The organism is Streptomyces sp. BV286 (assembly GCF_019090165.1).
In the GTDB taxonomy this organism is placed as follows: Bacteria; Actinomycetota; Actinomycetes; order Streptomycetales; family Streptomycetaceae; genus Streptomyces.
On record NZ_JAHRIB010000181.1, the window covers coordinates 1 to 113,505 of the forward strand.

104 protein-coding genes and 1 pseudogene are annotated in these 113,505 nt (G+C 68.9%); 44 read left to right on the top strand and 61 right to left on the bottom strand.

Going from position 1 to position 113,505, the window contains the following annotated elements; all coding sequences use genetic code 11:
* Positions 1–10: 10 nt before the first annotated feature.
* Positions 11–819 (bottom strand): IS5 family transposase gene (locus KUF83_RS35075; protein ID WP_217457892.1). Its coding sequence is split into 2 segments (ribosomal slippage): positions 11–480 and positions 480–819, totalling 810 coding nucleotides; the frame shifts between segments, so codons are not numbered across the junction.
* Between the two features lie 127 nt (positions 820–946).
* Here KUF83_RS35075 and KUF83_RS35080 point away from each other — a divergent pair.
* Entirely contained in the window at positions 947–1,480 is a 534-nt protein-coding gene (locus KUF83_RS35080) for a GNAT family N-acetyltransferase (RefSeq protein WP_217459079.1), read from the top strand.
* Positions 1,481–1,494: 14 nt separating this feature from the next.
* Here the strand turns inward: KUF83_RS35080 and KUF83_RS35085 are convergent.
* Positions 1,495–1,743: pseudogene (locus tag KUF83_RS35085) on the bottom strand (ATP-binding cassette domain-containing protein); the annotation flags it as partial.
* Between the two features lie 129 nt (positions 1,744–1,872).
* Between KUF83_RS35085 and KUF83_RS35090 the strand changes: the two are divergent.
* The gene (locus KUF83_RS35090; protein WP_217459080.1) at positions 1,873–2,676 is read left to right on the top strand and encodes an MBL fold metallo-hydrolase; all 804 of its coding nucleotides are present in this window, start codon (positions 1,873–1,875) and stop codon (positions 2,674–2,676) included.
* A 151-nt stretch (positions 2,677–2,827) separates the two neighbouring features.
* Here KUF83_RS35090 and KUF83_RS35095 read toward each other — a convergent pair whose 3' ends face one another.
* From KUF83_RS35095 to KUF83_RS35110, 4 genes are all read right to left on the bottom strand, one after another.
* Positions 2,828–4,258 (bottom strand): family 43 glycosylhydrolase, encoded by a 1,431-nt coding sequence (locus KUF83_RS35095; protein WP_217459081.1) that lies wholly within the window; start codon positions 4,256–4,258, stop codon positions 2,828–2,830.
* Positions 4,259–4,485: 227 nt separating this feature from the next.
* On the bottom strand, positions 4,486–5,313 hold the full coding sequence (locus KUF83_RS35100; protein ID WP_217459082.1) for a carbohydrate ABC transporter permease: 828 nt from the start codon (positions 5,311–5,313) through the stop codon (positions 4,486–4,488).
* Positions 5,310–6,242: a carbohydrate ABC transporter permease gene (locus tag KUF83_RS35105; protein WP_217459083.1), complete on the bottom strand. Its 933-nt coding sequence runs from the start codon at positions 6,240–6,242 to the stop codon at positions 5,310–5,312. The genes KUF83_RS35100 and KUF83_RS35105 overlap by 4 nt, the downstream gene beginning before the upstream one ends.
* A 67-nt stretch (positions 6,243–6,309) precedes the next feature.
* Positions 6,310–7,635 (bottom strand): ABC transporter substrate-binding protein, encoded by a 1,326-nt coding sequence (locus tag KUF83_RS35110; RefSeq protein WP_217459084.1) that lies wholly within the window; start codon positions 7,633–7,635, stop codon positions 6,310–6,312.
* Between the two features lie 344 nt (positions 7,636–7,979).
* Between KUF83_RS35110 and KUF83_RS35115 the strand changes: the two genes are divergently transcribed.
* From KUF83_RS35115 to KUF83_RS35130, 4 genes are all read left to right on the top strand, one after another.
* Positions 7,980–9,017 carry a LacI family DNA-binding transcriptional regulator gene (locus KUF83_RS35115; protein ID WP_217459085.1) on the top strand — a complete coding sequence of 346 codons (1,038 nt, stop codon included), beginning with the start codon at positions 7,980–7,982 and terminating at the stop codon, positions 9,015–9,017.
* Between the two features lie 165 nt (positions 9,018–9,182).
* Complete coding sequence (locus KUF83_RS35120) at positions 9,183–11,987, top strand: family 78 glycoside hydrolase catalytic domain (RefSeq protein ID WP_217459086.1); 2,805 nt, start codon at positions 9,183–9,185, stop codon at positions 11,985–11,987.
* 76 nt (positions 11,988–12,063) lie between these two features.
* Positions 12,064–15,348, top strand: a complete 3,285-nt coding sequence (locus tag KUF83_RS35125; protein WP_217459087.1) for a family 78 glycoside hydrolase catalytic domain — start codon at positions 12,064–12,066, stop codon at positions 15,346–15,348.
* A gap of 127 nt (positions 15,349–15,475) precedes the next feature.
* Positions 15,476–16,054, top strand: coding sequence for a GNAT family N-acetyltransferase (locus KUF83_RS35130; RefSeq protein WP_217459088.1), 579 nt, complete (start codon positions 15,476–15,478; stop codon positions 16,052–16,054).
* 28 nt (positions 16,055–16,082) lie between these two features.
* Here the strand turns inward: KUF83_RS35130 and KUF83_RS35135 are convergent, their stop codons facing one another.
* Both KUF83_RS35135 and KUF83_RS35140 read right to left on the bottom strand, forming a co-directional pair.
* A complete protein-coding gene (locus KUF83_RS35135) occupies positions 16,083–16,592 on the bottom strand; it encodes a gluconokinase (protein ID WP_217459089.1) in 510 nt (169 codons plus the stop codon).
* A gap of 27 nt (positions 16,593–16,619) precedes the next feature.
* Complete coding sequence (locus KUF83_RS35140) at positions 16,620–17,666, bottom strand: glucose 1-dehydrogenase (protein WP_217459090.1); 1,047 nt, start codon at positions 17,664–17,666, stop codon at positions 16,620–16,622.
* Positions 17,667–17,902: 236 nt separating this feature from the next.
* Between KUF83_RS35140 and KUF83_RS35145 the strand changes: the two genes are divergently transcribed.
* The 3 genes from KUF83_RS35145 to KUF83_RS35155 are packed head-to-tail and all read left to right on the top strand — an operon-like array spanning position 17,903 to position 21,183.
* A complete protein-coding gene (locus tag KUF83_RS35145) occupies positions 17,903–19,411 on the top strand; it encodes an NAD(P)/FAD-dependent oxidoreductase (protein WP_217459091.1) in 1,509 nt (502 codons plus the stop codon).
* Between the two features lie 15 nt (positions 19,412–19,426).
* The gene (locus tag KUF83_RS35150; RefSeq protein WP_217459092.1) at positions 19,427–20,554 is read left to right on the top strand and encodes a hypothetical protein; all 1,128 of its coding nucleotides are present in this window, start codon (positions 19,427–19,429) and stop codon (positions 20,552–20,554) included.
* Positions 20,555–20,559: 5 nt separating this feature from the next.
* Positions 20,560–21,183, top strand: coding sequence for a TetR/AcrR family transcriptional regulator (locus KUF83_RS35155; protein WP_217459093.1), 624 nt, complete (start codon positions 20,560–20,562; stop codon positions 21,181–21,183).
* Positions 21,184–21,216: 33 nt separating this feature from the next.
* Here the strand turns inward: KUF83_RS35155 and KUF83_RS35160 are convergent, their stop codons facing one another.
* Complete coding sequence (locus KUF83_RS35160; protein WP_308403279.1) at positions 21,217–22,281, bottom strand: CocE/NonD family hydrolase; 1,065 nt, start codon at positions 22,279–22,281, stop codon at positions 21,217–21,219.
* 107 nt (positions 22,282–22,388) lie between these two features.
* Here KUF83_RS35160 and KUF83_RS35165 point away from each other — a divergent pair, with 107 nt between their 5' ends.
* Together KUF83_RS35165 and KUF83_RS35170 are read left to right on the top strand one after the other, a co-directional pair.
* The gene (locus KUF83_RS35165; RefSeq protein WP_217459094.1) at positions 22,389–23,021 is read left to right on the top strand and encodes a GNAT family N-acetyltransferase; all 633 of its coding nucleotides are present in this window, start codon (positions 22,389–22,391) and stop codon (positions 23,019–23,021) included.
* On the top strand, positions 23,018–23,941 hold the full coding sequence (locus KUF83_RS35170; protein WP_254644825.1) for a PaaX family transcriptional regulator C-terminal domain-containing protein: 924 nt from the start codon (positions 23,018–23,020) through the stop codon (positions 23,939–23,941). The genes KUF83_RS35165 and KUF83_RS35170 overlap by 4 nt, the downstream gene beginning before the upstream one ends.
* 217 nt (positions 23,942–24,158) lie before the next feature.
* Here KUF83_RS35170 and KUF83_RS42240 read toward each other — a convergent pair whose 3' ends face one another.
* The gene (locus KUF83_RS42240) at positions 24,159–24,794 is read right to left on the bottom strand and encodes a hypothetical protein (protein ID WP_254644826.1); all 636 of its coding nucleotides are present in this window, start codon (positions 24,792–24,794) and stop codon (positions 24,159–24,161) included.
* A gap of 208 nt (positions 24,795–25,002) precedes the next feature.
* On the opposite strand from KUF83_RS42240, the gene KUF83_RS35180 reads away from it, so the two are divergent.
* The gene (locus KUF83_RS35180; RefSeq protein WP_217459214.1) at positions 25,003–25,536 is read left to right on the top strand and encodes an AAA family ATPase; all 534 of its coding nucleotides are present in this window, start codon (positions 25,003–25,005) and stop codon (positions 25,534–25,536) included.
* Between the two features lie 78 nt (positions 25,537–25,614).
* Here KUF83_RS35180 and KUF83_RS35185 read toward each other — a convergent pair whose 3' ends face one another.
* On the bottom strand, positions 25,615–26,166 hold the full coding sequence (locus KUF83_RS35185) for a hypothetical protein (protein ID WP_217459095.1): 552 nt from the start codon (positions 26,164–26,166) through the stop codon (positions 25,615–25,617).
* Positions 26,167–26,443: 277 nt separating this feature from the next.
* Here KUF83_RS35185 and KUF83_RS35190 point away from each other — a divergent pair, with 277 nt between their 5' ends.
* Positions 26,444–29,215 (top strand): hypothetical protein, encoded by a 2,772-nt coding sequence (locus KUF83_RS35190; RefSeq protein ID WP_217459096.1) that lies wholly within the window; start codon positions 26,444–26,446, stop codon positions 29,213–29,215.
* A 232-nt stretch (positions 29,216–29,447) separates the two neighbouring features.
* Positions 29,448–29,888, top strand: coding sequence for a VOC family protein (locus KUF83_RS35195; protein WP_217459097.1), 441 nt, complete (start codon positions 29,448–29,450; stop codon positions 29,886–29,888).
* A 282-nt stretch (positions 29,889–30,170) separates the two neighbouring features.
* Here the strand turns inward: KUF83_RS35195 and KUF83_RS35200 are convergent, their stop codons facing one another.
* The 7 genes from KUF83_RS35200 to KUF83_RS35230 all read right to left on the bottom strand — a co-directional run bounded on the left by KUF83_RS35200 (position 30,171) and on the right by KUF83_RS35230 (position 36,219).
* Positions 30,171–30,671 carry a hypothetical protein gene (locus KUF83_RS35200; protein WP_308403280.1) on the bottom strand — a complete coding sequence of 167 codons (501 nt, stop codon included), beginning with the start codon at positions 30,669–30,671 and terminating at the stop codon, positions 30,171–30,173.
* A gap of 301 nt (positions 30,672–30,972) precedes the next feature.
* Entirely contained in the window at positions 30,973–31,860 is an 888-nt protein-coding gene (locus KUF83_RS35205; RefSeq protein ID WP_217459098.1) for an SMP-30/gluconolactonase/LRE family protein, read from the bottom strand.
* A 15-nt stretch (positions 31,861–31,875) separates the two neighbouring features.
* The gene (locus tag KUF83_RS35210; RefSeq protein ID WP_254644840.1) at positions 31,876–32,796 is read right to left on the bottom strand and encodes a sugar kinase; all 921 of its coding nucleotides are present in this window, start codon (positions 32,794–32,796) and stop codon (positions 31,876–31,878) included.
* Positions 32,797–32,846: 50 nt separating this feature from the next.
* A complete protein-coding gene (locus KUF83_RS35215; RefSeq protein ID WP_217459100.1) occupies positions 32,847–33,467 on the bottom strand; it encodes a bifunctional 4-hydroxy-2-oxoglutarate aldolase/2-dehydro-3-deoxy-phosphogluconate aldolase in 621 nt (206 codons plus the stop codon).
* Between the two features lie 46 nt (positions 33,468–33,513).
* The gene (gene dgoD / locus KUF83_RS35220; RefSeq protein ID WP_217459101.1) at positions 33,514–34,659 is read right to left on the bottom strand and encodes a galactonate dehydratase; all 1,146 of its coding nucleotides are present in this window, start codon (positions 34,657–34,659) and stop codon (positions 33,514–33,516) included.
* Positions 34,656–35,411 carry a FadR/GntR family transcriptional regulator gene (locus KUF83_RS35225; protein WP_217459102.1) on the bottom strand — a complete coding sequence of 252 codons (756 nt, stop codon included), beginning with the start codon at positions 35,409–35,411 and terminating at the stop codon, positions 34,656–34,658. The genes dgoD and KUF83_RS35225 overlap by 4 nt, the downstream gene beginning before the upstream one ends.
* Before the next feature lie 64 nt (positions 35,412–35,475).
* A complete protein-coding gene (locus tag KUF83_RS35230; RefSeq protein WP_254644827.1) occupies positions 35,476–36,219 on the bottom strand; it encodes an SDR family NAD(P)-dependent oxidoreductase in 744 nt (247 codons plus the stop codon).
* A 165-nt stretch (positions 36,220–36,384) separates the two neighbouring features.
* On the opposite strand from KUF83_RS35230, the gene KUF83_RS35235 reads away from it, so the two are divergent.
* From KUF83_RS35235 to KUF83_RS35245, 3 genes are all read left to right on the top strand, one after another.
* A complete protein-coding gene (locus KUF83_RS35235) occupies positions 36,385–37,734 on the top strand; it encodes an ABC transporter substrate-binding protein (RefSeq protein ID WP_217459104.1) in 1,350 nt (449 codons plus the stop codon).
* 64 nt (positions 37,735–37,798) lie between these two features.
* The gene (locus KUF83_RS35240) at positions 37,799–38,704 is read left to right on the top strand and encodes a carbohydrate ABC transporter permease (protein ID WP_217459105.1); all 906 of its coding nucleotides are present in this window, start codon (positions 37,799–37,801) and stop codon (positions 38,702–38,704) included.
* On the top strand, positions 38,701–39,630 hold the full coding sequence (locus KUF83_RS35245) for a carbohydrate ABC transporter permease (RefSeq protein ID WP_217459106.1): 930 nt from the start codon (positions 38,701–38,703) through the stop codon (positions 39,628–39,630). The genes KUF83_RS35240 and KUF83_RS35245 overlap by 4 nt, the downstream gene beginning before the upstream one ends.
* Before the next feature lie 97 nt (positions 39,631–39,727).
* Here the strand turns inward: KUF83_RS35245 and KUF83_RS35250 are convergent, their stop codons facing one another.
* Positions 39,728–41,776 carry a glycoside hydrolase family 2 protein gene (locus tag KUF83_RS35250; protein WP_217459107.1) on the bottom strand — a complete coding sequence of 683 codons (2,049 nt, stop codon included), beginning with the start codon at positions 41,774–41,776 and terminating at the stop codon, positions 39,728–39,730.
* A 161-nt stretch (positions 41,777–41,937) separates the two neighbouring features.
* On the opposite strand from KUF83_RS35250, the gene KUF83_RS35255 reads away from it, so the two are divergent.
* Positions 41,938–43,227 carry a cellulase-like family protein gene (locus KUF83_RS35255; RefSeq protein WP_217459108.1) on the top strand — a complete coding sequence of 430 codons (1,290 nt, stop codon included), beginning with the start codon at positions 41,938–41,940 and terminating at the stop codon, positions 43,225–43,227.
* A gap of 821 nt (positions 43,228–44,048) precedes the next feature.
* Here the strand turns inward: KUF83_RS35255 and KUF83_RS35260 are convergent.
* A complete protein-coding gene (locus KUF83_RS35260; RefSeq protein ID WP_217459109.1) occupies positions 44,049–44,483 on the bottom strand; it encodes an SRPBCC family protein in 435 nt (144 codons plus the stop codon).
* 443 nt (positions 44,484–44,926) lie between these two features.
* Between KUF83_RS35260 and KUF83_RS35265 the strand changes: the two genes are divergently transcribed.
* Entirely contained in the window at positions 44,927–45,760 is an 834-nt protein-coding gene (locus KUF83_RS35265) for a PIG-L family deacetylase (protein WP_217459110.1), read from the top strand.
* A gap of 198 nt (positions 45,761–45,958) precedes the next feature.
* Here the strand turns inward: KUF83_RS35265 and KUF83_RS35270 are convergent, their stop codons facing one another.
* The gene (locus KUF83_RS35270) at positions 45,959–46,144 is read right to left on the bottom strand and encodes a DUF1737 domain-containing protein (RefSeq protein WP_217459111.1); all 186 of its coding nucleotides are present in this window, start codon (positions 46,142–46,144) and stop codon (positions 45,959–45,961) included.
* Between the two features lie 159 nt (positions 46,145–46,303).
* Between KUF83_RS35270 and KUF83_RS35275 the strand changes: the two genes are divergently transcribed.
* Complete coding sequence (locus KUF83_RS35275; protein WP_217459112.1) at positions 46,304–46,681, top strand: nuclear transport factor 2 family protein; 378 nt, start codon at positions 46,304–46,306, stop codon at positions 46,679–46,681.
* Between the two features lie 181 nt (positions 46,682–46,862).
* On the opposite strand, the gene KUF83_RS35280 is transcribed toward KUF83_RS35275, so the two are convergent.
* Together KUF83_RS35280 and KUF83_RS35285 are read right to left on the bottom strand one after the other, a co-directional pair.
* Entirely contained in the window at positions 46,863–47,360 is a 498-nt protein-coding gene (locus KUF83_RS35280) for an SRPBCC family protein (RefSeq protein WP_217459113.1), read from the bottom strand.
* The gene (locus KUF83_RS35285) at positions 47,357–47,692 is read right to left on the bottom strand and encodes a metalloregulator ArsR/SmtB family transcription factor (RefSeq protein ID WP_308403282.1); all 336 of its coding nucleotides are present in this window, start codon (positions 47,690–47,692) and stop codon (positions 47,357–47,359) included. Before KUF83_RS35285 ends, KUF83_RS35280 begins: the two co-directional genes overlap by 4 nt.
* Positions 47,693–47,947: 255 nt before the next feature.
* Here KUF83_RS35285 and KUF83_RS35290 point away from each other — a divergent pair, with 255 nt between their 5' ends.
* Both KUF83_RS35290 and KUF83_RS35295 read left to right on the top strand, forming a co-directional pair.
* On the top strand, positions 47,948–48,208 hold the full coding sequence (locus KUF83_RS35290) for a hypothetical protein (protein WP_217459115.1): 261 nt from the start codon (positions 47,948–47,950) through the stop codon (positions 48,206–48,208).
* A gap of 47 nt (positions 48,209–48,255) precedes the next feature.
* Positions 48,256–49,746, top strand: a complete 1,491-nt coding sequence (locus tag KUF83_RS35295) for a S8 family serine peptidase (RefSeq protein ID WP_217459116.1) — start codon at positions 48,256–48,258, stop codon at positions 49,744–49,746.
* A 112-nt stretch (positions 49,747–49,858) separates the two neighbouring features.
* On the opposite strand, the gene KUF83_RS35300 is transcribed toward KUF83_RS35295, so the two are convergent.
* Positions 49,859–50,986 carry an alpha/beta fold hydrolase gene (locus tag KUF83_RS35300; protein WP_217459117.1) on the bottom strand — a complete coding sequence of 376 codons (1,128 nt, stop codon included), beginning with the start codon at positions 50,984–50,986 and terminating at the stop codon, positions 49,859–49,861.
* A gap of 390 nt (positions 50,987–51,376) precedes the next feature.
* Here KUF83_RS35300 and KUF83_RS35305 point away from each other — a divergent pair, with 390 nt between their 5' ends.
* Complete coding sequence (locus KUF83_RS35305) at positions 51,377–52,861, top strand: alpha/beta hydrolase (RefSeq protein ID WP_217459118.1); 1,485 nt, start codon at positions 51,377–51,379, stop codon at positions 52,859–52,861.
* Between the two features lie 69 nt (positions 52,862–52,930).
* Here the strand turns inward: KUF83_RS35305 and KUF83_RS35310 are convergent, their stop codons facing one another.
* The 6 genes from KUF83_RS35310 to KUF83_RS35335 form a co-directional block, all read right to left on the bottom strand.
* A complete protein-coding gene (locus KUF83_RS35310) occupies positions 52,931–53,779 on the bottom strand; it encodes an acyl-CoA thioester hydrolase/BAAT C-terminal domain-containing protein (RefSeq protein ID WP_217459119.1) in 849 nt (282 codons plus the stop codon).
* A gap of 88 nt (positions 53,780–53,867) precedes the next feature.
* The gene (locus KUF83_RS35315; protein ID WP_217459120.1) at positions 53,868–54,473 is read right to left on the bottom strand and encodes a hypothetical protein; all 606 of its coding nucleotides are present in this window, start codon (positions 54,471–54,473) and stop codon (positions 53,868–53,870) included.
* Positions 54,470–56,020, bottom strand: coding sequence for a HAMP domain-containing sensor histidine kinase (locus tag KUF83_RS35320; RefSeq protein WP_217459121.1), 1,551 nt, complete (start codon positions 56,018–56,020; stop codon positions 54,470–54,472). Before KUF83_RS35320 ends, KUF83_RS35315 begins: the two co-directional genes overlap by 4 nt.
* Positions 56,017–56,700, bottom strand: coding sequence for a response regulator transcription factor (locus KUF83_RS35325; RefSeq protein WP_217459122.1), 684 nt, complete (start codon positions 56,698–56,700; stop codon positions 56,017–56,019). The genes KUF83_RS35320 and KUF83_RS35325 overlap by 4 nt, the downstream gene beginning before the upstream one ends.
* 23 nt (positions 56,701–56,723) lie before the next feature.
* Positions 56,724–58,340, bottom strand: coding sequence for a murein biosynthesis integral membrane protein MurJ (gene murJ / locus KUF83_RS35330; RefSeq protein WP_217459123.1), 1,617 nt, complete (start codon positions 58,338–58,340; stop codon positions 56,724–56,726).
* A gap of 86 nt (positions 58,341–58,426) precedes the next feature.
* On the bottom strand, positions 58,427–59,623 hold the full coding sequence (locus KUF83_RS35335) for a peptidoglycan bridge formation glycyltransferase FemA/FemB family protein (protein WP_217459124.1): 1,197 nt from the start codon (positions 59,621–59,623) through the stop codon (positions 58,427–58,429).
* A gap of 217 nt (positions 59,624–59,840) precedes the next feature.
* Here KUF83_RS35335 and KUF83_RS35340 point away from each other — a divergent pair, with 217 nt between their 5' ends.
* Complete coding sequence (locus KUF83_RS35340; protein ID WP_217459125.1) at positions 59,841–61,043, top strand: Ig-like domain-containing protein; 1,203 nt, start codon at positions 59,841–59,843, stop codon at positions 61,041–61,043.
* 150 nt (positions 61,044–61,193) lie between these two features.
* Positions 61,194–62,627, top strand: coding sequence for a hypothetical protein (locus KUF83_RS35345; protein ID WP_217459126.1), 1,434 nt, complete (start codon positions 61,194–61,196; stop codon positions 62,625–62,627).
* An 81-nt stretch (positions 62,628–62,708) separates the two neighbouring features.
* Here the strand turns inward: KUF83_RS35345 and KUF83_RS35350 are convergent, their stop codons facing one another.
* From KUF83_RS35350 to KUF83_RS35365, 4 genes are all read right to left on the bottom strand, one after another.
* Positions 62,709–63,203, bottom strand: coding sequence for a GNAT family N-acetyltransferase (locus KUF83_RS35350; protein ID WP_217459127.1), 495 nt, complete (start codon positions 63,201–63,203; stop codon positions 62,709–62,711).
* A 138-nt stretch (positions 63,204–63,341) separates the two neighbouring features.
* Positions 63,342–64,244: a geranyl diphosphate 2-C-methyltransferase gene (locus KUF83_RS35355; protein WP_217459128.1), complete on the bottom strand. Its 903-nt coding sequence runs from the start codon at positions 64,242–64,244 to the stop codon at positions 63,342–63,344.
* Between the two features lie 5 nt (positions 64,245–64,249).
* The gene (locus KUF83_RS35360) at positions 64,250–65,572 is read right to left on the bottom strand and encodes a family 2 encapsulin nanocompartment cargo protein terpene cyclase (protein ID WP_217459129.1); all 1,323 of its coding nucleotides are present in this window, start codon (positions 65,570–65,572) and stop codon (positions 64,250–64,252) included.
* A gap of 105 nt (positions 65,573–65,677) precedes the next feature.
* Positions 65,678–67,090, bottom strand: coding sequence for a family 2B encapsulin nanocompartment shell protein (locus KUF83_RS35365; protein ID WP_217459130.1), 1,413 nt, complete (start codon positions 67,088–67,090; stop codon positions 65,678–65,680).
* 421 nt (positions 67,091–67,511) lie between these two features.
* Between KUF83_RS35365 and KUF83_RS35370 the strand changes: the two genes are divergently transcribed.
* Positions 67,512–68,276 (top strand): alpha/beta fold hydrolase, encoded by a 765-nt coding sequence (locus tag KUF83_RS35370; protein ID WP_217459131.1) that lies wholly within the window; start codon positions 67,512–67,514, stop codon positions 68,274–68,276.
* A gap of 65 nt (positions 68,277–68,341) precedes the next feature.
* On the opposite strand, the gene KUF83_RS35375 is transcribed toward KUF83_RS35370, so the two are convergent.
* Positions 68,342–68,734, bottom strand: a complete 393-nt coding sequence (locus KUF83_RS35375; RefSeq protein ID WP_217459132.1) for a cupin domain-containing protein — start codon at positions 68,732–68,734, stop codon at positions 68,342–68,344.
* A 52-nt stretch (positions 68,735–68,786) separates the two neighbouring features.
* Between KUF83_RS35375 and KUF83_RS35380 the strand changes: the two genes are divergently transcribed.
* The 3 genes from KUF83_RS35380 to KUF83_RS35390 all read left to right on the top strand — a co-directional run bounded on the left by KUF83_RS35380 (position 68,787) and on the right by KUF83_RS35390 (position 71,666).
* The gene (locus KUF83_RS35380) at positions 68,787–69,788 is read left to right on the top strand and encodes a GlxA family transcriptional regulator (RefSeq protein ID WP_217459133.1); all 1,002 of its coding nucleotides are present in this window, start codon (positions 68,787–68,789) and stop codon (positions 69,786–69,788) included.
* A 421-nt stretch (positions 69,789–70,209) separates the two neighbouring features.
* Positions 70,210–71,142 carry a hypothetical protein gene (locus KUF83_RS35385; protein WP_217459134.1) on the top strand — a complete coding sequence of 311 codons (933 nt, stop codon included), beginning with the start codon at positions 70,210–70,212 and terminating at the stop codon, positions 71,140–71,142.
* Entirely contained in the window at positions 71,139–71,666 is a 528-nt protein-coding gene (locus KUF83_RS35390; protein WP_217459135.1) for a peptidase inhibitor family I36 protein, read from the top strand. The genes KUF83_RS35385 and KUF83_RS35390 overlap by 4 nt, the downstream gene beginning before the upstream one ends.
* Positions 71,667–71,891: 225 nt before the next feature.
* Here KUF83_RS35390 and KUF83_RS35395 read toward each other — a convergent pair whose 3' ends face one another.
* The 5 genes from KUF83_RS35395 to KUF83_RS35415 all read right to left on the bottom strand — a co-directional run bounded on the left by KUF83_RS35395 (position 71,892) and on the right by KUF83_RS35415 (position 77,205).
* Positions 71,892–72,593: a carbon-nitrogen hydrolase family protein gene (locus KUF83_RS35395; RefSeq protein WP_217459136.1), complete on the bottom strand. Its 702-nt coding sequence runs from the start codon at positions 72,591–72,593 to the stop codon at positions 71,892–71,894.
* A complete protein-coding gene (locus KUF83_RS35400) occupies positions 72,590–73,222 on the bottom strand; it encodes a DUF2461 family protein (protein WP_254644829.1) in 633 nt (210 codons plus the stop codon). Before KUF83_RS35400 ends, KUF83_RS35395 begins: the two co-directional genes overlap by 4 nt.
* A gap of 203 nt (positions 73,223–73,425) precedes the next feature.
* Positions 73,426–74,706 (bottom strand): MFS transporter, encoded by a 1,281-nt coding sequence (locus KUF83_RS35405; RefSeq protein WP_217459137.1) that lies wholly within the window; start codon positions 74,704–74,706, stop codon positions 73,426–73,428.
* Between the two features lie 109 nt (positions 74,707–74,815).
* On the bottom strand, positions 74,816–75,547 hold the full coding sequence (locus tag KUF83_RS35410) for a 2OG-Fe(II) oxygenase (protein WP_217459138.1): 732 nt from the start codon (positions 75,545–75,547) through the stop codon (positions 74,816–74,818).
* Between the two features lie 38 nt (positions 75,548–75,585).
* Positions 75,586–77,205 carry an ABC-F family ATP-binding cassette domain-containing protein gene (locus KUF83_RS35415; RefSeq protein ID WP_217459139.1) on the bottom strand — a complete coding sequence of 540 codons (1,620 nt, stop codon included), beginning with the start codon at positions 77,203–77,205 and terminating at the stop codon, positions 75,586–75,588.
* A 598-nt stretch (positions 77,206–77,803) separates the two neighbouring features.
* Here KUF83_RS35415 and KUF83_RS42245 point away from each other — a divergent pair.
* The 3 genes from KUF83_RS42245 (at position 77,804) to KUF83_RS35430 (ending at position 81,024) form a co-directional block, all read left to right on the top strand.
* Complete coding sequence (locus KUF83_RS42245; RefSeq protein WP_217459140.1) at positions 77,804–78,862, top strand: ThiF family adenylyltransferase; 1,059 nt, start codon at positions 77,804–77,806, stop codon at positions 78,860–78,862.
* A gap of 80 nt (positions 78,863–78,942) precedes the next feature.
* Positions 78,943–80,268: a hypothetical protein gene (locus KUF83_RS35425; RefSeq protein WP_217459141.1), complete on the top strand. Its 1,326-nt coding sequence runs from the start codon at positions 78,943–78,945 to the stop codon at positions 80,266–80,268.
* 9 nt (positions 80,269–80,277) lie between these two features.
* Positions 80,278–81,024, top strand: a complete 747-nt coding sequence (locus KUF83_RS35430) for a class I SAM-dependent methyltransferase (protein ID WP_217459142.1) — start codon at positions 80,278–80,280, stop codon at positions 81,022–81,024.
* 200 nt (positions 81,025–81,224) lie between these two features.
* On the opposite strand, the gene KUF83_RS35435 is transcribed toward KUF83_RS35430, so the two are convergent.
* From KUF83_RS35435 to KUF83_RS35445, 3 genes are all read right to left on the bottom strand, one after another.
* A complete protein-coding gene (locus tag KUF83_RS35435; protein ID WP_217459143.1) occupies positions 81,225–82,016 on the bottom strand; it encodes an alpha/beta hydrolase in 792 nt (263 codons plus the stop codon).
* A gap of 14 nt (positions 82,017–82,030) precedes the next feature.
* Positions 82,031–82,861, bottom strand: a complete 831-nt coding sequence (locus KUF83_RS35440) for an alpha/beta fold hydrolase (RefSeq protein ID WP_217459144.1) — start codon at positions 82,859–82,861, stop codon at positions 82,031–82,033.
* 103 nt (positions 82,862–82,964) lie between these two features.
* A complete protein-coding gene (locus KUF83_RS35445; RefSeq protein ID WP_217459145.1) occupies positions 82,965–83,789 on the bottom strand; it encodes an alpha/beta fold hydrolase in 825 nt (274 codons plus the stop codon).
* A gap of 282 nt (positions 83,790–84,071) precedes the next feature.
* Between KUF83_RS35445 and KUF83_RS35450 the strand changes: the two genes are divergently transcribed.
* A complete protein-coding gene (locus KUF83_RS35450) occupies positions 84,072–85,049 on the top strand; it encodes a helix-turn-helix domain-containing protein (RefSeq protein ID WP_217459146.1) in 978 nt (325 codons plus the stop codon).
* Positions 85,050–85,177: 128 nt separating this feature from the next.
* Here KUF83_RS35450 and KUF83_RS35455 read toward each other — a convergent pair whose 3' ends face one another.
* The 4 genes from KUF83_RS35455 to KUF83_RS35465 form a co-directional block, all read right to left on the bottom strand.
* Complete coding sequence (locus KUF83_RS35455; protein ID WP_217459147.1) at positions 85,178–85,735, bottom strand: dihydrofolate reductase family protein; 558 nt, start codon at positions 85,733–85,735, stop codon at positions 85,178–85,180.
* A 250-nt stretch (positions 85,736–85,985) separates the two neighbouring features.
* Positions 85,986–86,108 (bottom strand): hypothetical protein, encoded by a 123-nt coding sequence (locus tag KUF83_RS42685; RefSeq protein WP_302828585.1) that lies wholly within the window; start codon positions 86,106–86,108, stop codon positions 85,986–85,988.
* Positions 86,109–86,240: 132 nt separating this feature from the next.
* Positions 86,241–86,405, bottom strand: coding sequence for a hypothetical protein (locus tag KUF83_RS42250; RefSeq protein ID WP_254644830.1), 165 nt, complete (start codon positions 86,403–86,405; stop codon positions 86,241–86,243).
* Positions 86,406–86,492: 87 nt separating this feature from the next.
* A complete protein-coding gene (locus KUF83_RS35465) occupies positions 86,493–87,023 on the bottom strand; it encodes a GNAT family N-acetyltransferase (RefSeq protein ID WP_217459148.1) in 531 nt (176 codons plus the stop codon).
* 227 nt (positions 87,024–87,250) lie between these two features.
* Here KUF83_RS35465 and KUF83_RS35470 point away from each other — a divergent pair, with 227 nt between their 5' ends.
* Positions 87,251–87,781, top strand: a complete 531-nt coding sequence (locus KUF83_RS35470) for an N-acetyltransferase (protein WP_217459149.1) — start codon at positions 87,251–87,253, stop codon at positions 87,779–87,781.
* Between the two features lie 227 nt (positions 87,782–88,008).
* A complete protein-coding gene (locus KUF83_RS35475; RefSeq protein WP_217459150.1) occupies positions 88,009–88,641 on the top strand; it encodes a TetR/AcrR family transcriptional regulator in 633 nt (210 codons plus the stop codon).
* A 118-nt stretch (positions 88,642–88,759) separates the two neighbouring features.
* Here KUF83_RS35475 and KUF83_RS35480 read toward each other — a convergent pair whose 3' ends face one another.
* Both KUF83_RS35480 and KUF83_RS35485 read right to left on the bottom strand, forming a co-directional pair.
* Complete coding sequence (locus KUF83_RS35480) at positions 88,760–89,410, bottom strand: response regulator transcription factor (protein ID WP_217459151.1); 651 nt, start codon at positions 89,408–89,410, stop codon at positions 88,760–88,762.
* Positions 89,407–90,540 carry a histidine kinase gene (locus KUF83_RS35485; protein ID WP_308403286.1) on the bottom strand — a complete coding sequence of 378 codons (1,134 nt, stop codon included), beginning with the start codon at positions 90,538–90,540 and terminating at the stop codon, positions 89,407–89,409. The genes KUF83_RS35480 and KUF83_RS35485 overlap by 4 nt, the downstream gene beginning before the upstream one ends.
* A 151-nt stretch (positions 90,541–90,691) precedes the next feature.
* Between KUF83_RS35485 and KUF83_RS35490 the strand changes: the two genes are divergently transcribed.
* A complete protein-coding gene (locus KUF83_RS35490) occupies positions 90,692–91,420 on the top strand; it encodes a class I SAM-dependent methyltransferase (RefSeq protein WP_217459152.1) in 729 nt (242 codons plus the stop codon).
* Positions 91,417–92,028 carry a DedA family protein gene (locus KUF83_RS35495; RefSeq protein WP_217459153.1) on the top strand — a complete coding sequence of 204 codons (612 nt, stop codon included), beginning with the start codon at positions 91,417–91,419 and terminating at the stop codon, positions 92,026–92,028. Before KUF83_RS35490 ends, KUF83_RS35495 begins: the two co-directional genes overlap by 4 nt.
* 117 nt (positions 92,029–92,145) lie before the next feature.
* Here KUF83_RS35495 and KUF83_RS35500 read toward each other — a convergent pair whose 3' ends face one another.
* Positions 92,146–93,150, bottom strand: coding sequence for an NADP-dependent oxidoreductase (locus tag KUF83_RS35500; protein WP_217459154.1), 1,005 nt, complete (start codon positions 93,148–93,150; stop codon positions 92,146–92,148).
* 100 nt (positions 93,151–93,250) lie between these two features.
* Here KUF83_RS35500 and KUF83_RS35505 point away from each other — a divergent pair, with 100 nt between their 5' ends.
* Positions 93,251–94,150, top strand: coding sequence for a LysR family transcriptional regulator (locus KUF83_RS35505; RefSeq protein WP_217459155.1), 900 nt, complete (start codon positions 93,251–93,253; stop codon positions 94,148–94,150).
* 509 nt (positions 94,151–94,659) lie between these two features.
* On the top strand, positions 94,660–95,055 hold the full coding sequence (locus tag KUF83_RS35510) for an NUDIX hydrolase (protein ID WP_254644831.1): 396 nt from the start codon (positions 94,660–94,662) through the stop codon (positions 95,053–95,055).
* 170 nt (positions 95,056–95,225) lie between these two features.
* Here the strand turns inward: KUF83_RS35510 and KUF83_RS35515 are convergent, their stop codons facing one another.
* Positions 95,226–95,681 (bottom strand): GNAT family N-acetyltransferase, encoded by a 456-nt coding sequence (locus tag KUF83_RS35515; protein WP_308403287.1) that lies wholly within the window; start codon positions 95,679–95,681, stop codon positions 95,226–95,228.
* A 310-nt stretch (positions 95,682–95,991) separates the two neighbouring features.
* On the opposite strand from KUF83_RS35515, the gene KUF83_RS35520 reads away from it, so the two are divergent.
* A complete protein-coding gene (locus tag KUF83_RS35520) occupies positions 95,992–97,119 on the top strand; it encodes a cellulose binding domain-containing protein (RefSeq protein ID WP_217459158.1) in 1,128 nt (375 codons plus the stop codon).
* Positions 97,120–97,200: 81 nt separating this feature from the next.
* On the opposite strand, the gene KUF83_RS35525 is transcribed toward KUF83_RS35520, so the two are convergent.
* Entirely contained in the window at positions 97,201–97,875 is a 675-nt protein-coding gene (locus KUF83_RS35525; RefSeq protein WP_217459159.1) for a DUF6461 domain-containing protein, read from the bottom strand.
* 366 nt (positions 97,876–98,241) lie between these two features.
* Between KUF83_RS35525 and KUF83_RS35530 the strand changes: the two genes are divergently transcribed.
* Positions 98,242–99,471, top strand: coding sequence for a GNAT family N-acetyltransferase (locus KUF83_RS35530; protein ID WP_217459160.1), 1,230 nt, complete (start codon positions 98,242–98,244; stop codon positions 99,469–99,471).
* A 427-nt stretch (positions 99,472–99,898) separates the two neighbouring features.
* Positions 99,899–100,372 (top strand): hypothetical protein, encoded by a 474-nt coding sequence (locus tag KUF83_RS35535; RefSeq protein ID WP_217459161.1) that lies wholly within the window; start codon positions 99,899–99,901, stop codon positions 100,370–100,372.
* Positions 100,373–100,553: 181 nt separating this feature from the next.
* Here KUF83_RS35535 and KUF83_RS35540 read toward each other — a convergent pair whose 3' ends face one another.
* Complete coding sequence (locus tag KUF83_RS35540) at positions 100,554–100,790, bottom strand: hypothetical protein (RefSeq protein ID WP_217459162.1); 237 nt, start codon at positions 100,788–100,790, stop codon at positions 100,554–100,556.
* A 130-nt stretch (positions 100,791–100,920) separates the two neighbouring features.
* On the opposite strand from KUF83_RS35540, the gene KUF83_RS35545 reads away from it, so the two are divergent.
* Positions 100,921–101,592, top strand: coding sequence for a hypothetical protein (locus KUF83_RS35545; protein WP_217459163.1), 672 nt, complete (start codon positions 100,921–100,923; stop codon positions 101,590–101,592).
* Positions 101,593–101,615: 23 nt separating this feature from the next.
* Here the strand turns inward: KUF83_RS35545 and KUF83_RS35550 are convergent, their stop codons facing one another.
* A complete protein-coding gene (locus KUF83_RS35550) occupies positions 101,616–105,839 on the bottom strand; it encodes a WD40 repeat domain-containing serine/threonine-protein kinase (protein WP_308403288.1) in 4,224 nt (1,407 codons plus the stop codon).
* Here KUF83_RS35550 and KUF83_RS35555 point away from each other — a divergent pair.
* The gene (locus KUF83_RS35555; RefSeq protein ID WP_217459165.1) at positions 105,774–106,931 is read left to right on the top strand and encodes a hypothetical protein; all 1,158 of its coding nucleotides are present in this window, start codon (positions 105,774–105,776) and stop codon (positions 106,929–106,931) included. The genes KUF83_RS35550 and KUF83_RS35555 overlap by 66 nt on opposite strands.
* A 95-nt stretch (positions 106,932–107,026) precedes the next feature.
* Here the strand turns inward: KUF83_RS35555 and rox are convergent, their stop codons facing one another.
* The 7 genes from rox to KUF83_RS35590 form a co-directional block, all read right to left on the bottom strand.
* Positions 107,027–108,577, bottom strand: a complete 1,551-nt coding sequence (gene rox, locus KUF83_RS35560) for a rifampin monooxygenase (RefSeq protein ID WP_217459166.1) — start codon at positions 108,575–108,577, stop codon at positions 107,027–107,029.
* 230 nt (positions 108,578–108,807) lie between these two features.
* On the bottom strand, positions 108,808–109,083 hold the full coding sequence (locus KUF83_RS35565) for a hypothetical protein (protein ID WP_217459167.1): 276 nt from the start codon (positions 109,081–109,083) through the stop codon (positions 108,808–108,810).
* A 102-nt stretch (positions 109,084–109,185) separates the two neighbouring features.
* Positions 109,186–109,761 carry a hypothetical protein gene (locus KUF83_RS35570; RefSeq protein ID WP_217459168.1) on the bottom strand — a complete coding sequence of 192 codons (576 nt, stop codon included), beginning with the start codon at positions 109,759–109,761 and terminating at the stop codon, positions 109,186–109,188.
* Positions 109,758–111,152: a hypothetical protein gene (locus tag KUF83_RS35575; protein ID WP_217459169.1), complete on the bottom strand. Its 1,395-nt coding sequence runs from the start codon at positions 111,150–111,152 to the stop codon at positions 109,758–109,760. Before KUF83_RS35575 ends, KUF83_RS35570 begins: the two co-directional genes overlap by 4 nt.
* Positions 111,149–111,958, bottom strand: a complete 810-nt coding sequence (locus KUF83_RS35580) for an ABC transporter ATP-binding protein (RefSeq protein ID WP_217459170.1) — start codon at positions 111,956–111,958, stop codon at positions 111,149–111,151. Before KUF83_RS35580 ends, KUF83_RS35575 begins: the two co-directional genes overlap by 4 nt.
* A gap of 32 nt (positions 111,959–111,990) precedes the next feature.
* Entirely contained in the window at positions 111,991–112,809 is an 819-nt protein-coding gene (locus tag KUF83_RS35585) for a zf-HC2 domain-containing protein (protein WP_217459171.1), read from the bottom strand.
* Positions 112,806–113,357 (bottom strand): RNA polymerase sigma factor, encoded by a 552-nt coding sequence (locus KUF83_RS35590; protein WP_308403289.1) that lies wholly within the window; start codon positions 113,355–113,357, stop codon positions 112,806–112,808. Before KUF83_RS35590 ends, KUF83_RS35585 begins: the two co-directional genes overlap by 4 nt.
* Positions 113,358–113,505 lie beyond the last annotated feature (148 nt).

Genomic DNA, 113,505 nt, shown 5'->3' on the forward strand with positions numbered 1-113,505 from the left:
ACTGATCGTTTCAGAATGAGATTCGGAGTCGTCTCAAGCAGATGATGCTGCAGGCGAGTTGGAGGAGTCCGAGGTGGAGGTCGGCGCGTATCTCGTAGCGGATCCGGAGTCGCTTGAACTGGTGGAGCCAGGCAAAGGTCCGCTCGACGACCCAGCGGGTCTTCCCCAGCCCGGAGCCGTGAGGGGTGCCTTTCCGGGCGAACTTCGGGGTGATGCCGCGGGCCCGGACAAGACGACGGTACTTGTCGTAGTCGTAGCCGCGGTCGGCGAACAGCCGGCTTGGTCGGTGACGTGGCCGACCTCGAACACCGCGGATGCGGGGTATCGCATCCAGCAGGGGCATCAGCTGAGTGACATCGTGACGATTCCCGCTGGTCAGCGCGACGACCAGCGGGGTGCCGTGCCGGTCGACGATCAAGTGGTGCTTGCTGCCGGGCCGGGCCCGGTCGACCGGCGAAGGTCCGGTGTGAGCCCCCCTTTGAGCGCCCGGACGTGCGAGCCGTCAATCGCAGCGTCGTCCATGTCCAGCAGACCCGCGGCCCGCAGCTCCGCCAGCAGCACCTCATGCAGCTGCGGCCAGACGCCGGCCTCGGTCCAGTCCCGCAGACGCCGCCAGGCCGTCACCCCGCTGCAGCCGACCTGTTCCGCCGGAACGTCCCGCCAGCTCACGCTCTTGCACAGCACGTAGACGATGCCCCGCAGGGCAGCCCGGTCATCTGCAGGCAACCGCCCGGGATACCGGCGCCGCCTGGGCGGACGAGCAGGCAACAACGGGGCCACACGTTCCCACAGGTCATCAGGCACAAGATCAGCAGACACCCAACAAATCGTGCCGACACAACACCCAACTGCCAAGCCCCACAACGAACTTCATTCTGAAATGATCAGTTAGAGGCGCCCAGGAGATCGCCCAGGTGCTGTTCTGACCACCTGTTAGCGTGCGCGGATGGAAGATCTGGGACCTGTGGCCTGGCCGCCTCAGCCGATCAGGACCGAGAGGCTCGTGCTCCGGGAGCCCGAGACCCAGGACCGTGCGGCGTTCATCGAGCTGCTCGCCTCGCCAGAGGTGCACCTCTACCTCGGCGGCCCCCGGCCGCGTGACGAGCTTGAGCGGGAGATGTCCGGGGCGCCCGAGCGGTGGCCCGGGAGTTTCGTCGTGGATCTCGACGGGGCGATGATCGGCCAGATCCTGCTCAGGAGAACACCGGGGCACCACCGCCCGGCCGCCGCGGGAAAAGCCGATCTCGGCTACCTGTTCCTGCCGCGGGTGTGGGGATTCGGGTACGCCGCCGAGGCGTGCGCCGCGGCACTCGGCTGGCTCGCCGACACGCTTCCCGGCGAACCGGTGGTGCTCACCACCCAGACCGCCAACGTCGGCTCGATGCGTCTCGCGGCGAAGCTGGGGTTCACTGAGGTGGAGCGGTTCGAGGCCTGGGGCGCCGAGCAGTGGCTCGGCATGTGGTCCTTCTCAGAGGGCTAGAGCCAGCCCTTTTTCCGCGCGATCCCCACTGCCTCCGCCGGACTGCCGCCGAACACCCGCACCCAGCCGCTGTCCACGTGCTTCAGGCCGAGCAGCAGGTCGAGCGTGGTCGACTTGCCGGCGCCGTTCGGCCCCAGCAGGGCCACGGTCTCCCCCGGGTGCAGGGCGAGTGTGAGTCCGTCCACGGCCCGTACGCTCCCGTAGGCCTTGGTCACCTGGTCGAACCCGACCACCGTGTCGGTGGCCGTCGCAGTGGTTGTCATGGGAATCAGGGTGGCCCGGGGCGGGTGCCGTCCGGCAGTGTCGGCAGTCGTGTCTCCTGGATGACAGATGTCATGTCGGGGGCGGCAACGGATCCCAGGGGCACGCTGGGCTGTCTGGAGGAGAACCACGTGAGGGTCACCGTGCTCGGCGGCTGCGGTGCCTGGCCGACCGCCGACCAGGCCTGCAGCGGCTATCTCGTCGAGGACTCCGGCTACCGGCTCCTCCTCGATCCGGGATACGCCGCCTTCCCCCGGCTGCTCGACCACATCACCGCGGAGGAGGTCGACGCGGTCCTGGTGACCCATGGCCATCCCGACCACTGTGCCGACCTGAACCCCCTGCTCCGGGCCCGCGCGCTCATCGGCTCCCCGCCGCCCGCGCTTCCCGTGTACGCCCCGGAAGGCGCCCTCGACGCCGTCCTCGCGCTGGACCGGCCGGGCATGCTGGCGCCCGCGCTGGACCGTCGCGACTTCGTCCCGGGCGAGCGCCTCACGATCGGCCCGTTCGCCGTCGAGACGGTCGCCCTCCCCCACCATGTGCCCAACGCCGGTCTGCGAGTGACCGCGGGCAGAAGCGTCCTCGCGTACACCGGCGACACGGGCCCGAGCCACGAGATCGCCCGGCTGGCACTGCACGCGGACGTCTTCCTGTCGGAGGCGACGTATCCGTACGAGGTACCCGCCGAGGACGCGGCATCCCTGCTCACCGCGCGACTGGCGGGGCGGTACGCCACCGAGGCCGGAGTCGCGCGGCTGCTGCTCACCCACCTGTGGCCCGGGACGGACCCCGAGGGGGCCCTGCAGGCGGCCGCGGAGACGTACCGGGGCCCGATCGCCGTCGCCACGACCGGGCTCGTGGTGGAGACGAGTGAGCGGGAGACCGGTTCTGATCCGCCCGGTCCGAGTGGTTCGCCGCACGCTTCGGGGCGCTGACGAATCACCCACCAGATTCTGGTCGCGACTCCCCGGCTCCGTCGACGCCACCGCCCGAGGTGGCGCCGGCGTGGAACGGCGAAGACCCGGGCGGCCAGGGGTGACTCGGCCGCCCGGGTTCCTCACCTGCCCGGTGAGGACATGCGCTCCCTCAGACGAGCATCCACTGCTGGTTCGCTCCGGAGGTGCACGTCGACTGGTCCAGGGCCGCGCCGTTGGCGGTGGACCCTCCGGCGATCTGCAGGCACTTGCCGCTGTTGACGTTGGTGTACGTGAGGTAGGCGCCGATCACCGCTGTCCTCTTCCACAGCTGGTGCGAGGCCCCGGTGCACGTCGACTGGACTGCGGCCGCCCCGTTGGCCGTGGAGGCGCCGGAGATCTGGAGGCACTTGCCACTGTTGACGTTGACCAGCTGGTAGTTGGAGCCGACGGCGGTGGGCTTCCACTGCTGGTTGGTCCCGGAGTTGCAGTTGCCGGAGTTCACCGACGCTCCGTCAGCCGTACTGGCCGACCAGACGTCCGCGCACTTGTCGGCGTTCAGGTTCCACAGATGGTTGTTCGGTGCCCCGAGCGGACCGGAGAGTACGGGCCACCCGTTGGCGAAGGTCATCTGACGGATGTCGAGCGTTTCCCGGCCGGCGTTGTCGGCGTCGTAGTAGTGGTAGGCGAGGTACTTCGACGAGCCGTCGTCGTAGGCGTCGGCACCTCCGGCGGCCACCCTGGGGCGTGCGCCCTTGAGGACGGTGGTCCCGCCGTTCGAGAGCATGTTCGTGCCGTTCTGGTCGAGATACGGTCCCGTGATGCTCGTGGACCGTCCGACCACCGTGTAGTAGTTGCTGTCGGTTCCGGCACAGCACGTGCCCTTGGAGCCGAAGAGGTAGTAGAAACCGCCGTTGAGGACGATCGTCGGGTTCTCGATGCCGACGGCGAGGTGCCAGAGGTTGTGGTCGGTGGTGGACAGCTTGCCGGTGGACTGGTCCAGGACGTGCATGTAGGTGCCGGGGCCGGTGAAGGAACCCCAGGAGAGGTACAGGCGGCCGTCCGGCCCCCAGTCGACGTTGGGGTCGATCGGGTAGTTGACGTCCGTGACCATGCCCTGGTCGGTCCAGGGGCCCTCGATGTTCGTGGCGGTGGCCAGGCCCATCACGGCGTACGAGGTACCCCAGCGGGAACCGGCGTAGTAGAGGTGGTACTTGCCGTTGAACTGCTTGATCTCCGGGGCCCAGATGTTCGGCGGGGTCGAGCCCAGCTTCTGGGTGATCCAGGACGGGGTCGAGCCCCAGACGTTGCCGACCTTCGTCCAGCCGGATGCCGCGGTGCCGCCGCACGTCTTGCGGATCGTGATGGATCCGCTGGGGTTGAGCGGGTCGTTCTCGAACCCGGTGGAGAAGCCGTAGTAGCAGCTCCCCACCTTGATGAGGCTCGGGTCATGCATACGCACGTCACCGCTCAGGGCCTGGGCGGGAGAGGCGGTGACCATGCCGAGGACGGTCAGGAAGGCCACGAGGACAGCCCCGAGGGCGGACCGGCCGCGTCTCACGCGTATCCCGGGACGCGGCCCCGGGTGGTCTTCGACGCGCATACGAGACTCCTTTGTGTCGCTGTTGACGGGCGGGAATTGGTCCCCGACGCGGGCGTCGGCCGTTCCGGGCTGCGCGGCGTTTCCATGTCCGCGCCCCACCGGGGAGGGGATGGGGCGCGGACATCCACCGGACCAGCGGTTCTGCTGGATCGCGGCGTCGGGGACGTGTGGGGCGGCTTTTCCGTCCGCCTCGCACGGCTGGGGATCGAAGCCTGGCGGTCGGGCTGCTAGCCCTTGACCGCGCCGGCGGTCATCCCGGCCACGATCTGCCGGTTGAAGAACAGGAACATGATCAGCGGCGGGATCGTGATGAGCAGGATGTCCATGAAGAGCAGGTTGTAGCTGGTGCTGTACTGGCTCTGGAAGTTGAACAGGGTCAGCTGGACGGTGGCGTTCTGCTCGCCGGGCAGGAAGTACAGCGGGTTGGTGAAGTCGTTGAATACGGTTACCGACTGCACGACGATCACTGTCACGATCACCGACCGCAGCACCGGGAAGATGACCCGGAAGAACAGCCGCAGCGGTGACGCTCCGTCGATGACGGCGGCCTCGTCGAGCTCGCGCGGGATGGTGGCGATGAACGCGCGGAACAGCAGGATGGAGAAGGACAGGCCGAAGGCGATCTCGACGAGGATCAGCCCGGGCAGAGTGCCGAACAGTCCGGCCTTCTGCAGGACCCAGATCGTCGGTACGACCGCCGGCGGGATGATCAGCCCGGCCAGGACGAGGAAGTTGATCAACCCCGTCCAGCGGGTGACCCGCCGCTGCAGGACGAAGGCGACCATCGCGCCGAGGACGACCATGACCGTCACGCTGGCGACGGTCAGGATCACGCTGTTGATGAACGCGATGACGAGGATGTAGTCCCGCGCCTGGACGACCTCGACGAAGTTGTCGACCATGCGGAAGTGGCGCGGCCAGGAGAAGTCGAGCTGCGCGGCCTGCTGCGGATCCTTCACAGCGGTGAGCACGATGAACGCGAACGGAACGACGAACACGACGACGCTGACAGCGACCGACAGGACGCCGAGCCAGGTACGGGTGGGGTTCTTCACCGCTCCACCTCCTTGCTCGCCAGGAAGCGGGACAACGGGACGATGATCGCCGTGACGACAAGGAAGAGGACGACGTTCCCGGCGGTCGACAGGCCGTAGAAGCCTGCCTGGTACTGCTTGTAGATCACGGAGGCGACCACGTCGGAGCTGAAGCCGGGGCCACCGCGCGTCATGGCCCAGATGAGGTCGAAGGACCGCAGGCCGCCGATGAGCGACAGGATGATGACCGTCGAGGTGGCCGGCCAGCTCAGCGGCAGAATGACGCTGCGGAACTGTTGCCAGGGACCCGCGCCGTCGATCCTCGCCGCCTCGTAGTAGTCCTGCGGGATGGACACGATGCCGGCGATGTAGATGACGGTCGCCAGACCGACACCCTTCCAGACGTCGACGAACGCCACCGAGAACAGCGCCAGCGACGGGTCCGTCAGCCAGCCCGGACCGTCGATGCCGACCGCCGCCAGGGCCTTGTTGATCGCACCGGTCGAAGGGTCCATGAAGGCGGTGAAGGTGATGCCGACACCCACGGTGCTCACCAGCACCGGGAAGAACACCACCGAGCGCAGATAGCTGCGGGCGCGGATCTGGCTGGTCAGCAGGATGCCCAGGAGGAGGCCGAGGACCACTTTGAGGCCCGAGGTGACGACCGCGTAGAGGAACGTGTTGACGAAGCCCTTGACGAGGGCGGGCTCCTGGAAGAACTCGGTGAAGTTGTCCAGCCCGATGAAGGTCGACTTGAAGATCGTCCACCTGGTCAGGCTGAAATAGAACGACGCGAACGTCGGAACGAGGAACAGAACCCCGTAGATCACCGCCGCCGGCAGGTAGAACCAGGTGGGATAAGCGCTGTGCGTCTTGGCGGACCGACGCGTTCTGGCCGCCGCCTTCGGCTTTTCGGCCGTCGGTGGCCTGGTCGGTGCAACTGTGGTCATCGGTCGACCTCTCTCGGGCGTCTCCCCGCGCCCCTTCCCGGAGGCGGGGAGACGCTGACGTGCGTTCCTACCAGCCCGACAGGCCGAGCTGCTGAGCCTGCTTCTTGACGTCCTTGTCGTACAGGGCCGCTCCGGCCTCGGCCCCTGTGATGCCGGATCCGACCTGGACGCAGATCTGTTCGAGGCTCGGGCCCTTCACCGGGGACAGGAACTCCAGCGCGGGGCTCTGGGCGTCGTCGGTGAAGTACGCCGCGACGTCCTTGGTGATCGTGGGAACGTCCGACGGCAGGGTGCAGCCCTCGACCAGGTACGGGCCGGTCGGCGTCGACGCCTTGGCCTGGGAGGTGCAGCCGGCCGGGCTCGCGGTGAACGCGAGGAACTTCTTGACCGCGGCGAGCTTGTCCCCGGTGGTGCTCTTCGGGACGTAGAAGGCGTTCGGGAACCACGCCGTCATGCCGTTCGCGGATTCCTCGTCCCCGGGCAGGGCGAAGAAGCCGATGTCGTTGAGCTCGTCCGGGTTGCTCGTTTTGATCGCGCCGATGACGGTGGAGAGCATCGGGTACTGGGCGCCCTTGCCGGTGGCCAGCATCTTCAGGCCCTTGACGAGCGTGGCCGACGCGTAGTCGGAGTTCTGCAGCTTCAGGTCGTGGATCTGCTGCAGGTGCTCGAAGCCCTTGCCGGCGTTCTCGTCGGTGGCGAACTTCGCCTTGTTGGCGGTGAAGTCCTGCGCGAAGCCCGGTTCCTCGGCGGACACGTTGTGGAAGTCGCCCAGGACGAGCAGCTGGGAGGTCCAGGTGTCCTGGTAGGTCTGGATGACCGGGGCGATGCCCTCGGCCTTGATCTTCTTGCTGTTGGCGATGAAGTCCGCCCAGGTCTTCGGCACCTTCAGACCGAGCTCGGCGTAGACCTTCTTGTTGTAGAGGACACCGCCACCGAGGGCCGAACCGAAGGGCACGCCGTAGGTCTGGCCGCCGACCGTGGCCTGCGGGAGGAAGGACTTGTCGAGGCTCTTGACGAACGAGTCCTTGGTGATCGGCGTAAGGGTCTTCACCGGGTCGATCTGCTGGAACAGCGAACCGGTGTTGTACGAGAAGACATCGGTCATGCTGTCCGTCTGCAGCCGCGTCTTGATGAGGTTGTCGCCCTCTGTGCCGCCGGGGCGTGTCTCCACGCTGACCTTGATCTTCGGGTTCTTGGCCTGGAAGTCCTTGGCCAGCTGCTTGGCGGCCGCGAGGTTGTCGGGCGCGTTGTCGACGAGCAGCTTGATCGTTGTCGCGCTGTCGTCCCCGCTGGACGAGCCGAGAGAGCCCGCGCTGCACGCGCTGAGCAGGAGCGGCACTACGGCGGCCGCGGCTAGAGCTGCTCTTCTCTTGGCGAGAGTGCTTGACCTCATGGACGTTCCTTCGCTCGAGCGGGGTTGAATCGATTCAATTTCGCGGTGACACCTCGGGCGGTGTCCGAGGCAGACAGGTTCCGAAACGCCGCCGCGACAGGCGGACTCACCGACCGGGCAGACAGCCGACCCCGACACGCAGGGACTTGAGCTTCCTGCTCGCGGTCGACTGCCTCCAGACCTCCGGGCGCCCGGGTCACGAGACGGCCGACTCGCTCCGTCTTCGTGTAACGTGCCACACAGATTGGAGTGCAGGGGTCGGAGCCGTCAAGTATCTGCGAGTAACGTTCCCGAAACGCCGTATGGGGTAAAGCGGTGCATGACGATGGAGGCGGGGACCCTCAGTGCGACCAGCAGGCTCGAAGAGAATCACGATCGCCGATGTCGCGCGCAGCGCGGGCGTGTCCACCTCCGCGGTGTCGAAGGTCCTGACCCATGCCTACGGGGTGAGCCCCGCGATGCGCGAGCGGGTACAGGCGGCCATGACCGAGCTGGGCTACCGCCCGCACGCGGCCGCCCGTGGCATGCGGGGCCGCACCTACACGATCGGCGTTCTCCTCGCGGGTATCCGCAACGCCTTCTACGCCGACCTGCTGGACGGCGTGAACGCGGAACTGCGCAACACCGAGTACGCCCTGTTCATCGGGTCCAGCAGCTCCTCCGAGATGGAGGACCAGACCAAGCTCATCCACGCCATGGTGGACCGGCAGATGGACGGCCTGATCCTGATCGCGCCCGCCGTGGCCCGTACGGAGGTGGTCCGTATCGCGGCCGAGGTGCCGACGGTGGTGATCGGCCACCACGACGCCTCCCCCGCGTACGACATCGTGGTCAACCAGGACGGAGCCGGAGTCGACCTGGTCATCGACCACCTGGTGGCCCTCGGACACCGGGACATCGCCCACCTGTCGCATCCGACGGTGCGCGGCAGCCAGTGGGCTCAGCGGCCCGAGCACCATGTCCGGGCCGCCTATCAGGAGGCGATGCTTCGGCACGGCCTGGCGGACCTGGCCCGGGTGGTGAACTCCGGTTACTCGGACGAGGGCGGTTACCTCGGCGCCACGGAACTGCTCACCTCCGCGCGCCCGCCCACCGCGATCTTCGCGGGCGCGGACATCGCCGCGACCGGCGTGTTCCGAGCGGCCGCCGACCTGGGCCTGCGCATCCCCGGCGACCTGTCGCTCGTCGGATACAACAACACCTCGGTGGCCGCCCTCGCGCCGGTCAGCCTGACCAGCGTCGACCAGGCGGGCGCCATGATGGGCGAGACCGCCGCCCGGCTGCTGCTGGAACGGATCGAGAAGCGGCGCGACCGTGCGGTCGTCATGGCGTCGACACCGCACCTGGTGACGCGCTCCAGTACGGCGCCGGCACGCGCCTGAAGCCGCCCGCGCTCCGGCGCCGGACGCGGCTGAAGCACCCTTGAGGCGAACGGCTCCCCGTGAGCCGGATGTGCCGGATTTCCCTCTTCCTCTTGACGCGGCAGGTGTCTTCGCTCCACGGTTGATTCGTTTTAAACGTGGAACGTTCCACAGCAAGGAGCCGGCATGAGTCTTGAGCGTCCCGAACCTGACACCGCGGTGGTGTCGCTCCGTTTCGAGCATCGCGAGGACGCACTCGGCGTCGGCACCCCGCAACCGCGCCTGTCCTGGCAGGTGCGCTCCGACGACCCCGCCTGGCGGCAGACCGCGTACGAGGTCGAGCTGGAGTGCGGTGCGACGGCACGGGTCATGTCGGCCGAACAGGTGCTGGTGCCATGGCCGTTCCCACCCCTGACCTCGCGCAGCAGGGCGCGCGTCCGCGTCCGGGTGGCGTCCGGGACGCGCTGGAGCGACTGGAGCGCCCCCGCCACCGTGGAGACAGGACTGCTGCGCCCCGCCGACTGGACCGCCCGCTTCATCAGCCCGCGCCGGCACGGCGCCCTCGACGCGCCCGCCCCGGAACTCGTACGAAAGGTCCGGCTGCGAGCGGACGTGCTCTCGGCCCGCCTGTACGCCACCGCTCACGGTGTCTACACCGCGTCCCTGAACGGCGCCCGGGTCGGCGACGAAATCCTCGCCCCCGGCTGGACCAGCTACCGCCACCGACTGCGCTACCAGACCCACGATGTCACCGCACTGCTGAGGAAGGGCGAGAACACCCTCTCGGTCGTACTCGGCAACGGTTGGTACCGCGGGCATCTCGGCTGGTGGGGCGCCCGTGCCCTGTACGGCGACCGGCTGGCCCTGCTCGCGCAGTTGGAGGTCCGCTATGCCGACGGCTCGGCAGAGGTGTTCGGCACCGACGGACAGTGGCGGGCCCGGGACACCGGAATCGTCACGGACGACCTCTACAAGGGGCAGCGCACCGATCTGCGGTTCGCCCCGGAAGAGGCCGACGGCCCTGTGGACGTGCTCTCGGACCAGGAGGCGGATTTGACGCGGCTCGTGACCCCGGAAGGGCCGCCCGTACGCGCCACCGAGATACTGCCGGCCCTGAAGGTCTGGCAGTCACCGTCCGGCCGTACCCTCGTCGACTTCGGGCAGAACCTCGTCGGCTGGGTCCGGCTGCGGCTGCGCGACACCACAGCGGGCACGGAGGTCACCGTCCGGCACGCGGAGGTGCTGGAGAACGACGAACTGTGTACCCGCCCCCTGCGCACGGCCGACGCCACGGACACCTACCTGCTGGCCGAAGCCGAGGAGGCCGTCCTCGAACCCTCACAGACGTTCCACGGGTTCCGGTACGCCGAGGTCACCGGAGTACCGGATCTCGCGGTCGAGGACCTGCACGCCGTGGTCGTCGGCAGCGACCTGCGCCGCACGGGCTGGTTCTCCTGCTCGGACCCGGATCTCGAGCAGTTCCACGAGAACGTCGTACGGGGAACGCGCGGCAACTTCCTGGATGTCCCCACGGACTGCCCGCAGCGGGACGAACGCCTCGGCTGGACCGGCGACATCCAGGTCTTCTCCCCCACAGCCGCCTTCCTCTTCGACACGGCCGGCTTCCTGTCCTCCTGGCTCGCCGACCTAGCCGCCGAACAGCACACCGACGGCGCGGTTCCCTGGGTCATCCCCGACGTCCTGGACGACGCGGCCCCCACCGCGGCGGCCTGGGGCGACGCGGCACCGGTGGTGCCCTGGGTGCTGTACGAGCGCTACGCCGACCGGGACGTCCTCCAGCGGCAGTTCGAGAGCGCCCGCGCATGGGTCGACAAGGCTGCTTCCCTGACCACCGACGGCGTATGGGCGGGCGGCTTCCAGTTCGGTGACTGGCTCGACCCGAGTGCCCCGCCGGACGACCCGTTCGCCGCCCGCACTCCCACGGACGTCGTCGCCACCGCCTGCCTGGCCCGGTGTGCCGACGTCGTCGCCCGCACCGCGGAAGTACTGGACCGCACCGAGGAATCCGTACGGTACGCCGCGCTCGCCGAGCGGACCCGCGAGGCGTTCGCCCGCACGTTCGTCACCCCGGCGGGCCGGATTCTGGGTGACTCGCCGACCGCGTACGCCATGGCCCTGCAATGGGATCTGCTGGCCTCTCCGCATCTTCGCGCGGTGGCCGGGGACAGACTCGCCGACCTCGTGCGGACGAGCGGTTTCAGGATCGCCACCGGATTCGTCGGCACCCCGCTGATGACCGACGCCCTCACCTCCGCCGGCCACCCCGACCTCGCCCATCGGCTCCTCCTGGAGAAGGGCTGCCCCTCGTGGCTGTATCCGGTGACCATGGGCGCCACCACGGTCTGGGAGCGCTGGGACAGCATGCTGCCCGACGGGACGGTCAATCCCGGCCAGATGACCTCCTTCAACCACTACGCGCTCGGAGCGGTCGCCGACTGGATGCACCGGACCGTGGCGGGGCTGGCTCCCGCCGCACCCGGCTACCGGGAGATCACCGTACGTCCGCTGCCGCACCGGTCCCTGACCCACGCCACGGCCGTGCACCTCACTCCCTACGGCGAGGCCTCGGTCAGCTGGCGGCGCGAGGACGGCCTCTTCCACCTGAGGGTGTGCGTCCCCACCGGGGCCCGGGCCACCGTCCACCTGCCCGGTCCCGGGCAGCCCTCCGTGACCGTGACTCACGGCACGCACACCTGGACCACCGACGATCCCTGCCCCGCCCCGGCCCCGTCCGAGGTGATGACCGTGCGGGACCTGATGGACGAGCCCGGCCTCTGGGGACGCACGGTCACTGCCCTCACCCGGAACGGTCCGGGTGACGACTCGGCACAACTGGCCCGACGGCTGGCCCCCTTCCTGGACCTGCCGGCCGGCCGACTGCCCGCGCTGCTGAACAGGGTCCTCTTCGAGGACGGCGGTGCCGACGCCGGCATCGAGCTCAGGACCTTGCTCAGCCGCACAGCGGACTGACATCCACCGCGTACATCGTGCTTCGCGGCGACCCGGCCGCGAACACGTCGACCTGAACGATTCACCTGGAGATGACGTGCTCCGCAAACCCTCGCTTCTCTTCGTGGTGCTGAGATGCCTGCTCGTGCTCGCCGTGGCAGGCAGCGCGACCGCCCTGCCCTCGTCCGCGTCCCCCGCCGCTTCGGCTTCCGATGCGGAGTTCTCCGTGCAGGCTCTGACCACCAACGGCCGGGCGAACCCTCTGGGCATCGGCGGTGAGGACCCGGTCTTCGGCTGGCAGTCGGCGTCGGACCGGCGGGCGACCTCGCAGAAGGCCTACGAGATCCAGGTCGGACGTACGCCGGGATCCGCCGATACGTGGTCGTCCGGCAAGGTGTCCTCCGACCGTCAGGTCGGCGTCCCGTACAAGGGCCCCGCTCTGAAGCCGGCCACCCGCTACTACTGGCGCGTTCGGGCCTGGGACGACAGACGGACCGCGAGCCCGTGGAGCGCGCCCGCCTCCTTCGAGACAGGCCTGCTGGACTCCGGCGACTGGGACGGCGCCCAGTGGATCACTCGTCCTGAGGCCACGAGTGAGCTGGACCGGTGGACCGACTACGTCGCCACGGTCGACTTCAAAATCAACAGCAATGCCCTGGGCATGTTCCTGAGGGCCTCCGACGCCGGCAACGGATACATGTGGCAGTTCAACGTCACGGGCCCGACCCCGATGCTGAGACTGCACAAGCAGGTCAAGGGCAGCTACAGCGTGGTGCAGGAGGTGGATCTCGCACCCTACGGCTTCACCAACGCCAGCCTCCTCGCCGACCGGCACACCGTCCGCTACGACGTGGTGGGCACCACCCTCAAGACGACCCTCGACGGCAAGCTGGTCAACACCTTCACCGACGCCACGTTCAGCAAGGGCTACATCGGTTTCCGGACCCACGGATGCTGCGGCGAACGGGGAACCGTCTACGACGCCGTCGTGACCGGCGCCGACGGCGGCACGCTCCTCGACACCGACTTCACCTCCGACCAGAACCCGTTCACCGGCGGTGAGATCGTCGACTCCGCTCTCGTGGTGTCCGGCACCACCGACGCTCTCAGCGGGCCCTCGGTCCGGCCGCTGCCACTGCTGCGCAAGGGCTTCGCCACCAAGGCCGGCAAGAAGGTCGCCGCCGCGCGGGTCTACGCGTCGGCACTCGGCGTCTACGCGCTGGAGATCAACGGCAAGCCGGTCGGCGACCAGGTGCTCGCCCCGGGCTGGACGAACTACCACAAGCGCATCCATTCCCAGACCTACGACGTGACGAAGCTGCTCGACCGGGGCCACAACGCGATCGGCGCATCCCTGGCGAACGGCTGGTGGGCCGGCAAGGTCGGGATCGGCTGGAGCCGCCAGTACGGGGACTCCCCCGCTCTCGTCGCGAAGATGCGCATCACCTACACCGACGGATCGGTCCAGTGGATCGCCACGGACAGTTCGTGGAAGGCCGCGGCCGGCCCCTATGTCAAGGCCGACCTGCAGGACGGCGAGACCTACGACGCCGCTCTGAAGCCGTCGGGCTGGAGCCGGCCCGGATTCGATGACGCGAAGTGGGAGTCCGCCGCGAGCCTGGAGTCCAGGACCGCCCTTCTGGTCCCGCAGAGCGACGAGCCGGTACGCAGGACCCAGGTACTCAAAGCCCGCAAGATGACGGAGCCCACCACCGGGACGTACGTCTACGACCTCGGTCAGAACATGGTCGGAGTGCCCCGGCTGACACTGGCCGGCTCCGCAGACCAGACGGTCAGGATCCGCTATGCGGAGGTGCTCAACAAGAACGGCACCCTCTACACCGACAACTTCCGCACCGCCAAGGTCACCGACCGCTACACCTTCGCGAAGGCCGGAACAGCCACCTACGAACCCAAGTTCACCCAGCACGGGTTCCGCTACATCGAGATCACCGGGGTGAGCGAGCCGCCCACGCTCTCCGCCGTCCAGGGCATCGTGTGGGGGTCCGACCTCCCGTCCACCGGCACGCTGAAGACCTCGGACACCATGCTGAACCAGCTGGTGAGCAACATCTCCTGGAGCCAGCGCGGCAACTTCCTCTCCATTCCCACCGACACCCCCGCCCGCGACGAACGTCTGGGATGGACGGGTGACATCAGCCTGTTCGCACCCACGGCCAACTACCTGGTCGACACCCGCGCGTTCCTGTCCCACTGGATGGCGGACGTCCGCAACTCCCAGTACGCCAACGGTGACCTGCCCGCCGTCGTACCGACCCCGCAGGGGCAGTTCGGCGACAGTGGTGTCGGCTGGTCCGACGTGATGATCACCGTGCCGTACTCCGTGTGGCGTTCCTACGACGACACCAGCATCCTGCGGGAGAACTATCCCGCCATGCAGAAGTTCTTCCAGTTCGTGCGCGACAGCGCCGGAGCCGACCTTCTCGAACCCGGCCGCACCACGTTCTTCACCAACGACTGGCTGCACCTGAACGACCCGACGGAGCAGGGCATCCTGGGCACTGCCTACTACGCCGAGAACGCCCGCATGATGGCGGAGACGGCCGAAGCCCTCGGCGACGAAGCGGCGGCCTCCGACTACGGCAAGCTCTCCGCCGACATCCGCGACGCCTTCACCAAGGCCTACGTCGCCGCCGACGGCACCGTCAAGGGCAACTCGCAGACCGGGTACGCGATGGCCCTCGGCATGAACCTCATCCCTGATCCGGCCCTGGTCGAAAAGGTCGGGACGAAGTTCGTGGCCAAACTCGCCCTCACCGACCACCACCTGCGGACCGGCTTCATCGGCACACCGCTGCTGCTGCCCGCGTTGAGCAGGATCGGCCGGGACGACCTCGCGTACAAGATGCTCCTGCACAAGGACTACCCGTCCTGGGGCTACGAGGTCGCCAACGGCGCCACCACCATGTGGGAGCGCTGGAACTCGATCATGCCCAACGGTGACTTCGGCCCGGTCGACATGAACTCCTTCAACCACTACGCCTACGGTGCCGTCGGCGACTGGATGTTCCAGAACATCGGCGGCCTCTCCTCGATCGAGCCCGGTTACAAGCGCTCCCGGATCGCACCGGCGCTCGGCGGAAACCTCACCAAGGGCTCGGGAAGCCTCAAGACCGTCTATGGCCCTCTCTCCTCGGACTGGAGCACCCGCAAGGGCTCCCTCGACCTGAAGGTGACTGTGCCGGTCAACACCCTTGCGGAGGTTCACGTGCCCTCGAAGACCCGTTGGGCGGTCACCGAGGGTGGCCGGTCTGCCGCCGACGCCAAGGGAGTCCGGTTCCTGCGGATGGACAACGGGGCTGCCGTGTTCGAGGTCGGGTCGGGCTCCTACCGCTTCGGCAGCCGCAGCGAGGCCGAGTAGGCCACCGGACAGCCTGCGTGACCTGACGAGTCTGGATCTGCTGGGCGCTCGACGACAGTCGGCGCCCAGCAGATCCAGATCTCGATACGGATGACAGGACCCGAGCCCATGAGCGAGGCTCGTCGACATGGAGATCAGAGCGGGCGTGCGGGGCGATGTGGAGCAGATCGCGGCGCTTCACACGGAGAGCTGGCGTACCGCATACGCGGGGATCATGCCGAGCAGTTTCCTGGACGGCCCCCTGTTCGAGGACCGGTTGGCGCTGTGGCACGGACGCATTCTCGATCCGCAGTCGGCGGCAGGACTGTTCGTCGCCGTGGACGGAGGCGAGCTGGCGGGTTTCGTGTACCTCGTGCCGCGCCCCGACGGCCGCGTCCTCCTGGACAATCTGCATGCCCGGCCGGGCCGTACTGGTTCCGGCATCGGAGGCCGACTGCTCCGACGGGCCCTCGCCTGGGCTGCCGCCGAACATTCCGGGCGGGATGTCTATCTGGAGGTACTGCGCGCCAACACACGCGCCGTCGCGTTCTACGAGCGACACGGCGCTCTCCGTACCGACGAACGCATGTGCCGGTTCGAGCAGGGCTTCGACCTCCCTGAGCTCGAGTACACCTGGGCCGCCGGGTCAGTGCCGCCGGCCTCGCACCGCGTGACCGGGCAAGCCGTGTCAGATGCCACCACACCGTGCGGCAGCCCCTTGCCATGAGGTCATCGACGGGTCCGTAGGTGACAAGTCAGGAGGAGGTCATGGCGGCATGGGCAAGGGCGGCGGTCTGCTCCGGCGTACCGTCGATGGAGATGGTCGCACCGGCTTCGTCGTCGCCCAGTGGTTCGAGGTCGGCGAGCTGTGAACGAAGCAGGTCGGGCGGCATGAAGTGGCCTCGCCGCGCGGTGATCCGGGCGGCGATCAGCTCGGGCGAACCGTCGAGGTGAAGGAAGGCGACATGCGGCGCGGCGGAAGCCAGCCGGTCACGGTAGCGGCGCTTGAGCGCCGAACACGCCACCACTCCGCCGCCGTCCTCGTGGTCGGCCAGCCACTGCGCGATCCTCTCCAGCCAGGAGTGACGGTCGTCGTCCTGCAGCGGGTGCCCCGCTCGCATCTTCGCCACGTTGGATGCGGGATGGAAATCGTCTCCTTCGGCGTAGGGGACACCGAGGTGCTGTGCGAGCAGCCGGCCGACCGTGGTCTTGCCCGAGCCCGACACACCCATGACCACGACGAGCGGAGCGGTGTTGTGAGACATACGAAGCCTTCCTTCGGGTAGTGCCGCCTACAGCTCGATGATCACTTTGATGGCGTCCGGTTGGGGCGTGAACGCCTCCGTAGCGCGCTCCCGCGGCACTCGCCGGGTGATCATGCTCTCCAGCCATGACACGTCGGCCTTGGCCAGCGCGTCGGCAGCCTGGCCGTAGTGACGCAGGTTGGCGTTGACGGAGCCCACCACCGCGTCGTTCTGCAGCACGATCTCCCTGTTGACGGCGCCCGCGTCCACGGTCATCCTGCGGCCGACGGGCGACACTCCCGTCAGACACACCACTCCGTAGGGTGCGGTCCCCGTCAGTGAGGCCAGGACAAGCTCGTTCGCACCCGTGGCTTCGATGATGACGTCCGGGCACACATCGGAGATGACCTCCTCAGCGTCCTTCGCGTGGTAAGTGGCACCCAACTCCCTTACCAGAGAAGGTTTGGGCCCTTCGGTCACCCGGTCGAGCACGTGCACCTCCAGTCCTCGCTGAACGCCCAGGAGGGCGGCCAGCAGACCGATGGGCCCCGCACCGGTCACCAGGACGCGATGCGGCTCGAACCACGAGCGCGCACCGACACGCTCGACCTGCTCCCACGCTTTCGCCACCACGCTGGTCGGCTCCACGAGCACACCGACGCGCTCCAGATGTGGCTCCAACTTGACCGCGTAGTCGGGCTCCACGCACCACATCTGCGCACCGTATCCGTCGACTTCCTTGATACCGCGCTCGGTGTAGCGGCCGTTGCGGCACATGTCGAACTCGCCGCGTGCGCAAGCCCCGCACGGCTCGGGGTCCGGCCGGCGCACCACCCCGGCGACCAGGTCACCGGCCGAGAACCCGCTGCCCGGCGGCGCCTGCCGAACCCTCCCAAGGGACTCATGACCCAGTACCAGCCAATCGCGGCCCGGTGGGGCCCAGCCGTACTCGCCCCGGACGATCTCCCTGTCCGTTCCGCACACCCCTACCGCCAGTCCCTGCACCAGCAGTTCGCCGACAGCCGGGACGGGGTCGGGCACATCCCGTACCTCTACGGGTCCCTTCCCGCCAGGCCGCACGGTCAATGCACGCATCGCCAACCACGTCCCTCTCGCTGCGCGGCGCCCCGTACAGGTGCATGCCGCTGCCCGACAGCTGTCTCGCCTGTACGTGTGTCCCGCTCAGCGCCTTTCAGCACCCAGGCAGACGGAATTGGAGGGAGATCGGGCTACGGCGATGCCGGCCCGGGAAGGGTGGCACCTTCAGCCCGTACCTGTTACCTTCCCCTCCGCTCATACATTCAGCCATGACATGTATGAATGGAGACCCTATGCGGGGAAAGACAGCCGTGGTGCTCGGCGGAAGCGTGGCAGGGCTGTGCGCCGCGGGAGTGCTCGCGATCCATTTCGACCAGGTGATCGTCCTGGAGCGGGACCGGCTCCCGCCTGACGCGCAGCATCGGCGTGGTGTGCCGCAGAGCAAACACCCGCACTTCCTCCTCAACTCCGGGCGCCGCGCGATCGGTGAGATCTTCCCCGGGTTCGAGGAGGCACTGATCGCCGCGGGCGGAATGTGCCTGATGCCGTCGATGGACGCGGGGTACTGCGAGAACGACGGCTGGGCCCCTCGCAAGGCCGGGTCCATGACGATGGTCTACAGCTCCCGCGTGCTCATCGAGCGGGTCCTGCGCGACAGGGTCCACGAGCTTCCGGCCATCGAGATCCGCGAGGGCGTGACCGTCACCGGACTTCGTGCCACCGGAGGCGGCACCGGACGCGGGCGCGTCGAGGGAGTCGAGTACCGCTCGGGCGACGACTCGGGCCATCTGTCCGCCGACCTGGTCGTCGACGCGCTGGGACGCGGCTCCTCCGTCGCCGACTGGCTGAGCACCGCGGGATGGCCGGCACCTCCGGAGAAGACCCTCGACGCCAAGGTCACCTACACGTCGCGATGGTACGACCTGCCGCCCGCAGAGCGGCGGCCACCGGCGTGGTGGTGGAAGCACCTGGTCGTCACTCCGACCCAGGACACCGGCGACCATCCCGAGGAACACGAGTTCCTCAGCAACTTCTTCCCGATCGAGGGCAACCGCGCCATCGTGTGCATGGGGGCATGGGGCATCCGGATGCCGCGCGAGACCGACACCTTCGAGGCCGCGGTGGACCGAGTCCGGGCCAGGTCCTTCGGGCAGGCCACGCGCGCCTGCACTCCGACCTCCGGGGTGCACCTCACTCGATCGACCGGCAACAAGTGGCGACGCTTCGACCTGCTCGACCAGCCTCCGCTCGGGCTGGTCTGCGTCGGTGACTCGATCTGCGCGTTCAACCCGTTCTACGCGCAGGGGATGAGCTCGGCGGCCCGCTCCGCGCTCATCCTCGCCGAGATGCTGAACAGCCACGACGTCCTCGACCTCGCCTTCTTCCGCGAGTTCCTCGCCCGGCAGAAGAAGTCGCTCGACGTGCCCTGGATGCTCGCGATGGCCCGTGACCGCGCATACGACTTCGCGACCGGGACGGAGGTCGTCGCTCCCTGGCGCCGCAAGCTGGCCGCGCGCCTCAGCTGGCCGGTCTTCAACGCCATCAACGCCACGAGCCGCGAGGACGCCTACGTCGAGCGGACGTTCGCCCAGGTCTTCAACCTCGACATGTCACTCAGGGAGATGACGACCGACGTGCGGTTCTGGTTCGGCATCGCGCGCTACAAGGTGCGTCAGCGGCTCGGACGCACGGTCGTGCCCGGCGGGTTCGACGACCAGCAGGATCCGCCCGGCACCGACTACACGGGCCGGACCCGCGCCGGCCGTTCTCCGTCCGCCGAGACCGACCTCGTCAATGACTGACCCGAGGAGCAAGGAATGAGCTTTTCATGCGACTCAGCGGCCGAGCGTCTCGCTGGAAGGCTCGGCTTCTCCTGCCACGACGCCGATCCCATCGTGGAGTTCCGCAATCCGTTCGGCCTCGAGAACGGCACCATGCCGTTCCTCGAACTGCTCATCATCGGCGGTGCGGTGTTCGCCCTCGTCCATGCGTGGCGGCGGTGGCGGCGCGACGGTGACCCCGTCAACATCTCGCTGTGGTTCGCCTCGCTCGTCTACCTGGCGGTGATCGAGCCGCCGCTCTACTTCCCGAGCTGGTTCGGCCTGGAGGAGCATGTCGGGTTCATCTTCTCCCACAACGTGTTCACCGTGCAGTTCATGTACGACCGGCTGCCTCTCTACATCGTGGCTTTCTATCCGGCCCTGTCGCAGCTCGCCTACGAAGTGGTCCGCGTTCTCGGCGTCTTCGCGCGACGCGGGCTCCTTCTCGGTTCGCTGGCCGTCGCGTTCACCTGCCAGGCGTTCTACGAGATCTTCGATCAGCTCGGACCGCAGCTGAAGTGGTGGGCCTGGAACCCCGGCAACGAGATGATCAACGAACCGGCGCTCGCCTCGGTCCCGATGAACAGCATGTTCCTGTTCGCCTCGGTGTCCTTCGGCGCCATGACCTACCTCGTCGTCCGACTGGTCGGCGCGAAGGACGGCCGAGGCACGCTCACCGGCCGGCAGACCAGCCTGCGCACCGTGGCCGCCGGCGTCCTGACACCGTTGGCGATGACGGTCGCCGGCCTACCCAGCAACCTCTTCCGCGGTGGGGACCAGCTCGGGATCCAACAGGCCATCCTCGGCGCCGAGCTCGCCCTGGTCTGGATCGTCGGCCTCTACCTTCTCGCGGACGCCTGGCGCGCGCGGCGGACGGATCCGGTTCCGGTGGCGTCGCCGTTGTTCGCACAGACCTATCCGGCGCTGTATCTCGGCGTCCACATCGTCCTCTGGCTGGTCGCGTTGCCGGCCTACTTCGCGGCGGCCAACGGCATCACCGAGCAGGGCACCCCGATCGGCAGCCTGTGGTACACCGTGCTGTGCACCATGGCCGCAACCGGGCTCGTCGTGACCGTACTCCGCGCGACCATGTCCCGGCAGACCACACAGCCTGTGCGATCCTAGGAACCATGGGGCATCACGGCTGGGGAGGCCGGCCTCCCGCATCGGACGCGGAGGCCCGGCAGCGCATCATCGACGCGACGGCCCGCTGCATCGACAGGCACGGCGTCACGAAGACGACCCTGTCCGACGTCGCCGGCGAGCTCGGCGTCACCCGCCAGACCGTCTACCGCCACTTCGGCCGTATCAGCGACATCGTCGGCGAGGTGGCGGCCCAGGGCGCCGAGTCGTTCGTCGACCGGATGATCGCGCACCTGCAAGGGACCACCGACCCGGCCGAGGCCGTGGTCGAAGGCATGGTCTTCTGCGTACGAACCATCCCCACCGAGCCACGCCTGAGCCTTCTGCTGCAACTCGGAGACACCGCCGCCTTCGGCCGTGGCACCACCACCAGGGAGACCATCGCCTACGGCGCCAAGATGCTGCGGCGCTTCCCCGTCGACTGGGCCGCCGCCGACATCGACGAGGACGACCTGAACGGCCTCGCCGAGATCATCATGCGACTCCTCACGTCGCTGCTGCAGCATCCCGGCGAGGCACCGCGGGACGAAACGCGGCTCCGCGCCTTCCTCAACCGCTGGCTGGCCCCGGCACTCTCCCGGACATCAGCATCCGCGCGCCCGCGTTCTTGAACGCCCACCCGGTGAGTTCGATGGTCGTGGCGGTCAGTCGGTGCCCTGGCGGTCGGTGAACTGCCGGACGAAGCGGTGCTGTTCAGTGAGGAACCCGGTGGCGTACAGGCGCCGGGGAGCGAAGACCGCGGTGAGGGTCAGGCGCGGCTCGGAGTTCTCGACGGCGTTGCCGACCAACGAGTGGGTGGCGTCAGGATAGTGACGGACCGTCAGTGAGTCAGGCGGCAGGACGCGGCGGTATGCGGACTCGGTGTCGGCGACGTCGACGTTGATGTCATGCCCGGCCAGCACCAGGAGCGTGGGTGTGCCGCGCATGGCGCGCAGGTCCTCGGCGGCGTTGGAGCGGTAGTTGCGGGCGATGAACCGCCAGCGTTCCGCGGTCATGCCGTCGTTGCGGCCGACGGCGTTGCGGTAGTGCTCGAAGGTCGCGCCCTGCCTCAGCAGGTCCAGGGTCGTCTCGCGGCGCCGCAGTGCCGTCTGCGTCTCGTCCTGGGAGGCGCCGTTCTTCCGCAGTTCGGCGAGGAGGTTGTAGCGCCCCTGCTGCTGCCAGTCGACGGCCGGTGAGACCGCGATGACGAACCGGACGGCTCGGTCGCGGGCTGCGACTTTGGGCAGCACCCACCCGGCCTGGCTGGCCCCCCACAGTCCGATGCGCCGGCCGTCGATGCCGGGACGTGTGCGGGCCCAGGCGATCGCGGCAAGAGTCTCGTCCGCACGGTCGTCCATGCTCTGGTCCAGCCAGTTGCCCTCGGAGGCGCCGACGCCCGGCTTGCTCAAGGAGAGCGAGGCGTAGCCGGCCTTCGCGAACGCCTCCCACACGGGCCGGTAGAAGGTCTCGTGCGTGGCGTCGACGGGTCCGTCCCCGTGCACGAAGACCACCAGGCCGAACGGACCGGCGCCGTTCGCGGGCCGGGCGAGGACGCCGTCCAGCAGGCGACCGTCATGCCGGACGGTGACGCGCTCCTCCCGTAGCGCGTAGGTGTTCTGCCAGACCGCGACACCGCCGAGTCCCGCGCCCACCAGCAGAACCACGACCGCGCCCCACACCAGGACGCGCCGACGACGCCGCGCTCGCGGGCCCCTTGTTCGGCGACTCACACCCACCTCCAGAAAGCTATCGCTGTAAATACGTTCGCATCGAGAATGAACGTAGTAGAGTCGATAGTGCAAGCGGGCATCCGCATCGCAGCGGGGAAGGGACGCCGATGGAGCCGACTGATCGGGGACACGGCCCGGAGGTGCGCAGGGGCGTACCTCCGGGCAGCGAGGCCCGGGTGGCCGCGCTGTACTGGGAGGCTTTCGGGCGCAAGCTCGGCACCGCGCTGAACCCGCCGGACACGGCCCGCGCCTTCCTCGCCGCACATCTCCGCCACGACCGCGGCGTGGTCGCCGTGGTCGACGGAGAAGTGGCGGGCGTGGCCGGCTACCAACTCGGCGACCGCGGCCTGCTCGGCGGCGGCGCGCGCGACGTGCTGTCCACCTACGGGGCCTGGCGCGGGCTGGGCCGACTGGCGCTGCTCGCCCTGATGGAGCGACAGCCCGCCGACGGCGAGCTGGTGATGGACGGCATCGCCGTCACCCCGGAACACCGCGGCGAGGGCATCGGCAGCCTCCTGCTGCGCGAGGTCGCGGCCGTCGCCGCCGAGCACTCCTGCCGGCGCGTCCGGCTCGACGTCATCGACGTCAACCCGCGCGCCCGCGCCCTGTACGAGCGGCACGGCTTCGTCGCGGTGCACACCGAGCAGACCCCGTATCTGCGCAGACTGATGGGCTTCGGCGCCGTCACCACCATGCACCGGGCCATCACCAAGCCCCTGAGTACCAAGGGATCCCGATGAGCACGCTCCCGACCACCCCGACGGACGACGCGGACAGCGCCCCCGCCATGCACGTCCCCACCCGGCTGGTCGTCCATGCCCTGGTCCGCGAGGACGGCACCATCGATGCCGGTGAGCTCTACACGGTCGCGGGCCTGCTCGGCATGACGGACCAGCAGGTCCGCCTCTGCATCAAACGGCTCGTCGCCGAGGGCCGTTTCGTCCACGAGGGACGCGGACGCAAGGCACTCCTGAGGGCGGTCGCCGACGTCACCGGCTCGATCACCCCCAACGTCGCCTACGTCCGCCACGCCTACCGGCAGGACCACGGGCTGGCCGCCTGGGACGGTGTCTGGCACCTGTTCGCCTTCGCCATCCCCGAGTCCAGCAGAAGCTCCCGCGACGCCCTGCGTGACAGCTTGCGCCACCTCGGCGCCGCCCCGGTCCAGAGCGGTCTCTACGTCAGCGCGAACCGGATCGAGCAGCTGGTCGAAGCGCAAGCCAGCCGACTCGACGTCGCCCACGCAGTCACCTGCCTCACCAGCACCGACCTGCGCGTCGGTGGCCTGGCCGACCCGCCCGCCCTGGCCGCCGCGCTCTGGCCCCTGGACGACATCGCCGCCCGCCACGACCGCCTCGCCCACCTCGCCCAGCACTGCCTCGACCGGCTCGCACAGCCGAACGACCTCACCGGCCCCGAGCAGCTCACCATGGCCGTCCAGCTCGCTGCGGCCTTCACCGACGCCATGGAACCCGACCCCCTGCTGCCCCCCGAACTCCTCCCCCAGCCCTGGCCCGGCGCCCACGCCCGCAGGCTCACGGCCGCCTGCTGGACCGCGCTCGCCAGAGCCGGCACCCACGCCGTCACCGGGGCCCCGGCCCCCCGCCTGTTCGTCCAGTACGAGGAACTGCTCGCCTCGATCCCCCAGCACCACACGTGAACCGGCCGTCATCCGGGCACAACCGACCACGCGGACAGTCAGGCCTACCGGTCACACGCACCCCGACCGACCGCATCGCGCGAGGCAGTCGGGCAACAGGGACATCGCCGCCGCGTTGAGGGTGTCGGAGCGAGGCCAGAAAGGGCCACCTCGGTCGTCCCATCTCACCCACCTTGAGTGACCGGAACGCCGGATCCCGATCACGCCAAGCTGATGTTCACTGCTCCCGCCCTGGAGGCGTGAACGGACCTGTCGCGGGAGCTACACACTTGTCGATGACGGTGTGATCACCGGCCGCCGAGCCCTCCAAGCAGAGCCGTCCGCCCTTGTCACGCAGGTCGAGAAGGAACCGCGTGGTCTCACCGGACTGTTCGAGGTCGTGTACGCGCTCGTCGACGTAGCCGAGGTCGTTCAGAATCGTCCGGACCTTGGCCGGGGTGGGCTCCACGAGATCCCAGAGCGCATGGGCAATGCGCTCTTCATGAAGGGCGCTCGCACACCAGTCGCGAGCATTCAACTCCACCTCCGGACCTGCTGTGGGGGCGATGGGCTCCACGTCCGGCGGTATCTCCGCCGAGCCGGGCGGCAGGGTCTGCGCCGGACCGGTCGGCGGCGCCTCCGGCGGGGCACTCGGAGGACACGAATGAGCGACCTTGTCCAGCATCGCCGTGAAGGCCGCGCCGGGCCGGACCTCAGCAGCGTGAGCAGGCCGGCCCTGCGGTCCGTTGGCGCTCGTCTTCTCGGTGCCGCAGCCGGTCAGTGCCAGAGCGGCAAAAGCTGCTGTCGCGAGCGTCAGCTGCGAGCGGCGCGGGGAGCTGACAACTTTGCTGGTCAGGGCAGTGGTTCGTCTCATGCGCCAAGTCTCCGATCAAGCCGCCTCCTGCACGTGAGTACGCGTACTCACGTGCAGGAAGTAGAAGGCACTGATTCTCGGATCTGCCGACGCGGGCGGGGCGTTGAGGTCAGGCCCGTTGTCGAAGTGACCCGTCCGGGTGTCGCCGGCGTCGGTGCCACGAAACGCCCCGCCGCTGTCGCCGGCCGTAGATAGCGTGACTGCCGTGATGGTGGGCAGTGAAGAAACCCGACTGGTCGTGCTGCGCGGCAACAGTGCCTCGGGGAAGTCGTCCGTCGCGGCCGGCCTGCGCGAGCGGTTCGGCCGCGGCCTGGCCGTGGTCGGTCAGGACAACCTCCGCCGCATCGTGCTGCGCGAGCGGGACCGGCCCGGCGCCGCGAACATCGGCCTGATCGGCCTGACCGCCCGCTACGCCCTGGACGCCGGATTCCACGTCGTCGTCGAAGGCATCCTCTACGCCGACCATTACGGCGACATGCTCACCGAGCTTCGTGCCGACCACCGCGGCCCAACTCACGCTTACTACCTGGACATCCCGTTCGGCGAAACCCTTGCCCGGCACGCCACCAAGCCGATCGCCGACGACGTCAGCGAGACGCAGCTGAGTGACTGGTACAGGGCACGCGATCTCCTGCCCGGCGGCACCGAGACCGTCATCGGCGCCCACAGTTCCCTGCACGAGACCGTCGACCGCATCATGGTCGACACCGGACTGGTTCTTCTGCCCGCGGTCGACCGCTGACCGAAGCACGGGTGCGACGTGCCGACCACGGGGACGGCCATGTCGCCCCCGGCCTGATGGCAGCGAAACAGAGCATGCCTAGTGAGGCAGGCGGCTCAACACGGCACGGAACCTCTCCCGCCCCGCCGCGACGCTCGCGTCCCAAACGCCTGAGCCGTCATCGCTCAGCGAGAGGGACTGCAGTCGTTGTTCTTCGGCGAGAAAGCTGGCACCCGCCGTGTTCTGATCCACCATCCCCATCGCGGTGAGCGCCGCATGGCCGCAGGACACGGCCTCATCAGCGCTTCCTGACCCGTGGGCCAGCAGGGCATACCGCAAGCAGAGGACTGCGAAGAAGGCGTAAGTGTCGGCGGCATCAGTGATCCCCTCCTCGTCCAACTGCAGTTCCGGGAACCTCTCCAGCAGGCGAACGCGCTCGGCGGCGTCGGCGAGCGGACGGTCGACATACCAAAGATCCCGCACGGACTCCGCATAGAAGTCCAGCTCCGCTTCCCGCCCGGGCGCGCCCGTACGCAGGCCCATGAAGAGAGGTGCCATGCGTTCGGTGCAGGCAGATACATACAGGCGAACCGCCTCACCGCCCCCCGCACGAAGCTCCTCCGCGACGGCCTCCTCCACCAACGTCTGCACGGCCCACCCTCGTTGCGTTCGAACAGATCGACAGGCTACACACCCGCCGCCCCCAGCGACGGCTGCGCGAGACGACTTTTCGACCATGCCGGTCTGGTGGTCGAACCGGCAGGTGATCCGCAAGTCCCCGCAGCTCCCCTGGCTTGATCGCACCGCTCGCCCGCAATCAGCGGCCCGTCACTGTCAACCCCCAGGCACCCCTCCCTCGTCCTCAGTGACGTGAGAGACGCCTGGGACCGAAGGGACGTCTGCGCACAGGGTTTTGAGGAGAAGATCATTGATCCATGCCCGGCGAATAGGTGTGACCGCCGTGGCGGTGCTGGCGGCCCTGGCGGGCTCGCCCGGACTGGCACAGGCGGAACAGCCGCACGAGGTAGGGCTGTTGAGCGCTAGGGACCAGACCCCGCTCCCGCCGGGTTGGCGGATCGACGGGGAGGCCGGGGCACGTGAGCTGGTCTGGCGTGCACCCAAGTCCGTGCCCATGGGGGACGCGCGGGTCGAATTCCGTGCAGGGGACCGGCTGCTCGGGGTGCCGAAGCCGGGGAAGGACCGGCGGACCTTCCGTCTTGACCTCGGGGAGACGCGGCCCAAGCAGCTGACGGGTCTTCAAGTGACGGCCGCCGGGCGCCGACTGGACGCGGTGGCCGATGAGACGCACGAGTCCGGCTCACGCGGGGTACGGGTGCCCGCGCAGGCTCCGGCGAACGGCGTTGATCCGGGCGAGACCGGCTCGTACAGCACGGTCACCGGGGAGTACGACCTCGCCCCGGTGCGCCTGCCCGGGTTCGACACCCCCGTGGAGATGACCGCCGAAGTGGTGGCACCGAAGGGTGCCACCGGCAGCCGGCCTCTCGCGCTGTTCCTGCACGGCCGCCACTACCCCTGCTACAAGCCGGGCTCCGAGAACGACGTGACCGCCGACTGGCCCTGCGCGGACGGCTACAAGCCGATCCCGAGCCACAAGGGCTATGTGCGCGACCAGCAACTGCTGGCCTCCCAGGGCTATGTGACGGTGTCGATCTCGGCGAACGGCATCAACGCCCAGGACCAGGAGGCCGAGGACGCCGGCGCACAGGCGCGTTCCTCGCTGGTACGGCAGCACCTCGCACGCTGGGCCGACTGGACCGCCCATCGTTCCTCCGCACCGGCCGTCGTACGCGAGGCGGCGAAGGCGGACCTCTCCCAGGTCCTGCTCGTCGGCCACTCGCGCGGTGGTGAGGGCGTCAACCGGGCCGCCATGGACAGCCTCTACGCACCGCCGGCCGCCGAGGACGGCTACCGGGGCCCGGTGCGCTGGAAGGTGCGCGGGACTGTGCTCATCGGACCGACGGCCTACGGCCGGAATCCCGTCGCCGACGTACCGTCCGTGACGCTGCTGCCGGGCTGCGACGGCGACGTCTCCGACCTGCAGGGCGAGGACTTCGTCGACGGGACGCGCGGGATCAGCCGGGGCACGGCACTGCACAGCGCGGTCTACATGGTCGGCGCCAACCACAACTACTTCAACAGCGAGTGGACACCGGGCGAGGCCGTCGCACCGGCCCAGGACGACTTCCGGACCGACCCGGAGGAGGGACCGGACCCGGTGTGCGCGCCTGGTGCCGCGACCCGGCTGACCGCCGCCCAGCAGCACAAGGCGGGCGCCACGTACATCGCCGCCGCGGCCCGGCTCTTCGTCGCCGGGGACGACCGGGTGCGTCCGCTGCTCGACGGTTCCGGCAAGCGGGCCCCGTCCGCGGACCCGGCGCGGGTGCTGACCCACGCGGTCGGCGGCCGGCGCAGCGGTGGTTTCCTGCCGGACGGCGGGGCGAAGGTGACCGGCGCCAAGCTGTGTTCGGCGATCGACCCCGACCCGGCCGTGGCCTGTCTGGATCCGGAGACCCTCGGATCGTCACCGCACTTCGCGGAGTGGGAGACGCAACAGGAGACCGGCCACAGCGCGGTGGACCTGAAGTGGTCCGCGCCGGGTACGGCCGCACATATCATTCCGGCCAAACGGCTCTCCCTCCGCGACTCCCAGAAGCTCGCGCTCCGGGTCTTCGTACCGCCGAACACGACCGGCACGAAGCTCGACGTGGCCGTCACCGACTCCTCCGACCGTCGAGTGACGCTGGGCTCGGTCCAGGTGGACGGGCTCCCGGGCTCCGCGAACACCGCCTCCTACTGGGCCCAGGAGCTTCGCGTCCCACTGTCGGCCGCGACGCGGGCCGGACTCGATCTCCAGCACATCAAGTCCCTTGAACTGACACCCCGTTCGCAGTCCGGGCGGGCCTGGCTGATGGACGCGTGGGGCTGGGCGCCCGGCACTCCCGCGGTGGAGGCGGCCGCACTGCCGCGTGTCGACGTGGGCCGCACGATCGTCAAGGAGGGCGACTCGGGCACCCGCACCTACCGGATCCCGGTCGAGACCTCCGGGCACGGCAGCGGGCAGGTCCGCGTGTACGTCATCGACCCGAACAGCGGCCGGGCCGAGGACCGCCTCGTGACCGTACGACCCGGCAGCGACGCGATCGACGTGCCGGTCGAGGTGAAGGGCGACACGGTCTACGGCGACGACGCAGAGCACGACATCGCCGTCAAGGCCGTCCGGGGCGCCGTCGTCGGCAAGCACCGGGGCGGGCTCACCGTCCAGAACGACGACCCCGAGCCGGTGGTCACCCTGTCGCCGGTCGCGGACCGGGTGACCGAGGGTGAGACGCTGACCTGGCGGCTGTCCCTGGACGCACCCACAACGGTGGACCTCTATGAACCGGTCCGGGTCCTTCCGGTCACCGAGGGCGCCGAGCTGTCCACCAAGGACGTGGATGCGCAGTGGCTGCAGGAGTCGTCCGGTGACGTGCCCGACCCCGAGCGGCCGCTGTCCGACGCGCACCTGTGGGTGTGGGTGAACATCCCGCCCGGGAGCACCAGCGTGGACTTCGTCGTGCCGACCGTGCGGGATCAGGTGGCCGAGCCGACCGAGTCGATGCGCCTCGCACTGACCGACCGCAACGCCGTGCCGCTGCCCGACAGGCCGGTGCTCACGGGAACGGTGCTCGACACGCCGTAAGCACGGCGCACGAGCAATGGCTGAGCACCCTCCAGGGCGCAGGGCGGGGTCCGGTCTGTCCGGACCCCGCCCTGTCGCCGGCCGGGAGAGGAAGCATGGTGTAACGGTGATGCGGTGCGAACCAGATTCTTGGGAGTTCCTCGGTGCGGGGATGTCGAAACCGTGTCACCGGCTCCGTCCCAGGGGCGTCAGAGGCCACCACCGGCCGTACGAGGAAGAAGGAGAAGTCGTCATGGCGATTCAGCGGATGGACAACGTCGGCATCGTCGTCGAGGACCTGGATGCCGCCATCGCGTTCTTCGTGGAACTCGGTATGGAGCTGGAGGGCAGGGCGCAGGTCGAGGGCCTCGTCGCCGACCAGTGCACCGGACTCGACGGAGTGCGCTGTGACATCGCGATGGTCCGGACCCCGGACGGTCTCAGCCGGCTCGAGCTGGCGAAGTACCGCAGCCCCGCGGCGACCAGCGCCGGACCACGCAACCCGCCGCACAACATTCTGGGCACGCACCGCGTCATGTTCGCCGTCGACGACATCGAGGACACCGTCTCCCGTCTGCGCCCTCACGGCGCCGAACTCGTCGGCGAGATGGCCCGGTTCCAGGACAGCTATCTGCTGTGCTACGTCCGCGGCCCGGAGGGCATCATCGTCGGTCTGGCCCAGCAACTGCACTGAGAAGCGACCGAACCATCCGGCCGAACGCATTCGTCCTGGAGAGGAAGCTGACCGCCGTGCCCCTTGCGGCCGTCGTCCTCGCCGGCACCGCCGCTACCGCCGTCCAACATCGCTGGTGGCCACCGCAGGACTCCCGGAACCAGGCGCGGCCTCCGGTTGGTGCGGTGGCCACGTCGACACGCGGCACGCCCGGCTGCCTCGCCGGGGCCTCGCCCGCCACCACCAAGTCAGGTCACCATCGTCTGCCTACGGCTCTGGCTTCCCTGAGACTGCGGCCAGGTCCTAGTACCAGGCTGTCTCGGCCAGCCGCTGGTTGTCGCAGAACAGCACGGCCTTGCTCAGGCGGCCGTTGAGGTTGTTGATCACCTTGGAGTAGGCGTAGTCGATCCCCGGGTCGACCGTCTCCAGCACCCACACGATCGGGGAACCAGATCGGTTGCTGTGCGCGGCACAGCCCTGGGGCGCGTTCTCTATCCGGGCGAAAGAGCCGCAGTTCGGGCTGTAGAAGTACTTCAGGGTGATGGTCCGCCCCCCGTAGACCGCCGTCTTCGTGGCTCCCCCGGGCACGTTGGGCTGGTAGTAACTTCCCGAGCAAGAGGTCTGCTCCGGGTACAGGCCCTCGTTGGGCAACGTGCCGTATGTCGCGCTCTGTATAGGGGCCGCCTGGGCCTGGAGCGGCGTCAGCGCCGCCAGGCCGAACGCGAGGGTGACGCCGAGCAGCGCGCGCCGCCATCCGCGCCGACCTGCGCCCCGGGCGATCTCCCTGTTGCCTCTCAAGATCACGTCAGTCTTCCTTTCGGAGGTCAAGGTCCTACAGGTGTCACCGGACCGCCTCCAAGGCTGCTCACCACCGTCGTGAGCCGCAATGCCTTTCGGCAATCACCGAAAGGCGCAGGTGGGGGCAGGGGAACCAATCCGGCCAATCTCCCGCATTGATGGTCATGACCACGTCATTGCGTCGCGGATTCTCCCTCGGCCTGCCACGATCCGGACCGGGTGAGCACGCCCCCACCACCCGGCCGCGCCGTCAGTACCGGCGCAGGCCCTGAACTCTCCTGATGCGTGCCCCGGATCGGTGCGTGGCTCAGAACCGTCCCTGCCAGGAGCAGGCTGCCGTTCCCCTGGTCGGTACGGGGATTCCCAGTACCGAGCCGGAGTTCGCGGTCGGATTCGTCACCCCGTGCCGGGCTGTGGTGACGAAAAGACGGTTGCCGTCGGGGTGCAGACACACCGACGTGGGGTGCGGGGCGGGGACGCTCAGGGTGTGGAGCAGGCGGCCGTCGGGATGATAGCGGCGGACCGCCCCGGCGCCCCACAGCGCGATCCACAGACAGCCCTCCTGATCGACGGTCATTCCGTCGGGGCTGCCTTCGCCGTCACGCAGTCGGGCGAAGGTTTCCGGGCCGCCGACGAGGTCGCCCGAGACGGGGTCGACCCGGCAGCGCAGGACGGTTCCGACAGCCGTGTCGGCGAGGTACATGGTGGTGCCGTCTGCGGTGAACGCCGGGCCGTTGGCGATGGTCAGGCCGTCGAGGACGCGGACCACCGTGCCGTCGGGGTCCGTGCGGTAGAGGGAGCCCGCGCCGGGGGTGACGTCGTAGGCCATGCTGCCGGCCCAGAAACGCCCTGCGGGGTCGGCGACGCCGTCGTTCATCCGGCTGGGGACCGGGGTGCGGTCCTCGGGCCGGTCAAGCCATTCCAGGGCGCCGTCGGGGGTGAGCAACGCGATGCCGGTGTCCACGGCGGCGATCCAGGTGCCTGGCCGGCCGTGGACCGGCGCGACGGCGCCCAGCGGTACGTCGAGACGGGCGAGGCAGGTCGGCCCGTTCCCATTACCTTCGTCGGGCAGTTCGAAGAGCCGTCCGCTGAGGATGTCCACGTACACGTAACGGCCGTCGACCCAGCGGCCGCCCTCCGCGAGTTCGTACCCTCCGTCCACGACGAGCGCCGCCGACGGTGCCGTTGATGTCATGTTCCGTCTCCTGGATCAGCGGATGGTGGTGCCGTCGGGCTGGTCGAACAGGCCGAGTTCGTCCCGGGTCGGCAGGCCCTCCCAGTCGCCTCGGGTGGCGACGGCGAAGGCCGCGGTGGTGACGGCTCGGTGCAGCCGGGCCGGGACGTCCGCGCCGTCGAGGAGCCCGGACAGGTACCCGGCCACGAAGGCGTCGCCCGCGCCGACCAGATCGACGGCGTCGACCCGTCGCGCCGCGCGGTCGGTCGTCCCCTCGGCGGTGACGCTGGTCGCGCCGTGCGCGCCCCGTTTGACGACCACCTCGCTCACGCCTGCCGCCAGGATGCTGTGCACGGCCTCGGATTCGCCCACGCCGGGCCGTTCCAGCACCAGCGGCAGTTCGTCCTCGGAGGCGATGAGCAGATCGGTGCGGGCCAGCAGCGGCCGGAGCGCGGCGCGGGCGCGGTCGGCGGTCCACAGCCGGGAGCGGTGATTGACGTCCAGGCATACGGTGACGCCGGCGGCCTGCGCGGTCGCGGCGGCGGCCAGGGCGGCCTCCGCGGCCGAGGGGCTGAGTGCCGGCGTGATGCCGGTCAGATGCAGGATGCGGGGTTGCGGAGCCAGCGCGGGCAGCACGTCGGCCGGTGAGAGGGCCGAACCCGCCGACCCGGCGCGGTAGTAGCTGACACGAGTGAGCGTGCCCAGGCGGGGTTCGGTGAGCAGCAGTCCCGTGGGGCGGCCGGTGTCGTCGGTGACCGCGTGGTCGATGTCGACGCCCTCGGCGCGCAGTGTGCGCAGTACCAGCGCGCCGAGTTCGTCCGCACCGACCCGGCCGGCCCAGCGCACCCGGTGCCCGAGCCGGGCGAGGCCGATGGCCACGTTGGACTCGGCTCCCGCGACGGACAGGCCGAGGTCGCCGCCGAGCCTCAGTGCGCCGTGTGCCCGCAGCGCCGCCATCGTCTCGCCGAAGGTCACCACCTCGGGCGCGCCCTGGCCGGCCGGTGTGGTCACGGCGTCTCCTCTGCGGCGGCCTTGCGGAACTCGGCCGCGCGGGCGCGGAGTTGGTCGAGGTCGCCACCATCGGCCGCGTCCCCGACAAGGGGTGAACCGACACCGACGGCGATGGCACCCCGGTCCAGGTAGTCGCGTGCTGTCTGCGCATCCACTCCGCCGACGGGCACGAACGGCACCTCGGGGAAGGGGTCGCGCAGGGCCCGCAGATAGCCGGGGCCGCCGAGGGTGCCGGGGAAGAGTTTGATCGCGGCGGCACCTCGTGCGAGGGCGAGTTCGATCTCGGTCGGCGTCAGGGCGCCCATCAGTACGGGCACGTCGTAGGGTGCCAGCCCGTCGACCAGTGCCGGGGTGACGAGGTACGACGCGCCGGCCTCCACGGCGCGGGCCGCGTCCGCGGCCGAGCGCACGGTTCCGGCGCCGAGGAGTGCTTCGGGGCCGAGTTCGGCGCGGGCCTGCCTGATGACGGTCAGGGCGTCTGCGGTGGTCAGTGAGACCTCGACGGCCGCGATGCCCTCCTCGGCCAGGGTACGTACGGTGCGCAGTGCCGCGGCGGGGTCCTTGCCGCGGACGATCGCCAGCAGGCGGTGGGTCCGGAGCGATTCCACCAGGTTCATGGGAGCGGGCTCTCCTTGGGTTCGGGGTGTGGGGGCCTGATGGTGTTCACCACTCGGTGAACGCCCCGTCTGCTCCCCGCCATACGGGGTTGCGCCAGCGGTGTCCGGTCTCGGCGGCCCGGCGTACCGCCTTCTCGTCGATGTCGACGCCGAGCCCCGGGCGGGAGGCGGCGACGGCGTATCCGTCCTGGAAGCGGAAGGGTTCGGGGTCCATCACGTACTCCAGCAGATCGCACTGCTGGTTGTAGTGGATGCCCATGCTCTGTTCCTGGATGAGGAAGTTCGGCACGGAGAAGGCGATCTGCAGGCTCGCGGCGAGGGCGATCGGGCCGAGGGGGCAGTGCGGGGCCATGGCGACGTCGTACGTCTCGGCCATGGCGGCGATGCGACGGACCTCGGAGATGCCGCCGGCGTGCGACAGGTCGGGCTGGGCGACGGCGATGCCGCTGGTCATGACCTCGCGGAAGTCCCAGCGGGAGTAGAGGCGTTCGCCGGTGGCGAGGGGGATGTTCGTGGACTCCACCAGGCTGCGCAGGTGGTGCGAGTGTTCCGGTGCGACGGGTTCCTCGACGAACAGGGGGTGCAGGGGTTCGAGCAGGGGCAGCAGTCGGCGGGACATGGCGGTGGAGGCCCGACCGTGGAAGTCGACGGCGATGTCCCGTTCGTCGCCGAGGACTTCGCGGACGGCCGCGACGCGTTCGACGACCTCGGCGGTGCGTGCCGGGGTGTCGATGGGGGCGAGTTCGGCCGAGGCGTTCATCTTGACGGCGGTGAAGCCCGCCTTCATCTGTTCCTCGGCCAGTTCGGCGACGTCAGCGGGCCGGTCGCCGCCGATCCAGGCGTACATACGGACGCGGTCGCGTACGGGGCCGCCGAGGAGGCGGTGCACGGGGACGCCGTAGGTCTTGCCGGCGATGTCCCACAGGGCCTGGTCGATGCCGGCGACGGCGCTGGAGAGGATGGGGCCGCCGCGGTAGAAGCCGCCCTTGGTGAGCACCTGCCAATGGTCCTCTATGCGCAGCGGGTCCCTGCCGACGAGGTAGTCCGCCAGTTCGTGCACCGCGGCGCGTACGGTCTCGGCGCGGCCCTCGATCACGGGTTCGCCCCAGCCGGTGACGCCCTCGTCGGTGGCGACGCGCAGGAACAGCCAGCGCGGGGCGACCAGGAACGTCTCAAGTCCGGTTATCTTCAAGGGGCTTCCTCAGGGAGCGGATCGGTCGCGAGGTCGTCGTGGTGGTCGCGGTCGTCCTGGGCCTGTACGGCTGCCAGGTCGTGGGACGCCTGGGCGAGCAGTGAGTCGACGGCGGCCACCGCCGCGTCCGGATCTCCCGCCTCGACCGCGTCCAGCAGTTCCTGGTGCACGGGGATGGAGTCGGAGAAGTGCCGGGCGCCGTGCACGATCCGGTCGCGTACGCGCAGGCCGGCCTCGATGACGACCTCCATCCGGCTGAGCAGTTCGTTGTGCGCGGCGTCCAGGAGTGCGCGGTGGAAGGCGAGGTCCGCCTCGACCATCGCCTCCGCGTCGGTGCCCGCCGCCGCCATCGCGTCCAGCGCCTGCCGCAGCGCGTCCAGGTCGGCAGGTGTGCGGCGGGACGCGGCGAGCCGGGCTCCGGCGGGCTCGACAATCGCGCGGACCTCGGCGAGGTCCTCCAGGAAGCCGTCCGTGGGAGCGCTGCTGCCCTGCCAGCGCAGCAGGTCGCTGTCGAGCAGGTTCCAGTCGGCGCGGGGCCGGATGGTCGTACCGCGTTTCTGCTTCGATTCGAGCAGGCCCTTGGAGGCCAGGACGCGCAGCGCCTCGCGCACCACGGTCTTGCTGACGCCGAGTTCGGTCTCGAACTTGACCGGGTCCACCACGGAGCCGGGAGGGTAGTCGCCGCGGATGATGCGTCGGCCCAGTTCCTCCACCGCCTGGCCGTGCAGCCCCCTGCCGGGATGGGTCACCACGTTCTCCGTTTCCGTACAGGTCCTGTTCGGGGCGGCCGAGCACCCGTCGTTGGGGACGTGCCGCTCACGAGGACTCCTTCATGACGCTCCATCCTCCATCAACCACGAGACTCGCTCCGGTCACGTAGGAGGCGTCCGGGGATGCCAGGAAGGCGACGGCGGCGGCCACCTCCTCCGGCTGCCCGAACCGCTTCGCGGCCGTGGCCGCCACACTGCGTGCCCGGTCGGCCTCCGGGATCCCGTCCCACGCGGCGGTGAGGATGGGTCCGGGCAAAACGGTGTTGACCCGGATGTCCGGTCCGTACTCGACGGCCAGCTGCCGGCCCAGCGAGCACAGCGCGCCCTTCGCGGCGGCGTAGGCGGCGTGGCCCGGCAGTCCGATGACCGCGTGGACCGAGGAGGTGAGGATCACGCACCCCGAGGACTCGCGCAGCGGGCCGGCGAAGGTCTTCATCCCGCGCCAGGCCGGCTTCAGCAGGACGGCCATCTGACCGTCCCACTCGGCCTCGCTCAACTCGTGTGCGGGCTTGTTGAGTTGCGCGAAGGCGTTGCTGTGCAGGACGTCCAGCCGGCCGTGGTGCTCGTCGACGTGGCGGGCCAGGTTCTCCCAGTCGGCGGCCGAGGTCACGTCGCAGCGGACGTACTCCGCCCGTCCGCCGCCGTCCTCGACGCTCGCGGCCAGCGCCTTGCCCGCGGCGTCGTCCACGTCGGTGAGCACGACGGTCGCGCCCTCGTCGGCGAGTCTTCGGGCGGTGGCCGCGCCGATCCCGTGCGCGGCGCCGGTGATCACCGCCACGCGTCCCGCCATCCTGCGGCACTCCGTCATCGTGTCTGTCTCCTGTCCCGGTGCTGCACCCACCATAGCTGTTTCAATTAATTATGAATATATCTTGACGGCGTGGCGATGGCGCTCCAACACTGACCGGCAGGCAACAGGCGCCTCCCGCACGAAGCCAGGAAGGACCTCACCCCGATGAGCCGCACCACACACCTCCGCAGAAAAAGCCGGGCCGCACTCGCAGTGACCCTTGCCGCCACCGCCCTGCTGATCTCCGCCTGCGGGGGTTCCGGCGGTTCGAAGGACCCCGCGCTCCAGGAACCCGCCAAGCCCGGTGAGAAGGTCGACCTGCGCTTCTGGTCGTGGGTTCCCGGTGTCGACAAGGCGGTCGACAAGTGGAACGCCACCCACCCGGACATCCACGTCAAGCTGGAGAAGGTCCCAGCGGGCAGCAGCGGCACCTACGCCAAGATGCGCGCCGCGCTCAAGAGCGGCAACGCGCCCGACCTGGCGCAGGTGGAGTACCAGGAGATCCCGTCGTTCCTGCTGGACAAGGGCCTGGTGAACCTGTCCCCGTACGGCGCGGACAAGGCCCGGTCGAAGTTCGTGGACTGGCAGTGGCAGCAGGGAGTCTTCGGCTCTGCCGTGTACGCGATCCCCCAGGCGTCCGGTCCGATGGGCCTGTTCTACCGCTCCGACCTGTTCAAGAAGTGGGGCATCGAGCCGCCCGCCACCTGGGACGAGTTCGCCCAGGCCGCGGAGAAGGTCCACGACGCCGACCCGAAGGCGTACATCAGCACCTTCCCCCCGGGCAACTCCGCCTGGTTCACCGCACTCGCCTGGCAGGCCGGCGCCAAATGGTTCGGCGTGAACGGCGACACCTGGTCGGTGAACATCGACTCCCCGCAGACCCTCAAGGTCGCCGCCTTCTGGGACGACCTGCGCACCAAGAAAGTGATCAAGACCGAGCCCGACTTCGCCAACGGCTGGTACAAGGACCTGCAGTCCGGTGGCATCACCTCATGGGTCAGCGCCCAGTGGGGCGACGCCATCATCAGCGGAAACGCTCCCAAGACCGCCGGCAAGTGGGCGGTCGCCCCCATGCCGCAGTGGACGAAGGGCGAGAACGTCTCCGCGAACTGGGGAGGATCCTCCACCGCTGTCCTCAAGGGCGCCAAGCACATCCCCGAGGCCCTGAAGTTCGCCGAGTGGCTCAACACCGACCCCGCGAGCGTCGACCTGCTGCTCCAGGGCGGATACGGCTGGCCCGCTGCGGCCGACGGGTACAAGGGCTCCTCGCTGGACAAGCCGTCGCCGTTCTTCGGGGGCCAGAAGTACAACGAGGTCTTCGCGCAGGCGGACAAGAGCATCGACAACTCGTGGAAGTGGATACCGACGATCGACGCCACCTACCAGCACCTCAACGACGGCTTCCAGGCCGCCCTGGCCGGCAAGGGCACGTTCGTGTCCGCGGTCAAGCAGGCGCAGCAGCAGACCGTCGAGGACCTGAAGAAGAAGGGCCTGAAGGTCTCCACCGGCAAGTGACCGTCTCCGGAGGGCGCGACACGGCCGCCGTCGTCGCCCCCTCCGGACTCCAGAAAGAACCCAGATGACCACCCGAGCGCCCCGCCGCCGCAGAAACCTGGCGCCCTTCGCCTTCGTCGCGCCGTTCCTCCTGCTGTTCCTCCTGGCCTTCGCCCTCCCCATCGGCTACGCCGTCTACCAGAGCGTCATGGACGTCGAGTACACCGGAGCCCTGGGGCTCGGCGGCAGCCACAGCGTCTTCGTAGGGCTGGACAACTACTCCGACGCGTTGTCCGACAACACCTTTCTGCGCAGCATCGGCCGTGTCCTGCTGTTCGCGGCCGTTCAGGTGCCGGTGATGGTCGCGTTGTCGGCCGGGCTCGCGCTGCTGCTGGACAGCGCCTCGGCCCGAGGCGTGCGCTTCTTCCGCGCCGCCTACTTCCTGCCCTACGGTGTTCCGGGCGTCATCGCGTCCATCCTGTGGGGCTTCCTGTACGTACCGGGAGTCAGCCCGCTCGTGGACGGCATGCACCATCTGGGGCTGTCGGTCGACCTGCTGGGCGGAAACACGGTCCTGTGGTCCATCGCGAACATCGTCACCTGGGAGTTCGCCGGCTACAACGTCCTCGTTCTCGTCGCCCAGTTGCGCACCATCCCCACGGAGCTGTACGAGGCCGCCCGCATCGACGGCGCCAGTGCGTGGGCCACGGTCCGGCACGTCAAACTGCCCCTGCTGCGCCCGGCGCTGATCCTCACCACGGTCTTCACCATCATCGGCACGCTGCAGCTGTTCGCCGAACCGCTGGTGCTCAAGCCCGTCTCGTCGAGCATCGACAGCGCCTACACCCCCAACCTGAGCGCCTACAACGAGGCGTTCACCAACGACAACTACCACCTCGCCGCCGCCGAGGCGGTGCTGCTCGCCCTCGCCGCGTTCTTGCTCTCCTTCGGTTTCCTGCGGCTGATCAACAAGAGAGGTGGGGACGCGTGAGCCTCCAGACACCGGCCCGCACGGTCCCGCCGAGGGACGAGACACCGGCCTCCGACGACGCCCCGGCGCCGCGCGGCGGCATCACCGGAGTCACCACACGCAGCCGTATCCTGGTCACCGGCCTGCTCGTGGCGGCCGCCGGATACTTCCTGCTCCCGGTGTACTGGCTGGTCGTGGCCTCCACCAAGTCCACCGGCGATCTGTTCGGCAGCTTCGGGTTGTGGTTCTCCCACCCCCAGTTCCTGAGCAACCTGTACCAGGTGGTCACCTACGACGACGCGATCTACCTGCGCTGGGCCGCCAACAGCGTGCTCTACGCGGGCGTCGGCGCCGGCGTGGCGACACTGCTGGCCGCGATGTGCGGCTACGCGCTGGCCAAGTTCTCCTTCACCGGCCGCGACACGCTCTTCAACATCGTGCTCGGTGGCGTCCTGATCCCGGCCACGGCGCTGGCGCTGCCCATGTACCTGCTGTTCAGCAAGGCAGGTCTGGCCAACACCTACTGGGCCGTACTGCTGCCGAGCTTCGTCAGTCCCTTCGGTGTGTACCTGTGCCGGATCTACGCCGCGGCGTCCATACCGGACGAGCTGCTGGAGGCGGCCCGCATCGACGGCGCCGGAGAGGTCCGAATCTTCACCGTCGTGGGTCTGCGCATCATGACCCCCGCCCTGGTGACGATCTTCCTGTTCCAGTTCGTCGGCATCTGGAACAACTACTTCCTGCCGCTGGTCATGCTGTCCGACTCCAAGCTGTATCCCATCACCCTCGGTCTGACGTCGTGGCAGTCCTTCGCCGACCGCCAACCGCAGCTCTATCAGCTGACCGTGGGAGGCGCGTTCGTCTCCGTCGTCCCGCTGATGATCGCCATGGTCGCGCTGCAGCGCTTCTGGCGCAGCGGTCTGACCGAGGGCAGCGTCAAGGGCTGACGGGTCCGCGGACGGTTCCCTCACGGAACACGATGAAGGGGGGAGGGGCGGTTCGCCCCTCCCCCCTTCACCCCTTCATCCCTTCACCGTCCGACGCTCACCCGCCGCCCGGCAGCGCCGCCTTCCGGAAGACGTCGTGGACCAGCTTGGGACGCTCCTCCGCGAAGGTGAGCAGGCCCATGACGGAGATGCCGTTGTAGTCCTGGTTGTATCCGGCCCGCTGCTTGTAGTCCTTGAGCACCCAGTAGGTGAATCCGGCGACGAACTCACTGCGCGCGGTCACCTGAGCCCAGTGGGCGGTGAAACTGGCCGCCTGCCACTCCTCCGTGCCCTGCGTGGTGGCGGGGCCGTGGGTGCCGGCCACGGACCAGGTGCCGTTCTCGGTGATCAGGATCGGCTTGTCGGGGTACTTCGCGTGCACCGCGTCCAGCGTGGGGCCGAGGTCGGCGTCCTTGCCGTAGAAGTAGCCGAAATACTCGTTGAACCCGATCACGTCGGCGAGGTCGAACGCCGGGTCGTTGCTCGTGTTGGAGGCCCATGTCACGGGGCGGGCGGTGAGGTCGACCGACTTCACGGCCGCCTTCAGGTCGGCGAGCCAGGCCCGGTAGACGGGAGCGCCGCCGGTGTCGATCTCCGACTCGTTCTGCAGACACCAGAGGATGACCGAGGGGTGGTTGTGCTGGTTCCACGCCATGGTCAGGGCCAGGGCGCGGGCGAGCCCGTAGCGCTCGGTCTGGAGCTTCTCCTGGGCGGTGTTGAGCCACATGGTGTCGATGTCGTCCATCACCAGCACGCCGTGCTCGTCCGCCCAGTCGTAGACGTACGGGTGGCGGTTGTAGACGCAGTTGCGGATGAAGTTGGCGCCCACTGCCGTGATGTGCCCCAGTTCCCGGTCGTACTCGGCGGGCGTCATCGCCCTGCCGTGCGCGGCCGTCTCCTCGTGCCAGTTGAGGCCCTTGAGGAACAGCGGCTCGGCGTTCAGCCGCAGCTGGGCGTCGGCGACGGTCAGTTCGCGTACGCCGTACACGGTGGACAGCGTGTCCACCCGTGGTCCCGAGGACCTCCCGGAGGTCAGGGTGGCGCGGGCGGTGAGCGTGCGCGGCGAGGCCGGGCTCCAGCGTGGCGCACCGGGTATGCGGACCACGACCCGTACGACGCCCGCCGACCGGGCGGCGATCCGGGCGGCGACCACGGTGGGCCGGCCGCCGCTCCCCCGGCCGGGGTCCAGGGTGAGCCGGCCCTCGAAGTCGGAGGCACCGTGGTTCTCGACGACCGCGTGTGCCTCCAGGCGCCCGTCCGCGGCGGACACGAGCAGTTTGGTGACGGTGACCTGCGGGACCGCCTCGATCCAGGCCGACCGCGTCAGTCCCGCGTAGGGCCAGTAGTCGACGGGCTTGTACGGCAGCTCGTGGTCGTCGGTGACCGGCTGCGGCGTCGTGGCCGTGTAGTCGGTGTAGCTCGCGCGGCGGAAGACCCGCACGGCGAGCGTCTGGCGGGTCCCCGGCCTCAGTGCCCCCGCGGCCGGCAGCGCGAAGGGCGAGTTGGCGCCTTCGTGCTTGCCGAGGTGCTTGCCGTCGAGCCAGACCTCGGCGCTGTAACCGGCGGCCAGGAAGGCGATGCGTACGTGCCGGGCACGCCAGGACGCGGGCACATCGACCGTGGTGCGGTACCAGGCGTACCCGTCGTTGAACGCGGTGCCCTTGCCGAAGGGAGCGGTCTGCGAACCGAATCCCGGGGTGTTCAGCAGGTCCCAGGCCGCCGGGACGTCGATACGTCCCCACGCCCGGTCGTCGTGGCGCGGGGACTGCCAGGCCTCGTCGAGCCCCTGGTCGGCAGGGTCGAAACGGAAACGCCACCGCTTGTCCAGGGACAGGTAGTCACGTGTGGGCTCGTGGGTGCGCCAGCCGTCGAAGGCGGGGAGCACCGTGCCGTACTGGAAGACGACGTTGGTGCCGCCGACGTCACGCACATGGGTGCCGGAGGGCTCCGTGGCGGGGTGGGAGTCGAGAACCGGTTCGGAATCGGCGCCCGCGGCGGTGCCGTTCGCCGCTCGCGCCGTCTCCGGCCAGGCCGGCAGGGCGACGACGGCGGCCACCCCGAGTGCCGTGACGACGGTGCGCCGGGACAGATGGATGAATTCGGACATGACAGGCGGCTCCTCGATGCACATACGCGTTAGTCCGCCCCACAGCCTGGACAACCCCGTCACCCTCGTCAAGGATTATTCATAAATAATGAATTGAGTTAGCGTGTGGTGCCGCCGAGCCGCCGACGGCGTCCCACCGCACATGAACGACGGGTGACCACATGACCACCGCACAGCAGCAAGCCATCACGAGCGAGACCACAGGCCGACTCGCCATCACCCTGTGGGACTTCAGCTGGTACACACAGGCAGGACCCGGCGAGCCGTTCGCCGACCTCGACCACGCCTTCGCCGAAACGGTCGACCGGGGCTTCAACACCGTGCGTGTCTGCGCCATGCCCTTCCTGCTGTTCTCCGGACGGGTCCAGGAGCCGGAGTCGATCCAGGTCCGCGGCCTGGGCGAGGAGTTCGGGCAGCGCACCCGCTGGTACGACGTGCGGGGCGGCTATCCGCTGGACGGCCGCCGACGGCTCGTCGAGCTGTTCGAGGCGGCCGCCCGGCACGACTGCAAGGTGATCGTGTCCTCCTGGGAGTACCAGCAGTCCCCCAGCTTCGCCGACACCGACGCCTGGCACAGCGCCCTGGCCGACGTCCCCGGCCCGGACCGCGCGGAGGCGGTGGCCGAAGCGCTCGCCGGGCTCCTCGACTTCCTCACCGAGCGCGGGCTGGCCGACCACGTCGCCTACGTCGAAGTGCACAACGAGGTCGACAACTGCTCCCTGGTACCGCGCGACGGCGCCACCCACTACGCCTACCTGCGCGACCCGCTGGACCGTGCCGTGAAGCTGCTGCGGGCCCGCCACCCCGGCATCCCCGTCACCTACTCGCTGGGTGAGCCCTGGCCGAGCGAGATCGACGACCTGCCGGAGGGGGCGCAGATCGCGCACTTCCACTTCTACGTCTACGGCGTGCTCGGCGCGCTCTACGAGGCGGTCGGGCTCGGGCACGGCACCGAATCGGCGCCCGAGACCGCCACCTGGCCCACCCCCGAGCTGGCCGCCATGCTGCGCCCCGACGCGCCCGCCTTCGCCGACTACCAGCCCGACGAGCCCTGGCGCCTGGCCGCCACCGGAATCCCGCGCGAACTGTTCTACGCGCACGACTGGGTCGACCCCGACCGCTGGGACCTGTGGCTCTACGAGAACTATCCGGCGCACCGGCAGGCCATGCGGGAGACACTGGCCCAGTGGGTCGACTCCGTCACCGACTTCGCCCGCCGCCGTGGCATCCCCGCCGTCCTCGGAGAAGGCGTCGTGGGCTACACCCCACTGCTGGCGCGCTTCGAGGAGGACGCCGTCGGCAAGGACATCGCCGAGTTCGTCGTCGACCGCTGCCTCGCCGCGGGCTTCCAGGGCGTCGTCCTGACCTCCAACGCGGCCCCGCACCACCCCATGTGGCACACCGACCGGGACTGGATGCGGCGGGTCAACGCACGTATCACCGCGGCCTGAACGTGACCCTGTAACGACCCGATCTCAGACGCCGAGCCGTCCCGGCACAGTGACCAGGGCAGGATGCCTGTCGGGACGGCCACGGCGATCCCTCAAGGTGCGGGACGACCTCGCGATGCGAAAGAGGAGGAGGACCGAACCGAGAGTCGGTCATCGCGTGCTGCCTCCGCGGCTGCCCGGTCATGGCTCGCGGCGAGCACGTTGCCCACCGAGACCGTAAATCCTGAAGTACCAGAGTGGGTCGTTCCTGCTCTTGGTGTCCATGCCACCTTCGTGCTGTTCCCGGGCATGATGTGCCATGGTGATGCAGTCGCCCCCTCTGCCCTTGAGTCGTTGATTGGACGCGCCTATTTGCGCATCGAATGCGAAGAAGCTCTTCGGTTCGACTCCTCCGCAGGCGTACGGTGCTCCTAATGACCTGATCGGCTTTCGCATCCGCGCGGCGTTCACCGCGGAACGCGGGCAGCGCAATACCCGAGCAGGCAAGCTCAGTTCGCTCTCTCGAATCGGCAACGAGGTGACAGGTGTCTCACAAACCGCCGCGCGCGGCAGCAGAGACGTTCCACGGCGAAGCCGAGGAAAGCCATACCCAGGCGTCCGCAAGCCGCAGGATCGTGCGAACCGTACCTGAGAGCGCCATGCTCGCCCGTCTGGAACATCTCCAGCGCACGGCGGGGAACGCTGCCGTCGTGCAGCTTCTGGCGCCGCCGACCACGGGTTAGCGCCGTAGAGGAGCACCTCCGTCCAGCCTGGGCATGAAGCTGCGCGCTGTGCCCTGGAACGCCCAGAAGGTGGCTGAACAGCGTTCCCCATACGCGAGACTAACGCTCGGCGTACCGAGCCAGGGCGCCCACGACATCACGCATGCTTCGGTTGAGGTACCACTCCCACAGCCGGTTCAGAATGGAATGCTTGGGCGTGAACGTGGCCCGCCACCGGATGTCGGTTCCCTCATCCGGCAGGGGCGTGAGGGAGATTTCAGCCCGGTACTCGCGCATACCCATGAGTTGGAGCGCGGCGTAGCTCATACCCCCGTCAGGGACGACGTCCACGATCTCGATGTCGGTCCGGATCCTCCCCTTCCACAGCGCCCAAGCGGTGCCGGTTCCTGCTGGCCCCTGTCCTTCGGACGACGGAGAGATCGCTTCGACCGATTCAAAAGGCTGCCATCGCGTCCAGGTCGGTACGTCAACTAACAGCCGCTGGATCGTTGAGGGCGCGGCGCTCGACTGCGCACTCACGTCATAACTCGGCATGCAATTTCCTCAATTCAGCTCGGTGATATGCGGCTAGACAGGCTCGAGGGCCCGGGTCAGCGGCTCCCACCGCGTCGGCGATGATATCGCCAGCCCATACAAGGACTTGCGGGCCCGGCGGAGCCCGACCAATCCCGAGTCCGCCGGATTGCACCCTCGGACAACGCCTCGGCGTCTACACCGCCAAAACCGGCACCCGTCACCACGACGCCACGCTCCTCCTGGAGACGACAGCGACCCACACCGACGTCGAGGGGGACAAACGGTCGCGCCGGGAACAGCTTGTGGGGCCGGTGCGGTTGCATTGATCGTGGGACCGGCCCCGCAGGGCGGAGAACACGGAGACCGCAAGGTCGTCCGCCCCGCCGGGCTCCGGTTCCCAGAGTTGCGGTATGCCCGCCGCGCATGTGGATGACGATGTGTTTCTGCAGGAGGACTGTTTCATGACTGACCGGCCTTTGACGCTCATGGCGGTACACGCACACCCCGACGACGAGGCGACCGGAACCGGAGGGGTCCTCGCGCGGTACGCGGCGGAGGGCATCCGGACGGTTCTCGTGACCTGTACCGACGGCAGTTGCGGTGACGGGCCCGGGGGTGCCAAGCCGGGCGATCCCGGACACGATCCGGCGGCGGTCGCCTTGATGCGCCGTCAAGAACTCGAGGCGAGTTGTGATGCCCTGAAGATCAGCGATCTGGAGATGCTGGACTATGCCGACTCCGGGATGATGGGCTGGCCGAGCAACGACGCCCCCGGATCCTTCTGGCGGACTCCTGTGGAGGAGGGCGCGGCCCGGCTTGCGGAACTCATGCGGCACTACCAGCCTGACGTGGTCGTCACCTACGACGAGAACGGTTTTTACGGCCACCCCGACCACATCCAGGCCCACCGCATCACGATGGCGGCACTGGCGATGACCGCGCTGACACCGAAGGTGTACTGGACGACGATGCCCCGCTCGATGATGCAGCGGTTCGGGGAGATCATGCGCGAGTTCCATGAGGACATGCCGGAGCCGGACCCTGCCGAGGCCGCCGCGATGGCCGAGATCGGCCTCCCTGACGATGAGATCACCACGTGGGTGGACACCACCGCGTTCAGCGGTCAGAAGTTCGATGCGCTGGCCGCGCACGCCAGTCAGGGCGAGAACATCTTCTTCCTCAAGATGGGCAAGGAGAGGTTCGGCGAGTTGATGGGCGTGGAGACCTTCCTCCGTGTCAAGGACGCCACCGGCTCGGCCGTACCCGAGAAGGATCTCTTCGCCGGACTGCGCTGATTGGTCCGGCCGGCCGAGGGCGCCCCGGGGCGGCTCATCGACTGCACGGCGCGGTCGAGCGGCACGTCCCCGGAGGCATGTCCACGCGAGTTCCGCTCCGGCCCCCGCGTCGATGCCGTCACCCGACGGCATCGACGCGCGCCCGTACCTCCCACCGGATCACGCTCTCGTGACCGCGCCTTGCGGCGTGGCTGGTGGCTAGGGCTGTGCCGGCCAGATCACCGCTTGGGCGATGATGACGTTCTCGCCGTCGTAGGTGAGGGCGGGGCCTTCGTGCAGTTGGTAGCCACGGCCGAGCATTTCGCTGACACGGTGACAGAAAGCGGCGTCGTCAGGGCCGGTCAGGACGCGATAGACGGGCAGCCCGTCTGGTGGTGTGCTCATGCGGAGAAGGATCTCAAATGCTCCTGCCGACCGGGACGGGATGCCGGCCAGATCTCTCGAACGCACTGAGTCTCCTCCGACTTCGGTTGGAGTTGGCCCGTCAGAGTCGTGCCCCCGAGAGCGTCGTCGGCTGTCGGTGGCGGCTGACAGGATGCAGGCATGAACTCTTTGCAGACCGCTGAGGCGTTGTGGAACCGCATACAAGCTCGGGACTGGACCGGGGTCGGCGAGTTGTTGGCCGACGATGTGGTGGTGGAGTGGCCGATCAGCGGTGAGCGCATCGTGGGGCGTGCGAACTACGTGCGCGTCAATGCGGAGTACCCGGAGGGATGGACGATCAAGGTGCTGCGCATCCTGGTGGACGGGGACGAGGTGGTCTCTGAGGTGGAGGTGCCGCACGAAACGATGGGGGTCTTCCGGGTGGCAGCGTTCTGGACGGTCACCGAGGGAAGGGTCGTCCGAGGCCGGGAGTACTGGACGGAGCTCGGTTCGGAGCCTGCTCCGGAATGGCGGGCTGCCTACATAGAACGGATGTGACCCGCCCGCAGGAGCGTCACCGCGCAGCGGGCCGACAGTCGGAGGGTGGCCGACACGTCGTCACCGACCACACGCCCAGACGGCAGACGAAGGACGCCCGTGGCTCCGGGCCGGGTACGCCGGTGCAACAGATCCGGCCACGCACCCCGGTACCCGGCCCGCCATGGATCGCCGTCGCACGTCAATCGGCAGCCAGCGCCTCGAAGTAGGCCCGCTGCGCGGGGTAGTAATCGTCGAAACTCGGGGGCTTGGCACCGTCGCGAGCGGCGCCGAGCATGTCGAGGTAGTACTCCCAACCCGGCCCGACCTCTCCGACGCCTTCCGTGGTCATCAGGTGGTGAACCAGCCGCAGCTCGGTCGTCCCGGCCGATTCGGACAGCTGCAGCTCCATACGCCACTCCCCCGCCTCGTCGGACATGGAAACGGCAAGACGCGTCGGCGCCTCACACACGTCAATGCGCGCATCGCTCCACGGCGCGCCCTCCTCGAACGACATCCGGACCCGGATCGTGCGGCCCGGCCCCGCGTCGCCCTCCCACGGGCCGAACCAGCGGGCCGTACGCTCCGGTTCCGTGACACTCGCCCACACGTCATCGATGGGCGCCCGGAAGACCCGGGTGAGGATGAGGTCACTGCCCTGGGCAGTGGACACAAGCCGGGCACTCGACAGTGGATTCACGCGGTGTCCTCTCTGGATTCGTTGTCCGATGCCGTACGGCGCACCGCACGCTCACGCCGGGTGCGGCGCACCTCCGTCTCCAGAGCGTCCAGCCGCTGATCCCAGCCGGCCGGCCCACGGATCATCGCGATCCACTCCGCGAGCCCCGTGAGAGGCTCCGGGCTCAGTTCGTACACCCGGTTCCTGCCCACCAGCTCGTCGTGGACCAGACCGCACTCCCGCAACACCCGCAAATGGCGGCTCACCGCCGGGCGGCTCACCGTGAACCGCCCCGCGATCTGCCCCACCGTGAGCGCACCACCGCGCAGCATGAGCAGGATGTCTCTGCGCACAGGATCCGTAATCGCATGCGCCACATCATCCATACCCGAAAGCGTAACCTATTGGTTACGCGTTTCGATAGATGACGGACCCCTCATCCTTGAGATCGCCCGCCCTTCCGAGGGTGGGTGGCTGCACCGTCGCTCAGTATCATCTTTTGCGGTGCTATGCAACAAATGCGAAGATTGGGATAGTGAGTGAATCACTAGGAGAATCTAGTGACATCAGAGCAAGGTGGCTCGTCCGACAGGGAGTTCGTCGAGGCCTTGGTCGAGCTCGAAGCCGAGGCCTCGGTGCACGACCTGGTTCCGTGGTGCGCCCGTCATGACATCGACGTAGTGCCTATGTCCGCCGGGGCACTCATCACCGGATCGAGCGGGAAGTTCGCCGAAGCGTTCGGCGTCGCGCGACTCGAGAACCGTTCACGTCCGCAGACGCTGCCGGTTCCAGCGACGCTCTCGAACACCGCAAGGTCCGTCACCGTGCTGCCGATTCCCACGCCCGGAGCCCGCGACCGGAACTCGTGACCGGCTGCCGTGCCGCGTGTGTCCGGGCCTCCACTTCTGGAGGACCGATGACAAGCCCCACAACACCCCAGTACGGGCAGGACGTTCCGGGCACCGTATACGGCTATGTCTCCGCCCGGTCGGAGGGCGGGGTGCCCATGACACAGGCGACCGCCTTCGACTCGGCCAGGCCGTTCCGCGCCGAGAGCGACACCCAGGAGCGCGCCAAGGAATACGCACGAACAGCGGGGCTGACCGTGACCGCCGAGAGCCGGCTGGGCTTCACCGTCGCCGGTACGGCAGCCGCGTACGAACAGCTCACCAGCGGGCGGATGGCCAGCTACGAGGTGGAACAGCTCGGGTCCATGAACCGGGAGCGTTCCGTCACCCACCTCGACATCATCGGCGCACGGCAGCCCGACGCCCTCGGAGTCGGCGCCGCACCCGGTACTGACGCCATCGAGGCGGTCGCCCTGGAACGTCCGCGTACGCCCATGCGTCTCCTCCCCGCCGCCCCCAGACCGCCGGAGGTCGCCGCGTTCCACCTCACGCTCCCGGACGACGTGGCCAAGCTGCTCAACGCGACCCCGGCACACGAGGCGGGGCACGAGGGCCGCGGTGTGCACGTCGCCATGGTGGACACGGGACAGGCCGAACACGCCTTCTTCGGCGCCCACGACTACGACGTCGTCCCGACCGTCGCGCTCGTCCCCGGCACCAGCGCGGAGGAGGACCCGATCGGGCACGGCACCGGTGAATCGGCGAACATCTTCGCCGTGGCTCCCGGGGCGCGACTGCTGCCCTACCGCGCCAGCGACCGACGGGGCGACCTCACGGCCGCCACCGCGGGATTCCTGCGCGCCAAGGCGGACCAGCCGCAAGTCCTCACCAACTCATGGGGTGGGGACGGGGACTTCCCCCCGGTCGGGCCGCCCAGCCAGGCCGACGTGATCTTCGCGCTGGAAATCCTGGATGCGGTGGAGCAGGGCATCGTCGTCGTCTTCTCCGCGGGCAACGGCCAGTTCACCATCGAACCGCAGGTGCCCGGTGTGATCGCGGCGGGTGGAGTGTTCGCGGCACAGGACGGCCGACTTCGCGCGTCGAACTACGCGAGCGGGTACGTGAGCCCGTGGATCGACGGCGTCCGCGTGCCGACGGTTTGCGGCCTGGTCGGTCTGCTGCCCCGGGCCCAGTACCTGATGCTGCCCGTGCCACCCGGTTGCGCGATCGACGTCGACGAGAGTCTGCCCGGCGCGGGCAACCCGACCGGCGACCCGGGCGACACCACCGGTCCGAGGGACGGCTGGGCCATGTTCTCAGGCACGTCGGCCGCGGCACCGCAGATCGCCGGAGCGGTCGCTGTGCTCCTCGAAGCCCGGCCGGGGCTGACTCCCGCCCAGGTGGCCGAGGCGCTCGCCAGGACCGCCACCGACGTCACCACCGGCACCAATCACCCACGGTTCGGCAACAAGGCCAAGGTCGGACCTGACACGGCCACCGGGCCCGGACTCGTCAACGTGAGCGCCGCGCTGGACTTCGTCCTCACGCAGAACCCCTGACGTCGAGCCGGTCGTGTGGGACGCCGAAGGCTCGCGTTCGCCTTCGGCGTCTTCGGTGCTGACGCGGGCCCCTGGAACCACCCCGTCCGTTCGCGGCCGAGGGCTCAGCCGTCTACGGAGCCGGGCTGATGTCGCCGTTGGTGTTCATGTCGAAGACGCCCTGCGTCTTGCCGTCGACCTTCAGTTGCTTGAGCCAGTGCTTCGAGAGGTTGTGCACGTTCTTGTGCTGCTTCTCCCACGGCACCGAATGGCCGGCACAGGCCAGCTTCACCATCAGCTTGTGGGAGCCCGTGACGGCGTTGTAGAGCGCGGGGACCGAGAAGTTGAGCTCCGGATTCGAGTTCGGCGGCGACGTGTTCACCTGCCTGTCGTGCTCCCCGTACACCATGAGGACCGGCACGCTGCCGCCGAGGACGCCGCCCTGCGCCGCAGTGGTCTCGTTCCAGCCCCACCGGGCGAAGTTCCTGATCCGGTTGGTCCCTTCCGGCGGACCCCAGGTCCTGCCCACCGGATCACTCTCCATCATCGCGGCCCATGCCACTTCCACCATGCCGGGTTCCCGCTGGTCCAGGCAGCCCAGCTCGGCGTTCCAGCCCGTCTCCAGACCCGGTCTCGTCCCCAGGAACATCGGGAGGCCGGGCATCGGCAGTGTGGTCGGCGCGTTCGAGGTCCCCTTGGGCGGGAAGATCGGCGCCAGCAGGAACAGGCTGGACACCTTGTCCGGGTTCTTGACCGCATACGGTCCCATCGTGAACGCGGCCGCGGACCAGCCGATGAAGGCCACCTTCTTCACCTTGCACTCGTGGCGGATGTACTCCACGACGGTGTTCAGCTCGTCCCGGTCGCTGTGGGAGTTGTTCAGTTGGAACGCGTAGTTCGCGGTGCCCGGGATGTGGCCCGGCGGCCGCGGGATCAGCAGCTTCTGCTCGGCGAGGCTCGTGTTGCGAGGGTCGTCCATCTTGGGCCGCGGCGACAGCCCGTGCCCTTGGAGGTCCATCATGAAGACGTCGTACCCGGCCTTGGCCAGGGCCTCGGCCCAGCTGTAGCTCTTGTACCGGAGGTCGAAGCCCGCCAGGACCGGGACGCTCCTGCCGTGCAGCATGAGGACGGCCCTGCGCTCTTCGAGGTGTCCCAGGGACGTGCCGTCGCGCTCCCGTACGAAGAGCTCGACGTGTTCGCCCGCGTTCGCCGGGACAGTGGAGACGTGGGGCACCGCGTGGTCGGTCAGGGTGACGGGCATGAGGTTCCGCTCGGTCGGCTCGGTACGGGGAGGAAACCCCCGCCATGCCAGGCTGTGCGCGCGGGGCGGTCCCCGCCACAGCAAAGGGTCCGGCGGTGTGACGTTCGCCGGTACGGGCAGAGGCCCCGGCGGGCCCGCTCAGCGTCACACGGGACGAGCCTCAGCCAAGTGACGCCGCTGCCACGGAGGCGCATCACCCACGCATTCCGTAGGGCCCGCTGTCCGGCCGACCCTATGGCGCCCCTGATACGTCCCTGACTCTCCCCGGAACGGCCCCTGACACCGGCACCGGGCAAGCGTCAGTGCACCTAGCGTGTTCAAGAGTCCCGGCCGGGTCTGCACGCTTCTTGAGCATGCCTCTCACACCCAGTCCTGTCAGGAGGACGCTTCATGCCGTTCAGAGGATGGCCCGCGTTACGGCGCACCGCCCTGCGGAGCACGGCCATGGTCGCGGGAACCGCCATCGCCGCCGTCGCCGGTCTCGCCGCCGCACCCGTCGCGCACGCGGCGCCGGTGACCACCAGCGCTCTGCGGTGGACTCCGTGCGACGCCCCGGACCACCCGGGCGCCGAGTGCGCCACCCTCACGGTGCCGATCGACTGGGCCCGCCCGGACGGGCCGACGTTCGGTCTGGCCGTGGCGCGCCGCCAGGCCACCGACCCGGGTGCACGCGTCGGCTCGATGGTGTTCGGCCCCGGAGGTCCCGGCGACTCCGGCGTGGAGCGGGTGGTCGGCGGCATCAGCCGGTTCAGCTCCGAGACCCGCCGCAGGTTCGACATCGTCAGCTTCGATCCTCGCGGCGTGGGCCGCAGCAATCCGGTGACCTGCTCCGGCGATCTGCTCGCCCAGCGGCCGTCACCGGAGATGGGCAGCCAAGCGGACTTCGACGCCACCCTGGCCTACAACAAACGGCTCCGCGCCGACTGCCGGGCACGCACCGGCCCGGTGTTCGACCACCTTGACACCGCTCAGACGGTCCGGGACCTGGACGCCCTGCGGGCCGCCCTCGGTGAGAGGAAACTGACCTTTCACGGCAGCTCGTACGGCACACTGCTCGGGGCGCAGTACGCCGAGACCTATCCGCACCGGGTCCGGGCCATGGTGCTGGAGAGCGTGATGGACCACAGCGTTTCCCGTACCCGTGCGTTCCTGCGGTCCGCGGCGACCGCGGCACAGGACTCCTTCGACGAGTTCGTGCGGTGGTGCGCCGACGAATCGACCTGCGCGATGCACGGCCGCGACGTCCGCACGGTCTGGCAGGGGCTGCTGAGCCGTGCACAGCGCGGCGAGTTGGAGAACCCCTCGAAGCCGGGTACTCCTCTTTCGTCAGCGGATCTGGTCAACAGAGTCGCCTTCAGGAAGTTCTACGCCGTCGACTACGCGGGCCTGGCGCAGACCATCGCCGAGATGGCGTCGAGCAGCCCGCTCCCCGCCTCGCCCACCTCGGTGTCGCCGCTTCCACCGACAGCCCCCGTATTCTGCGCGGACTGGCGTCTGCCGGTGCACGACCACCAGGAATACGCCTCGCTCATCGGCACGATGAACAGGGCCGCACCCGACCTGCCGTTGCTGCTGCCGGTCCAGATGGCAGTGGCGTGCCTGGGTGCGCCGACCGCCAACCCGCAGCACCGCCTGGCGGTCCGCGGCGCCCCGCCGATCCTGGTGTCCAACGCACTCCACGATCCGGCCACCGGCTACCCCTGGGCGGTGTCGGTGGCCCGGCAACTCGGCCGCAGCGGGGCGCTCCTGACCTATGAGGGCCAGGGCCACGGCAGCGTCACCAGCGGTCCCTGCATGGAGCACACCGTCGACGCCTACCTGACCGACCTGACCGTGCCACCACGCGGCACCAGGTGCCCGGCCGTGCCGTCCTGAGCGGTCGCCGAGGGCGCCCTGGTCAGGTCCACCCCGCGCCGCCGCCCAAGGTGGTGGAGTCCGCGACAGTCAGGTGAGTTTGCCGAGGATGTGTGGCCACGCGGCTTCTCCCAGGAGCGCGTCAGCTTGCGGAGTGCCTCCGTGCTGGAAGCGCGGGGAGTCCGGCGCCGGGCGTTCGCCGGGGAAGCGTTGCCGGTGGCCTGCATCGTGACGGGTGATCAGGTGCACGCTGGCCCCGGCGGAGCGCCTGCGTTCTGCCAGCTGTTCGGCGAATCGGAGAGAAGGCCACATCGCGTCGTCGCCACCGGCGACGAGCAGCAGATCGGCCCGGGCCTTGTCGACGGGGATGTCCGCCGGACGGAGCAGGTGAGCGAAGCTCCGTTCGCTGAGTTCGTACCATCCGCGGATGGCGACCGGACCACTGCCCTGGGCGACGGGAGTCCAGGAATCATCCAGCGGGACGAAGGGCAGGGGCCTCCCACGCCAGGTCCAGGAGGAGCGATACGGGTGCTGTTTCCCATCGGAGCCCGGGCCCACATTGCACCAGACTCGCGACGTGGGTGACAGCGCGATGACAACGTCCACGCGCGGGTCGTGCACGGCCGTGAGCAGAGCTGCTTCAGCACCCTTGGAGGCACCCATGATGCCGATCCGTCGTGCTCCGCTCGCTTCGAGCAGGTCGATGGCGGCGGTGAAGGTCTCCAAGGGGATCTCACAGATTCCCGGGGGCTGCCCCGGCCCGCCGAACCAGCGGATCGACAGGGCTGTCATGCCGTGCCGGGCGAGGATACGTGCTCTGTCCCGCTCGACGCGTCCGCTGGAACCGGCCAGGACCAGGACGCCGACGTCACTGCCGTGGGCGGGCGCGGCAAGGATGCCTTCCCAGGGGTGGGTCAGTTCGTGCTCGACTACGGCCACGTGCTTCCCCGGTTCGTCGCGTCGTGATCAAGGAGCCGGCCCGTCGTGCCGGGCGGCGTGTTCCGTGCCCGGATGCCGCTCTCCGCGGTCACGTTCCCGGTACCGCAAAGGTGAGTCCGCAGGCGCCGGACTTCGATGTGCCGTCCTGTCCCGTCAGCTCCACGACGACCTGACCGTCGGCGTCCTGGCTGTAGGCGATCGTGCAGGTCAACTGGCGCAGAGCAGCGCTGTCCAGCGCCTTCAGGGCGAAGGGCAGTCGTGCCCTGACCCTGCCCGCCGAAGTGGCCTCGACCTTGACACTCGCGCCGGGGCTGACGGCCGGAAGCGACGTGCTCAGGCCGGCGGCGCGGTCCGTCTTCCCCGGGCCTGCGAGCAACGTCAGGACGACCTTCTCCGTCGGCACCGGACCCGCCGTCTCACCGGTGTTCTGGTTGCCGGCGCCCGCCTCGGTGTATCCGTCGCCGAAGCCGGCCGAGGGCTCGGTCGTCCGGATCACCGGGCTCAGCCCTCCGTCGGGGGAACGGAAGAAGAGCAGCATGTCCTGTTCGCGGTCGAGGAAGGCCTGGAAGCTGGCGGGGCCGCCCGCCGCGATGACGTCGGTCTCCTGGATACCGCAGCCGCCGAGCAGCGGTACGGCGGCCGCGACGGCGGTGGCGAGGACGGTCGCGTGTCTGCGCGACCAGGCACGCCTCATCCGTCGGCCTCCTCCGTGTGAAGCGGTATCTCGACGGTGAAGACGGCGCCGCCCTCGGGCCGGTTCCCCGCGCGGATCGTTCCTCCGTGCAGCTTCACGTTCTCCAGGGTGATCGCCAGGCCCAGGCCGCTGCCCGCCGAGCGGGTGCGGGCCGCATCGGCCTTGTAGAAGCGGTCGAAGATGTGTGGGAGCGATTCGGGACGGATGCCGGATCCGCAGTCCATGACCTCGGTGATCAGCACGGGCGGGCCCGGGGAGAGTGACGCGGTGCGCAGGCGTACGGTGACGGGCGCGCCGCCGTGCCGCAGGGCGTTGCCGACGAGGTTGGCGATCACGACGTCGAAGCGGCGCGGGTCGAGCCGGGCCCGGATGCCGCCGTGCAGTTCGACGCAAACCCGGTCGTCGGTCCAGTGCCGGTTCTGCAGGGTCTTGCGGATGGCCTCGGCGACCTCGACCTCGTCGGCGTTCAGTTCGGCCGCGCGGGCGTCGAAGCGGGAGATCTCCATCAGGTCCTCGACGAGCACCGCCAGCTTCCCGGTTTCCGCGCTGACCAGGCGGACCGCCCGGGCGGTGTCGGTGTCCAGGCTGTCCGCGTCCTCGTCGAGGACCTCGGTGACGGCGAGCATTCCGGCGAGAGGGGTGCGCAGTTCGTGCGAGACGTCGGAGGCGAAACGGCGGGCGCGTTCCTCGGCCTCGCGCAGTTCCCTTACGGACCGCTCCAGTTGTTTCGCCGACTCGTTGAAGGTGCGTGCCAGGTCGGCCAGTTCGTCGCTGCCGCGTACCGGAATCCGGGTGTCGAGTCTGCCGTTGCCCATGCTCCGGGCCGCCTGGTGCAGTTTCCGTACCGGGCGCAGCACGCTGCGTGCGGCGATCAGGCCGGGGATCAGTGCGACGGCGATGCCGGGCAGGGCGCCGTCCCGGGCGGCAATGAGGAGGGCGTCGACGTTGACCTGCTCGTCGGACATCCGCATCACGGCGTAGAGGACGAGTCCGCTGGGCAGCAGGCTGTTCGGGCTTGCCTTGAAGACCATCGGCATGGCGATGGTCAGGTAGGGCACGCCGTCCTTGACGACCCGCTCGAAGCTGCCGTGGGGGTTGGCCCGGGCGGCGCGGCGCAGTTCGGGGGTGATGACGGTGGAGACGGGGTTCTCGCCCGAGGAGGCGCGCAGCGAACCGTACTCGGCGAACACCACCCAGGGGTGCGGCTTGCCCTTGCGGGCGATGTCGCGCAGGACGTCGTCCAGGTCGGCTCCTGCCTGCATGGGCAACCCGAAGGCCGTCTGCTGTACGTGGTCGCGGAACGACGTGACCGCTGTGTCCTGAGCGGTCTTCAGGACTGCGTTGCGGGCCTCACGGTAGGTCAGTGCGGCGGTCGTGCCGGCGCTGACGGCGGCGACCAGCAGGAAGGCGAGCAACAGCCGCGTACGCAGCCCGAACGCCCTGACGCGCGTCCGCTCACCGGTGGCTCTGCCGCTCTCTCCCGTGTCACCGCCCGGTCCTTCCTGCTTGCCCCGGCGGAGCCGACCGAAGCGCGGTCCGGTGGTCACAGCGGCCCGAAGCGGTAGCCGAAGCCCCGCAGCGTCTGAACGTAGCGCGGGCTGCCGGCTTCGTCCTCGATCTTGCCGCGCAGGCGGCGGACACACGCGTCGACCAGGCGGGCGTCGGCGTGGTAGCTGTGCTCCCAGACGTGCTCCAGCAGTTGCTGCCTGCTGAACACCTGCTCGGGGGCGGCGGCGAGGTGCAGCAGGAGTTTCAGCTCGGAGGGGGCGAGGGCGAGCGGCCGACCGGCTTTGGTGATGGTCAGTCCGCCCCGGTCGATGGTGAGTTCACCGTAGACCTCGATGGCCGGGCGGCCCGGCCCGCTGTCGTCCAGGCGGCGCAGCACGGCACGGATGCGGGCCTCGATCACCTCGGGTCGGGCGGGCTTGACGATGTAGTCGTCGGCACCGGCTTCCAGGCCGATGACCACGTCGAAGTCGTCGCTGCGCGCGGTGAGCATGATGATCGGCAGCTGGCTGTGCTCGCGGACCTGCCGGCACACCTGTACGCCGTTCATTCCGGGCAGCATCAGGTCAAGCAGGAGCAGATCGGGGTGGAACTCGGCCAGCGCGGCGAGGCCGGCCTCGCCGGTCGCGGCCGCCCGTACCTCGTGGCCGCGGCGGCGCAGACCGAGTTCGACCCCTTCGCGTACGGAAGGGTCGTCCTCGATGAGGAGCACGCGGGGCATGGGCAGTTCTCCCTCTGTGGTGGTCAGGTCCGGGTCCGTCTCCGGCGGATGCCGGAGAGCAGCGCGTCGACTTCGGCGAGGCGCAGGGGACGGGCGAGCAGGGCGAAGGTGAGGACGACGGCGACCGCCCCGGCAGTTGCGCCGACCAGGGCTCCCGCCGGTGCCGCGCCCATGACCGCGAGATGGCCCAGCGCGGTGGCGGGGGCGGCGGCGAGCAGCAGCCGTGCGTGAGCGCCGACGGCCGACGCGCGCAGAGGGCGGGCGACAGCGAGCCGGCGGCTCAGCACCAGGCCGGTCATCACCCAGCCCGCGCACAGCGCGAGTGAGTACGCCGCCGCCATGCCGGTCACGGCCCAGCGGGCCGGAAGCAGGTGTGCGGCGGCCAGGGACAGGCCCGCGTTCAGGGTGACGATCACGAGGTTGAGCAGGAAGGGCGTACGGGTGTCGGAGAGCGCGTAGAAGGCGCGGGACAGGACGTACTGGCCGGACAGGGCGATCAGGCCCGGAGCGAAGGCCATCAGGATCCCGGCCATGGCCACCGTGTCGTCGGCGCTGGTCCTGCCGTACCCGAAGACGAGGGCCATCACCGGTTGAGCGAGGGCGAACAGCGCGCAGGCGGCGGGTACGACGGCGGCGGCGCAGACGCGCAGGGTGCGGGAGACCTCTCGCCGTACGGCGTCGGTGTCCCCGTCGACGGCGGCCGCGCTCATCCGGGGCATCACCGCGGTCACCAGGGAGACCGTGATGATGCCGTGCGGTACGACCCACAGCGCATAGGCGTTGTTGTACGCGCCGTATCCGGGGCCGCCGTCGAGACCCGCGGCGGTGGCCAGCCGGGTGGTGACCCAGTAGGCGGCCTGGTTGGCCAGGACCAGCAGCACCAGCCAGCCGGCCGCTCGCAGGGGGCGGGTCAGTCCGCTGTGGCGCCAGTCGAAGCGGGGCCGCCAGCGGAAGCGGGCCGCGCGCAGCGCGGGGACGAGGGCGAGTGCCTGGACGGCGATACCGGCGGTCGTGCCCCAGCCGAGCACGGCGGTCTCGGTCGCGGTGAGCGTGTCCCCGCCGCCCATGGCCAGGGCCAGGTACAGACCGAAGACGCTCATCACGACGACGTTGTTCAGGACCGGCGCCCACATCATCGCGCCGAAACGGCCCCGTGCGTTGAGTACCTGTCCGAGCAGCGTGAACAGTCCGAGGAAGAAGATCTGGGGCAGGCAGTAGCGGGCGAGGGCGGTGGTCATGGCCGCCTGCTGTCCGGTGTAGTCGGTGTACGCGTCGACGATCGCGGGGGCCGCCCACACCGCGGTCGCGGTGATCACCAACAGGGCGACGACACAGACGGTGACGAGCCGGTCGGTGTATGCGACGCCCCCGTCGTCGTGCTCTTTGGCGGCCTTGACCAGTTCCGGCACGAACACGGCGTTGAGCGCGCCGCCGAGGAGCAGCATGTAGACGATGGTGGGGAGGGCGTTGCCCACCGCGTAACCGTCGGCGGTCGGACCGATGGTGCCGAGCGCTGCCGCGACGACGGCGGAGCGGACGAAGCCGGTGGCCCGGGAGACGACGGATCCGGCGGCCATGACGGCACTGGCGCGTGCCGTGGAGCCGGCCTTCGCCGCTTCCGCGCCGTCCCCGCTACGCATGCCATCCACGCTGTCCGTGACGTCGGTGATATCCGTGCTGCTCGACATCGTCGCCGCCGGCGGCGTCCGCTTCGTCGGCGGTCGCTTCATCGGCGGTTCAGGTAGGCCTGGAAGGCGCGGTGAAGCGCGTGGTTGGCGCTGCCGCCCAATGGCCTCTCCCATTCCCCCAACGTCTCGACGACCTGTCCCCCGGTGCCGAGCTTCCACCGCAGCAATCCGTACGCACGTTCCTCAGGATCGAGAGTGGAGGGTACCCCGCGCATGTCGTAGACGTCGGCCCCATGGGCCTGGGCGTCCTGCATCATCCGCCACTGCAGGGCGTTGGAGGGCCGGACCTCGCGCCGGTGGTCGGCCGATGCCCCGGTCTGGTACCAGGCCCGGCGCCCCACCGTGATCATCGTGTGTGCGGCGAGGATCTCCCCACGGTGACGGGCGAGGTACAGCTTCATCCGCCCCGGCTCCTCGGCGTTGAGTGCCGCGTACTGACGCTCGTAGTAGGCAAGCGAGCGGCCGAGCCTGAATCCGTCGCGTCGCTCGGTGATGCCGAGCAGCCGGTAGAACTCGGGAAGTTCGACCGCGCTGCCCACCACCACCTCCACGCCCTCTTTCTGCGCCCGGCGCACGTTGCGGCGCCACTCCTGGTTGAGCCCGGTCCACAGGTCCTCGGTGGTGCGTCCGGCGAGCGGTACGCGGAAGACGTGCCGGGGCTGGGCGTCCCCGTCCCCTCCGGTCCCCTCCCCACCGCAGCGGTGCCAGCCGCGGGCCCGCAGCCGCTCGGCGACGGCGGTGCCGAGCGGGTCGACCTCACTGGCGAGGACGTCGCCGAGGCGTCGGCCCGCACCGGTGGCCGACTTGAGCAGGGCGGCGTCCCAGCGCCGGTAGGCGGGCGACGGGCCGATGCGCACAGCGAACACGCCCGCGCGGCGCAGGTGTTCCAACAGCGGAACGAGCCAGCCGTCGACGTCGGGATCGCTCCAGTCGGCGACGGGCCCCTCGGGAAGATAGGCGAAGTACTTGCGGGTGCCGGGGAACTGTCGCAGCAACACCAGGGCCACGCCTGTCAGTTCGCCCTCCTCTGGGGCCGGTCCCCAGCCGAGCAACTGGGCGCGCCAGCCCTCCTTGACGTCGGCCCAGGACGGGCACTGCAGGAAACCGGCACCAAGGGCCGTGCCGGCGGGGGAAGTCAGGAAGGCCCGGTAGGTCTCCCCGGTGATGGTTCGCAGGGCCACGCCCCGGTTCCGTGCCTGGGACACACGGCTGGGCGGCACGAGCAGCGCTGACACAGTCTGAGCCTCTCCTTCTCCCCGGACCTGTCGCGGGGACACAAACGATGCTCACAGCGGTCCGTGACCGCTCCGCGCGGCGAATGTGACCGGACGATGACCGTTCCTCACCAGTCGCCGTCACATTGCTCCACAGCGGCTGACCTGGTGTTTTCCGGCTCTAGAGTCACGGCATCGCTCACTCGCCCCGTGCTCTCGTCCTTTGCCGGAGGTCCTGTTGTCCCGCACCCGCGTTGTCGCCCATGCCCGCCTCCGGACCGCCGTCGTGGCCGCCCTGCTGGCGCCGCTCGCCGCCTGCTCGTCGAACTCCTCCCCCGGCACCTCGGACGCCAAGGGGACGCCGGGTGCCGACGATCGCCCGGTCACAGTCACCGTCACGCCCACCGGTGACCAGGTGTCGGCGGGCAAGCCCGTGCGGGTCACCGCCGCAGGCGGCAGGCTCACCGCGGTGACCGTCACCGACGGCAGGAACCGCCGGCTCGCCGGCAAGGTCGCGGCCGACGGCCGGTCATGGGTCTCCGACCGCAAAGCCGTCCCCGGCGCGACCTACGCGGTGACAGCCGCGACCCGGACCAGGGGCGGAACCGCCAGGACCACCCGGGCCGCCTTCACCACGGCTGCGGCGGACAAGGTCAACAAGGTCGACTGGCGACCGGGCACCGGCAGCACCGTCGGCGTCGCCCAGCCGATCTCCCTGGCCTTCGACCACCCGGTCAGGAACAGGGCCGAGGTCGAGAGGCAGCTCAAGGTCACCACCTCCAACGGCACCGAGGGCTCCTGGGCCTGGATACGCGACTGGTCGGGCAGGGACCGTGTGGACTGGCGGCCCCGGACCTACTGGAAGCCCGGGACCAAGGTCACGCTCAACGCCGAGCTGAACGGCACCGACTCGGGCGCGGCCGGCGGCTGGTTCGTACGCGACTACACGAGCACCTTCACCATCGGCTCCCGGCAGATCGTCAAGGTCGACCTCGACAGCCATCAGCTCACCCTCGAACGCGACGGCGAGACGGTCCGGCGCATACCTGTCTCCGGCGGGACACCCGGCGGTGACAAGCGCTCCTGGCGCGGAACCGCCGTGCTCATGGCCAAGGAGGGCACGATCAACATGAACTCCGAGACGGTGGGCCTCGCCGACGCGTACAACAAGATGGTCGACTACTCGATGCGACTGACCTGGTCCGGCATGTACGCGCACGCCGCCCCTTGGAACGCCCGCTACTTCGGCAACGCCAACCAGAGTTCCGGCTGCATAGGAATGAGCGACGCGAACGCGGCCTGGTTCTACGGGCAGGTGCGGCCGGGCGACCCCTTCGAGATGACCGGCAAGGACACCAAGGGCGTTGTCGAGCCCGGGAACGGCTTCGGAGCCTGGAACCTCTCATGGGCCGAGTGGCGCCAGAAGAGCGCGCTGCGCTGAAGGGTGGTGACGATGTCGAATCCGGCACGCTGCAGCATGCCCGCGTATCGCACAAGAGTGCAGTCGGCCACAGGTCTTGGGGCGACTTTTCCTGGATCCCCACACCCGCGAAAGGGCACGTTCTAAGCTTTCCCGGACTTTGGGGGACGTATGACTGACGTTGATGACCCTGCGCGCGGCCCGGATGCGGTGTCAGGAGCTCAGGGGGATCCGGACCAGGATGACACAGGGCCTGCCGGCACTGCTCGGCCCGGCTTGATGCGTCGCTGGTGGCGTGGCCTCGACCGGGCCCTGATGCGACTGCACCGGCGCATTCAGGCCAGCGCACGCATCATCGTGATCATCTACGGCGTCGCTCTCGGGTGCGTCGGCCTCATGGATCTGTACCGGGGCCTGGACCTCGGCGCCAAGGGAGACGGCTTCCTTCTGCTCGTCAGCTCTGTGGTGATCGCCGGAGGAGGCGGCACCGCCCGCCGGTCCTGGCTCATGCCTGTCTGGCGCCGACGGGCCAACATCGCGACGGATCTCGGCATGTTCGCGGTCAGCGCCTGGATCGTCTTCCGTATCCAGTCGAACTTCGTCGTCCAGCTCGTCCTGGTCATCATGGCCACGGTGATTCTGTCCGCGACGCTCTTGGCGCTGATCCTCGCTTACGGGGACGTTCGCGATCGTCGTCAGTTGTCGGCTGGGCGGGTGCCGTCCCAGACGGTTCCGGACGAGGCTCAGGCCAAGTCGACCGTGACGGCAGGACGTGTCGGGGCCGGGGGGACCCTGCTGGCGGCTGTGGTGGCCCTCCTTCCGTTCTGGTTCACGGCTCACTACACGCCGTCCCATGACTTTCCGGTGGTGCAGGTGGCCGGCAGCATCGAAAACGTGGAAAGACACGATGACCACGCCGAACTCACCGTGGACATCACGATCGAGAACAAGGGAAACACACCGGTCACGCTCTTGACGTCGCTGTACGAAATCACAGGCACCGATATCACGTATTCCCCAAAGGGAAAGCCTTTGGAAGATTTACCGTATGGCGACATCACGGGCCGCGTATACGGGTCGGCCGCGCGCGTGAACCCCTACAACCATTTCCCTGATCCGGTACAGATTCAGGTGGGGCCCGCAGCGGACGACTACGCCTGGTTCGGCCCCGACGAGGAGGTGAAGACGACCCTCATCGTAAAGGCACCCCTCTTCCCTTTGTACAGGATCACCGTTGATGCCGATGTCGCCCGGGCCGACCGGGTACAGGTCGAGGACCGGCCGACCTCGACCCGCGGATTCACGGCTTGTGGCGACATGGAGATTACCGAGGACCGGCGCCCGCTGATCCATAAAGGACTCTTCGACCGGCTGACGGAAAGCGACCGTGAAGCCGTCACGTATTGGGTGGTCAAAGGCCCGAAGGAATACGGCGACATTTCACCTTGGTGGGCACCGTATCCCTGGAACGGAGCATCGATTCAGCACGCCGGGCATGGCTGCGACCACCCCTTCAGACCGAGTGACAAGGACGGACTGGAGGAGACCGCCATGGTCGGTCGCGCGAGTTCGGTGGGTGAGGCCGGGCTGCCCCCGAAGCCATGACCCTTACCCAGTCATGCCCCTGAGCGCCGAAATCGTCGACCGGGACCGCCATCCCGAAGTACCACGCCCGCAGATACAGGCCTACGGCTGGAGGTCGCTCTGGTACCAGGTGCCTGACTTGCCACCGAGATCGGCCGGGGTCGCCGGGCCGACCGGGACGAACCCGGCCTTGATCAGGACTCTCTGGGACGGGGCGTTGTCGTGGGAGGTGGCCGCTCGCAGTGTGCGCAATCCGTGCCGCGCCGTCGCCATCCGGCACAGCTCCCGAACGGTCGCGGTTGCCACGCCGCGGCCGGTGACGTGCTCCGCAACCCTGTACCCGAGCCTGGCAGTGCCGTCCTCCAGGTCGTACAGGTTGAACCTGCCGACCACCGAGCCGTCCTCGGCGACGAGCGCGTAGAACACGCAGGCGCCGTCCTCCTGCTCGGCCAGCATGGCGTTGTACCCGTCGGTGAACTGTTCGAAGAACTCGTCGCCGCGGTCGGGGATCGAGGCAGCGAAATAGGTGCGGTTCGCCAGCTCGAAGGCCAGGACCGCCAGGGCATGGCCGGCATTCAGCCGCGTCAGCTCGGGCATGGCCCGACTCTACCCAGAGCGTGCACTGAGGCCACCTGAGTTTCCGCCCACGGCAGACCGTCAGTGCATCGCGCTACGGACAACAACTGGAGGAGGGCCTGTTCCCTCAGGGGACGGGCCCTCCCTGGCAGCAGAACGTCAGACTCGGTCGGCCGCGATGAGCAGGTACTGGAAGGACCCGTCCTTGTAGGAGTTGATGAACGCGTCCTCAATTCCCGTGACCAGTGAGGACGTTGCCCTCAGCTCCCAGTAGGGCAGAGTGGCAGCGGTGAGGTCGACTACGGCCTGCGGCACGAGGCGGTTGTCGGCCATGGCACGCAGGTACTCCCGGCGCGAGTGGATGTTGCACTCGAAGTGCGCGTTGATCTGGGAGACCCACTTCGAAGGCTGGCCGTACCGCGGGTTCCAGCAGCCGGTGATGGTCACATAGCGACCGCCCACCTTGAGGATGCGGGAGTGTTCCGCGAAGAGATCCTCCAAATCGACGTACATGCTCGACTCGTTGTTCCACGAGGCCGCGGCCTGCCCGGTCCTGAAGGGCATGGAGAGCATGTTGCACACGCGGGCACGCACATGGTCCTGGATGCGGAGTTCGTGCGCTCGCTGGTTCGCGAAGTCGGCCTGCTTGGCCGACAGCGTGACACCTTCGACCTTGCATCCGAAACGTTGGTGCGCCATCACCATCGACCCGCCGCGCCCACAGCCGGCGTCCACCAGGGTGTCGTCACTCCCGATGTCACCGAGGTGCCCCAGCAGGACGTCGGCCTGCGCCGACTCCAGTCGGTGGAGCTCGGCGATCAGCTTCTTCTCGCTCTCGCTGTCCCCGGCTTCGCCGAGTGCGGAGTGGTCGACCTCGCCGATGCCGTAGTGGTGGTGGTAGAGACCGTCGACATCGCCGAGACGCAGGTTCACGGGCCTGGCCTCCCCGTCCCAGTATCGGGCGATGTCTCCCTGGTAGGGAGTCGCCGGGCCCGGGATGCGCAGAGGGGCGTCGGTGGCGGTGAGTCCGGTGCTGGTCGTGCTGGTCACAGATGAGTCCATTCTTCCTACCAGAAGTCCGGCAGGCTGTAGCGATAGGTGTTGGTCTGGTGCCAGTGGTGGTTGCCGTCGACCCAAGCGGCCACGCCTCGCAGGAAGCGCTGCACACTCGGGACGGGGCAGTTGGAGGTCAGGGCTGCGGCTTCGGTCTCGAATCCGTGCATGAGCTCGTTGTGGACCTCGACCGACTTCAGATAGGCGTCCCGGTCAGAGAGGTCCTCACGTTCAGCGATCACCACGGGCAGGTTGAGGTGCCGGCCCGGAGCGTCGAGCTCCTTGGTGTACGAGTACAGGTCGTTCACGATGGTCGTCGCGTTGCCCGCGAGCGCGATGACCTTCTGCATGGCGGCCTGGGCATGCAGGTCCATCGGCAGTTCGTAGCCGCCGATGGTGTCGGTGATGGTCGGGCAGGGGCGGAAGTTGTTGAACTGGCGCATCGCCAGGTACTCCCACACCTCGGGTACGTGCTCCATCTGGGCCCAGGCGGCTTCGGCGAGATAGCCCAGGTGAAGCCGGGCCATGTCGTGCCGGTACCGGTCGGCCTGGGAGCGGCTGGCCACTTGGTCGAAGTAGTCCATCGCGGAGCAGTAGGCGCGCCGCGGCGCGTCCGCCTGGAGCGACTTCGCCCATTGCGTCTGGTACTCCTCCGTCGTGTGCACGGGGTCAAGTGCTGTGTGCGCCAGCAGAAGGCGCTCACCGAGGCCGACGGGTGAGCCACCGTGGTCCTCGCAGTAGTAGTCGTCCACCGCGTTCTCGGCCACCATCAGGCGTGTGGCGATCATCAGGTGGTCGACGGTGGGCGCGTCCGGATGGCAGCCGACCATGTAGCGGCCCACGGAGAAGCCGTCGAACTGTTCCTCCAGGTCCTCGGGATACAGGGAGACCTCGTCCATCGCCCAGGTCTTGATTCTTCGGCTGACCTCTTCGACGCGCACCGGATCGGGCTCGGCCACCTGGTGGTGGTAGAGGCCCGGGATCGCCCTGCCTGCCACAGGAGTTGCCGACGCCTTCGAAGGCGTCGGCGGCTGCTCCCGTGGGATCAGGCGCAGACCTGCCGTGCCCAGGCCGCTGGGGCCGCGCAGGATCCGTTCCATGCCGGGGATCGGTGTCGGCGCCACGGCTGTCGCCACGACGGTCGGAGTATCGGGGGGAGGCGGTGCCGGTACGGGAACCGGAGGCGGTGCGGACGGGAGTAGCGCACCCGATGGGCCGCCGGTGGCAGCCTTGATATCGCAGGCGCGGGCCGCGGCCTCAGCGAGGACACGCGCCCCGAAGTGGGCAGCGGCCTCAGGCAGGCTCGACTGCGGAGGTGTCGGCTCAGGCGCGGACATGGAGCGCTCCTTGATGGGGTGGGCGGCTGTCCTGGGACGTTCAGTCATGCGCGACGGGCTCGGCGGGTCCACGGCGTCGCACCATGCCTGAACAGGCCGGGCCGGCTACCTGGGCCAGCGGGCGATCTGCACGTTCTCCAGCACGCCGACCGCGTCCGGCACGAGGATGGCGGCCGAGTAGTAGGTGCTGACGAGGTAGGACGTGATCGCCTGCTCGTTGAGGCCCATGAACCGTACTGACAGACCCGGTTCGTACTCGTCCGGCAGGCCCGTCTGATGAAGACCGATGACGCCCTGGTTCTCCTCGCCGGTGCGCATGCAGAGGATCGAACTGGTCGCCTCCTTCGTGATGGGGATCTTGTTGCAGGGAAGGATGGGAACCCCGCGCCAGGCCGGGACCTGCTGACCACCGAGGTCGACGTGGTCCGGATAGAGCCCGCGCGCGTTGAACTCCCGCCCGATCGCAGCGATGGTTTTGGGATGCGCGAGGTAGAACTTCGACCCTCGACGGCGGCAGAGCAGATCGTCCATGTCGTCCGGTGTCGGCGGGCCGGAGTGCGTCTGGATGCGCTGCTTGAAGTCGGCGTTGTGGAGCAGGCCGAACTCCCTGTTGTTGATCAGCTCATGCTCCTGGCGCTCGCGCAACGCCTCGATGGTGAGCCTGAGTTGCTCTTTGGTCTGGTTCATCGGCCCGTTGTAGAGGTCGGCGACCCTCGTGTGGATCCGCAGAATGGTCTGCGCGACCGACAGTTCGTACTCGCGCGGGTTGAGTTCGTAGTCGACGAACGCGCCGGGCAGCTCATGCTCGCCGGTGTGCCCGGCCGACATCGCGATCTCCGCCTCGCCGCGGTGGTTCTGCCGTTGGCGGGGAAGCGACGTGAACTCTGCGATGTGGTCCCGCAGTCCCGGCGCCGTGGACACTACGGACTCGAAGTCGGCGCGCGACAGGGTGAGCAGGATGCCCGAGGTCTCAGCAGTGGCGGTGTGTTCCCACCGGGCGTCCCCGTCCAGCAGGGAGTCGTCCCCGAACCGGTCGCCATCGGCGAGCACGTCCACGGCGACCTCGTCGCCATAACCGCCGACCGAAGTCCGGCTGATGCGGCCGTGGGCGATCAGGTGGAGCTGGTCGGCGGGCGCGCCACGCGCCACCAGCGTCTCACCGGCCCGGAATTCGCGTTGCTCGCACCGATCGGCGAGGGCGGTCAGTACCTCCACGTCGTCGAAGCCGCGCAGTAAGGCCAGTTCACCGAGTTCTCGGGGGATCACCCGGACATCGGCGCCGTCCTGGACGAACTCCACGCGCCCGTCGCCGACGGTGTAGGTGAGGCGACGGTTCACCCGGTAGGCCCCGCCCTTGGTCTCCACCCAGGGGAGCATCCGCAGCAGCCAGCGGGAGGTGATCTCCTGCATCTGCGGGGCGGACTTGGTGGTGTGGGCGAGGTTGCGGGCGGCCGCCGTACCGAGACTGGATTGCCGGGGTGGCTCCAGTCGCGCTTCCGGGCTCGAGTCAAGACTCATCGGACGAGCTCTCCTTGCTCAGGGCGGTGGTGGCACGCATGCGGGCGTCTTCGGGCAAAGGAAGGAATGAGGGGTATCCGGTGGGGAATCCATCCAGATCCAGATGAACCCTAGTGACTGCCGCGCCCTGTGGACCAAGGAAAGTCGACGACATTAACTCGATACGATGATCGCGCCCGCGTGATGTTTGCCCGGGGCGGCGACGGGATTCGGCCCCGATGGGGCGGCGCGACCCCGCAAGCGGCCGGTCGTCTTCCACGGTGAGGGACCGGCGAGCCGGGAGGGCGCGGAAGCGCCGTACAGCGAGGGCGGCCTGGGTGAACTGGTGCCGTGGCCGGCATGGTTCGCCGGGCTGCTGGGCGGGGAAGTGGTGGCGCTTATCGGGAGGCGTTTCGAGTAGCCGCTGCGTAGGGTCTGCCGGATGACGCTCTCTCATGATGTGGCCGGAGACGGTCCGGTGCTCATGCTGTTGCATTCCGGGGTGTGTGACCGGCGGATGTGGGATGCCCAGTGGCAGGCCTTGATCGACGCCGGTTATCGGCTGGTGCGTTGTGATCTTCGGGGCTTTGGTGGGACTCCGGCGCCGGACGGGCCTTACTGCGACGCCGAGGATGTGCTGGCCCTGCTGAACACCCTGGGCATCGCGCAGGCGGCACTGGTGGGATCCTCGTACGGCGGGCAGGTCGCCTTGGAGATCGCCGCGCGCTGGCCGGGTCGGGTGAGCGCCCTCGGGTTGATCTGTTCCGCCCTGCCCGGTCATGAACCTTCTGCCGAACTGAGTGCGCTCGGGGAGCGCGAGGAAGCGCTGATCGAGGCGGGGGACATCGCCGGGGCGACGGAGCTGATGGTCGAAACCTGGCTCGGCCCGGACGCCGACGAGACCGCCCGCGAGGCGGTACGCCAGATGCAGCGGCATGCCTTCGAGGTGCAGCTGGCCGCCGCTGAGGAGTTCGAGCCCGTCGAGACCGAGGTTGATCTGGCGGCAGTTCAAGCACCCTGCCTGGTCCTGTCGGGCGCGCATGATCTGGGGGACTTCCGACGGATCGCTGCCCGACTGCCGCATCTGCTCGCGAACGCCGACCATGTCGAACTGCCTTGGGCAGGTCACCTTCCAAGCCTGGAGCGGCCATCGGCCGTGACCGATCTACTGACCGGCTTCCTCATGGAAAGAGTCCCTGTCGGTTGAGCCTGTTCGCGGCCCGCCCCCTCATGCGGCGTCAAGGAGGGGGCGCCCGCTCCGGGGGATGCCCTTCAGTCGAGTACGTGCCCTGTCGTCGCGTCCACATGGTCGGGGATGTCCTCGTGGCGATCACCGACCGTTGCCGTTCCCGTGGGCTCGAACATGAGGATCGCGGCGCCGGCCGGGGCGGACGGCTTGTGCTCCGTACCTCGGGGCACGGTGAAGACCGCACCTTGTGCGAGCACGACCGTGCGCTCCCCTGCGGGCTCGCGAAGGGCGATGTGCAGTTCACCGTCGAGCACCAGAAAGAACTCGTCGGTTTCGTCGTGAGCGTGCCAGACGTGCTCACCGTCGACCTTGGCAATGCGTACGTCGTAGTCATTGACGCGCGAGACGATGCGAGGGCTCCACAAGGCGTCGAAGGAGGCCAGGGCCTTGGCAAGGGATACGGGTTCGGTGCTCATGAACTCATCGTTGCGCCTGTCGCCCGGTCGACGTGAGTGCTAGGAATTGCACATGGCGCAAGAATCCTCGCACGCAGCCCACTCGGTCCATGCCGCCGGACCGCACCGCGTCGTTGTCATCGTGGACGAGAACTCCAACCCCTTCGAGCTCGGCTGTGCGACCGAGATCTTCGGCCTGCGCAGACCCGAGATCGGCCGTGATCTCTACGATTTCAGGCTCTGCTCGCCCGAGTCCACCACGCCCATGCGAGACGGATTCTTCACCCTCACGGGAGTCGCGGATCTGGAAGCGGCCGAGTCGGCGGACACCCTGATCGTCCCCAACCGGCCCGACACCGAGGTTCCCCGTCGCCCGGCTGTGCTCGACGCCGTCCGGCGAGCTCACGCGCGTGGTGCACGCCTCGTCGGCTTCTGCAGCGGCGCCTTCACCCTGGCCGAGGCGGGTGTCCTCGACGGGCGCCGGGCCACCGCGCACTGGCAGTGGGCCGGCTCCTTCCGGACCCGCTTCCCTGCCGTACACCTCGAATCGGACGTGCTGTTCGTGGACGACGGAGACATCCTCACCGCCGCGGGGAGCGCCGCCGCCCTCGATCTCGGGCTGCACATCGTCCGCCGCGACCACGGCGCGGAGATCGCCAACGCCGTGAGCCGACGGCTGGTCTTCGCCGCCCACCGCGACGGTGGGCAACGGCAGTTCGTCGAGCGACCGGTGCCCGACCTGCCCGACGAATCACTGGCACCCGTCCTGGCCTGGGCCCAGGAACGGCTGGACTCGGTCCTCACCGTGTCCGAGCTCGCGGCACGGGCGGCGGTCAGTCCGGCGACACTGCATCGCCGCTTCCAGGCACAGCTGGGCACGACTCCGCTCGCATGGCTCACGGGCGAACGGGTCGCCCTGGCCTGCCGACTGATCGAGCGGGGGGAGTCACGCTTCGACGTGGTCGCGCGAAGCACCGGGCTCGGCACCGCCGCCAACCTGCGAGCGCTGATGCGTCGCGAGACCGGCCTCAATCCGTTGGCGTACAGGCGACGGTTCGGACCGCAGGCCGGCTGAACTCCAGGCATCGTCCTCCGGGAAGCCACCTAGGTCTGTGGATCGTTCTGTGCGTCAGCGCCGGTATTGCCGGATGCGAGCGCGCTGGTTGCTTCTTGTCCAGCACGTGGTCGTCCTGAGGGCCCCGTGCACCGGGGAACCAGGCGGTGTCGACGTCGGTGGTGCCGAGTTCGGCGTGGGCCTCGGGACGGGTGCGGCGGATGCGGGCGGCGAGGACCACGCCGGCCAGGACACTCTGGGCGACGCCGACCACCCACGGCGAGCAGTGCCGTGGGTGCATCCGGCCCCAGCACCTACTGCGGCGCGTTCACGAGGGTCCTGGGCCTGGGTTTTCGGGTGAGACCGAAAGTGAGTGCGGCGCGGCAGGCACCCGGACACCCTGAAGTCGACCGGCGAGGTGTGGGTGTAGGGGGGAGACCTGGTGCGTAGATCTGGCGTGCTGTCACTGCTGCTGTTCGGAGCGTTGACCGCCTGCGGGCCAGGTGGCCCGACCGCGTCCCCTTCACGCACCGCGCAGCCCGCTCCGTTTCTGCGTCAGGCCACCAACACTGAGCTGGCGACGCTGCGCAGGGCCGAGGACATCCTGGAGCGACGCTGCATGGCACGCGCCGGTTTCCACCTGCCGGCGACGTCCAAGCCGGTTCGGACCGGGCCCGAGCCACCACCGATGGCGCTCGTCCTCGGCGACGTGCCATGGGCCCGCGAACACGGCTACGGCTCCCGCGTCCGCACTCCCGAGGAGACCGCCCGCCTGCGGGCGACCGACCCGGTCGGGGACTACCTCCGTGCGTTGAAGCCGCAGCGGCGTGCCGAGGCGCTGCGTGCGTGGCAGGGCGGCGGCGTGGACACCATCGAGGTCACCCTGCCCGGCGGCATGACCACGGGACGCAGCACCCGCGGATGCACCAGCAAGGCCCGTGGAGAGTTGTACGGCGACTTCCGTACATGGTTCGGCGCGGACGCCGTGGACCGTGATGTCACGGGGCTGGCCATGAGCCGGGCACAGGCGGATCCCGCGTACACGAAAGCGCTGCGGCGCTGGTCGGACTGTGTGTCCGAGCGCGGACTGCCCCAAAAGTCGCCACAAGACCTGCGGGCCGCGTTGGGCGACGTGGCACCCAGGGCCAAGGAGATCAAATACGCCGTTGCGGAAGCGTCCTGCGCCGTTGGCTCCGGTCTGGCGGAGGTCGCCGGGGACGTCGAGGAGCGGCATCTCACCGACGTGCGCGAGCGGTATCGCGCCGACGTGGCCAACGCGCGTCGTATGCGGCTTGCCGCGCTGCCGAAGGCGGAGCGGATCGTCCGCGACGAAGATCCGTCGCGGTACCACACCGAGAAGAAGGGTACGAGATGAAGCAGTACGTACGAGGCGTCCTGGCGACGGCGGCCGTGATCGGGCTGGTGGCCGCCGCCGGGCCCGCCATGGCAGCCACGGATTCGGGGCCGGCCACACCGGCGGCGGCCGGCGCGGCGCCTACCCCTGTACGGTCCGGCGCCGACCTCAGCAAGCTGGCCGCGGCCGACGGTGCGGACGGGTATCTCTACGCCTACGACCTGCCGAACTTCCAGGGGGCCTCGTGCCGCTGGGACAGCAACGACGAATGGTGGGGCGACAACTGCGGCAACTTCAACGACCGGGCCACCTCCGTGTGGAACAACGGTTTCCCCGGCCTCTTCAGTGAAGTCTCGCTGCGCCGGGACGTGAGCCCCAGTACGAGCCAGTCATCGTTCTGCATCGAGGCAGGCAGCTACTACGGCGACCTCTCGCTGGGCTACGAAAAGTTCCTCGACGGCGGCTGGGCGGACAACGCGATCAGCGGGCACCGCTGGTTCACCGACGAGGCGGACTGGGTCCACGACCCGCACTACGCCTGCTGACCGCAGCAGGCAACCGGGTCCAGCACACCAGCCAGCGCGGTACCTGGGGGTCGTACGCTCCCCAGGTACGTGCGGGCACATGCCTCCGCCGTCTTCTCCCGAGCCGATCCGAACGAGCCGTGGCCCGACGTGTTCCCGCAACGCCTCGGCGCCGACGGCACGAGCGCCCGCCGGGTGAAGGAGGATTGCCGTGGTGCAGGTGCGACTGCCGCAGGCCCTTTGGGCTCACTCAGTGAAGACCGCCCGCGCGAAATCGTCCGGGTCTGCGCTCGCCTCGGCGATCTGCTCTCCGTCGGCGGACCAGATGCCCGAACGGCCTGACGTGCGGTCGAAGCCGCCGCCGGTCGGCCCCGCGAAGGCCGCGGTGGCGACCCATACTCCGTGGTCAGCGGCAACGCGGCGGGCGCGCTCGCCGTGTACCTCAGCCTCTTCATCGGCGTGGACGACCCCGGCGACGTAGCCATCCATGCCCAGTGCGGCCGTCTTCGCGGCGTGCTCGGGGATGCCGGTGTCGCGGCAGACAGCGAGCCCCAGTCTCCAGCCGTCCACGTCGATCACGGCACACTCGCCGGGGACGAAGCGGTCAGCCTCGCTGCCGTGCAGATGGACCTTTCCATAGACCACGCGCGCGCCGTCTCCGTCCACGGCGAGGACGCCGATGCGCGGCCCCGGCACAGGCGCGCCGACCAATGCGAGCGTTCCGGTCTCGGCGCACGCAGTGATGATCGGAGCCAACCGTTCGTCGTCAGGGGAGACCGGCGCGGCGTCCAGTTCGTATCCCGTCAGCGACATCTCGGGGAACACCACCACTCGCGCGCCCGCCGCCCGAACGGCCTCGGCGTGAGCCACCGCGTTGGCCGTCACGTCGTGAGCCGCGCACCTCGGTTGCGCCACCGCGATACGAAGTGCGGCGCCCCTCCTGATCATGCGGCGCTCCTCACATGACGGACCAGCCACATCATCAGGGAGTCCAGGTCGGCGGCGGCCGACAGGACCCGTTCGACCGCCCGGGGGGTGTGCAGCCATTCCTCACAGCCCAGAGGGCGGGCGGCGATCAACGAACGGTGCCGCAGCAGGTCGGTACGGGAGTGGTCCGTCGGGTAGCCGCGCGGCGGACGCTTCATCACGTCCCCGGAGATCTCGTAGCCCTTTGTTCGCAAGTCCGCGACGATGGCGGACAGTTCGCGGCCGCTCCCCTCGGAGGCCACAGCCTTGCGGAACGTGTCCACCTGGCCGGGATCGGGATACCACCAGGCACCCTGGATGCGCAGACCGTCCAGGTCGAACCGCAGACCCATCTCCACCTTGCGGTTGAGCCGGATCACCGCGCCCTGATGCTGCCACCACCAGGAGTTGGTGCGGTAGTGCCAGACGGAGAAGTCCTCGTACCGGGGGTCGGTGTCCGCGACGTCGTTGAGCAGAGCGATCATCGGCTGCCGGACCAGACGTTCACGGTCCGCACGGCAGCGTTCGCGGGTCGCGTGGGTCGGTTCACCCTGCAGTTGCCACAACACGTCCATGGCCTGCTCCGGCCAGCCGGTGAACTGTCCACACATACGCGCAGGATAGCTCGCCCATGATCCGCACGAGGGGAGAACGGGACTGGTGGCAAGGCGTAGCCCCGGACATGGCGAAAGGTGCCGCGAGTCGCCGTAACCGAAGTCGCGACCGCCGCACGCCCTTCACAGCGTGCGGCGGTCGCGGCTTGTTCCTGGGCGTGGGCTGGGGCTGCAGTCGTCATGCGGCCCGGCCGGTGGCCTCAGGCCCGACTGTCACCGGCGGTGACCGGTTCCGCCGCGTTCACGTCATAGGTGCCGAGATGGCGGTTGGAGATGACCCAGACGATCGAGGTCGCCAGTCCGGAGGCTGCGATGACGAGGGCCGCGGTCGGGCTCAGGAGGGTCGACAAGGTGCCGCCCACGATGGCACCGACGGGCTCGAATCCCAGAGTGGTGAACCGCATGGCCGAGGTGACCCGCCCGATCATGTGAGTCGGCGTCACCATCTGTTTGATGGTCTCGCTCATCACCAGGTTCACCACGATGGAGAAACTCCAGAGGAACTGGCCCGTGGCCACGGCCAGGAACTGCAGGAGCGTCGAGCTCGTCATCTCGGACGCGGGGATGAGGAAGGCGCCGACCGCGGGTACGGCCAGCGAGACGGTGTAGAGCAGACGGGTACGGAATCTGTTCATGAACGCCGCGGCCGACATGGCGGAGAGCACCCCTCCGAGACCGCCGGCCGCGCTCGCCAGACCCACCAACAGGGGGCTGAATCCGAGTTCCTTGACCACGTAGAACGTGTAGACCGCGAAGAACAGCGAGGTGAAGAAGTTGAAGTGCGATGCCGAGACGATCACCGGCCGCAGAATGGGATGCGAGAACGCCCAGGTGATGCCCGAGAGGACACTTTTGACCGACTCCTGCTCGTCGGGGTCCGTCGCTTCCTCGCTGTCCTTCTCCTCTTCCCCCTTCTTCTGCTCACCCGAGCCGAGGAGCAGCACCGTGCTCACGACGTAGCTGCACACGTCGGCCACAAGGGCCAGCGGTGCTCCCAGGAACTGGACGAGCACGCCGCCGAGTCCGGGTCCGGCCACCTCACTGACCGCGTTGCTGCCCTCCATGTACGAGTTGACCTTGGGCAGGCTGCTGCGGTCGAAGGCCGACACCACGTGTGAGGAGAGGGCCGACTCGTACAGCAGTGTCAGGGCCCCGACCAGGAAGATGAGTGCGAAGAGCAGGGGGATGCTCAGGACATCCAGCGCGTAGGCCAGCGGGATCACCCCGATGAGCACCAGACGCAGGAGGTTGGCCGTCACCATGACGGCCCGGCGGGGGAACCGGTCGGCGACCGTTCCCACCCAGAGCCCCAGGATCAGCACGGCCAACGACTCGGCGCTTCCGAGCAGGCCCATCTGGAAAGCGGTCGCGTCAAGAGCGCCGAGGGCGAGCAGCGGAATGATCACCACGCTGGCCTGGGTGCCGAACAACGACACCGTCTGCGCTATCCACAGGCTCCTGAATGCGCGGTCCTTCAACACGTCGAACTCCTGGCGGCACGCCGATAGGTCTGATGGGGGGTGGCAGAACACAGCAGTACGAGGCATCCGGCCGGCCGGACTCCTCTGGACAACCGATCCCGTGCGACCGCTACCTGGCCGCGCCGAAGTGGGCCGCCAGGGAATAGCGCACCCAGGTGGGTGACTGGATCTGGCATACGCCGTGATGGTAGCCCGGGTTGATCCGCAACATCGCCACACGCCCCTGCTCGGGCCGAGTGGCCAGGGTTACGCCACTGGGGGCTTCGACCACGAGTTCACCGCCGTCACCGGGTGCCCAGCCGCCCGACAGGAAGAAGACGAAGCCGAAGCGCCGGTCGCCAAAAGTGTCGGAATGCCGACGCAGGTAGTGGCCCTTCTCGTACTTCGCGATATCGGCCGAGCGGAAGGAGACCGGTTCGCCGAACGCCTCTGACAGAGCGTCCGCCACCTCGGTGCTCTTCAACGCCGACAGGAAGGCCCTGATGGCCAGAGCGGACTGAGGAATGTCGCGCAGACAGCCGCTCTCGGAGAAGCGCCGCTCCGGGTCGGCCGCCGCGAACTCCTCGGCGCTGCACGGTGCCACGTCGTCGTCCGGAGTGAGCAGCCAGCGCTCCGTGCTCCAGGTCGTCAGCGCGCGCAGCTCCGGGACCAGCGTGCCGGTGACGGACTCCGGCATCAGTGGCAGGCTGGTCGCCGGCGCGTCGTTGCCCGGACTGAGCCGGGCCAGCGACTGAGCCACTGCGCCGGAGGTCAGCAAGCCGATCACCGTCCCACGGAAGGCGATGGCTGCGTCCCGGGTCAGCCCGTCGACGGTGGTGGTTTCCCGTGCCAGATCCTGCATGGTGAACTCCTTCGTCCTCGTCTTCGTCGCAAAAACGGTCAGCGGGCCCGCGCCACCCGGCTCTCGTCCCACACGGGTTCGGGTGTCTCCACGACCGCGCCGTCGGAGCGGAAGAGAAGGAAACGGTTGAACGACTTGGCGAACCAACGGTCGTGGGTGACGACGACGACCGTGCCGTTGAACTCGTGGATGGCCTGCTGCAGCGCCTCGGCCGACACCAGGTCCAGGTTGTCCGTCGGCTCGTCCAGCAGGAGCAGCGTCGCGCCGCCCAGTTCGAGCAGGAGAATCTGGAAGCGTGCCTGCTGACCGCCGGACAGCGTCTCGAACCGCTGGTCGGCGCAGCCCGCGAGTTCGTAGCGGGAGAGCACGCCTGCCGCGGCTCCCCGGTCCAGACCGTCGCGAGTTCCCTCGCCACGCCCCATGATCTCGATCAGGGTCCTGCCCACCCACTCCGGATGCTGGTGGGTCTGGGTGAAGAAGCCGGGTACCACGCGTGCGCCGAGCCGCCACGCGCCGGAGTGGTCCACCTCGTTGCCTGCCAACAACCTCAGCAGGTGGCTCTTCCCCGAGCCGTTCGAACCCAGCACCGCGACGCGGTCGCCGAGGAAGACTTCCAGGTCGAACGGCTCCATGAGACCGGTCAGTTCCAACTGCTCGCAGTTGATGACCCTGGTGCCGGTGCGGCCTCCGGTCAGCCGCGGCACCACCCGCTGCTCTCCGGGCAGTTCGGGCGGCCGGCCCGCCTCCTCGTACTTGGCCAGTCTCGTCTGGGCGGCGCGGTAACGAGGAGCCATGGCGGCGCTGATCTTCGCCTGCTCGCCGAGTGTGTGCACGAGGTGCTTGAGCCGCTCGTGCTCGTCGTCCCATCTGCGGTGCAGTTCGGCCAGTCGTTCGCGCCGCGCCTGGCGGGCTTCCTTCCAGCCGGTGAAGGAACCGCCGTGCACCCAGGTGCTACGCCCCTCGATCGCGATGACCTTGGTCGTGACATTGCCGAGCAGTTCCCGGTCGTGACTGACCAGCAGCACAGCCTTGTCCGTGATCCGCAACTGCTCCTCGAGCCAGCGTTTCCCGGGAACGTCCAGGTAGTTGTCCGGCTCGTCGAGGATGAGTACCTGTTCACGGCCGCGCAGCAGCGCTTCCAGGACCAGCCTCTTCTGCTCGCCGCCGGAGAGCGTGCCGACATCGCGCCACCGGGCGCGCTCGTACGGCATGCCCAGCGCCGCGGTCGTCACCACGTCCCAGAGGACCTCGATCTCGTAGCCTCCGGCTTCGCCCCAGAGCATGAGAGCTTCCGCGTACCGCATCTGCGTGGCTTCGTCGTCGCGGTCCATCAGTTCGAGTTCGAGGGCGTCGACATCGGCCGCTGCCTCCGCGATGCGCTTGGGCGCGGCGGCCAGCAGCAGATCGCGCACGGTCGAGTCGTCGCGCAACGAACCGATGAACTGCGGCATCAGGGCCAGTCCGCCCTGTACGTGGACGGTTCCGCGGCGAGGTGTGAGGTTCTGCCCCGCGACGTTGACCAAGGTGGTCTTGCCGGCTCCGTTCGGGCCGATCAGTGCCGCGACCTCGCCGGCGCTCACGGAGAAGTTGACGTCCTGGAAGAGCATCCTTCCATCGGCGAGGTCGCACTGGACGCCGTTGAATTCGAGGAAACCCATGCTTCTGCTTCGTCTCTCGGCTGGGGGGAACGCTTATTCCGGTCTTATAGAGAAGAGCTGACTCCGGTTGACGGCTACTCGTGACGGCCCGTCGGTTGCCGGCTGACGCCGGAGCACCGATCGGTCCGTCCAGACAACATAAGCCGTAGATATCGGCCCCGGCCGCGGTTCTGGCCTCTTTCCATCGAGCCACTCCCCCAAACATTCAATGTCGTGGCTCGACTCTCCCCGTCCAGACCAGTCGTGCATTGCGGAAATCCTGCCCTTGATCTTCGACGAACACAAGGGGCGACTTGTCCGGGATGCCGCAAAGAGTCTACTTTGCGATAGAAATGATTCAGCATCACAAGAAACGCTTGACAACACCTTGGGGGAATGGTGAAGCTCTTGGGTGTCAGCGCAATTCAGTTCCGATGCACATTGAGGAGCGACAATGAACGAGAACGTTACTGAGACCGCAGCTCAGGTTGGCACGCAGGAGCAGGATGACATCTTCTTCATCGAGGAGATGGACGTGACCGACGCCGCACAGGTGATGGTGCACCGCTGCTGACGCAGTGAATCGAGTGCGGCCCCGGTTTCACGGGGCCGCACTTCGGTGCCCGCTTTCAATTTGAATCCCTATTCTCCTTTCGAGGGCGTGACGCGTGCCATGCGTGTGTGGCTGAATCCCAATTGGCAGCTGGAGACGTCCGACAGCACAGTGACGCTCCGGAGCGAGAAGAAGAAATACGTTCTGGATGACAGCGACGGGACCGTCAGCCGGCTTGTGGAGTTCCTGGCCGAAGGCCCCGGAACCGAAGCTCTCCAAGCACTGACTCACACTGAGCCGACCCTCGAATCCCTGGTCCGGGCCCTGCGCAGACGCGGATTGATCATCGAATCCCCGTCCGGGCCGGCGGACGACACGCACATCCATGCCCGACAGTGGGGTCACTTGGCCCTCTACGCGGAGCGACCCGACGAGGCCCAGCGCCGCCTGGGAGCGGCCACCGTCATGGTCATGGGAGTCGGGGGCACCGGAAGCGTGATCCTCCAGCACCTCGTCGGCGCGGGCGTATCCCGTTTCGTACTGGTCGACTCCGACAGAGTGCAGTTGAACAACCTGAACCGCCAGTTCACCTACGACCGGAAATCCGTGGGAGACTCCAAACTCATAGCCGCTCAGGCATATATTGAGAGTCGCGTTTCCCATGCCGAGGTTTCCCTGGTGGATCGCTTCGTCACATCGGCCACCGACGTCGACGAACTGATCGGTGAACACAACGGCGTGGATTTCATCGCGATCTGCATCGACCAGCCGATCGGCGAGATCTCCGACATCGTGACCCAGGCGGCCTGGCAGCGAAGAGTTCCCACCATTTTCGGCGGGGTGGGTATGCAAAGGGGCTTCTACGGTCCGGTATTCACTCCGGACAGATCCACCGTCTCCCCTGAGCAGTTTTCGTTCCAATCATCGAATGACGCCAAGCAGGATCCTGAGGCCGACCGATTGCGGAGCACCAGATTCTCCTTCGGCCCGAACAACACGATCGTCGGCGCCTGGATGGCTTCCGCGATCGCCTATCACCTTGCAGGAATCACACAACTGGTCGATTACAACTCTCGTCGCGTCATCGATTTCGAGACAGGCTCGACCGCCACGCACAGCCATTGACGGTGCAGCCTCGACGCTGCCGCGAGCCGTCGGCCGACCACGTAAATCAAGACAGCACAGCAAGAAGGCGTGGGGGTGCCATGGCTGAGCCCATCCGGGTGGAAACAGATCTGATACCCGCGGGCCTGTACGACTCCTCCCAGGACTGGACCGGCCTGACCGTCACGCGTCAGCTCGCCCGCCCGCTCTTCACCGAGGGACCCGAACGCACCCTCCGCAGCGGCTTGTTGGGCGTACCGCAACGCATCGACGACACACGGTGGGACTTCACCGTGGACCCCGCTGCGCGCTGGTCGGACGACCGGCCACTGCACGCCGTCGACACCGCCCGGCACATGGTGAACGTCTCCCGTCAAGCGGGCCCGTTCGCCTGGCTGATGTCGTTCATTGCACAGATCCAGCCAATCTCGGCCACCCGACTGCGCGTCACGACACGCCATCCGTTCGGGAACCTGCCCGCCCTCCTGGCCAATCCCGTTTTCGGGCCCCGCCACCAGAATCCGGCCATCACCAGCGGCGCCTACACACTGCCCGACCAGACACCCGGCGAACTCCGGCTGCGGTCGGTGGGCCCCTGGCCCGACGCCACCTACGTCCTGTCCTCGTCGGCCCGGCACGGCCAGGAGCTCTTCGACCGACGCGCCGTCGACATCACATGCCCCACGACCTTTCCAGTGCCGCAGTGGGCCCGGAGGGAGGACTACCCGGAACTACGGGTCGACGACCTGGACATCGTGGTGGCCCTCATGCCGCCGGCCGGCATGGCCCCGAGTCTGGGACAGGCCATCGGCACCGCCCTCGACCGCCGCGCGCTGGCGCGTGAAGTCCACGGAGCCATCGAGCCGATCGACTCCTTCACCCACCTGTGGTGCCGCGGCGCTCCCGTGTCGCCCCCGCAGGAAGCGCACGATCTGTTCCGGGAGTGGGTGCGGGACCCCGTTGCCCTCGTCTTTCCGGACTTCTCACCCAACCGCGAGATGGCCCGGGTCCTCGCCGAACAGATTTACGACCACACCGGCCTGACCGTACTGCCGAAAGCCATCGGCTATCAGAGCTATCTCACCGAGCTGTCCAGCACCCACCGTGAAGCCTTCCGCCTGGTGCTCGTGGCGGCCCCCTGGCCCGCTCCGGTCGCGCCGCTGGTTCCCTTCACCCACCGGCCACTCGCCCAGGCGTCCGACGGGCAGACGTCCGCCTTCAAGGACGCCGTGTTCCGTGCCCTGGCCGCGGACGACCCGCAGGAACACCTACGACTCACCACGCGAGCCGAGCGTCTGCTTGCGGCAACGGGGCAGATCTGCCTGTTCGGACGGCTGCGGTCGGCAACACGGCTGCGGGTGAGGAACTACATCAGCCCGCCGTCCGGCTGGGTGGATCTGTCCGCGTGCGAACCCCTGCGAAGCTGAGGACCAGCGATGGCGAAGATCAACTATCTCAAGGTCAACGAACGGTACTGGGACGCCAACAGCGACCTGTACCACGACGCCCACCCCGAGCACTTCGACGCGGGCCGGCACCCCTCCTGGGGCATCTGGCATCTGCCGGAGAGCGATCTGAGGATCTTCACCGACGAACTGCCCGCGGGGTCCCGGATCCTCGACCTCGGTTGTGGCATCGGGCACGACACCGTCGGGTTCGCCCGCGCGGGATTCCGGGCCTTCGGCGTCGAGTTGTCCTCCGGCCAGTTGTCCCACGCCATCACGGACGGTGTCGGGGGCTTCGTCCAGGCCGCCGCCGAGCGTCTGCCGTTTCGATCGGAGACGTTCGACGCGGCGTTCTGTGACCACGGCGCCTTCGACTTCTCCCCGCCGCTGCCCCTGCTCAGGGAAGCTCACCGGGTACTCCGCCCCGGGGGCGTCCTCGGGCTGTGCACCTACTCCCCACTGCTGCAGATGTGCTTCGACAACCGGACAGGCACGGTTGGGGAGCAGCTCTCGAACCCTTACGGCGACGCCAAGGTGAAGTACAGCGGAGACGTGGTGGTCTTCCACTCCACCCACGCGCAGTGGATCGACATGTTCCGCTCCTGCGGATTCTCCGTCGAGCGGCTGGTGGAACCGACCGCTCCGGCCGGCGGCGACACGTACTTCCAGGAATCGCTCGACCGGAGCTGGGCCGAGAAGTGGCCGGCGGAGGTCCTCTGGAAAGTCCGCAAGCTCTGACACCGGCGTCGACCGCTCACGGCGAGCCACGCCCGACCCCCCGACCCCACCTCCTCCGTGCCGCTGCCCGAGCCGACTCCTTCCGCCCGAGGCCCCGGGTCACGACCGGCCGGGAGGCGATGTCCTGCGTCAAGGGCGCCCACTGCCGACCGCGGTGCCCGGCGCGGGCCGGGCACCGCGGTCAGTCGGTCGGGGGTTGCTCAGGTGTGGTCGAGGGCCCAGGCCAGAGCGTGGTCGGCGATCTCCTCCCAGCCCTCCTGGGCCGGCATGAGATGGCTTCGTCCCGGAAACTCGACGATGTCGGTGACGGTGTTCGACTTGTAGTGCTTGGCATTGGACTTCTGGATCTTGGGCGGCATCAGGTGGTCGTGCTCGCCCGAGACGAACAGCAGCGGAGCCCGGTCGTCGTTGCGGTAGTTCACGTACGAGTCGGCGTGGCCGGGGTGGATGTTGGCCAGCGCGCTGCCCCAGAACACATGACCCGAGGCGGGAATGTGGTAGCGCTCGTACAGGGCGCGGGACTCGTCCTCCGGGAAGGTGTTCGTGAACGCGTAGCGCCACTGGTCATAGGTGAAGCCGACGGCCTTGTGCCGGTTGGCCGGGCTCTTCAGCACCGGGAACGTCGCTTTCAGCTGTGACAGCGGAACCGTCGCCACTCCCTCGGTGGGCGCGGAGTTGATGGCCACTCCCGCGCTGCCGTATCCGTGGTCGAGGAGTATCTGGGTGAACACGCCGCCGGCGGAGTGGCCCATGATGATCGGCTGGGTGCCGAGGCCGTCGATCAGCTTCTCCAGCGACGAGATGATCGAGGGAACCGTGAGTTCCTCGATCGGGGTGGGGTCGGCGTTGAGCGCTTCCACCTCCACTTCGAAGCCGGGGTAGGCGGGGGCCAGGACCCGGAAGCCCTGGGACTGGTAGCGGGTGATCCAGTGTTCCCAGCTGCGGGGTGTCACCCAGAAGCCGTGGACGAGCACGATGGTGTCCGGTTTCATGAGCGTTCGCTCCTTCAACGAGTGGCGGCGTGGGCCGCCTTGATGATCCTGGCTGCGGCATCCGGGTGGGAGATCATGACCACGTGCGAGGACCGGATCTCGATCACCTTGCTGCCCGCGCGCTTGGCCATGAACCGCTGGGCGGCGGGCGGGATGACCTTGTCCTGTGTCGGGATCAGGTACCAGGACGGGACGGTTTTCCAAGCGGGCGCGCCGCTGCCGCCACTGAGGCCGTCGACGCTGCCGGGGCGCTGGGTGGCCGCCATCAGACGGGTCTGGGAGGCGGGCAGATCGGCGGCGAACACGGCCCGGAACTTCGCGGCGTCGATGTATCCGTCGGTGCCCGGCTTGCTGCCGGGCACCGGATAGCTGCGGGGGACCAGGGCGGCGCCCAATTCACTGCCGGGGAACTGGCCCGCCAGTTGCAGCGCGCTCTCGCCCTCGTCCGGCGCGAACGCCCCCATGTACACGAGGGCCTTGACGTTGGCGTGCCCGCGGGCCGCGTTGGTGATGACGATGCCGCCGTAGGAGTGGGCTGCCAGGATGACCGGGCCGGGGATGGTGTCCACCACGCTGGAGATGTACGCGGCGTCGCCGGCGGTGTCCCGCAGCGGGTTGGCCGGTGCGATGACGGGGAAGCCGGCCTTCTGCAGCAGGGCGATGGTGTCGTTGAAGCCCGAGGCGTCGGCGAACGCCCCGTGCACGAGGACGACGGTCGGCTTGGGCCCCTTCGCCTCGGCCTGTGCGGCTCGGTGGGAGGTCGCCTGGGCGGCGACGGCGGTGGTGACGATGAGGACGGCGGCGGCCAGTGCCGTCAGCAGACGGCGCAGTGCTGGAACACGCATGACGAACCCTTTCGGACAGGAGGGTTGGACGGTGCGGAGGTACCGGCGGGTGGCGCGTCACGATTGGAGGCCCGGTGCTGGTGACTACGTGGGCCGTGCGGGATCAGGAGGCGAGAAATGCGAGCAGGTCGGCGTTGAACTCGTCCTTGAACGCGCCCACGAGGCCGTGCGGAGCACCCGGATAGACCTTCAGCGTCGCGTCCTTGACGAGCTTGGCCGACTCCAGGCCGGCGGCCACGATCGGGACGATCTGATCGTCGTCGCCGTGGGCGATGAAGGTGGGGATGTCGAAGCGCCCCAGGTCCTCGGTGAAGTCGGTCTCGGAGAACGCACGGATGCAGTCCAGCGCGCCCTTGAGCCCGACCTGCATGCTATGCAGCCAGAACGCGTCCGACACCCCCTGCGAGACCTCTGCACCGGGCCGGTTGAAGCCGTAGAAGGGCAGGCTCAGTTCGGCGTAGAACTGCGACCGGTCGGCCGAGACACCCGATCGGATGGCGTCGAACGCCTCGATCGGCAGACCCAGCGGATTGGCGTCGGTCTTGAGCATGAGAGGCGGCACAGCCCCCAGCAACACGGCCTTGGATATCCGGGACGTACCGTGCCGGCCGATGTAGCGGGTCACCTCGCCTCCGCCCGTCGAGTGTCCGACCAGCACGGCGTCGTGCAGGTCGAGGGTCTCGATCAGCTGGGCCAGGTCGTCGGCGTAGGTGTCCATGTCGTTGCCGTTCCACGGCTGGCTGGAGCGGCCGTGACCGCGCCGGTCGTGCGCAATCGCACGGTAGCCGTGTGAGGCGACCAGGTGCAGTTGGTCGTCCCAGGCGTCGGCGTTCAACGGCCAGCCGTGGCTGAACACCACCGGTCGGCCGCTCCCCCAGTCCTTGTAGAAGATCTCCGTGCCGTCGTGCGTCGTGATGGAGTTGCCCATGGGAGCGCTCCCGTCAGCAGCAGTGTCGGAGTCGGTGTCCGACGTGAGTGAAGGAGGATCGTGTCAGCGACGCGGGCCCGGTCCTTTGCCGTGCGCGCCGAAAACTGTTCCCTGCGTGCCAACGCACCTGCTCCGGCGTGACTGCTGTGGCACGAGTGCAGAACCACGCCCAGGTGGCCCGGCAGTGGTTGGATCCGCCTGTCCAACCCGCCCCCGGTGTTGAAGAATTCGGCAGACGGCACGGCAGCGGAGGGGCCGCTGCCACCACCCTGGGGGGGGACCATGCTGGTTCTGGACACGGAGGACATACCCGACGCCGACCGGATCGAGGCGTTCCACGCCGTGGCTGTCGGGGAGAGCGGCAGCTGCTCGGTCGAGCAGGAACATCCTGAGGCCGGCATCCGGAAGAGACTGGAGGTCTGGAACTTCGGCCCGTTGACCCTGTTCTCCACGCGCGGCTCCGGCATGCGCATCTGGCGCACTCCGCGCCACTCGCGCTTCGACTCGATGAACACCGTCTCGATCATCACCCAGAGCCATGGGACGGGCGCATTCACCTGGAACGGCCATCAGCAGCACGTGGGGCCCGACGCCCTGGCTCTCGCACACAAGACCGCCGGCTACGAGTACGCATGGTCCGGGGCCGGACAGTCCGTTGCCTTCATGGTCGACACCGAGCGTCTCGGCCTGCCCGAACACCTGGTCCGGTCCGCGATACCACTGCTGGAGCACAGCGCCGTCGCACCCCTGCTGCTGCATCACATACGGAGCCTGCACCGCCGTGCCGACCAGCTCAGCAACGACCCCGGAGCCGAGGCGCTCGGCTCCTCCACCCTGGAACTCACCCGCGCCCTCATCGTCTCGGTGACCACCGACGAACACACCCGGCGATCGGTCGCGCAGAACACCCTCCTCACCCGCGTCCTCGCCTTCATCCGCGCCCATCTGACCGACCCAGGGCTCACCCCCCAGAGCATCGCCGCGGCCCACAACATCTCCGTACGAACCCTCTACCGGCTGTGTGAGCAGGGCGGCCTCAGCCTGGAAAAGTGGATCATTCGTCGGCGCCTGGAAGGCACACGCCGCGACCTGGCCATGCCCGAGCACGCCCACCGCACGATCGAGGCCGTCGCCCGGTCCTGGGGCTTCACCAACCCCGCTCACTTCTCCCGCCGCTTCCACCAGACCTACGGGGCCACACCCCGCCAGTGGCGCCGCCTCCACCGCCCGACGGGCTTCTCACCCCCGGACGTGCCCTGAGCTTCACGGCGAAGCCCGGCAGAGGGTGATCACCGCTGGATCACTCGTATGAGGGCCCGTCGGCGAGCTGACGGGCCCTCATGCCTGCTGCAGAACCGGCCGTCGCCAGCGTCGGCAATCGGTGCGGCTCAGCGTGTCCGGTAGCGCGCGTAGATCAGTCCGCTGTCGAAGGCACGCTCCTCGGCCAGCTCCAGATCGAGCCGCACGCCGTCGGGGAAGAACCGCTTGCCGCCGCCGACCACGCTCGTGGTGATGAACAGGTGGTACTCGTCCACCAGGCCGGCCGCGATCGCCTGGGCCGCGAGGTTGGGGCCGTCGACGGTGAGGTCATGATCAGCCTCGGCCTTGAGCTTGCGTACCGCGTCAGGGTCGAAGGTCCGCTCGATCCGGGTCTTCGCGCTCGACACCGACTCCAGCGTCGTCGAGTACACGACCTTCTCCGCGGCCTGCCAGTCGCGGGCGTACTGCAGGATGTGCGGCGGCTGGTCGGGCTCGGTGTGCGCGGTCTCCCAGTAGACCATCGTCTCGTACATGCGGCGGCCGTAGAGGTACGTGCCGACGGGGCGGAAGAGGTCGTTGATGAAGGAATGCACCTCCTGGTCTTCGGCCCCGGTGCCGAGGCCGCCCTCCGCCGCCTCGGCGTAGCCGTCGAGCGAGGTGATCATCGAGTAGATGAGCTTTGCCATGTGTCTCCTCCGGGTACGAGCGCGTCCGTCTGTCAGCGGTAGCGCAGACTGAGACCTCCGCACGCCCAAGAACTCATCGTTCGGCTGACCAACTGATTCCACCGGCGGTCGGATTTCGGACAGATCGCGCCTCGGGGTCGGTGGTGGAGCGTGCCTGGTCGGAGACGGTGAAGACGAAGTCGGCGATCTCGTCGGGCGGGGCATTGCGGGGTACGGCGAGGTCGGGCGGCTTGCCCGCGCCTGTCGGCCGTCACCGCCCCCAGTCGAGTTGGTGTTCGGGGGTGCCGGCCGCTCGGCCCCATGCGACTGCCTCGGCTCGGCCGGCCTCGTCGCCGATCCGGTAGCGGAAGTACCGCCCGGCGAACACGATCACGCGGTCAGCGTCGTCGACGGTGAAATCGGCCCACCAGCCAAGGTCTGGTTCGAGGGCATCCGCCAAGGCCTGAGCCAGGTCGTCAGCGAGACGATCCGGACCTTCGAAATCGATGAACGTCCAGGTAGAGGGCTACCCGCTGACGGCGCCGTGCGGACCTTGGCCACCGACGCGCTCGTCCGGAGGCATCGTCGATACGGACACCTCGTGGCGTCCCAGGCGGACAAGCCTGAGGCCCGCCATCCGGATGTCCGCGTCGGCGCGCAGACTCTCGGCAATGACGCGTCCCCGAAGCATGAGTTGCTCCTCGCAAGGTTTCCAGCGCTGCCATCAACGACTGGCTGACACCGGCACGGTGTGCACTGCCTGCACAGCTGTCCAGGCCTACACAGCGATCCAGTAGCGGCGTTTCCGGCCCGCGCTGGTTGTGCGGACGTCCTCCAGGACCCCACCGTTGCGCTCGATACTGCGTGCCGATCCGATGTTGTCGTCGTCGCAGGTGACAAGGACCCGGTCCAGGCCGAGCGTGCGAGCCTCGGGCAGAACAGCCCCGAGAGCCCATGTTGCGATGCCGCGCCTCCGGAAGGAGGGCCGGATGCTGTAGCCGATGTGCCCGCCCAGATCGAGCAGAACGGCGTTCAGGTAGTGCCGAAGATCAATGGCCCCGACATAGCTGTCATCCTCGACGATCCACCAATGAGTGGCGTGGACGCGCTCTTCTCCCAGGACAGCCGACCTGTCCGACTGCTGTATCAGTGTGTCGACCCATGCAGAGAAGACTTCGGGCCTTTCGAGGTCGGCGCCAGGTGCGAGACGCAGACCCGCTCCGTCCTGATGGGCACCCGGAGACCACTCGTCACGCGCCGCGAGCCATGACGACTGCAAGTGGGCTGTGGGCGCGATCAGTTCAGGCATGCGGGTGACGCTAGCACCCGTCCGCCCCTCGCGATCCAGCATTTCGTGCTGGTCCGGCCCCAACGGCTGCTCCCCGGGACACGCCGGTGGGTATCCACCTCGACCTTGATCCACTTTGACGGCAGCCCCGGTCAGAAATCGGGCGGGCGGTCTCTGGGCGGGGCTGTAGGCCGGTCGACGCCATAATCACGTTGCGACGCCGGTCAGGAACCGGCCACCATCGACTGATGGCTTACCGGATACGCACTGTGCAAGCGGACGAGTGGCTGACGGCCAAGGAACTGACACTTACCGCGCTGACCGATCCGGTCGCGCCCATAGCGTTCGCCACGACTGTGCAGGACGTAGCCGGGCAGCCCGATTCCTTCTGGCAGGAGCGCGCCGAAAGGGTTTCGCACGGGACGTTCGCGCGGCAGTTCATCGCGGAAGGCCCAGACGGACACTGGGCAGGCACCGTGGTGGTGCTGGTGGAGCGGCCCGGGGACGAGGACTTCTTCGACATGCCGGTCCGATCTCCCCAGGCTCACCTGGTGGGCGTGTTCCTCCGGCCCGAAAACCGGGGCAGCGGCTTGATCGAGCAGCTCTTCGAGGCCGGCATGAAGTGGGCATGGTCCTTGGAGGAGCCCGTGGTCGGCAGAGTGCGGCTGTTCGTCCACGACGACAACCGACGAGCCGCCGCCTTTTACCGGAGATTCGGTTTCGTAGCGACCGGGGTGACTGTGGGCGCGGACCGGGAGATGGAGATCGCACGGCCATAGCCGTGGACAGTTCCGACCGCCGGGGTGCGTCGGGGACGGCCGCGACAGGCCGGCAGGTTCTGCGGGGGTGCGGCGCCGCAGCGACGACAGTGGTTGTGCCTTCACGCTGACTCATACGGATGACGCGTATGACCTCGCCAAAGTTCGATAGTTCGGTACCGATCAATGCTGAATGAGACGCTGCCGCCTTACGCACCGCCCAGTACAGAAGAGGTACGATCAATCCCATGGAGACGGGACAGAAGGCGCCGATCGGACGGCCCAGGGGTTTCGACGCCGACAGGGCTCTCGAAGTCGCCATGCGGGTCTTCTGGGAACAGGGCTACGAAGGCGCGAGCCTCACGGATCTGACCCATGCCATGGGCATCACCCGCACCAGCATGTACGCGGCCTTCGGCAACAAGGAGGACCTGTTCCGCAAGGCTCTGGACCGCTACACCGAAGGGCCCGCCTCCTACGGGGCCCGCGCCCTGCAGGAACCGACCGCCCTGCAGGTGGCCACCGCGTTCCTCAACGGTTCCGTCCGCGCCACCACCCGCCGCGGCTGCCCCACCGGGTGCCTCGGCGTCCAAGGGTCCCTCGCCGCCGGTGAGCCGGGTAGCCACGCCCGCGACGCCCTCATCGCCTGGCGCAATGAACACACCGCCTTCCTGCGCGACCGGCTCCAGCAAGCCGTCGACGAAGGCGACCTGTCCCCCGGCACCGACCCCGGCCTGCTCGCCCGCTATCTCATGACCGTGGCGAACGGCATCGCCGTCCAAGCCGCCAGCGGCGCCTCGCGCGACGACCTCCAGCAGGTGGCCGACATGGCCCTCCAAAGCTGGCCGCCTGCCACAGGACCGGAACAACCGGGCGGCTGAGTCGAGTTCCGAGGACTTCGCCGATGTGGAAGATCCTTCCGCACGGTGCGGCCTGTTCCCGCTGCCCCGCGACATCCATACCGACCTGGGAGTGGCCACATGTTCGGTGTGGTTCATGTCAGGGGGTGTGGCCGGCGTCTCGGGCGACCAGGGCGGCCTGGACCCGATTGGTGACCTCCAGCGCGGTCAGGATGCGGCTGACGTGTGCCTTGACGGTGCTCTCGCGCATGGTCAGATGTACGGCGATGTCGGCGTTGGTGTCCCCCCGGGCCAGCAGGGCGAGTACGTCACGTTCGCGGGGCGTGAGGCGCTCGAACCGCGCCTGGGCAGCAGTGACCCGGGGCTGGTTGGTCGCGTGGTAGCGGTCGATGAGGCGGCGGGCCGCGGCAGGATAGAGCATGGCCGAACCGGCCGCCACCAGGTGGACGGCGCGCAGGATCTCGGCCGGCTCGGTGTCCTTGAGGAGGAAGCCGTCGGCTCCGGCGGCAAGTGCGTCGTAGACGTATTCGTCGAGGTCGAAAGTGGTCAGGGTGATCACCTTGGGCGGGTACGGCAGGGCCCGCAGGCGGGTGGTGGCGGTGATGCCGTCCATGCGGGGCATCCGTACGTCGACGAGGGCGACGTCGATGCGGTACGCGGTGGCCTGCTCGATGGCCTTCAGGCCGTCGGCGGCCTGGGCCACCACCTCGATGCCCGGGTCGCCGTCGAGGAGGTCGGTCAGGCCCAGGCGGACCAGGGCGTCATCGTCGACGATCATGGCGCGGATCATGTGAAGGTGCCGTTCTGTTCGATGGCAGCGGGGTGGGGGATGCGGGCGGCCACCCGCCAGGCGCCCGCGCCGGCCGGTCCGGCAGTCAGCTCGCCACCGAGGGCGGCGACCCGTTCCCGGAGGCCGACGAGTCCGTAGCCGCTGCCGACGGTGTCCGTGCGGGGAGAGCCGGCGGGGTTGGTGACCTCGACGCGTGTGGCGGGCGGCCGGTAGTCGATGAGTACGGTCACCTGGGCGCTGTCCGCGTGTTTACGTGCGTTGGTCAGTGTTTCCTGGACGATGCGGTAAACGGCCAGCCGGTGGGTGGTCGGGGCCCGCTCGGGAGAGCCTTCGCAGGTCAGCTCGACGTGCTGGCCGGCGGCGCGCGCCTCGTCGACCAGCTCCTCCACTTCCCTCATGACCGGCGTGAGCACTCCCCCGGCCGACGTGGTGTCCGGGGCGCGCAGGGCACCGAGAACGTCGCGCAGATCGGTGAGGGCTTCAACGGATGTGGCGCGCAGCAAAGCGAGGCGTTCGGCGACGGGTGGGGGCAGTGTGGCGCTCCTGGTGGTCAGGACACCGGTGTGCAGGGCGATCAGGCTCAGCCGGTGGGCCAGCACGTCGTGCATCTCGGCAGCGATTCGGGAACGTTCCGCGACCCGAGCGGCCTCTTCACGCAACTGTGCCTCGACGCGCAGATGTTCCACGTCGGACGCCAGCGCCTGAAGCAGACGCCGCCGGCTGCCGAGCCACAGTCCGAGGACGACGGCGAAGAGCAGCACGAACAGCACCGACACATACCGCTCCTGTGCCCACACCCGGGTCGCCGGGCAGCCCCACAGGTTGGCGGCGAGCGCAACGGCGGCGCAGCCCGCGGCGATCCGCACCCGTCGGGCGACGGCCAGGTCGAACATGATGATGCCGAGCAGCGGCACCGTGAGCCAGCCCCACCACGCGGTGACGGCGGTGACCAGGATCGGTGCGAGAGGCCATCGCAGCGGTGGCACGAGCAAGGCCACCGCGCACACCACCGCCGAGGCGGTGACCGGAGCCATGTACTGGCCATCGTTGACGGACGCGCCGTTGCCCGCGGCGGCCAGAGCGGCAACCGCCACGATGCCTGTGCGCCCGAAGGACGCTGCCCCTCTCACAGCCCTGCTCCTGTTCACCGTTGCGATCCTAGGCAGTTTCTCGCCACGCACCATCCGACGATCGACGATGCCCACCCCCTACTTTCGTAGGGGGACACCGCCGCAGAACGGCTGATCCGATGCCGTACGCCGCCTCCTAGCGTCAATTTCCATGAACCACTGGACCACCTCCCACGACCGTGTCCTGGCGCAGCGCAACGCCGAAGGCTGGATGTTCCTCATCGAAGCGGCCCGTGATCTGCGCACCACCGGCGCCATAGCCCCCAGCAGCACGGCTCTGGCCCGCGCGCTCACCGAACCCGTTCGCATCCAGGCGCCCCGCCCCCTGGCGGTCCTGGAAGCCGGTGCCGGCACCGGCCCGGTCACCCGCGCCCTGCTCCCGCAGCTGTCCCGCGGCAGCCGCCTGGACATCGTCGAGGCCAACCCACGCTTCGCCGCGCGACTGCGCCAACTCGTCGCCACCGACCCACACCTGACTGCCAGGTCCCAGCAGGTGACCGTGCACCAGACCTACGTCGAGCAGCTCGACACCGACCAGCGCTACGACGTCATCGTCTCGGGACTGCCCCTGACCAACTTCAACCCCGAGCAGGTCGAGCGCATCATGGACCGCTACCTGGAACTGCTCCATCCCGGCGGCACCCTGACCTACTTCGCCTACCTCGGCACCCGGAAGGCCCGTGCCCTGACGGCATCGCGGGACGAAGCCCGCCGCCACGCCGCAGTGGACGACATCATGGCCGCCTATCAGCGCTCGTACGCCACGGGCCGCTGGACAGTGTGGGGCAATCTTCCTCCCGCCCACGTCTGGCACCTGCAACGTCCTCTCACCACCGCCGCGGATGCCCCCCAGGCGCAGTTCGACGGGGCCGGGCGGTGAACGCGCTGTCCGACACCCTCGGCCACCTCCCGCCGGCCTCCGCGTACGCGGTGGTGGCCGCCGCGGTCCTGGCCGAATCGATCCTCCTCGTCGGCGCCTTCATCCCGACACTCACTCTGCTCCTGACTGCGGGCGCGCTGGCCCGTACCGGCCACATCAGCCTTCCACTCGTCATCGCAGCCGCGGCCGCAGCCGTGATGGCAGGGGACTTCCTCGCCCATCGCACCGGCCGATTTCTCGGTGACAGGCTGCGCGGAGGCCGCATGGGCCGCCGGATACCGGGCCCCGCCTGGCATCAGGCCGAGACCCTGATGACGCGCCACGGTGGCCGAGCGGTCTTCCTCGCCCGGTTCCTGCCGGTGGTGCGCACCCTCGCCCCGCACTGCGCGGGCGTCACCCGCCTGCCCTACCGGCGTATCGCCCCCTACAGCATCGTCGCCGCCTGCACGTGGGCCACCGCCGAAGCCGGGATCGGATACGCCGCCGCGGCCACCCTCCGGCACACCCTCACACTGGCCGGCCCCGCGTTCGCCCTGGTCGCACTACTTGCCATCGGAGGCACACTGATGTGGCACGGGATGCGCCGCCGTCCACCACCCAGCCAGTAGCGATCACGGTGAGGACCGATTACCGGGGCCTCCCCGCTCTGCTCTGACCTGGCATTGCCTGGCTTCGGTGCGCGGCCGCCGAAGTGATGCGGAACGCGCGCGACGGCCGGACCAGTCCTACGCGTGGTCCCGCACGATGATCTTTCCGGTGTTCTTGCCGTTCAGCATGCCCAGGAATGCGTCCACGATGTGCTCGAACCCGTCCACCACCGTCTGGTCCAGCGCCAGCCGGCCGCTCTGCAGATGGGGGACCGCGAACTCGTACAGCTCGTCCTGCAGGTCGCGGTAGTTGCTGACCAGGAAGCCCTCCATGCGGAGGCTCTTCTCCACGATGTCCGAGTAGTTGAAGTGCGGCGGGGGCGCGTCCGGGGTGTTGTAGCGGCTGATGGTGCCGATCCGGACGATGCGCCCGAACTCGCGCAGGGCGCCCACCGCGGCGGCCAACTGTTCGCCGCCGACGTTGTCGACGAAGACGTCGATGCCGTCCGGTGCAGCCTTGGCAAGCAGTTCAGCAGCGGGGCCGCTGTGGTAGTCGAACGCCGCGTCGTAGCCCACCTCCCGGGTCAGGTGGTCCACCTTGGCCGCCGAGCCCGCGCTGCCCACGAGTCGGCCGACGCCCAGCAGCCGGGCGAACCGGCCAGTGGCCGTACCGACGCCGCCGGCTGCGGCGGAGACGAAGAGTTTGTCGCCCTCGCGGAGCCGGGCGATGCGGGTGAGGCCCACGTAGGCGGTCAGTCCGGTGCCGCCGAGGACGCTCAGGTACGCCGTCAGAGGGACCCCGTCGAAGCGGGGTAGTTTGCGGATCTCCTCGGGTCGGACCACGGAGTGCGTGCGCCAGCCCTGCCGGTGGAACACGATCTCGCCCTCGGGCAGCTCCGGCGTCCGCGAGGCGACGACGCGCCCGAGGGTCCGGCCCTCGAGCGGTGCGTGGAGCGCGAAGCCGCCGGGCACGTCGTCCATCATTTCGCGGTGGTACGGGTCGACGGACCAGTAGAGGTTCTCCACGAGCGCGGTGCCGACCGCAGGGTCGGGAATCGCGGACTCGACGAAGGCGAAATCCTTGGTGGCGGGGAAACCTTGGGGGCGGGCGGTCTGCTGGACGGTGATCGCGAGCTCGGTCATGACGGGACCGTAGGACGGGAATGGAGCCCTCGGGCAGGCGGTTGGGCTCATGTGACGCCCTGTTCCATGAGCAGTTCTCATACCTTGAGGTGAGCGCCCTGTGGCCCGCACGACCGACACCGATCTCGCTCCGCACGAACTGCGCGTCCTGGTGGCGGTTGCGGACGCCGGCGGCTTCTCGGCCGGGGCCGAGGCACTCGGCCTCACGCAGTCCGCGGTCTCCCACTCGGTGCGCGGCAGCGAGCGCAAGATCGGCGCCGTTCTGTTCGAACGCGGCCGCAGTGGTGCGAGACCCACTCCGGCGGGGGAGATGGCTGTGGCACACGCGCGCCGTGCCCTGCGGCTGCTGGACGTTCTCGTCGCCGAGGCGCGGCAAGCCGCCCGGTCCGAGGCGACGCAGGGGCCGGAGGGCCCGCTGCGGATCGCGGCCTTCCGCAGCACCGCGCTGCACCTGCTGCCGCCGGTCCTGCAGCGGCTGCGCGCGCGGTATCCCGGGATCGAGCCGCAGGTGCGGATCGTCCGCGAGGTCGGGCGCGGCACGGCGGGCGAGGTGGCCGACGGGCGGTCGGATCTCGCCCTTGCCACCTTGGACGGAGCGCCGCTGCCGCCGGGACTGGTGGCGAGCGGACTTTTCGAAGAGTGCTACTCCCTGGTGCATCCGGCCGGACACCCGGCTCCGCGCTCGCTGCCGCTGGTCGACTGGGCCGAGAACTGCGGCTCGTACACCCGCGCTTGGTGGGGCGCGCAGGACTGGATCCCGCGAGCCACGATCGAGGCCGAGGACGACGGAGCAGTGCTCTCACTCGTGAACGGGGGGCACGGAATGGCGATCATGCCCGCGCTCTCCCTGGTCGGAGCAACGGACTCGATCGAGATCACCGATCTCGGTCCGGAGCGCCCGACGCGCCGTGTTGGCTATGTGACCACCCCGGAGCTCGCCGACTCCGCCGTCGTGCGTGCTCTGGTGCGGGAGCTGCGGGCCGCCGGATCCGCCATCTGACGAGTAGCGGGCAGCCAGGTCAAGGCCTCGGCTTCTGCGCCGACAACGGCATCCTCGCCGAGGTCGAGGTGCTTCCTTCATCTCAGGTGAACGAATCCCTCGACCGCCTCCGCCGCAGCGACGTCCGCTACCGCTTCGTACTCGACATGTCCGATCTGAGTTGAGCGCCCGTCCTGCCTGCCCTCCAGCCCTCGCGTCGCCGGTCAACCGGGCCGCCAGCACATCGAGTTGGTCGACCGCTGCGCGCCGCTCTCCGTCAGGGCCGCAGGAGAGGCGCCAATGAGGACCGCATCCAGGCGTTGCGGCACACCGACCAAAGGCTCGGCGGCGATCCTTGCGAGTTGGCACTTGGGGACGCCCGGTCGGTACCGTTCCACGCAAGTGGTGCCCCCGCTCCCCTTCAGATGGGTGCCACACCCTGCCCACCGTTTCCCTCACCCCTCCGAGGCCTCGTGCGACGACTCCTTGTCCGTGTCTGGCGGTTGCTGCGCCCTGTCCAGAGCCGCGTCATGTGGCTCCTGAACGCCAAGTTCGTCGTGGGCGTGACTGGTGTCGTGCGTGACGGCGAGGGACGGGTCCTGCTGCTGCGGCACCGCATGTGGTCTCCTGGCCGCCAGTGGGGACTGCCGAGCGGCTTCGCGCGCAAGGGCGAGGACTTCCGTTCGACCGTGGTGCGCGAGGTCAAGGAGGAGACGGGACTCGATGTGGAGGCAGGTCGTCTGGTGATGCTCAACAGTGGATTCCGCACCCGGCTGGAGGTGGCCTACGAGGCCCGCCTGGTGGGTGGGGAGCTCAGCCTCGATCCTTTCGAGATCCTGGAGGCCCGCTGGTGCCGGCCGGACGACCTCCCTGAGGGGGTCCAGCCGGTGTGCCACCCGCTGGTACGGGGCGAGACGACGCCGTGACTGGTTGAGCGCCGTTTCACGCCCGGCTGTCCGAGTCAGGTCTCGCTGCACACCCGCACCTCCGCGCCCAATTCCCGCAACCGCACCGCGAGTCCCACCAGCGGATCGATGCCCCGCGCGAGTCGTATCCCGGCCCGGAGACAGTGGCCGCGGCGTCATCGAGCGCTTCGCTACAGCTCCCGTTCGGCAACGATCTCGCCGTCGACCACCTCGCCGGTGACGCGGAACCCGAGCCGCGCGTAGAAGGGCTCCGGCCCACCGTCACCCGGCCCCCACGACACCCACAGCCGTCGTTCACCGCGACGCCGGGCCTCGGCACACACCGCCGCCACCGCGAAGCTGCCGTATCCCCGGCGCTGCTGATCCGCAGCGATGTTGAGGCGCCACAGATAACTCCGATACGGCTCCACGGTGTTCGCCGGGTCGAAGCCGGCCATGACGAACCCGACCAACCGCTCCCCGTCACGGATCGCCCGGGGCCAGGCGACCTCCCCGTACGCGTAGGCCTCGGCCAGTGAGGTCACGACCGGGTCGACGAATCGCTCCTGGCCGGGCCCCACGCGCAGTCGGCACACCGCATCGACGTTCTCCGGAGTGATCTTCACCAGATGCAGGGATGGGCTCACGAATCGACACTCCTCGTATGACCGGTCAGCATCAACTACTACCACCCGGCCGCCCAAACGTCGCCGCCCGACCGCCCAAGACCAAGCCGGTGCGGCCCGCATGAGGCGAGGCTCGCACAGGCAGGTGATGCAACATCGGCCCTACGGGCCGCACGCCGGGCATTCGCATCGCACGGCTACCGCAAGGGTTGTCAGGGTCATGGCTGCCTTCTACAGTCCCAGCAGAACGGAAATGGGAGCGCTCCCAACACGGGGAACCCGGGAGTGCCAGCACCACGTCCATCTCCCGGCAGCTCCGAAAGAGGTCCCCATGCGACCGTTACCGCATCTTCCACGAGCCGTGCGCGGCGCGCTGGGCGCGCTCGTCACCGCGTTCGCGACCATCGCCGCACTCTCCACCGCCACGCTGCCCGCCCGCGCCGACACGACCGTCTGCGAACAGTTCGGCTCGACCGTCGTCCAGGGGCGCTATGTCGTCCAGAACAACCGCTGGGGCACCAACGACCCCCAGTGCGTCACCGCCACCGACACCGGCTTCCGGGTCTCCCGGGCCGACGGTTCCGTACCCACCAACGGCGCGCCCAAGTCGTACCCCTCCCTGTTCAACGGCTGCCATTACACCAACTGCTCGCCGGGCACCGCTCTCCCCGCGCAGCTCTCGAGCATCTCCAGCGCGCCGAGCAGCATCTCGTACGGCTATGTCGGCGATGCCGTGTACAACGCCTCGTACGACATCTGGCTGGACCCGGCGCCCCGCACCGACGGCGTGAACCGGACCGAGATCATGATCTGGTTCAACAAGGTGGGCCCGATCCAGCCCATCGGCACCCAGGTCGGCACGGCGACCGTGGGCGGACGCACCTGGCAGGTCTGGTCGGGCAACAACGGTGCCAACGACGTCCTGTCCTTCGTCGCCCCGTCGGCGATCGGCAGTTGGAGCTTCGACGTGATGGACTTCGTCCGGCAGGCGGTGACCCGGGGACTGGCGCAGAACAACTGGTACCTGACGAGCGTTCAGGCCGGCTTCGAGCCCTGGCAGAACGGCACGGGCCTGACCGTGAACTCGTTCTCCTCGACCGTCAACACAGGGGGCGGCGGGCCCGGCGGCCCGGGCGGCGGCGCGGCCTGCGAGGTGGCGTACACCACGAACGTGTGGCAGGGCGGCTTCACCGCGAACGTCACCGCCACCAACACCGGTTCGGCGCCCCTCGACGGCTGGCGACTCGCCTTCACCCTGCCCTCCGGCCAGAGCATCACCAGCGCCTGGAACGCCTCCGTGTCGCCGTCCTCGGGACCGGTCACGGCGAGCGGCCTCGCGCACAACGCGAGCATCTCCCCCGGCGGCAGCCAGACGTTCGGGTTCCAGGGCACCTACAGCGGCGCCTTCGCCGCTCCGGGCGGGTTCAGCCTCAACGGGACTGCCTGCACGCGGGCGTGACCCCGAGGTCGCCCACAAGATGATCCACGGCTAGTGAGCCTGGATCCCAGGGCGCAGTTTCCCGCATCACAGAAGCGGACCTCAACGGCCCGCGGACCGGGGCGACTCACGGCCGGGCCCGGTTCGCGCGGCCGTGGGGGCAGTTCCGCGGGGAACCGGTCCCTCGCCCGCGTAGGTGTCGCCGTGTGGTGCGGACGGCACCTCGTCCTCGGCGAGCGTCAGGCTGGGCCAGGGCCTGGCGAGGGTCGCGTCGTCCAGGGTGATGCCGAGGTGGTCGAGGATGAGGGCCATCACGGGCGCCATCCCGGCGTCCTCGCCCTCGTGCGCGGCGAGTGCCGCCTCGACCCGATCCCACCAGGCTGTGGTCGGCTCGGGCCGGGTGTACTCCATGCCGGGCTCAAAATTCTCGACGCACTCGCCGTCACGCCAGTACTGAAAGACGTTCATACCGTCGGTGGTCGCCATGCTGTACGTCTCGGTACCCCGGGACAGCTTCGCGAGCGGGCCGTCCAAAGCACCGATGCCGCCATCCTCCTCGACGCAGAACGTCCACTCACCGAGTGAGCCGGCCCGCAGGAGCGAGGCCTCCTCGTCGCCCGGGGCAAGATCCAAGGCAGCATCCCAGTCGAGCAGGCGCGCCTGGTCCGGGTCGGCCCCGTACCGGGTGAAAACCTCCTCAGAGCTCACGCCCCGGGTGAAGGTGACACACACCCAGGCCACGGCCCAGCGGAGCGAATCAACCGCGTCTGCCGTCATCTCTTGCCTCCGTCGTTCACTTGGGGTGCCGCTCGCCGGCCACCGGCCCGGCAGCCTTCCGGCCATGCGGATGCCACGACCCCACCGACGAGGAGCCCGGCTCATGCTGCCTGACGCAGGCGATGCCCTCGGTCCCGGGGCCTCGCCAGGCGCCGGGCCGACGTCCTCTTCGCGATGCTCTGCGACGGCACCCCTACTGGCCTTCGACCTTGACCAAACACATCGGGGCACCCCCGGGACCCGGGCTGTGCCGCGTCCGGCTGCGGGCCCGGCCGTAATTCGCTTGCCCTGGCTACGGGTTGACGCTGCACTGTGGCCAGACACCATGAGTCGTGGTGCCGGTATTCCGAGGAGGCAGCGGCAACAATGGAGATCCGTCCCACGACCGACAAGGATCTCGACGTCTTCGTCGACACAGTCCATGCCGCGTTCGGGCTCTTCCCGGAACCCCCGGTCGAGGGCGGCGGGCTCTGGTGGTCGGCGCTCGAAATGGACCGCTGTCTGCTCACCCTGACGCCGGACGGGCGGCCTGTCGGCACCGCCGCCGCGCACTCCTTCGAGCTCACCCTGCCCGGTGAGACCCTCGTCCCGGTCTCCGGGGTGACCGCCGTCGGCGTCCTGCCCTCGCACCGGCGCCAGGGCGTGCTCAGCGCGATGATGCGGCATCAGCTCGCTGAGTTGCGGGCCGGCGGGGAGTTCCTTTCCGTGCTGCTGGCCTCCGAGGCCTCGATCTACGGCAGGTTCGGCTACGGACCGGCGACCTACACGGCGCAGCTGACGGTGGAGCGCCCCAAGGCTGATCTCGCCGTTTCCCGGGCACGCGGAGTGGCCGACGCACCAGCGGCCGGCTCGGACAACGGCTCGGTCGAGGTGCTGCGTCGGGCCGAGTGCGGCGCGATTCTGGAAGAGGTCTACGACCGGTACCGCCGCGCCCAGCCCGGCGCGCTGTCCCGCCCGCACCGCTGGTGGGCCTTGCGCGCGGGGCAGCCGCCTATCTCGCCGACGCCGCGCTACGTCGCCGTCCACCGGGACGCCGACGGCGTCCCGGACGGGTACGCCAGCTACTCGGTCAAGTCCGGCACCCTGACTGTCGACGAGACCATCACCACCGACGACGCCGTCTTCACGGCCCTGGCCCGGTTCGTACTCGGACACGACCTGGTCTCAAAGGTCGTGTTCAAGCACGTCCCACCCCAGCACCCGCTGCGCTGGCAGTTCGCGGACTTCCGCGCCGGCGAGGTGAGCGACGACATGGACTGGCTCTGGGTGCGGCTGCTGGACGTCCCGCGTGCGCTGACCGCGCGCGGCTGGGTCACGGACGGCGAGCTCGTCCTCGATATCGACGACCCGTTCTTCGGCGAACACGGCCGCTACCTGCTGACCGTCCGGGACGGCAAGGCCGACTGCGTCCCCACGGACCGGAAGCCCGACCTGTCCCTGGACGTGCGCGACCTGGGCTCCGTCTACCTCGGCGGCACCGCCCCGAGCACGCTCATACGTGCCGGACACATCCAAGCCCACCGCCCAGACGCGGCCGCCCTCGCTGACTCCCTCTTCCGCGCCGACCGTCCCCCGCACTGCCTGCACTGGTTCTGACCGCGTGCTCGCCGACCCTGCACCAGTCTCGTCAGCCCATAGTCACCCGTCGGGGCGGATGCCACCGACGGGCGAAGTGGCGAGTGGGCCGAGCCAGAGGCGGGGCAAGGGCGGCCGGGCTGGAGCGGGCACACCGTCACGAACGGGCGGACAACCTCGCCTCCCCGCGGCGGCTCGGCGAGTAACTGACCCACCACCGCCGCCTCGTCCACGGGCGGGCGGCCCGGAAATGCATCGCCTACTGGGCACGCTGCCACGCCATGCCGGTGAACCCATGTGGTCACAGCACCAGCAGCAGTCATGCACCCCGACACCGAGGGAGCCTCAGCCCGGTCAGTTCACCCCCTGCCCTACGGCGGCTTGCCACCACCTCTGCCCTGCGAAGGCCCCACGGCGCCGGTAGAGCTACCTGTTCGGGGTGGAGAGCGTGGACAGAGATCGAACCGCCTTCGGTCTGGGACGGGGTTCCACGGGGTTTGGGCACTTCAGCGACCCGCCATTGCCGGACGTCGACCCCAGGACGTGCCGCACTGCTTGGCACGCCGCAGCACGGGCCGGCCACGGACGAGTCGGGGACTTCACCGAGCAGAAGTATCCGCGGAGCTTCCACACCGCCACGATCGACGACCGGGCCGGCACACAAGTCGCGCTGTTCCACGCCCACTTCCCGTTGGTCGCCTTCGTAGCCGAGCAACGCCACTGGCACACCACCGAGTTCCAGGATCCCCCGGCCTGGGCCACCACCCTCGATGACTTCGGCTTCACCATCCTGAGCGCGCTGCTGCTCCAGGCGCCGCTCACGGAGGCGGACACCTCTGCTCTGTCCGCCGGGGAGTGGCAGCAGATCAAGTACTGGCAGCCAGAGACCGTCGGCGCGGTTCTCTTCAATGAATGGGACTGATCGACGATCGGGAGCGGTTCGCGCGCGGGCTTCGTTGATCAGAACGGTCGGCGAGGTCGTGGGAGGCCAACAGCAGGGCGCCGCCGGGTGCGACGGTGTCCAGCAGGTCACGCAGCGCGGGGTAGGGGCGCCGACGCGCTCCGGCCGACCCGCCGCGGCCAGGAAGTGGGCTTCGCCGAACTCACTGCCGAGCTGTACTCGTACCCACGATCTCGATGGCGACCTGCAGCGGTGTCTCCGCGCGACCCAGCAGTTCCCGAGTGATCACGATCGCATGGATGACGGCCACACCGCGCTCGGCCAGGAAGGCCTGGACGGCCTCCATGCCGTCGCTCTCGAGGATGGGTCGTGACTGCTCGACCAGCGCGGCCCAGCGTGCGGCCTCCTCAGGGCGTAGTCCGTGGACGTAGTCGAACATGTCCTCTTCCTTCCGTGCTGAGCCGGTGGACGACTCACGTGTAGTGACGCCACGATGCCCACAAGGCATCCAGAGCCCTTGCTCCGCCGTCTCACCGACAGGATGCCCGACGAGACGCCATGATGGCCCGATGGAAGACGGGAACGCGTTGGCGACCCTCGCGGGAGCCCTCGTCGGCGTCCTGGCCACAGGGCTCGTAGGGTGGTTCGGCCCTCTGCGGCTCCAGAGGCGGCAGGCCGAGGCGAATGCCGGACTGCAGGAACAACTGCGCCTGCACGAACTGGGGCTGGAGGAGATGCGGACACGCAACGCTCTCGAGCTGCAACGCCTGCAGTACGAACACGAGCGGGAGTTGGGCGCGGTGCAGAGCGCACAGGCCCGGGTCGACCGCATCGTGTGCTTCCGTCTGGTGGGCAGCGCGTGGATGCAGGCGATCGTGGCCACGCTGAGCCGCCTGGAGGCAGGAGAGCAGGTGGAACTGGCAGCTTTCGACGAGGAGTTCGCAAGGCTGCGGCGGGAGACGGACGAGGCGGCAGCGCGACTGATGCTGGACGGGGTGTGGGTGTCGTCGGCCGATGACGAACAGGGGATGACGGCCCCGCTGTTCGCGGCGATGGCCCGCGCGACGGAGCTTCTGCGTCGCCATGTAGTGGGCGATGCGGCCCGCCCCGGCGTCGCGGCGGGTCCGGTTCCGGCGGAGGTGCGGGAGGCGGTGCGCGCGGCCGAAGCCGCACGGGAGCGTTTTCGGACGACACTGTTCGAATTGCTGGCGGTTGAGGGGGCAGGGGTGCGCCGCCTGTGAGGGAGCGCACGGTCTGCCCGGGATCAGGGACAGATGTTCCGGTAGGGAAGGTTCGGGATGTGGGTCTGCCACTCCTGCCTGCTCAACGTGCGGCTCGCTTCCGTGCATACGGCTTTGACGATCGCCTGCGGCGCCAAGGCGTAGCTCTCCAGCAGCGGGGTCTTCCCGTCGTCGTCGCTTCCGCCGTCGGAGGTGGTCAGTAGTTGTCCCGTGCGGGCGCTGAAGGCAAGGCGGGACGGCTGGTCCCTCAGGAGGAGCGGATCGCCCATCTTGCGGAGGGTGCTCGTGTCCCACAGCTCCACCGGGTCGCCATTCTGGGGAGCTGTGACCAGCGTGCGACCGTCCGCCGACAAGGCCATCTCTACTGGCGGTTCACCGAACAGCAATCCATGGCTCACCCAGTTCGATGCGACGATGCCAATGGACCGGCGCCGGGCAAGGTCCCACAGACGTACCCGTTCGTCCCCCTCGTCGGCTGCCAGTATGTGTCCGTTGCCACTGACGGCCACCCGCCTGGTGGATGAGCCGTGAAAGGGTCTACGGATGATGTCGGTTCGTGTGTCGACGATCTCGCCTTCGTCGGTAATGACCGTGGCGCTGTCCGGTGCAAAGGCGATGGGCAGGCCCGTGACCTTCGGGACCGAGCGGGTCACGCGACCGTTGGACACGGCCCACAGCCGCAGGGAGTTGGGCCCATGGGTCGCGAGGTGTCTGCCGTCGGCGGAGAGGACGACGCCCACCGGTGACTCGTAGTAGTAGGAACTGTTGCTCTCCCCGATACCTGGATGCAAAACGGCACGGACTCGATGCCGTTCTGTGTCCCAGACAGTAACCGCGCCCTTGCCGGTCACTGCCAGGGTGCGGCCGTCGCGGCTCAGCGAGATCCCCGACACTTTGGCGCCCTTGGCCGCGGTAAATGGTTTTCCGACCACCCGGCCACCCACGGTGTCGTGCAGTTCCACGAAGGACCGGGATGTTCCGCGTCCGGACTGCCGGCTCACCGCCAGACGGCTTCCGTCCCCGCTGAACGTCGCGTTGCGCGACGGTCCAATGCCGTACTGCGTGGCATGCGACTGCCATCCGATGGTGCGGACCGCTGAATGCTCGCGGTGGGCAAGCGTAGTCGCGACGTAGTGCAGGACGCGCGAGTTCCGTCCGAAGCTGATGCTCGGGGGCGTGTCCACCACGGGCAGTTCATAGCGCCCCACGGTGCCCTCTCCGGCGATGTCCTTGATCCAGATCGTTTCACGTTCGGCGATGGCCAGAAATTGACTGTCCGGGCTGAAAGCGAACTTGATGTCCCGAGCGCCCCTGACATCGTGCGCGGTGTATGGGAAAGCAGCGTCCTTCGCTGCACCGGTACGCGCGTTCCACAGGCCGAGGGCCCAGTCTCTGCTGCTGTCCACGGTGTCGGCGACTCCCCCGGCCACGCCCAGCAAGCGACTGTCCGGACTGAACTTCAACAAATCCACGCCATCGGTATGCAGCAGCGGCTGCCCGATACGTCGTCCGGATCGGGTGTCCCACAACTCCAGCGCATCATGCCGGACGACCGCGAGCCGCCGACCGTCGGGGCTGAGGGCCACAAATGACGGGCCGACGGACCGAACTCGGACGCGGACGGTCCTGCGGTCCTTCGTGGTGTCCCAGACGTGCAGTTCGCCGCCCTCGCTCGTCGCGACGGTCCCACCGTCGCCGGACACCTCCACGGGATCGCTCTCGGAAGTTCCATAGGCTTCTTTGCCGAATGAGCGTGACGATGGCCGCCAAAGCCTGACTCCGGCTTCGCTCGGCAGAGCGATCACGGATCCGTCCTGGTTCATGACGGCGCGCGAGAACACGGAATCGAACCCTTTTGCCCTCAGTGAGAGCGTGCCCTTGACCCTGCCGGTGGCGAGATCACTCACGATGATGCGGGCTCCGTCCCGCGCATGGGCAATGGTGGTCGTGTCGTCCGACAACATCGCTGTGCCCGCCGGAACGACGCGTTCGTCCCGCTCCGGCTGCGTGGCGGCTGCCAGGAGGCCCGAACGCGTCTCCTCGAGGTGCGCGATCTGCCAGGCCGCCACATTGAGCAACCTGGCGGTCAAGGGGTCCCAGCGCCGCAGGGCCTCGGCACGCGACGCGGCGCGACGGGCTGCGGACTCGATCTGTTCCCGCTGCAGACGCGTGCGGCGTTCCTCGCTCAGGGTATTGATGTTCCAGGCAACGGTGGCGCTGACCACGGCGAGGAATGCCAGCACCAGAGCTGTGACGGTCAGCCGCCGGCGCTGGGCGCGCCGTCGACGGCCTACCCGCTGAGCCGTCGCCAGGTAGGCCTGTTCAAGAGGACTGAGCCGCATGTGAGCCGGTGCCGTCGTCGACCATTCGACGGTCCGCTCGAGCTCGGTGCCCTGCACCAGCGCATCGTCCTTGCGCCCATGGCCCTGCCAGGATCGGGCACCCTCGCCCAAGCGGCGGTGAATGCGCAGCCCTTCCCGGTCATCGGAGATCCAGGAGCGCAGTCGGGGCCAAGCCACAACCAGAGCGGAGTTGCGGACTGCTACCCCGCTCACATCGCCGTCACCGCAGGTGAGCAATCCTGCTGCGGTGAACGCGGTGAGCACACCGCGGACCGATGCCGCGCGGCCCGGCGAGTCGGCGTCCGACAACTCCTCAAGAGCGACCGTGCGGACGGTGTCGCTCACGCCGGTGCGGTCGTCAGCAGGGACGACCATACGGAGGAACACTTCTCGCGCGGAGTCCTGTTCCGCGGTGCTCAGGCCGGCGAAGACATGCTCGGCGATGTCGCCGAGGGGCAACAGCGGGCCACTCGAGCCGACCGGTGGCCGCAACAACCGTGCCTGCCGGGTGCCCTCCGTCACGGCCACCTCCCCGTCCTGGCCGCAGGGCCCTCCCGGTCGGGACGTGAGACCGTACAGCAGCCCCATCGCGCTCGGCCGGTTCACCGGGTCCTCGTCCAAAGCGGCTCCCACCAGGGAACCCAGCGGTTCACTCAGCATCGACCGGTCATGCCGACCACCGCGAACGAGCGAGACGGTGTGTCCCAGGTGCTCGCCGCCGAACGGGTCACGGCCGGTCGCAGCGAACAGCACGGTGGCGCCCCAGGCGAAGACGTCCGCGCTCGGGCCGGCAGGCTTACCGTCGAACACCTCGGGAGCCGTGTAGGCGGGAGTCCCCGCGAGCCCGGCCGGCTGCGTAGCGGTGAGGTCCAACAGCCGGGCGACACCGAAGTCGATGACGACAGGCCCGCTGCACCCCAGCAGGACGTTGTCCGGTTTCAGATCCCGGTGCACCACCTGTGCGTCATGGATCCCGCACAGCGCGACGGCAACGGCGAGCGCCAGCCGGTGCAGGTCCTCACCCCGGAACGGCCCGTGCTCGTCCACCGCTGCCCGCAGGGTCGGTCCGTCGATGAACTCGCTCACGACATGCGGGCGCGGCCCGTGTACGACGGCCTCGATGAGTCGTGCGGTGCAGGCGACAGCAACCCTTTGGGTGGCCTCCACCTCTTTGATCAACCGCTGTGCCGCCTCGGAACCCTCCGCCTCCGTAGCGTGCAGCAACTTCAACGCGACACGGCCCCCTTCAGGGTCGTACGCCTCGTACACCGTGCCCTGTCCCCCACTGCCGACCCGGCGACCCAGCCGATACTTCCCGACGCACAAGGGCTGCGAGGACGCAGCCTCTCCAAGGGGCACCCGGTCTCCTGCCGGTCTCATGCCACACAGCCTGGCGCCACCACAGTTCGGTCGAGGCGATTCACGGCCTCGGCTCCCTCTTCCCCACGGCCGAACCAACGAGCCACCAGGCCGAAAGTCACATGATCTGCGGCTTCCGTTGCGATCCCCTGGTGGGACGCAACCGATGCGGACTCCTGCAGAGGCGAACCACCGGCTCCGTCTGATGCTCGGCGAGTTCCGCGGCCAGGACTTTCGAAGTACCTCGCCCAGACTTGGCAGTCCTCGTCGCGGAAGACCACGCCTCAGGCCGGGCGCCTCCCCGTTGGGGCACCGACGCCGACAACGTGGTCCGGCGGACGAGCCGCAGGTTCCCGAGGCGGGGATAGCGGGCAGCGGTGCATGAGGTACCCGCTCGCACCTTGCGCCGAGAGGACGGCGCGACACGTTCAACGGCAAGGACCATACTGGTCGGGCCTTGATCTCCCACAGAACGGTTCCATGGTTAAGAACAGCAGCTCTTCGACAACAGTCCCCGACACCGCGTGGCTGGCACGCGGGCGCCATCTCGGGTCCGAACCCGAGCAGGACGTGCGGCGCAACCTGATCGCCCTCAAGGCAGCCGGGGTCCTCGACGACTTCCTGGACCTCGACCCCGTGGAGGCGGCCCGCTCCACTGTCCTGCACCCGCGGGACGAGGCTGCCGACCCCGGCCCGTCAGCCCGTCGGCTCTTCGAGGCCCGCTGGCGCGTGGCCGACGACGTCACGGTGCGTGCACAGTTGACCATGTACGAGCACGATGCCCGCCGTACGGACGGCGCGGGCATCACCTGGGTCCTGGCCGCCGAGGCGGAGCAGGCATGGGACCCGCAGTGGCCCTCGCCCGCCACCATGTTCTGGCCGGACAGTGACCGCATCGCCTGGGACGACGACGTGGTGCCCGGAGTGCGACTGCGTACGGCGAACCACCTGCCGAAGGACGAGGACGAGCTCCGCCGCCGTCTGCGGGACTGCTCCCGCGACACCTGGTACATCCACGTGCTGGTGCATGAGGCCATGACGCCCGACGCGCGGGGGCGGCAGCCGGTCTCCACGTTCCTGCCACCGAGTCTGCGGCACCGGGTGGTCGAGCACCGGGCCGCACCGGCGCAGTCCGAGATCGCCGACTTCGCGATCCATCGGGAGCTGAAGGTGCGGATGCCGCGCGGCGGCGCCGTCGTCCTGCCCACGAAGCAGCGGAGCCCGGACTACGACGCGGAGCGCTTCACCGTGCACAGCGTTTTCCTGGACGGCTCAGAACCAGCAGAACTCCTCGACCTCATCGAGGAGTTCGCCACGCTGCCGCGACCGCTGCCCGAAGGTGCCGAGCAGGCCCTGACGCAGTTGCGCCAGGGCTGGCACCTGCTGACCCCGGACGAGGAGTTGGTGCACGCTCAGGGCATGGTCATCAAGTACGCCGAAGCGCTCGATGCCATGACCAAATCCTGTGATCTCTACCAGAAGGCGGCTGAAGCAGCGCAGGCCGCATTGGCGGAGTTCACCAGCGGTGACGCTGTGTCCGGGCCGCCGGTGCGGGAAGCGGCCGAGACGAGCAGCTCACCGCTCAACGCCATCATGAAGGGATTCGGCCGCTTCCGAGACCCGAACAGAGAGAAATAGGACGCCCGTCGCGTGTGCCCGCCGAGTGCCCGCCGGATGGCAACAGATCCCCGCCCTGACCATCGTGGAGCACTACAGCCGGGCCCCGCGCGGCATCAGTCGGCGGGCTTACCGAACCAGCGGGAGAGGTGGTCGTCCAGGTCCTGCTGATCGTCGCCGATCCAGGCGACGTGGCCGTCGGGGCGGAGCAGGACGCACGGAACGTCCAGTACCGCGGTGGGATCCGCGAGGTGCTCGACGCGGTCCGACCAGCCGCCGACGGTCAGGCGGCCGGTGCGGTCCAGCAGCAGTCCGCGGCCGCGATGCAGCAGACCGTAGAGGCGGCCCTGTTTCACCTCGATGTCGGGGAGGCGGCGGCCGAGCAGGTCGGGGCCTTCGCCGAAGTCGTAGCGGATGCCGATCGCGGTGATCTTCTCGATCAGACGGCGGTTCACCTCGTTGAAGTCCATCAGTTCGGTGAGGAGTCTGCGTACGGCTTGCGGGCCCGGTTCGGTGGATGCCAGCTCCGTCTGGGCGCGGGTGTTGTCCAGCACGTCCTCGGCTACCGGACGGCGTTCGGCCTGGTAGGTGTCCAGCAGCGTTTCCGGCGCCCAGCCGCGGACCTGAGCTGCCAGTTTCCAGCCGAGGTTGAATGCGTCCTGAACACCCAGGTTGAGGCCCTGTCCGCCCAGGGGTGGATGAATGTGTGCCGCATCGCCGGCCAGCAGCACTCGCCCGATCCGATAGCGTTCTGCCAGCCGGGTGGCATCCCCGAAGCGGGACAGCCAGCGCGGGGAATGAACGCCGAAATCGGTTCCGGCGATGGCGCGCAACTGTTGTCTGAAGTCTTCGAGGGTGGGCGGTTCCGCGCGGTCGCTGACTCCCGCGGCGGGGACCAGGACGCTGTATGCCCCCTCGCCGAAGGGCCTGAGCCAGAATCGCTTGTTGGCCTTGCCCATTTTGGTCATCTTGGCAGCGATTTCCTCCTGCGGAACGCCGACTTCCATCTCGCCCATCAGCGTCTCGGTGCGCGAGGGCTCACCGGGGAATCCCACACCGAGAAGTTTGCGCACGGTGCTGCGCGCACCGTCACAGCCGACGAGGTAGCGCGCACGCAGTTGTGCGCCGTCGGACAGTTCGACGGTCACGCCCTCGTCGTCCTGCTCGAAAGCGGCCACCGCATTACCACGCCAGACCTGCGCACCCAGTTGCATCACATGCTCTTCGAGCAGGCGAACGATGACCGGCTGCGGGATGCCCAGCAGATAGGCGTGGGCGGAATCCAGGCCTTGGGGTGCTGGTTTGTCGATGGCTGCGAAGAATCCGGCGGCCGGACGCCGTCTTCCGTGGTCGAGAATACGATCCAGCAGTCCGCGCATTGCCATCAGTTCGATACTGCGGATGTGCAGCCCGACGATGCGGACGAACGACACTGGTTCGGTTTCCTTCTCCAGAACGAGTACCCGAACATCGTGGAGCCGCAGCTCGGCGGCCAGCATCGCGCCGGTCGGACCGCACCCGGCAATGATCACGTCGAAGTCGAAGACGAGAGGTGCGCGGTCGGCGCCGGAGGCCGACGATCGGAGTCCGGGGATGTCGCCCACAGTGACGTCGCGCTCGGCCGTGTGGTTCGACGACGGCTCGGCGGTGAAGTGCGGAGAGTGCACAGGTGTTGCCCTTTCGGGAGGCCTGGACGGAAAGGCGCTCCCGGCGACACCTACGTCAATCGCCCGACCGTGACGGCAAGGGGGAGCACCCACATCGATACAGCGTTCATGGGTCTCACCTCCTCGGGCGGTGTCACGTTCGACTGCAAGTTACAAGCCCGGTCATCGCCCCGTCCAATGCTTTCTGCTGCTTTCTGCGCACTGCCCTGATGAGGTCCACTCATGGCGGCTCAGGGGCTGTCGCCGGACCAGTCGAAACGGGTCGGGTCGCCCGGCCGTGGGTCGTACAAGGCGTGTCCGCCTGCGCCGAACCGGCCGAGCTCGGTGGACAGGACGGCGCCGGCAGTGATCCGGTCCGGCGTCCAGTCGGTGACGTCCAGGAGCAATCCGTCCAGAGGACCGCCGACCAGGACCACGTAAGACCGGTCCCGTCGTGGGCCCGGGTCGGGGTCGTCATGGTCGTGGCCGTACACCCGACCGCGCAGAAGCTGCTCGTCGCCATTCACAGCACTCAGCCTGCCACCCGTCACTGACAACGGGCCCCGACGGCAGTCCGGCGGCCCGGGTGCCGGACCCGTGCCCTGCTCCGACGGACCGGACCGGTCCGGCTACCGTCTCGGTCCGGCGACGGCGTAGGCCGTGGTGCCGACGACCGTGAGGACCAGGGCCGTCCAGGTGCCCGCCGTGGTGCCGGGCGGCACCAGCATCCAGTTCGCCACCTGCGCCGGCACACTCGTGGCAGGCGGAGCGAAAAAGGAGAACGCGACCCAGGCGAACGGCAGCGTCCAGGCGTACTGGCCGCCCGAGAGCGCCGCCCCCAGGGCTGCGAGCCCCATCAGGCCCGCGCAGTCCCGCACGACGAACGCGATGGTGGCAGGATCCCCGCCCAGCGTCTGTACGGCCAGCAGCACCGTGCCGACGACCACGCCGCAGAGCAGCACGTGCGCCGCCCTGCGGGGTGCCCAGCGGATGGCGGCGGTCTGGTCCAGCGCGAGGTCCTGCCCGCTGAGCCCGATCGAGGCAGCCATCGCCCCCATGGCGAGGACGAGCGCGGGCAACCGCAGATCCGCAGGCTCCCCGGTGGCGTCCCGGGTGAGCGCCCACACTGCCATCGCGCTGATCACCACTGCCGCGAGCGACGCGGGTACCTGACGCGAACGCGCGTACAGCGTCAGCCATCTCACCGGGGCGCACCGCCTTTCAGTACGTCGAACGCGTCGCCCTCGCAGGAGAGCGCGGCGGCGCGCATCGCGTTGATCCGCGAGAGCTGTTCGGCCCGCGGGAGCGCCTTGAGTTCCTTCCACACCGGGCGGGACTCGGCGTCGACCTCGCGGCGCATGTTTGCCGGCGTGCCGGGAAGCATGCTGAGGTCTCCGAAGACCCAGCCCACCGCGACGGTCTGCGCGTATTCATCTCCCCCGAAGCCGCTCCAGCCGACGGGGGTGCATCCCGGCACCATGGCTTCGGCGACCAGGGCCCGGGTCAGCTGCTTGCCCTTCGCGGCGGCGATGATGTCGTCGTCGAAGTCGAAGAGCACGGTCTCGCGGGACCACTGCGGCGTGGAGCCTTCCGGCAGAACGGTGGTGTTCTCCCGGACCGAGACCGGCGCCTGGCTGCCCAGGGCGCCGCGCAGTAGGCGCAGCGCCTCCTTGCCGGGGCCCGCGAGGTCGGCGAGGTGTCCCTCGTACATCTCGGTCACACACACCGGCCCGTCACACACCAGCTCCGCCGCGGCCTCGTCGACGACGTACATCCGCCGCGGGTCGGTCGGGAGGACGAGCAGGGCGATCACCGCGCCCGCCACGACGGGGGTCAGGGCGATCATCCGGGCACGCAGGGTCGCGGCGACCAGGAGAGCGAAGCCGGTCGCGGCCATGCCGAGCAGCCAGATCGTCTGCCCGGCGTGCACGGACGCGGAGAGCGTTTCGAGCACATCGCGGATCTCTGTCTCCGGTGACAGCAAGGAGAGTTGGTTCGGCTCCGTGCTCGTGATCCCCATCGAGTTGGGGGCCGTTTCCGTCCGGCCCAGAGACATGTGCATGAGAGCCGTGAACGCGAGGGCGCCCATGGTCAGCAACGGCGGGGTGAGCGCGTACGGCAGGGCCCGCCCTGCTCCCATGCCCAGCATCGCCCCCGCGACGAGGAAGAGTGCCGCCACCAGTGAGATCGGCAGCCACCCGAGGTGCGTGTACTCGGTGTTGGCGAACACCTGGACCGCGCCCACGAGGACGAGGAGCGCGAAGGCCGAGACCAGCGTGATCGCCGTCGTGCCCGCAAGCATGGTCGCCCGGTGCCAGGCGGGCCTCGGGGTGCTCGTCAGCAACTCGGACATCTTCGAGCGGTGGTCGCGCAGGCCCTGCAGCGCCCCGAGCCCGACGGCCATCGGCCACAGGTAGAACTGCAGCGAGCGGGTCCACATCGCCAGGGACGTCCACTGGGCCGTCCACGCTGTGGCGCCTTGCCACCACTCTCCGGGGATCAGATACAGGAACGCCAGCGCGCTCGTCAGGACCACAGCGCCGGCCCACGGCGCGACGGAGCGCCTCAGTTCTATACGCAGGACACGGACGTTCACCAAGTCCCCCTTTCCTGCTTGGGGTTCTGCAGCATCGCCGAGTAGCCGCGCTCCAGCGGGCTGTCGCCCACGTGCTCGGGGCCGCCCACCGAGGCCAGCTCGTCCGGAGGGCCCTGGAAGACCAGCCGGCCCTCCGCGAAGAGCACCACGTCGGTGCACGCAGCGGCGACGTCCTCCACCAGATGGGTCGAGACGAGCACGCAGGTGTCGGCGCCCAACTCCTGCAGCAGCTCGCGAAAGCGAAGCCGCTGCGCCGGGTCCAGGCCGACCGTCGGCTCGTCCAGCAGCAGGATCGAAGGGTCGTTGACGATGGCCTGGGCGATGCCGACGCGCCGCACCATGCCGCCCGACAGTGTCTTCATCCGCTCATCGGCGCGGTCGGCCAGACCGACCCGCTCCACGGCACGCTGGACCGCCCCGGGGATGTCCGCCTTGGGCACCTCCTTCAGCCACGCCATGTACTCGACGAACTCGCGCACCGTGAAGCGCTTGTAATAGCCGAACTCCTGGGGCAGGTAGCCGATCCGGCGGCGCAGCGTACGGTGCTCGCCCATGCCGCCCGCGGACTGGCCGAGCAGTTCCAGGGTTCCTTGGGTCGGGCGCAGCACGGTGGCCAGCGTCCGGATGAGGGTGGTCTTGCCCGCCCCGTTGGGGCCGAGCAGACCGTGCACGCCGGTGCCGAGCTTCAGGTCGAGCCCGTCGACCGCCATCCGTTTCCGCCCGACTCTGACCTTCAGCCCGGTGGCCTGGATCTGCCAGGCGTATGTCGTCGGCGCGAGGTCGGCCGCGCTCACCGCGGTCTTCATGTGATGGTCCTTCCGAGGGTCGTTTCCAGTGGTCAACGGTGAGCTCCCGGCACGGAGTACGCGCCCCTGCGGGCGACCAGGACACCGATGCCGAGCGCAAGGAGAAGTCCCCACGCGGGCAGAGCACTCATCTGCAGGGCGAAGGTCGTGCGGCCGGTTGCGACGGTCGGCGCCACGACGACGACGGCCCACAGGGCGACCAGCGCGGCGGCGGCACGCGGCACGCCGACGACACCGCCGAGCGCCAGAGTCGTCGAGGTGAACGCCAGGCAGGGCAGCAGCCACTGAGCGGCCGTCACCCCCGTCGCCCCTCCGCCCACCAGCAGCGCGGGGACGGCCACGGCGAGCACGGACGTGGTGCGCCGCAGCACCAGGTACAGACCCGCCCTCGGCGCGGAGACCGTGAGTTCGTACGCCGGATCCAGGCCGCGTGACCAGAACGCCGCGACGCCGAGCACGGGCAGAACCGGGGCGAGCAGCAGCACCAGGGACACCTCCCCGTAGCCCGTGCCGACCAGATCGAAGAGAAGCGCAAGCAGGGTCACGCTCACGACCATCGCCAGCCACGGCGCCATCGTGGGCGTCAGCCAACCGGACAACCGCGCCGCCCAGCGCCGCCGGTGCGGCATCGTGGCGGTGGCCGCCAGCTGCGGTCCGAGGTCGGACCACACGGTGTCGACCAGCGCCGCCACGGCGGGCGCCCGCACCTCGACGGCGGCCGAAAGCCGGTCACGGCACACCCGGCACGCTTCCAGATGGGCCTCCAGGGCCCACACCTCGTCGGCGGCGATGTCCGTGTCACCGCGCGCGTAACCGTCGATGATCCGCATCGACGCGTGCTCCACTCTCATGTCAGCGCCTCCCGCATCGCGATCCGGGCCCGGCGGGCACGGGTCTTGACCGTCCCCTCGGGCAGCCCGAGCAGGACCGCGGTCTCCCGGACCGTCAATCCGTCGAGCACCATGGCCCGCAATACCTCTCTGAGCTCTGGCGCGAGACGCCGCAGCGCGTCCCCGACGTCACCGCCGACGCTCGCCGCGAGCGCTTCCTCCTCGGCGGCGGGCGCCACGGGCTGAGGGGCGGCCGCGAGCGGGGGCTCCGCATGGTGCGCCCGGCGCCGGAAGGCGTCGACGAGGCGGCGAGCCGCGATCGTCCACAGCCAGCCGACGGCCGTCCCTCCGGCCGCCGCCCCGGCGAACGCACCCGCCGCGCGCCACACCGCCAGGTACGTCTCCTGCATGACCTCGGCGACGACCTGCTCGTCCGCGCAGCGGCGGCGCAGCCGCACCGCCAGCCACGGCGACGTACGCCGGTACAACTCCTCGAACGCGCCGCGGTCGCCCCTGGCCACCAGCCGAACGAGGCCCTCCTCGTCCAGCTCATGCGGCGCTGCCCTCACTCGTCTCACTGGTCTCACACCCACAAGACGTCGAGCACGAGCGGCAGGTTTTCCGTCCGGAGTGATCCCCGTCACACCGGCATGCCGGACGCCGGTGAGGACCGAAGCACACACGCCCTCGCGGCGGCAGAGGGCGGGGCCGACCGCC

Coding starts and splice junctions, on each gene's coding strand:
- KUF83_RS35080 (WP_217459079.1), top strand. CDS start 947: ATGGAAGATCTGGGACCTGTGGCCTGGCCGCCTCAGCCGATCAGGACC.
- KUF83_RS35095 (WP_217459081.1), bottom strand. CDS start 4,258: ATGCGCGTCGAAGACCACCCGGGGCCGCGTCCCGGGATACGCGTGAGA.
- KUF83_RS35105 (WP_217459083.1), bottom strand. CDS start 6,242: ATGACCACAGTTGCACCGACCAGGCCACCGACGGCCGAAAAGCCGAAG.
- KUF83_RS35110 (WP_217459084.1), bottom strand. CDS start 7,635: ATGAGGTCAAGCACTCTCGCCAAGAGAAGAGCAGCTCTAGCCGCGGCC.
- KUF83_RS35120 (WP_217459086.1), top strand. CDS start 9,183: ATGAGTCTTGAGCGTCCCGAACCTGACACCGCGGTGGTGTCGCTCCGT.
- KUF83_RS35130 (WP_217459088.1), top strand. CDS start 15,476: ATGGAGATCAGAGCGGGCGTGCGGGGCGATGTGGAGCAGATCGCGGCG.
- KUF83_RS35135 (WP_217459089.1), bottom strand. CDS start 16,592: ATGTCTCACAACACCGCTCCGCTCGTCGTGGTCATGGGTGTGTCGGGC.
- KUF83_RS35140 (WP_217459090.1), bottom strand. CDS start 17,666: ATGCGTGCATTGACCGTGCGGCCTGGCGGGAAGGGACCCGTAGAGGTA.
- KUF83_RS35145 (WP_217459091.1), top strand. CDS start 17,903: ATGCGGGGAAAGACAGCCGTGGTGCTCGGCGGAAGCGTGGCAGGGCTG.
- KUF83_RS35150 (WP_217459092.1), top strand. CDS start 19,427: ATGAGCTTTTCATGCGACTCAGCGGCCGAGCGTCTCGCTGGAAGGCTC.
- KUF83_RS35155 (WP_217459093.1), top strand. CDS start 20,560: ATGGGGCATCACGGCTGGGGAGGCCGGCCTCCCGCATCGGACGCGGAG.
- KUF83_RS35165 (WP_217459094.1), top strand. CDS start 22,389: ATGGAGCCGACTGATCGGGGACACGGCCCGGAGGTGCGCAGGGGCGTA.
- KUF83_RS35170 (WP_254644825.1), top strand. CDS start 23,018: ATGAGCACGCTCCCGACCACCCCGACGGACGACGCGGACAGCGCCCCC.
- KUF83_RS42240 (WP_254644826.1), bottom strand. CDS start 24,794: ATGAGACGAACCACTGCCCTGACCAGCAAAGTTGTCAGCTCCCCGCGC.
- KUF83_RS35180 (WP_217459214.1), top strand. CDS start 25,003: ATGGTGGGCAGTGAAGAAACCCGACTGGTCGTGCTGCGCGGCAACAGT.
- KUF83_RS35195 (WP_217459097.1), top strand. CDS start 29,448: ATGGCGATTCAGCGGATGGACAACGTCGGCATCGTCGTCGAGGACCTG.
- KUF83_RS35205 (WP_217459098.1), bottom strand. CDS start 31,860: ATGACATCAACGGCACCGTCGGCGGCGCTCGTCGTGGACGGAGGGTAC.
- KUF83_RS35210 (WP_254644840.1), bottom strand. CDS start 32,796: ATGGCGGCGCTGCGGGCACACGGCGCACTGAGGCTCGGCGGCGACCTC.
- KUF83_RS35215 (WP_217459100.1), bottom strand. CDS start 33,467: ATGAACCTGGTGGAATCGCTCCGGACCCACCGCCTGCTGGCGATCGTC.
- KUF83_RS35230 (WP_254644827.1), bottom strand. CDS start 36,219: ATGGCGGGACGCGTGGCGGTGATCACCGGCGCCGCGCACGGGATCGGC.
- KUF83_RS35235 (WP_217459104.1), top strand. CDS start 36,385: ATGAGCCGCACCACACACCTCCGCAGAAAAAGCCGGGCCGCACTCGCA.
- KUF83_RS35240 (WP_217459105.1), top strand. CDS start 37,799: ATGACCACCCGAGCGCCCCGCCGCCGCAGAAACCTGGCGCCCTTCGCC.
- KUF83_RS35250 (WP_217459107.1), bottom strand. CDS start 41,776: ATGTCCGAATTCATCCATCTGTCCCGGCGCACCGTCGTCACGGCACTC.
- KUF83_RS35255 (WP_217459108.1), top strand. CDS start 41,938: ATGACCACCGCACAGCAGCAAGCCATCACGAGCGAGACCACAGGCCGA.
- KUF83_RS35260 (WP_217459109.1), bottom strand. CDS start 44,483: ATGCCGAGTTATGACGTGAGTGCGCAGTCGAGCGCCGCGCCCTCAACG.
- KUF83_RS35265 (WP_217459110.1), top strand. CDS start 44,927: ATGACTGACCGGCCTTTGACGCTCATGGCGGTACACGCACACCCCGAC.
- KUF83_RS35270 (WP_217459111.1), bottom strand. CDS start 46,144: ATGAGCACACCACCAGACGGGCTGCCCGTCTATCGCGTCCTGACCGGC.
- KUF83_RS35275 (WP_217459112.1), top strand. CDS start 46,304: ATGAACTCTTTGCAGACCGCTGAGGCGTTGTGGAACCGCATACAAGCT.
- KUF83_RS35295 (WP_217459116.1), top strand. CDS start 48,256: ATGACAAGCCCCACAACACCCCAGTACGGGCAGGACGTTCCGGGCACC.
- KUF83_RS35300 (WP_217459117.1), bottom strand. CDS start 50,986: ATGCCCGTCACCCTGACCGACCACGCGGTGCCCCACGTCTCCACTGTC.
- KUF83_RS35305 (WP_217459118.1), top strand. CDS start 51,377: ATGCCGTTCAGAGGATGGCCCGCGTTACGGCGCACCGCCCTGCGGAGC.
- KUF83_RS35315 (WP_217459120.1), bottom strand. CDS start 54,473: ATGAGGCGTGCCTGGTCGCGCAGACACGCGACCGTCCTCGCCACCGCC.
- KUF83_RS35325 (WP_217459122.1), bottom strand. CDS start 56,700: ATGCCCCGCGTGCTCCTCATCGAGGACGACCCTTCCGTACGCGAAGGG.
- murJ (WP_217459123.1), bottom strand. CDS start 58,340: ATGCGTAGCGGGGACGGCGCGGAAGCGGCGAAGGCCGGCTCCACGGCA.
- KUF83_RS35345 (WP_217459126.1), top strand. CDS start 61,194: ATGACTGACGTTGATGACCCTGCGCGCGGCCCGGATGCGGTGTCAGGA.
- KUF83_RS35350 (WP_217459127.1), bottom strand. CDS start 63,203: ATGCCCGAGCTGACGCGGCTGAATGCCGGCCATGCCCTGGCGGTCCTG.
- KUF83_RS35355 (WP_217459128.1), bottom strand. CDS start 64,244: ATGGACTCATCTGTGACCAGCACGACCAGCACCGGACTCACCGCCACC.
- KUF83_RS35360 (WP_217459129.1), bottom strand. CDS start 65,572: ATGTCCGCGCCTGAGCCGACACCTCCGCAGTCGAGCCTGCCTGAGGCC.
- KUF83_RS35365 (WP_217459130.1), bottom strand. CDS start 67,090: ATGAGTCTTGACTCGAGCCCGGAAGCGCGACTGGAGCCACCCCGGCAA.
- KUF83_RS35370 (WP_217459131.1), top strand. CDS start 67,512: ATGACGCTCTCTCATGATGTGGCCGGAGACGGTCCGGTGCTCATGCTG.
- KUF83_RS35375 (WP_217459132.1), bottom strand. CDS start 68,734: ATGAGCACCGAACCCGTATCCCTTGCCAAGGCCCTGGCCTCCTTCGAC.
- KUF83_RS35380 (WP_217459133.1), top strand. CDS start 68,787: ATGGCGCAAGAATCCTCGCACGCAGCCCACTCGGTCCATGCCGCCGGA.
- KUF83_RS35390 (WP_217459135.1), top strand. CDS start 71,139: ATGAAGCAGTACGTACGAGGCGTCCTGGCGACGGCGGCCGTGATCGGG.
- KUF83_RS35395 (WP_217459136.1), bottom strand. CDS start 72,593: ATGATCAGGAGGGGCGCCGCACTTCGTATCGCGGTGGCGCAACCGAGG.
- KUF83_RS35400 (WP_254644829.1), bottom strand. CDS start 73,222: ATGTGTGGACAGTTCACCGGCTGGCCGGAGCAGGCCATGGACGTGTTG.
- KUF83_RS35410 (WP_217459138.1), bottom strand. CDS start 75,547: ATGCAGGATCTGGCACGGGAAACCACCACCGTCGACGGGCTGACCCGG.
- KUF83_RS35415 (WP_217459139.1), bottom strand. CDS start 77,205: ATGGGTTTCCTCGAATTCAACGGCGTCCAGTGCGACCTCGCCGATGGA.
- KUF83_RS35425 (WP_217459141.1), top strand. CDS start 78,943: ATGGCTGAGCCCATCCGGGTGGAAACAGATCTGATACCCGCGGGCCTG.
- KUF83_RS35430 (WP_217459142.1), top strand. CDS start 80,278: ATGGCGAAGATCAACTATCTCAAGGTCAACGAACGGTACTGGGACGCC.
- KUF83_RS35435 (WP_217459143.1), bottom strand. CDS start 82,016: ATGAAACCGGACACCATCGTGCTCGTCCACGGCTTCTGGGTGACACCC.
- KUF83_RS35440 (WP_217459144.1), bottom strand. CDS start 82,861: ATGCGTGTTCCAGCACTGCGCCGTCTGCTGACGGCACTGGCCGCCGCC.
- KUF83_RS35445 (WP_217459145.1), bottom strand. CDS start 83,789: ATGGGCAACTCCATCACGACGCACGACGGCACGGAGATCTTCTACAAG.
- KUF83_RS35450 (WP_217459146.1), top strand. CDS start 84,072: ATGCTGGTTCTGGACACGGAGGACATACCCGACGCCGACCGGATCGAG.
- KUF83_RS35455 (WP_217459147.1), bottom strand. CDS start 85,735: ATGGCAAAGCTCATCTACTCGATGATCACCTCGCTCGACGGCTACGCC.
- KUF83_RS42250 (WP_254644830.1), bottom strand. CDS start 86,405: ATGCTTCGGGGACGCGTCATTGCCGAGAGTCTGCGCGCCGACGCGGAC.
- KUF83_RS35465 (WP_217459148.1), bottom strand. CDS start 87,023: ATGCCTGAACTGATCGCGCCCACAGCCCACTTGCAGTCGTCATGGCTC.
- KUF83_RS35470 (WP_217459149.1), top strand. CDS start 87,251: ATGGCTTACCGGATACGCACTGTGCAAGCGGACGAGTGGCTGACGGCC.
- KUF83_RS35475 (WP_217459150.1), top strand. CDS start 88,009: ATGGAGACGGGACAGAAGGCGCCGATCGGACGGCCCAGGGGTTTCGAC.
- KUF83_RS35480 (WP_217459151.1), bottom strand. CDS start 89,410: ATGATCCGCGCCATGATCGTCGACGATGACGCCCTGGTCCGCCTGGGC.
- KUF83_RS35490 (WP_217459152.1), top strand. CDS start 90,692: ATGAACCACTGGACCACCTCCCACGACCGTGTCCTGGCGCAGCGCAAC.
- KUF83_RS35500 (WP_217459154.1), bottom strand. CDS start 93,150: ATGACCGAGCTCGCGATCACCGTCCAGCAGACCGCCCGCCCCCAAGGT.
- KUF83_RS35510 (WP_254644831.1), top strand. CDS start 94,660: ATGTGGCTCCTGAACGCCAAGTTCGTCGTGGGCGTGACTGGTGTCGTG.
- KUF83_RS35520 (WP_217459158.1), top strand. CDS start 95,992: ATGCGACCGTTACCGCATCTTCCACGAGCCGTGCGCGGCGCGCTGGGC.
- KUF83_RS35525 (WP_217459159.1), bottom strand. CDS start 97,875: ATGACGGCAGACGCGGTTGATTCGCTCCGCTGGGCCGTGGCCTGGGTG.
- KUF83_RS35530 (WP_217459160.1), top strand. CDS start 98,242: ATGGAGATCCGTCCCACGACCGACAAGGATCTCGACGTCTTCGTCGAC.
- KUF83_RS35540 (WP_217459162.1), bottom strand. CDS start 100,790: ATGTTCGACTACGTCCACGGACTACGCCCTGAGGAGGCCGCACGCTGG.
- KUF83_RS35545 (WP_217459163.1), top strand. CDS start 100,921: ATGGAAGACGGGAACGCGTTGGCGACCCTCGCGGGAGCCCTCGTCGGC.
- KUF83_RS35555 (WP_217459165.1), top strand. CDS start 105,774: ATGGTTAAGAACAGCAGCTCTTCGACAACAGTCCCCGACACCGCGTGG.
- KUF83_RS35550 (WP_308403288.1), bottom strand. CDS start 105,839: ATGGCGCCCGCGTGCCAGCCACGCGGTGTCGGGGACTGTTGTCGAAGA.
- KUF83_RS35580 (WP_217459170.1), bottom strand. CDS start 111,958: ATGAAGACCGCGGTGAGCGCGGCCGACCTCGCGCCGACGACATACGCC.
- KUF83_RS35585 (WP_217459171.1), bottom strand. CDS start 112,809: ATGAGAGTGGAGCACGCGTCGATGCGGATCATCGACGGTTACGCGCGC.